This is a genomic window from Nonomuraea sp. NPDC049158 (genome assembly GCF_040648335.1).
Classification (GTDB): domain Bacteria; phylum Actinomycetota; class Actinomycetes; order Streptosporangiales; family Streptosporangiaceae; genus Nonomuraea.
In genome coordinates this window covers 33229-148571 of sequence record NZ_JBEZDM010000018.1, presented here as the reverse complement: position 1 = coordinate 148571, position 115343 = coordinate 33229, and the positions used below count along the sequence as shown (strand labels likewise).

General features: G+C 69.3%; 100 protein-coding genes and 5 pseudogenes (1 of these 105 running past the window's edge). 50 read left to right on the top strand and 55 right to left on the bottom strand.

Annotated features, from left to right (window positions below; translation table 11 throughout):
* From AB0B61_RS33345 to AB0B61_RS33315, 7 genes and pseudogenes are all read right to left on the bottom strand, one after another.
* A pseudogene (locus AB0B61_RS33345) lies at positions 1-75 on the bottom strand (Tat pathway signal sequence domain protein) (its annotated part extends 129 nt beyond the left edge of the window); the annotation flags it as partial.
* A gap of 779 nt (positions 76-854) precedes the next feature.
* Complete coding sequence (locus AB0B61_RS33340) at positions 855-1409, bottom strand: septum formation family protein (RefSeq protein WP_358440366.1); 555 nt, start codon at positions 1407-1409, stop codon at positions 855-857.
* A gap of 779 nt (positions 1410-2188) precedes the next feature.
* Positions 2189-2860 carry an alpha/beta hydrolase gene (locus AB0B61_RS33335; protein WP_358440364.1) on the bottom strand — a complete coding sequence of 224 codons (672 nt, stop codon included), beginning with the start codon at positions 2858-2860 and terminating at the stop codon, positions 2189-2191.
* A 61-nt stretch (positions 2861-2921) separates the two neighbouring features.
* Positions 2922-4400, bottom strand: coding sequence for a glycoside hydrolase family 43 protein (locus AB0B61_RS33330; protein ID WP_358440361.1), 1479 nt, complete (start codon positions 4398-4400; stop codon positions 2922-2924).
* Positions 4401-4478: 78 nt separating this feature from the next.
* Positions 4479-6038 carry a DUF3502 domain-containing protein gene (locus AB0B61_RS33325; RefSeq protein WP_358440358.1) on the bottom strand — a complete coding sequence of 520 codons (1560 nt, stop codon included), beginning with the start codon at positions 6036-6038 and terminating at the stop codon, positions 4479-4481.
* A gap of 24 nt (positions 6039-6062) precedes the next feature.
* Entirely contained in the window at positions 6063-6926 is an 864-nt protein-coding gene (locus AB0B61_RS33320; protein ID WP_358440355.1) for a carbohydrate ABC transporter permease, read from the bottom strand.
* Positions 6923-7831 (bottom strand): ABC transporter permease subunit, encoded by a 909-nt coding sequence (locus AB0B61_RS33315; protein WP_358440353.1) that lies wholly within the window; start codon positions 7829-7831, stop codon positions 6923-6925. The genes AB0B61_RS33320 and AB0B61_RS33315 overlap by 4 nt, the downstream gene beginning before the upstream one ends.
* 298 nt (positions 7832-8129) lie before the next feature.
* Between AB0B61_RS33315 and AB0B61_RS33310 the strand changes: the two genes are divergently transcribed.
* Together AB0B61_RS33310 and AB0B61_RS33305 are read left to right on the top strand one after the other, a co-directional pair.
* Positions 8130-9116, top strand: a complete 987-nt coding sequence (locus AB0B61_RS33310) for a hydroxyacid dehydrogenase (protein WP_358440350.1) — start codon at positions 8130-8132, stop codon at positions 9114-9116.
* The gene (locus tag AB0B61_RS33305; protein ID WP_358440347.1) at positions 9116-10159 is read left to right on the top strand and encodes a LacI family DNA-binding transcriptional regulator; all 1044 of its coding nucleotides are present in this window, start codon (positions 9116-9118) and stop codon (positions 10157-10159) included. Before AB0B61_RS33310 ends, AB0B61_RS33305 begins: the two co-directional genes overlap by 1 nt.
* Positions 10160-10176: 17 nt before the next feature.
* On the opposite strand, the gene AB0B61_RS33300 is transcribed toward AB0B61_RS33305, so the two are convergent.
* The gene (locus AB0B61_RS33300) at positions 10177-10746 is read right to left on the bottom strand and encodes a helix-turn-helix domain-containing protein (RefSeq protein WP_358440345.1); all 570 of its coding nucleotides are present in this window, start codon (positions 10744-10746) and stop codon (positions 10177-10179) included.
* 95 nt (positions 10747-10841) lie between these two features.
* Here AB0B61_RS33300 and AB0B61_RS33295 point away from each other — a divergent pair, with 95 nt between their 5' ends.
* A complete protein-coding gene (locus tag AB0B61_RS33295; RefSeq protein WP_358440342.1) occupies positions 10842-13157 on the top strand; it encodes a M20/M25/M40 family metallo-hydrolase in 2316 nt (771 codons plus the stop codon).
* Here the strand turns inward: AB0B61_RS33295 and AB0B61_RS33290 are convergent.
* The gene (locus AB0B61_RS33290; RefSeq protein WP_358440340.1) at positions 13145-13552 is read right to left on the bottom strand and encodes a VOC family protein; all 408 of its coding nucleotides are present in this window, start codon (positions 13550-13552) and stop codon (positions 13145-13147) included. The genes AB0B61_RS33295 and AB0B61_RS33290 overlap by 13 nt on opposite strands.
* A gap of 94 nt (positions 13553-13646) precedes the next feature.
* Between AB0B61_RS33290 and AB0B61_RS33285 the strand changes: the two genes are divergently transcribed.
* Complete coding sequence (locus AB0B61_RS33285; protein ID WP_358440337.1) at positions 13647-14627, top strand: YafY family protein; 981 nt, start codon at positions 13647-13649, stop codon at positions 14625-14627.
* 66 nt (positions 14628-14693) lie between these two features.
* Here the strand turns inward: AB0B61_RS33285 and AB0B61_RS33280 are convergent, their stop codons facing one another.
* Together AB0B61_RS33280 and AB0B61_RS33275 are read right to left on the bottom strand one after the other, a co-directional pair.
* A complete protein-coding gene (locus AB0B61_RS33280; RefSeq protein ID WP_358440335.1) occupies positions 14694-15323 on the bottom strand; it encodes a methyltransferase domain-containing protein in 630 nt (209 codons plus the stop codon).
* Positions 15320-16042 carry a TIGR04282 family arsenosugar biosynthesis glycosyltransferase gene (locus AB0B61_RS33275; RefSeq protein WP_358440332.1) on the bottom strand — a complete coding sequence of 241 codons (723 nt, stop codon included), beginning with the start codon at positions 16040-16042 and terminating at the stop codon, positions 15320-15322. Before AB0B61_RS33275 ends, AB0B61_RS33280 begins: the two co-directional genes overlap by 4 nt.
* 129 nt (positions 16043-16171) lie before the next feature.
* On the opposite strand from AB0B61_RS33275, the gene AB0B61_RS33270 reads away from it, so the two are divergent.
* A complete protein-coding gene (locus AB0B61_RS33270) occupies positions 16172-17584 on the top strand; it encodes a glycosyltransferase 87 family protein (RefSeq protein ID WP_358440330.1) in 1413 nt (470 codons plus the stop codon).
* Here AB0B61_RS33270 and AB0B61_RS33265 read toward each other — a convergent pair.
* Together AB0B61_RS33265 and AB0B61_RS33260 are read right to left on the bottom strand one after the other, a co-directional pair.
* Complete coding sequence (locus tag AB0B61_RS33265; protein ID WP_358440327.1) at positions 17488-18141, bottom strand: glycosyltransferase family 2 protein; 654 nt, start codon at positions 18139-18141, stop codon at positions 17488-17490. The two genes, AB0B61_RS33270 and AB0B61_RS33265, sit on opposite strands and share 97 nt — an antisense overlap.
* Before the next feature lie 79 nt (positions 18142-18220).
* On the bottom strand, positions 18221-19210 hold the full coding sequence (locus tag AB0B61_RS33260) for an NAD-dependent epimerase/dehydratase family protein (RefSeq protein ID WP_358440518.1): 990 nt from the start codon (positions 19208-19210) through the stop codon (positions 18221-18223).
* A gap of 389 nt (positions 19211-19599) precedes the next feature.
* Here AB0B61_RS33260 and AB0B61_RS33255 point away from each other — a divergent pair, with 389 nt between their 5' ends.
* Both AB0B61_RS33255 and AB0B61_RS33250 read left to right on the top strand, forming a co-directional pair.
* On the top strand, positions 19600-19785 hold the full coding sequence (locus AB0B61_RS33255; RefSeq protein WP_358440325.1) for a Rieske 2Fe-2S domain-containing protein: 186 nt from the start codon (positions 19600-19602) through the stop codon (positions 19783-19785).
* 79 nt (positions 19786-19864) lie between these two features.
* On the top strand, positions 19865-20824 hold the full coding sequence (locus AB0B61_RS33250) for an AraC family transcriptional regulator (protein ID WP_358440323.1): 960 nt from the start codon (positions 19865-19867) through the stop codon (positions 20822-20824).
* Here AB0B61_RS33250 and AB0B61_RS33245 read toward each other — a convergent pair.
* Positions 20764-21204 carry a hypothetical protein gene (locus AB0B61_RS33245; protein ID WP_358440321.1) on the bottom strand — a complete coding sequence of 147 codons (441 nt, stop codon included), beginning with the start codon at positions 21202-21204 and terminating at the stop codon, positions 20764-20766. The two genes, AB0B61_RS33250 and AB0B61_RS33245, sit on opposite strands and share 61 nt — an antisense overlap.
* Before the next feature lie 216 nt (positions 21205-21420).
* Between AB0B61_RS33245 and AB0B61_RS33240 the strand changes: the two genes are divergently transcribed.
* The 3 genes from AB0B61_RS33240 to AB0B61_RS33230 all read left to right on the top strand — a co-directional run bounded on the left by AB0B61_RS33240 (position 21421) and on the right by AB0B61_RS33230 (position 25939).
* Positions 21421-24651 carry a BTAD domain-containing putative transcriptional regulator gene (locus AB0B61_RS33240; RefSeq protein WP_358440319.1) on the top strand — a complete coding sequence of 1077 codons (3231 nt, stop codon included), beginning with the start codon at positions 21421-21423 and terminating at the stop codon, positions 24649-24651.
* Between the two features lie 131 nt (positions 24652-24782).
* Positions 24783-25472 (top strand): type 1 glutamine amidotransferase domain-containing protein, encoded by a 690-nt coding sequence (locus AB0B61_RS33235; RefSeq protein ID WP_358440317.1) that lies wholly within the window; start codon positions 24783-24785, stop codon positions 25470-25472.
* Positions 25473-25504: 32 nt separating this feature from the next.
* Positions 25505-25939, top strand: coding sequence for a VOC family protein (locus AB0B61_RS33230; protein ID WP_358440314.1), 435 nt, complete (start codon positions 25505-25507; stop codon positions 25937-25939).
* A 13-nt stretch (positions 25940-25952) separates the two neighbouring features.
* On the opposite strand, the gene AB0B61_RS33225 is transcribed toward AB0B61_RS33230, so the two are convergent.
* A complete protein-coding gene (locus tag AB0B61_RS33225) occupies positions 25953-26225 on the bottom strand; it encodes a substrate-binding domain-containing protein (RefSeq protein WP_358440312.1) in 273 nt (90 codons plus the stop codon).
* A gap of 92 nt (positions 26226-26317) precedes the next feature.
* Between AB0B61_RS33225 and AB0B61_RS33220 the strand changes: the two genes are divergently transcribed.
* Positions 26318-28240, top strand: coding sequence for a sialidase family protein (locus AB0B61_RS33220; protein ID WP_358440309.1), 1923 nt, complete (start codon positions 26318-26320; stop codon positions 28238-28240).
* A 143-nt stretch (positions 28241-28383) separates the two neighbouring features.
* Positions 28384-29070 (top strand): FCD domain-containing protein, encoded by a 687-nt coding sequence (locus AB0B61_RS33215; protein ID WP_358440305.1) that lies wholly within the window; start codon positions 28384-28386, stop codon positions 29068-29070.
* Here the strand turns inward: AB0B61_RS33215 and AB0B61_RS33210 are convergent.
* The 3 genes from AB0B61_RS33210 to AB0B61_RS33200 form a co-directional block, all read right to left on the bottom strand.
* A complete protein-coding gene (locus AB0B61_RS33210; protein ID WP_358440303.1) occupies positions 29018-30007 on the bottom strand; it encodes a tetratricopeptide repeat protein in 990 nt (329 codons plus the stop codon). The genes AB0B61_RS33215 and AB0B61_RS33210 overlap by 53 nt on opposite strands.
* Before the next feature lie 10 nt (positions 30008-30017).
* Positions 30018-30476: a hypothetical protein gene (locus tag AB0B61_RS33205; protein ID WP_358440300.1), complete on the bottom strand. Its 459-nt coding sequence runs from the start codon at positions 30474-30476 to the stop codon at positions 30018-30020.
* A gap of 93 nt (positions 30477-30569) precedes the next feature.
* Positions 30570-31511, bottom strand: coding sequence for a LacI family DNA-binding transcriptional regulator (locus tag AB0B61_RS33200; RefSeq protein ID WP_358440297.1), 942 nt, complete (start codon positions 31509-31511; stop codon positions 30570-30572).
* A 164-nt stretch (positions 31512-31675) separates the two neighbouring features.
* Here AB0B61_RS33200 and AB0B61_RS33195 point away from each other — a divergent pair, with 164 nt between their 5' ends.
* The 5 genes from AB0B61_RS33195 to AB0B61_RS33175 are packed head-to-tail and all read left to right on the top strand — an operon-like array spanning position 31676 to position 36396.
* Positions 31676-32467 (top strand): ABC transporter permease, encoded by a 792-nt coding sequence (locus tag AB0B61_RS33195; RefSeq protein WP_358440295.1) that lies wholly within the window; start codon positions 31676-31678, stop codon positions 32465-32467.
* Complete coding sequence (locus AB0B61_RS33190) at positions 32464-33255, top strand: ABC transporter permease (protein WP_358440292.1); 792 nt, start codon at positions 32464-32466, stop codon at positions 33253-33255. The genes AB0B61_RS33195 and AB0B61_RS33190 overlap by 4 nt, the downstream gene beginning before the upstream one ends.
* Positions 33252-34229 (top strand): ABC transporter ATP-binding protein, encoded by a 978-nt coding sequence (locus AB0B61_RS33185; protein WP_358440289.1) that lies wholly within the window; start codon positions 33252-33254, stop codon positions 34227-34229. The genes AB0B61_RS33190 and AB0B61_RS33185 overlap by 4 nt, the downstream gene beginning before the upstream one ends.
* A gap of 44 nt (positions 34230-34273) precedes the next feature.
* Complete coding sequence (locus AB0B61_RS33180; protein WP_358440287.1) at positions 34274-35326, top strand: polyamine ABC transporter substrate-binding protein; 1053 nt, start codon at positions 34274-34276, stop codon at positions 35324-35326.
* A complete protein-coding gene (locus AB0B61_RS33175; RefSeq protein WP_358440284.1) occupies positions 35323-36396 on the top strand; it encodes a hypothetical protein in 1074 nt (357 codons plus the stop codon). Before AB0B61_RS33180 ends, AB0B61_RS33175 begins: the two co-directional genes overlap by 4 nt.
* Before the next feature lie 22 nt (positions 36397-36418).
* On the opposite strand, the gene AB0B61_RS33170 is transcribed toward AB0B61_RS33175, so the two are convergent.
* Positions 36419-36553, bottom strand: a complete 135-nt coding sequence (locus AB0B61_RS33170; protein ID WP_358440282.1) for a hypothetical protein — start codon at positions 36551-36553, stop codon at positions 36419-36421.
* A gap of 714 nt (positions 36554-37267) precedes the next feature.
* On the opposite strand from AB0B61_RS33170, the gene AB0B61_RS33165 reads away from it, so the two are divergent.
* The gene (locus AB0B61_RS33165) at positions 37268-39151 is read left to right on the top strand and encodes a PIG-L family deacetylase (RefSeq protein ID WP_358440280.1); all 1884 of its coding nucleotides are present in this window, start codon (positions 37268-37270) and stop codon (positions 39149-39151) included.
* A gap of 104 nt (positions 39152-39255) precedes the next feature.
* On the opposite strand, the gene AB0B61_RS33160 is transcribed toward AB0B61_RS33165, so the two are convergent.
* Positions 39256-40806 carry a carbohydrate-binding protein gene (locus AB0B61_RS33160; protein ID WP_358440277.1) on the bottom strand — a complete coding sequence of 517 codons (1551 nt, stop codon included), beginning with the start codon at positions 40804-40806 and terminating at the stop codon, positions 39256-39258.
* Between the two features lie 404 nt (positions 40807-41210).
* Here AB0B61_RS33160 and AB0B61_RS33155 point away from each other — a divergent pair, with 404 nt between their 5' ends.
* The 3 genes from AB0B61_RS33155 (at position 41211) to AB0B61_RS33145 (ending at position 43046) form a co-directional block, all read left to right on the top strand.
* Positions 41211-41582 carry a hypothetical protein gene (locus AB0B61_RS33155; RefSeq protein ID WP_358440275.1) on the top strand — a complete coding sequence of 124 codons (372 nt, stop codon included), beginning with the start codon at positions 41211-41213 and terminating at the stop codon, positions 41580-41582.
* 135 nt (positions 41583-41717) lie between these two features.
* Entirely contained in the window at positions 41718-42554 is an 837-nt protein-coding gene (locus AB0B61_RS33150) for a hypothetical protein (RefSeq protein ID WP_358440272.1), read from the top strand.
* Between the two features lie 258 nt (positions 42555-42812).
* Positions 42813-43046 (top strand): hypothetical protein, encoded by a 234-nt coding sequence (locus tag AB0B61_RS33145; RefSeq protein WP_358440270.1) that lies wholly within the window; start codon positions 42813-42815, stop codon positions 43044-43046.
* Between the two features lie 80 nt (positions 43047-43126).
* Here AB0B61_RS33145 and AB0B61_RS33140 read toward each other — a convergent pair whose 3' ends face one another.
* Positions 43127-43813 (bottom strand): SDR family oxidoreductase, encoded by a 687-nt coding sequence (locus AB0B61_RS33140; protein WP_358440268.1) that lies wholly within the window; start codon positions 43811-43813, stop codon positions 43127-43129.
* A gap of 93 nt (positions 43814-43906) precedes the next feature.
* Between AB0B61_RS33140 and AB0B61_RS33135 the strand changes: the two genes are divergently transcribed.
* Positions 43907-44467, top strand: a complete 561-nt coding sequence (locus AB0B61_RS33135; protein WP_358440265.1) for a TetR/AcrR family transcriptional regulator — start codon at positions 43907-43909, stop codon at positions 44465-44467.
* Positions 44468-44574: 107 nt separating this feature from the next.
* Here AB0B61_RS33135 and AB0B61_RS33130 read toward each other — a convergent pair whose 3' ends face one another.
* A complete protein-coding gene (locus AB0B61_RS33130; protein ID WP_358440262.1) occupies positions 44575-44949 on the bottom strand; it encodes a hypothetical protein in 375 nt (124 codons plus the stop codon).
* Between AB0B61_RS33130 and AB0B61_RS33125 the strand changes: the two genes are divergently transcribed.
* The gene (locus AB0B61_RS33125) at positions 44933-45379 is read left to right on the top strand and encodes a GntR family transcriptional regulator (protein WP_358440259.1); all 447 of its coding nucleotides are present in this window, start codon (positions 44933-44935) and stop codon (positions 45377-45379) included. The two genes, AB0B61_RS33130 and AB0B61_RS33125, sit on opposite strands and share 17 nt — an antisense overlap.
* On the opposite strand, the gene AB0B61_RS33120 is transcribed toward AB0B61_RS33125, so the two are convergent.
* Complete coding sequence (locus AB0B61_RS33120) at positions 45336-45995, bottom strand: TetR/AcrR family transcriptional regulator (RefSeq protein WP_358440257.1); 660 nt, start codon at positions 45993-45995, stop codon at positions 45336-45338. The genes AB0B61_RS33125 and AB0B61_RS33120 overlap by 44 nt on opposite strands.
* Before the next feature lie 96 nt (positions 45996-46091).
* Between AB0B61_RS33120 and AB0B61_RS33115 the strand changes: the two genes are divergently transcribed.
* On the top strand, positions 46092-46493 hold the full coding sequence (locus AB0B61_RS33115) for a hypothetical protein (protein ID WP_358440256.1): 402 nt from the start codon (positions 46092-46094) through the stop codon (positions 46491-46493).
* Between the two features lie 299 nt (positions 46494-46792).
* Here the strand turns inward: AB0B61_RS33115 and AB0B61_RS33110 are convergent, their stop codons facing one another.
* Positions 46793-47413, bottom strand: a complete 621-nt coding sequence (locus AB0B61_RS33110) for a TetR family transcriptional regulator (RefSeq protein ID WP_358440253.1) — start codon at positions 47411-47413, stop codon at positions 46793-46795.
* A 67-nt stretch (positions 47414-47480) separates the two neighbouring features.
* Here AB0B61_RS33110 and AB0B61_RS33105 point away from each other — a divergent pair, with 67 nt between their 5' ends.
* From AB0B61_RS33105 to AB0B61_RS33090, 4 genes are all read left to right on the top strand, one after another.
* Positions 47481-48611 carry an MDR family MFS transporter gene (locus AB0B61_RS33105; protein ID WP_358440251.1) on the top strand — a complete coding sequence of 377 codons (1131 nt, stop codon included), beginning with the start codon at positions 47481-47483 and terminating at the stop codon, positions 48609-48611.
* Positions 48608-49507 carry an NADP-dependent oxidoreductase gene (locus tag AB0B61_RS33100; RefSeq protein ID WP_358440248.1) on the top strand — a complete coding sequence of 300 codons (900 nt, stop codon included), beginning with the start codon at positions 48608-48610 and terminating at the stop codon, positions 49505-49507. Before AB0B61_RS33105 ends, AB0B61_RS33100 begins: the two co-directional genes overlap by 4 nt.
* Before the next feature lie 92 nt (positions 49508-49599).
* Entirely contained in the window at positions 49600-50712 is a 1113-nt protein-coding gene (locus tag AB0B61_RS33095; protein WP_358440245.1) for an NmrA family NAD(P)-binding protein, read from the top strand.
* A 128-nt stretch (positions 50713-50840) separates the two neighbouring features.
* Positions 50841-51272 carry an MmcQ/YjbR family DNA-binding protein gene (locus tag AB0B61_RS33090; protein ID WP_358440242.1) on the top strand — a complete coding sequence of 144 codons (432 nt, stop codon included), beginning with the start codon at positions 50841-50843 and terminating at the stop codon, positions 51270-51272.
* A gap of 328 nt (positions 51273-51600) precedes the next feature.
* On the opposite strand, the gene AB0B61_RS33085 is transcribed toward AB0B61_RS33090, so the two are convergent.
* The 5 genes from AB0B61_RS33085 to AB0B61_RS33065 all read right to left on the bottom strand — a co-directional run bounded on the left by AB0B61_RS33085 (position 51601) and on the right by AB0B61_RS33065 (position 55068).
* Entirely contained in the window at positions 51601-52320 is a 720-nt protein-coding gene (locus AB0B61_RS33085; protein ID WP_358440240.1) for a DinB family protein, read from the bottom strand.
* 219 nt (positions 52321-52539) lie between these two features.
* Positions 52540-53124 (bottom strand): recombinase family protein, encoded by a 585-nt coding sequence (locus AB0B61_RS33080; RefSeq protein ID WP_358440237.1) that lies wholly within the window; start codon positions 53122-53124, stop codon positions 52540-52542.
* 163 nt (positions 53125-53287) lie between these two features.
* A complete protein-coding gene (locus AB0B61_RS33075) occupies positions 53288-53929 on the bottom strand; it encodes a hypothetical protein (RefSeq protein WP_358440234.1) in 642 nt (213 codons plus the stop codon).
* 33 nt (positions 53930-53962) lie between these two features.
* The gene (locus tag AB0B61_RS33070) at positions 53963-54895 is read right to left on the bottom strand and encodes a hypothetical protein (protein WP_358440232.1); all 933 of its coding nucleotides are present in this window, start codon (positions 54893-54895) and stop codon (positions 53963-53965) included.
* Positions 54892-55068, bottom strand: a complete 177-nt coding sequence (locus AB0B61_RS33065) for a hypothetical protein (protein WP_358440229.1) — start codon at positions 55066-55068, stop codon at positions 54892-54894. Before AB0B61_RS33065 ends, AB0B61_RS33070 begins: the two co-directional genes overlap by 4 nt.
* A gap of 773 nt (positions 55069-55841) precedes the next feature.
* On the opposite strand from AB0B61_RS33065, the gene AB0B61_RS33060 reads away from it, so the two are divergent.
* Positions 55842-55967, top strand: a complete 126-nt coding sequence (locus tag AB0B61_RS33060; protein WP_358440226.1) for a hypothetical protein — start codon at positions 55842-55844, stop codon at positions 55965-55967.
* 539 nt (positions 55968-56506) lie between these two features.
* On the opposite strand, the pseudogene AB0B61_RS33055 reads toward AB0B61_RS33060, so the two are convergent.
* A pseudogene (locus AB0B61_RS33055) lies at positions 56507-57321 on the bottom strand (RNA ligase family protein).
* A 281-nt stretch (positions 57322-57602) separates the two neighbouring features.
* Here AB0B61_RS33055 and AB0B61_RS33050 point away from each other — a divergent pair.
* The 6 genes from AB0B61_RS33050 (at position 57603) to AB0B61_RS33025 (ending at position 62637) form a co-directional block, all read left to right on the top strand.
* Positions 57603-57881 (top strand): hypothetical protein, encoded by a 279-nt coding sequence (locus AB0B61_RS33050; RefSeq protein WP_358440223.1) that lies wholly within the window; start codon positions 57603-57605, stop codon positions 57879-57881.
* Entirely contained in the window at positions 57878-58111 is a 234-nt protein-coding gene (locus tag AB0B61_RS33045) for an ABC transporter permease (RefSeq protein WP_358440220.1), read from the top strand. The genes AB0B61_RS33050 and AB0B61_RS33045 overlap by 4 nt, the downstream gene beginning before the upstream one ends.
* A gap of 125 nt (positions 58112-58236) precedes the next feature.
* The gene (locus AB0B61_RS33040) at positions 58237-60015 is read left to right on the top strand and encodes an ABC transporter ATP-binding protein (protein ID WP_358440217.1); all 1779 of its coding nucleotides are present in this window, start codon (positions 58237-58239) and stop codon (positions 60013-60015) included.
* Positions 60015-61826: an ABC transporter ATP-binding protein gene (locus AB0B61_RS33035; protein ID WP_358440214.1), complete on the top strand. Its 1812-nt coding sequence runs from the start codon at positions 60015-60017 to the stop codon at positions 61824-61826. Before AB0B61_RS33040 ends, AB0B61_RS33035 begins: the two co-directional genes overlap by 1 nt.
* A 266-nt stretch (positions 61827-62092) precedes the next feature.
* A complete protein-coding gene (locus AB0B61_RS33030; RefSeq protein ID WP_358440211.1) occupies positions 62093-62293 on the top strand; it encodes a hypothetical protein in 201 nt (66 codons plus the stop codon).
* 206 nt (positions 62294-62499) lie between these two features.
* On the top strand, positions 62500-62637 hold the full coding sequence (locus AB0B61_RS33025; protein WP_358440208.1) for a hypothetical protein: 138 nt from the start codon (positions 62500-62502) through the stop codon (positions 62635-62637).
* Between the two features lie 1102 nt (positions 62638-63739).
* Here AB0B61_RS33025 and AB0B61_RS33020 read toward each other — a convergent pair.
* Positions 63740-64354, bottom strand: a complete 615-nt coding sequence (locus AB0B61_RS33020; RefSeq protein WP_358440204.1) for a hypothetical protein — start codon at positions 64352-64354, stop codon at positions 63740-63742.
* A 475-nt stretch (positions 64355-64829) separates the two neighbouring features.
* On the opposite strand from AB0B61_RS33020, the gene AB0B61_RS33015 reads away from it, so the two are divergent.
* The 3 genes and pseudogenes from AB0B61_RS33015 to AB0B61_RS33005 all read left to right on the top strand — a co-directional run.
* The gene (locus AB0B61_RS33015) at positions 64830-65453 is read left to right on the top strand and encodes a site-specific integrase (RefSeq protein ID WP_358440201.1); all 624 of its coding nucleotides are present in this window, start codon (positions 64830-64832) and stop codon (positions 65451-65453) included.
* Positions 65422-65922: a tyrosine-type recombinase/integrase gene (locus tag AB0B61_RS33010; RefSeq protein WP_358440515.1), complete on the top strand. Its 501-nt coding sequence runs from the start codon at positions 65422-65424 to the stop codon at positions 65920-65922. Before AB0B61_RS33015 ends, AB0B61_RS33010 begins: the two co-directional genes overlap by 32 nt.
* 272 nt (positions 65923-66194) lie before the next feature.
* Positions 66195-66308: pseudogene (locus tag AB0B61_RS33005) on the top strand (Tn3 family transposase); the annotation flags it as partial.
* Positions 66309-66527: 219 nt separating this feature from the next.
* On the opposite strand, the gene AB0B61_RS33000 reads toward AB0B61_RS33005, so the two are convergent.
* From AB0B61_RS33000 to AB0B61_RS32985, 4 genes and pseudogenes are all read right to left on the bottom strand, one after another.
* The gene (locus AB0B61_RS33000; RefSeq protein WP_358440198.1) at positions 66528-68207 is read right to left on the bottom strand and encodes a hypothetical protein; all 1680 of its coding nucleotides are present in this window, start codon (positions 68205-68207) and stop codon (positions 66528-66530) included.
* A 1144-nt stretch (positions 68208-69351) separates the two neighbouring features.
* Positions 69352-69702, bottom strand: coding sequence for a hypothetical protein (locus AB0B61_RS32995; RefSeq protein ID WP_358440196.1), 351 nt, complete (start codon positions 69700-69702; stop codon positions 69352-69354).
* A 14-nt stretch (positions 69703-69716) separates the two neighbouring features.
* On the bottom strand, positions 69717-70367 hold the full coding sequence (locus AB0B61_RS32990) for a hypothetical protein (protein WP_358440193.1): 651 nt from the start codon (positions 70365-70367) through the stop codon (positions 69717-69719).
* A gap of 665 nt (positions 70368-71032) precedes the next feature.
* A pseudogene (locus AB0B61_RS32985) lies at positions 71033-71284 on the bottom strand (ATP-binding protein); the annotation flags it as partial.
* Positions 71285-71578: 294 nt separating this feature from the next.
* On the opposite strand from AB0B61_RS32985, the gene AB0B61_RS32980 reads away from it, so the two are divergent.
* From AB0B61_RS32980 to AB0B61_RS32965, 4 genes are all read left to right on the top strand, one after another.
* Positions 71579-72760, top strand: a complete 1182-nt coding sequence (locus AB0B61_RS32980; RefSeq protein WP_358440191.1) for a hypothetical protein — start codon at positions 71579-71581, stop codon at positions 72758-72760.
* Between the two features lie 475 nt (positions 72761-73235).
* Complete coding sequence (locus AB0B61_RS32975) at positions 73236-74333, top strand: site-specific integrase (RefSeq protein WP_358440188.1); 1098 nt, start codon at positions 73236-73238, stop codon at positions 74331-74333.
* The gene (locus AB0B61_RS32970; RefSeq protein ID WP_358440185.1) at positions 74330-75265 is read left to right on the top strand and encodes a tyrosine-type recombinase/integrase; all 936 of its coding nucleotides are present in this window, start codon (positions 74330-74332) and stop codon (positions 75263-75265) included. Before AB0B61_RS32975 ends, AB0B61_RS32970 begins: the two co-directional genes overlap by 4 nt.
* A complete protein-coding gene (locus tag AB0B61_RS32965) occupies positions 75262-76251 on the top strand; it encodes a tyrosine-type recombinase/integrase (RefSeq protein ID WP_358440182.1) in 990 nt (329 codons plus the stop codon). The genes AB0B61_RS32970 and AB0B61_RS32965 overlap by 4 nt, the downstream gene beginning before the upstream one ends.
* 32 nt (positions 76252-76283) lie before the next feature.
* Here the strand turns inward: AB0B61_RS32965 and AB0B61_RS32960 are convergent, their stop codons facing one another.
* The 8 genes and pseudogenes from AB0B61_RS32960 to AB0B61_RS32925 all read right to left on the bottom strand — a co-directional run bounded on the left by AB0B61_RS32960 (position 76284) and on the right by AB0B61_RS32925 (position 83588).
* Positions 76284-76868: an ATP-binding protein gene (locus AB0B61_RS32960; protein WP_358440179.1), complete on the bottom strand. Its 585-nt coding sequence runs from the start codon at positions 76866-76868 to the stop codon at positions 76284-76286.
* Positions 76865-78540, bottom strand: a pseudogene (gene istA, locus AB0B61_RS32955) (IS21 family transposase). Before istA ends, AB0B61_RS32960 begins: the two are co-directional and overlap by 4 nt.
* A 421-nt stretch (positions 78541-78961) precedes the next feature.
* The gene (locus tag AB0B61_RS32950; RefSeq protein ID WP_358440176.1) at positions 78962-79795 is read right to left on the bottom strand and encodes an alpha/beta fold hydrolase; all 834 of its coding nucleotides are present in this window, start codon (positions 79793-79795) and stop codon (positions 78962-78964) included.
* 27 nt (positions 79796-79822) lie between these two features.
* Entirely contained in the window at positions 79823-80245 is a 423-nt protein-coding gene (locus AB0B61_RS32945; protein ID WP_106247755.1) for a DoxX family protein, read from the bottom strand.
* Between the two features lie 103 nt (positions 80246-80348).
* Positions 80349-81194 (bottom strand): ABC transporter permease, encoded by an 846-nt coding sequence (locus tag AB0B61_RS32940; RefSeq protein WP_358440174.1) that lies wholly within the window; start codon positions 81192-81194, stop codon positions 80349-80351.
* The gene (locus AB0B61_RS32935; protein WP_326631457.1) at positions 81191-82144 is read right to left on the bottom strand and encodes an ATP-binding cassette domain-containing protein; all 954 of its coding nucleotides are present in this window, start codon (positions 82142-82144) and stop codon (positions 81191-81193) included. The genes AB0B61_RS32940 and AB0B61_RS32935 overlap by 4 nt, the downstream gene beginning before the upstream one ends.
* 102 nt (positions 82145-82246) lie before the next feature.
* Positions 82247-82840, bottom strand: coding sequence for a PadR family transcriptional regulator (locus tag AB0B61_RS32930; protein ID WP_358440170.1), 594 nt, complete (start codon positions 82838-82840; stop codon positions 82247-82249).
* Positions 82841-82943: 103 nt separating this feature from the next.
* Complete coding sequence (locus AB0B61_RS32925) at positions 82944-83588, bottom strand: hypothetical protein (RefSeq protein ID WP_358440168.1); 645 nt, start codon at positions 83586-83588, stop codon at positions 82944-82946.
* A 326-nt stretch (positions 83589-83914) separates the two neighbouring features.
* On the opposite strand from AB0B61_RS32925, the gene AB0B61_RS32920 reads away from it, so the two are divergent.
* The 4 genes from AB0B61_RS32920 (at position 83915) to AB0B61_RS32905 (ending at position 86713) form a co-directional block, all read left to right on the top strand.
* Positions 83915-84085, top strand: coding sequence for a hypothetical protein (locus AB0B61_RS32920; protein ID WP_358440165.1), 171 nt, complete (start codon positions 83915-83917; stop codon positions 84083-84085).
* Positions 84086-84148: 63 nt separating this feature from the next.
* Positions 84149-84754 carry a flavin reductase family protein gene (locus tag AB0B61_RS32915; RefSeq protein ID WP_358440162.1) on the top strand — a complete coding sequence of 202 codons (606 nt, stop codon included), beginning with the start codon at positions 84149-84151 and terminating at the stop codon, positions 84752-84754.
* A gap of 68 nt (positions 84755-84822) precedes the next feature.
* Positions 84823-85143, top strand: a complete 321-nt coding sequence (locus tag AB0B61_RS32910) for a plasmid stabilization protein (RefSeq protein ID WP_358440160.1) — start codon at positions 84823-84825, stop codon at positions 85141-85143.
* A gap of 94 nt (positions 85144-85237) precedes the next feature.
* Positions 85238-86713, top strand: a complete 1476-nt coding sequence (locus AB0B61_RS32905; RefSeq protein ID WP_358440158.1) for a serine/threonine-protein kinase — start codon at positions 85238-85240, stop codon at positions 86711-86713.
* Between the two features lie 12 nt (positions 86714-86725).
* On the opposite strand, the gene AB0B61_RS32900 is transcribed toward AB0B61_RS32905, so the two are convergent.
* The 4 genes from AB0B61_RS32900 to AB0B61_RS32885 form a co-directional block, all read right to left on the bottom strand.
* Positions 86726-87517 carry an SAM-dependent methyltransferase gene (locus AB0B61_RS32900; RefSeq protein WP_358440513.1) on the bottom strand — a complete coding sequence of 264 codons (792 nt, stop codon included), beginning with the start codon at positions 87515-87517 and terminating at the stop codon, positions 86726-86728.
* A 120-nt stretch (positions 87518-87637) separates the two neighbouring features.
* Positions 87638-88402: a peptidylprolyl isomerase gene (locus AB0B61_RS32895; RefSeq protein ID WP_358440156.1), complete on the bottom strand. Its 765-nt coding sequence runs from the start codon at positions 88400-88402 to the stop codon at positions 87638-87640.
* Positions 88403-88588: 186 nt separating this feature from the next.
* A complete protein-coding gene (locus AB0B61_RS32890) occupies positions 88589-89299 on the bottom strand; it encodes a hypothetical protein (RefSeq protein ID WP_358440154.1) in 711 nt (236 codons plus the stop codon).
* Between the two features lie 189 nt (positions 89300-89488).
* Positions 89489-92374, bottom strand: coding sequence for a LuxR family transcriptional regulator (locus AB0B61_RS32885; protein ID WP_358440151.1), 2886 nt, complete (start codon positions 92372-92374; stop codon positions 89489-89491).
* A 191-nt stretch (positions 92375-92565) separates the two neighbouring features.
* On the opposite strand from AB0B61_RS32885, the gene AB0B61_RS32880 reads away from it, so the two are divergent.
* Both AB0B61_RS32880 and AB0B61_RS32875 read left to right on the top strand, forming a co-directional pair.
* Positions 92566-102141, top strand: coding sequence for a LamG-like jellyroll fold domain-containing protein (locus AB0B61_RS32880; RefSeq protein ID WP_358440148.1), 9576 nt, complete (start codon positions 92566-92568; stop codon positions 102139-102141).
* 42 nt (positions 102142-102183) lie between these two features.
* Entirely contained in the window at positions 102184-102498 is a 315-nt protein-coding gene (locus tag AB0B61_RS32875) for a hypothetical protein (protein ID WP_358440146.1), read from the top strand.
* A 7-nt stretch (positions 102499-102505) separates the two neighbouring features.
* Here AB0B61_RS32875 and AB0B61_RS32870 read toward each other — a convergent pair whose 3' ends face one another.
* The gene (locus AB0B61_RS32870) at positions 102506-102859 is read right to left on the bottom strand and encodes a VOC family protein (protein WP_358440143.1); all 354 of its coding nucleotides are present in this window, start codon (positions 102857-102859) and stop codon (positions 102506-102508) included.
* An 89-nt stretch (positions 102860-102948) separates the two neighbouring features.
* On the opposite strand from AB0B61_RS32870, the gene AB0B61_RS32865 reads away from it, so the two are divergent.
* Positions 102949-103368 (top strand): helix-turn-helix domain-containing protein, encoded by a 420-nt coding sequence (locus AB0B61_RS32865; protein ID WP_358440140.1) that lies wholly within the window; start codon positions 102949-102951, stop codon positions 103366-103368.
* 51 nt (positions 103369-103419) lie between these two features.
* The gene (locus tag AB0B61_RS32860) at positions 103420-104682 is read left to right on the top strand and encodes an MAB_1171c family putative transporter (protein ID WP_358440138.1); all 1263 of its coding nucleotides are present in this window, start codon (positions 103420-103422) and stop codon (positions 104680-104682) included.
* Here the strand turns inward: AB0B61_RS32860 and AB0B61_RS32855 are convergent.
* The 7 genes from AB0B61_RS32855 to AB0B61_RS32825 form a co-directional block, all read right to left on the bottom strand.
* Entirely contained in the window at positions 104585-104986 is a 402-nt protein-coding gene (locus tag AB0B61_RS32855; RefSeq protein ID WP_358440135.1) for a hypothetical protein, read from the bottom strand. The genes AB0B61_RS32860 and AB0B61_RS32855 overlap by 98 nt on opposite strands.
* An 11-nt stretch (positions 104987-104997) precedes the next feature.
* Positions 104998-106986, bottom strand: a complete 1989-nt coding sequence (locus tag AB0B61_RS32850; RefSeq protein ID WP_358440132.1) for a TOMM precursor leader peptide-binding protein — start codon at positions 106984-106986, stop codon at positions 104998-105000.
* Positions 106979-108796 (bottom strand): YcaO-like family protein, encoded by a 1818-nt coding sequence (locus tag AB0B61_RS32845; protein ID WP_358440130.1) that lies wholly within the window; start codon positions 108794-108796, stop codon positions 106979-106981. The genes AB0B61_RS32850 and AB0B61_RS32845 overlap by 8 nt, the downstream gene beginning before the upstream one ends.
* 269 nt (positions 108797-109065) lie before the next feature.
* Complete coding sequence (locus AB0B61_RS32840; RefSeq protein WP_358440127.1) at positions 109066-110484, bottom strand: SagB family peptide dehydrogenase; 1419 nt, start codon at positions 110482-110484, stop codon at positions 109066-109068.
* Positions 110481-111509 (bottom strand): thiopeptide maturation pyridine synthase, encoded by a 1029-nt coding sequence (locus AB0B61_RS32835; protein ID WP_358440124.1) that lies wholly within the window; start codon positions 111507-111509, stop codon positions 110481-110483. Before AB0B61_RS32835 ends, AB0B61_RS32840 begins: the two co-directional genes overlap by 4 nt.
* A gap of 3 nt (positions 111510-111512) precedes the next feature.
* Positions 111513-112574, bottom strand: a complete 1062-nt coding sequence (locus tag AB0B61_RS32830; protein ID WP_358440121.1) for a lantibiotic dehydratase C-terminal domain-containing protein — start codon at positions 112572-112574, stop codon at positions 111513-111515.
* Positions 112567-115233: a lantibiotic dehydratase gene (locus AB0B61_RS32825; protein WP_358440118.1), complete on the bottom strand. Its 2667-nt coding sequence runs from the start codon at positions 115231-115233 to the stop codon at positions 112567-112569. The genes AB0B61_RS32830 and AB0B61_RS32825 overlap by 8 nt, the downstream gene beginning before the upstream one ends.
* Positions 115234-115343: the final 110 nt, after the last annotated feature.

The window sequence follows — 115343 nt, the reverse complement described above, 5'->3', positions numbered from 1 at the left end:
GAAGCGGAACGTCTGGCGCAACGGGGCGGGGTCGGAGCTGTCCTCGTCGAAGAGGTACTGCGTGTCGGGCAGCACGCCGATCGTGAACCGCGGGCTGTCCCGGTCGAACCGCCCGCCGCTCGCCGCCTGCGAGGTCGCCGCCTGAGCGGCCGCCGGGCCACCGAGCAGCGTCGCGCCTTCCTACTCGCCGACCCTGGGCGCTGTGCTTCGTGCCCGCGGCGGCCCCCTACCGAAACCCCACTCAAGGTGCTCTCGGTCGGCATGCCGACCACCCCCGTTTCAGGAGATCACCTGATCGACGGCCCGTTGACCATCGTCAGGGGCGGCCGAGGTGCTCCGCGGCGAGGAGCCGTTCCGCCCGGACCTGTGGGCCGCTTATCTTCATATCGGCCCACAGAATTCCTCCATCACCGATCTGGACGACTCCGGCGACCTTGGCGCAGCTCGGTCGCTACCTACCTGCGTGATAGAAGGTTGAGTGTCCCATGGAGCCGCAATATGCGCACGCCCGAGGGTCTCTGGGCGCTCGGTGCTTCTCGCGCTTGGGGCGACTCGGGAGAACCGCGCAAGCGAAGTTGAAGATCCACAATATTACGTAGAGCACTAACCAGCCCAGAACGCCCTCGGGTAGGCGTGGCGGGTTCGCCGATGGTCCGGCGTTTGCCAGGTACCAAGAGGTCGCGAGATCTATAGCCCAACGAATCGGGATAATCATGATAATTGACGCGATTGTGGCCAATATGACGCAGCGCCTCACGTGCCCGTCCATGTGATTACCTCCTGCGACGTGGGCCGCCGACCTGAAACGAGTTAGCCAGCTGAGTCGTACGCGCTCGCGTTGCTACGAGATCAGCCTAGGACAGCCGCCCGACGAGGGGGGCCTCATGGAACCCGCGTTCGACCATGCAGATGATCGAGCGGTCACCGGCTTCCCAGCCGGCTTCACTCGGCCTCGACGAGTTGAACATAAGGGACTCGTCGGACAGTTGCCGCTTCACGCTGTCGCTGAAGTAGGCACCACACGCACTCGCGGCCCATTGCTCAGATATTCCGCCTGCTGGAAAGTCCTCCTCGTCGAATGCGGCAATGCCCACCACCTCCCCATCATGAGACTCTGCACACGACTGCGAGAATACCGCCTGGGGGGAGACTCCGTCGGAATAGCACTCGCCGACCGAAAGTTTTCGGGAGTCCTTCTGCGGGGGCTCCGTGAAGCCTTCGTTCGGCGCAGGTGCGAGAGATGAATCCGACGCCCCCGGTGCCTGTTCAGAGGGTCTTTGCGATTGTCCGATGGACGTGGGATCCGACGGGCCGCGAGAAGTTGCCAGCACAACGAAGCCAAAAAATAAGAAGCCCGCGATGAACACGTACTTGAGACAGCCGAACGAAAAATTCGAGCCATCCTTCATAACGTCGTACCATCCGACGGGAAGGCCTCGAGAATTGATGTCCCTGGGATCTGGCGGCATAGTGGCGATCCTTTGCTGTCCGGCAATCATTCGGCCTTGATCGCGTTGAACCAGGACATATGACGGCATATGCTGATCTTTCGACCTCGGGCCGACTTGGAGCCGAGGCCTTGATGGTACGCCGCCTCCATGGCACGCATCACCTAGATGTCGAAATGTCAGACCATGCCGCTTAATGATGGGTCTATAGATCGACCTACCCCAGCGGGAGAGCACGATTCCTCTTCAGGAAGGATGACTTTCTGTTGCCAGAACCGTGAATATGATCCAAGAAGAATGTGATCTCATTCGGGATGACTGTTCATGGAACCGATCTATCGATGAGCCATAGCGGGACGATAGCCGAATAATAGACATCCTTCACATTTGGCTGTGCCCGATTCGCGCACATAGCGGCTTTCATGGCTCGGGCCGTGTCGCCGAGCAGGCCGACGGACAGTGCGTCTGCCGAAAACTGCATCCATGCAGTTCAAGCGGCGTACCGTAGGTGACGTTCGTTCGACGGCAGGCAGCGGTCAAGTAGCGCACGGCGGCGGATGAGGAGCCGCAGCAGGCGCAGGACCTCGCGGGGCAGCAACAGTGAGCTGATGGCACAGGACGAGAATTTCGACATCCTTGTCCCGATCGCCCATTTCGGCAGGGCAACGCTCGGGAGAAGACCCCCTTATCGCTGCACCACGGCCAGGTAGACGAAGCCCTGCCAGCGGATATCGATCGTGTCAGTGGCCCCACTCGGACAGTACGACGTCGACGAACCTCTCCGGCTGTTCCAGGTGCAGGAAATGCCCAGCGTCCGGCCACACCACAGTCGCGGAGCCGGAGTGTACGGGCAGGCCGGCCTCCCACCGCGCGGCCTCCGGCACGTTGTGGACGGCGAGCACCGGGCACGTCCGCCTGGCCAGGTAGCGTTCCGACTCCCGGCGTACCCCGAAGGCGCCGGGCGCCGTATACATCCCGGCGTAGCACTCGGCCAGCACATGGCCAGGCGTGGCGGCCAGTTGCTCGGCGATCGGACCGGGCAGCGGTCCGAGTTGCCGCAGCGCCGCGGCCGCGCCCTCGGCGCGCAACGCCGCCAACCGCTGTGGGATGAGCCGCTCCTCCGCCTCGTCCGCGCCGTACGCGGGAGCGATGACCACGAGCGCGCTGACCAGCTCCGGATGCTCGACCGCCAGAGCGGTGACCACCTGGGCGCCCATGGAGTGCCCGATGGCCACCACCGGCCCGTCCAGCAGCGGCACCAGGTCGCGGGCCAGGTCGACGGGCCGGTATCCGCGGGCGGGAACCGGCGACCTGCCGTGGCCACGCAGGTCGGGGGCGATCACCCGGCGCTCGCCGAAGTCCAGGGCGCGCCACGTCCGGTGGTCTCCGCCCCAGCCGTGCACCAGAAGCAACGGAGGCCCATCGTGGCCTCGGGTCTCAACGTGCGGCTTCACGCCGAAGTGGCTCCGGGTCTCAATGTGCGGTTTCATAGCGGATCTGCTCGAAGCGCGCCGTGCAGCCCTCGCCCGCCAGGTCCTGCACCCAGAACCCGGCGAACGCCCCGGTGAAGCCGAAAGCCCGCATCTGGCCGTCGATGCGCTCGTCGGCATGCTCGTCCGACAGGATCGTCGCGTCCAGCTCGGGGCCATGGTTGAAGCGCACGACCGGCCCGTCGAACTCCACGCGCAACCTGACCTCGCCTGCCGCGGGGCCGAGCAGGTGCTCGGTGCGGGCGCCCCGGTCGCTGCTGGTCAGCACCAGCCCGTCGGTGGTCACCGCGAGATAGAACCAGTTACGCGAGTTGTAGTACGCGGCGATTCCGGCGGACTGATGGACGGTGCCCGGTTCGAACCGCATGACCGCCTCCAGCGAGCACTTCTGGGCGGTGACCCGGTGGGCGACCAGGCTCGGGTCGCGCAATCCGTACGGTGACTGACCGCCGTGCACGGTGAGGCCGTCGTGGTCGGCGGTCAGCCAGTCCGGCGAAGGGGGCCGCCGGAGCGTGCTCCAGTCCTGCTCCAGCCCGTTCCAGCCGTCGGCCGCCGGCCACGGGTGGGCGGGCAGCGCGGGCGCGGCCACCTCCACGGCGGGCACGCCGCCCGCCACGCGTGGCCAGCCGTCCACCCACTCCACACGCTGCAGCGCGCTCTCGCGGCCGAGCACGCAGGTGCGGTTGTGGTACGGCCGGCCCACGAGGTGGGCGACGTACCACTCCCCCGTCTGCGTCTCGACGAGGCAGCCGTGGCCCGCCTTCTGCAGCTCCAGGCTCGGGTCGTGGCGCGAGGTGAGCATCGGCCCGGCCGGGTCCTCCTCGTACGGCCCCGTCATCGAACGGGAACGCAGCACCGTGACCCCGTGCTCATACCCTGTGCCGCCCTCGGCCACCATCAGGTAGTACCAGCCGTCGATCTTGTACAGGTGCGGCCCCTCGGTGATGTTGCGGTTGGGCAGGATCAGCTGGGGTTCGCCGCCTTCGAGGGGCTGCAACTCGATCCCGGCGAACCCGCGTCCGGGACGGGAGTCGAAGACCATGTTGAGCAGCCAGGTCCGGCCGTCCTCGTGGTAGAGGGAGGCGTCGAAGCCGCGGCCGGGCAGCCGGACCGGGTCGGACCACGGCCCCTCGATCGAGGGCGCGGTGACCAGGTAGTTGGCGATGTCCTTGTAGCCGAGGGCGTAGTTGTCCATCACGCCGTAGACCAGGTGGAACAGCCCGTCGTGGTAGGTCAGGTCGGGCGCCCAGACGCCGCCGGAGTCCGGCACGCCGGACAGGTCGAGCTGCCCGCGCTCGGTCAGGATGCCGCCGAGCGGGCGCCAGTTCACCAGGTCGCGGGAGTGGTGGACGCGTACGCCGGGATACCACTCGAACGTCGAGGTGGCCAGGTAGTAATCCGCCCCCACCCGCACGATCGACGGGTCGGGGTGGAAGCCGGGTAGGACGGGATTGCGGATCAAGCTCATTCCTCCGAGAAAAGCACGACTGTGCTCATCGGTGCTACCTCGCCGTTTACTGACGCTTAAGGACCTCGCCGTTCACTGACCCTTGAGGTACGCGTCGGCCTGCTTGGCCATCTCCGCCTGGAGCTTGGCCAGGCCCGCCCGGTCCAGCGCCTTCTTCAGCTTGTCCAGGCCCTGGTCGACGTCCACCGCGCCGATGAACAGCGGGTTGGCGAACTGCGTCATGGCGGCGGTGACCTGGGCGTTCTCCCGCTTCACCGGCTCAGGGTCGGGGACGAAGCTGGCGTACGGGTCGACGGTGAAGTTGTCGATGTCCTGCGCCCAGTCGAACCACTTGGCCTCGGACTCGGTCATCTCCTTGATCCGGCGCTCCAGCTTGGCCCGCCAGGCGAGGGCGAAGCCGGGGAAGGTGTAGGTGGACACCTTCTCGTACTTGTCGTCGCCGACGGGGTTCCAGTCCTTGCCGGGGATGCCGTAGTTGAGCAGGTCGTGGTTCTCCTTGATCGACGCCCAGTCCTGCAGCTGCATGGCCTTCCCGTTGCTCTGGCCCTTGGCGTTGAGCACGACGAAGTTGTCGCTCTGGAAGGTCTGGTACGGCTTGGCGTTCGCGCCGCCCTTGAGCGGCATCACGTTCGCGATCATCGCGCCGGGGACGTTCTTGGTCAGCTCGGGCAGGGCCGCGGAGGACAGGCCGTCGGTCATGGCCCAGGCGGTGGCGACGCGACCGGCCTTGAACTGGGAGTCCAGCGCCTTGGAGTCGAGGGTGAGCGCGTTCTTGTTGAACAGCCCGTCCTGGTAGTACTTCCGGACCAGGCGCAGCGCGTCCATCATGCCCGGCGCCTCCCAGAACGGGATCGGGTGGGACGAGCCGGTCTGCTTGCCGTCGGCGGCCAGCACGAAGTTGAGCGACTCGCCGGTGAAGGAGGCGAGGCTCATGGTGGGGTTATCCCACATGTACGGGTTGAGCCAGCCCACCGGGTTCCACGCCACCAGCAGCTTGGGCAGCCGGGAGTTCAGCCCGATCGGGGTGATGTCCTTGTTCTTCTGCTTGACGTCGTACCAGAACTTCTCCAGCCCCGCGAAATCCGTGATGTCGCTCATGCCGTACTTGTCGGCCAGGTCCTGGCGGATGCTGAAGTGGTGGAAACGAGCGACCGAGTTGATCTGGGGCACGCCGTAGAGTTTGCCGCTCCACCGGTTCAACTCGATGATCTTCGGGTCGATCGTGGCGGTCAGGTTGGGGTACTTGCCGCTGGACAGCAGGCTGCTCAGTTCGACGATCGAGCCGCTCGCCGCCAGCTGGGTCATGTTGAGCCAGCGCGCCTGCAGCGCGGTGTCGAACTTCTCCCCCGCGGTGAACTTCAGCAGCGCCTGCTGGCCGTAGCTGGTCCACGGGATGAACTGCGGTTTGATGGTGAAGCCCAGGTCGGCCTGGAGCTTCTTGTTGACCTCGGCCAGCACGGCGTCCCAGCCGGCCGGCACGTCGCCGGGCAGCAGCAGGCTCAACGCGAGCGCGCCGCCGGCCTGGTTGCCGGCGGCCTTCGGCTGGGAGGAGCAGGCGGCGAGGAGGGCGGCTACGGACAGGCCGCCGCCGGCGGCCAGCAGGCCACGCCGGGACATGGTGGGGTTGGACACGGTAACTCCAGAAGGTGGGGGGAATCAGCCTTTGGTGGCGCCGAGGGTGATGCCCTTGACGAAGTAGCGCTGGGCGAAGGGGTAGGCGAGCAGGATCGGCCCGATGGCGACGGTGGTCAGGGCCAGGCGGAGCTGGTAGACGGGGGTGGCCGTCTCGGCCAGCTGCGGCAGCATCTGCGTGAAGGAGATGTTGGAGATGAGGTTCTGCAGCACCAGCGGCAGCGGGAACTTGTGCACGTCGTCGATGAACAGCAGCGCCATGAACCAGTCGTTCCAGTAGTGCACGGCGTAGAACAGGCCCACGACGGCCAGGATCGGCTTGGACAGCGGCAACGCGATCGTGAAGAACATGCGCAGCTCGCCCGCGCCATCGATCTTGGCCGATTCGAAGATCGACTCCGGTAGCTGACGGAAGGCGCTGACCTGCACGAAGACCAGGAAGGGCATGACCAGCAGCGGCAGGATGACCGAGAAGTAGCTGTTCTGCAGGTGCAGGTACTGCGTCACCAGCAGGTAGAGGGGGACGAGACCGCCGGAGAACAGCATCGGCAGGTAGGAGAAGACGGTCAGCGGCCGGCTGATGCCGGGCACCCGGCGGGCGATCACCCAGCTCAGGCCCGAGGTCACCGCCAGGGACAGCGCCGAGCCCACCACGGTGATGAAGACACTGGCGAGGTAGGCGTCCAGCACCGCGGGACCCGTGAAGATCATTTCGTAGGCGGTGAAATCGAAATCCGGGAAAAGGCTGTATCCGGTCGTGGCCAGCTCGGACTCGCTGGTGAACGATCCCGAGATGATCATCCAGAAGGGGATGGCACAGCACAGCACGGCCAGGCCGACGCCGATGATGCTGAAGACGGTGAACGGTTCCAGCTTTCTGCCGCTCATAGGATGCTGGTCTCCTTGGAGTACTTGCGCTGGATCAGCACCGCGATCACCACGAGGATGAAGCCGACGACCGACTGGAACAGGCCGATCGCGGCGGTGGTGCCGAAGTCGCCGAGCTGTCGCAGGGCGCGGAAGACGTAGGTGTCGATGACGTCGGTGTTCTCGAACAGGGTGCCGTTGTCGCCGATGATCGCGTAGATGGTGCCGAAGTCGCCGTAGAAGATCCGGCCGACCCCCAAGACCAGCAGCACCGCGCCGGTGGGCTTGAGCAGCGGCAACGTGATGCGCCAGGCCATCTGGGCCCGCGAGGCGCCGTCGATCATCCCGGCCTCGTAGACCTCTTCCGGGATGCCAGTGATCGCGGCCAGGAAGATGACGCTGAGGTAGCCGCCGAGCTGCCAGACCTTCACCACGGTGAGGATCCACGGCCACGGTCCCGGCTCGGTGTACCAGTCCACCGTGGGCAGTCCGAAGCCGGCCATGGCGTCGTTGACCGCTCCTCCCCCGCCGGAGGCCCCGGCGAGCAGGACCTGCAGGATGATGCTGATCACGACCGGGGAGACGAAGTAGGGGAAGAAGACCACGGACTGGGAGGCCCGCTTGAAGAAGGTGCCGCGGATCTCGTTCAGCATGATCGCCAGGAGGATCCCGGCGGCGAGCGTCGCACCCAGGAACAGCACATTGAGGAAGAGCGTGTTGAACAGGATCCGCGCCGCGTCCCCGGACTCCAGGAAGTAGGCGAAGTTCGCCAGCCCGTTCCACGGGCTGCCGAAGATCCCCAGGTTGACGTCGAACTCCTTGAACGCCACCACTAGCCCGGCCATCGGCAGGTAGTTGAAGACCAGGAAGAAGCCGACCGCCGGCAGCGCGAGCAGCCCGACCGACCAACTCGTCCGGCCCGTCACCTTGCCACGTGTACGGCGTTCGCGTGCGGGCGGCCCGGAAGGCGGACTCGTCCGAGACTCATGTCTCGTCTTTAGCGTGCTCATCACCTAAGTCCCGTCTGAGGGGCAGCAGCTGACTCTCGAAGTGCGATAGAAACCGGTAGCTGCGAACGCTACGACTGAGTGACGCCTGCCTACAAGGCCGCGTTACGGATACGTTACAAACGGGCCAACATCCTGGCACAACGTCATCCGTTGACCGGAGATGGCCGTGCCTCTAGCGTAGAAACCGATATCTATCGAATGGAGGGCTCAGCCCGTGTCCCCACGCCCGAAGGCGCTGTTCGCCATGCGCGAGGAACACCTCGCACTGCTCTTCCCCGCGCCCTTGCTGCGGCGGCTGGACACACTGGCCGACATCGACGTGACACTGGTCGCCGAGCGCTTCGACGATCCGCGGCTGGACCTGGCCGACACCGAGATCCTCATCACCGGCTGGGGCTGCCCGCCGCTCGACGAGGCGGTGCTGGCCGCCGCACCACGCCTGCGGGCCGTGCTGCACGCCGCCGGTTCGGTGAAGGGCCTGGTCGCCCCCGTTTGCTGGGAACGCGGCCTGCTGGTCTCCTCTGCGGCAGCGGCCAACGCCGTCCCGGTGGCGGAGTACACTGTCGGCACGATCTTGTTGGCGGGCAAGGGGGTCTTCGCTCTGGGCGAGCGCTACCGGCGCGAACGCGGCTTCACCCTGGCCAAGATCGAGCCACTGGTCGGCAACAACGGCCGTAGGGTCGGCATCGTAGGCGCCTCGCAAATCGGGCGCCGGGTGATCGAGCTGCTGGCGCCGTACGATCTGGACCTGTGCCTCTACGACCCGTACACCCGGGTTCCCGGAGTGCGGCGAGCCTCGCTCGAGGAGCTGCTGCGCCGCAGCGACATCGTCAGCCTGCACGCGCCCGCCACCCCGGAGACCCGGCACATGCTGGATCGCACCCGGCTGGCGCTGATGCCGGACGGCGCGGTGCTGATCAACACCGCCCGTGGATCGCTGGTCGACACCGACGCGCTGGTCGCCGAGCTGAAGTCCGGGCGGCTGTCGGCGATCCTCGACGTCACCGAGCCCGAGCCGCTGCCGCCCGGCTCGCCCCTGTTCGACCTGCCCAACGCCTTTCTCACTCCCCACATCGCCGGCTCGCACGGCAACGAGGTGGCCCGGATGGGGACCTTGGTCCTGGACGAGCTGGAACGCCTGACCACCGGGCAGCCTCTGGCGCACCGGGTGACCGCTGACGACCTGGACCGGGTGGCTTGATGAATGCCGATCGTGCCACCGTCCGCGACGTGGCCGCCCGGGCCGGAGTCTCCCCCTCCACGGTGTCCCGGGTGATCAAGGGGGACTACCCGGTCGCCCAGTCCACCAAGACACGGGTGCTGCGGGCCATGCGAGAGCTGGACTACGTGCTCAACGTGCACGCCCGCGCCCTGTCCGGGGCCAGCACCAAGATGGTGGCGTTCGTACTGGACGACGTCACCGGCCCGTCCTTCGCCTACGTCGCCAAGGGCGTGGAGCAGCAGGCCACCGCCGAGGGACGCCTGTGCATGGTGTGCGCCACGAACGGCGACCCGGCCCGGGAGCTGGCCGTGGTCGAGGCCATGCGCGAGCAGCGCGCCGACGCGGTCATCCTGGTCGGCGGCGGCGCGCTGGACGACGCCTACCGCGAACGCATGTCCCACTTCGCCCACGCCCTGGACAAGGCCGGCTCCCGGCTCGTCCTGTGCGGGCGGCCGCCGCTGGGCGACGACGTGCCCACCACCGTGGTCGAGTACGACAACGAGGGCGGCGCCTTCGCCATGACCAGCCACCTGCTCTCCCAGGGACACCGGCAGATCGCCCTGATCGGCGCCGACCACCCCGGCCAGGCGAGCACGACCAAGCTCGACCGGGTGCGCGGGTTCGTCCGGGCCCACGAGTCGTTCGGGGTGGCCTACGACCCGGACCTGATCGTCCCGGCGGGCTTCGGCCGCGCCGACGGACACACCGCCGCCCGCCGGCTGATCACCCTCGGCGCCCCGTTCACCGCCGTCTTCGCCGCCACCGACATGGTCGCCATCGGCGTGCTGGCCGCACTGCGCGAGGCCGGACTACGCGTGCCCGAAGACGTGTCGCTGGCCGGCTACGACGACATCCCGTTCGCCGCCGACCTCTCCCCCGGCCTCACCACCGTACGCATCCCCACCGAGGAGCTGGGCAGGACCGCGGTCAGGCTCGCGCTCGACCGCCGGCAATCCCAGCACGTCGTCCTGGGCACCCACATCGTGGTCCGAGGCTCGGTCGGCCCCGCCACCCCGCGCTGACCGCACGAGACCCGTCGTCAGGACGGCGGGTCCTCGGAGGCGGGCATGGTGAAGAACCTCAGGAACACCGGCCGCGCCCCCGGCGGCGCGTCCTCCTGCGCGCGGCCGAATCTGGACAGCAGTTCCATGTACGCCTCGAAGAACTCGTCGAGCTCTTCCCGGGTCAGGTGAGTGAGCCCCCGGGACGCCTTCGCCCAATCCCCGTACCGCTGGTGGTCTCGGAAGAAGCGCCGGGCGAGTTCCAGCTCCTGCTCGACCTTGAACTCGGTGATCTCGTCGAGGAGCTTCTGTGACTCCTCGTCCATCTCACCCGGCGGGGGCCACCTCAGGTCGGCGCTGATCTGCCGCCACCAGCGCTCCTTTCCGTTCGACCGCTCGGGGATCTCCTCGATGAACCCGTTGCGCTCAAGCTGGCGCAGGTGATAGCTGAGCGTCCCGGTGTTCTCGCCGAGTGCCCGGCCGAGCGTGGTGGACGTGGCCGGGCCGTGGATGCCGAGATGCCGCAGGATGCGCTGTCGCAGCGGATGGCCGAGCGCCTTGTGCGCACCTGGATCACTGAGCTGCCGGATCGACGGTCTGTTCGCCACGGTGTGAGCCTACAGCCATATTGCAGAATTTTCGCTGCAGCATTTCTTCTGCAATACTCCGTCGCTATGACGCAGGCGACAAGGAGTGACCGAGGATGACATCAGTGGCCGCGGACGAGCAGGCCGGGCGGCACGCATCGAGACGGCGCTCACTCGTTGCCGGACTTCTGGCCCTGGGCGTGCTTCTGCTGATCGCCGTCGGCGCGATCAGGGACACCACCCCCACCGCCGTGAGCCCGGCCACCGCCCCGGACCGGGAGTTCAGCGCGCAGCGGGCCTTCTCCCAGGTCGAGCGCTTCGCCGTCAAACCGCACCCCGTCGGCACGGCCGAGCACACCCGGGTCCGCGACTACCTGGTCGGCGAGTTGCGGCGGCTGGGCCTGCGGCCCGAGGTGCAGGAGGCGGTCGGCGTCTCACCCATAGACGAGCAGGGCGACCCCATCACCGCCGGGCGCGTCTTCAACATCGTCACCGTGATACCCGGGACCGCTCCCACGGGCCGCGTCTTCGTCACCGCTCACTACGACTCGGTCCCCGAGGGGCCGGGCGCCAACGACGACGGGGCCGGTACGGCGAGCGCGATCGAGACGGCCAGGGCGCTGGTCGCGGACGGTACACGGTTGCGCAACGACGTCGTGTTCCTCATCACCGACGCCGAGGAGGCCGGGCTCCTGGGTTCGGAGGCGTTCGTCAAAGACCACCCGCTCGCACGGGGGCGGAGCGTGGTGCTCAACAACGAGGCGCGCGGGGCCAAGGGGCCGGTGCTGATGTTCCGGAGCACGGAGTCGAACTCCGGCCTGATCTCCATGTTCGGATCGGCGGCGCCCATGCCCGTGGCCGACTCCGTGTACGCCGAGCTCATGAAACTGCTCAACAACGACACCGACTTCACCGCCTTCAAACCCGGCGGGATGGCCGTGCTGGACTCCGCCTACGCCAACGCGGGAACCCTGTACCACAGTGTCCTCGACGACCCCGCGCACGTCGATCTCGCGGCACTGCAGCAGATGGGCGACAACACGCTGGCGCTCGTGCGGGCGTTCGGCGGCACCGACCTGGCCCGGCTGACCACCGGGAACGACCTGGTCTACTTCAACCTCCCGCCCGGCCTGCTGGTCCGCTATCCGACCTGGGTGGCCACCCTGCTGGGCGCCGTCGCCCTGCTGGCGGCGCCGGCACTGATCTTCCTGGCCCGCCGCCGGGGCGTGGTCACCTTGCGGCGCACTCTCCTCGGCACCGCGCTCGCCCTGATCCCGATCGGGCTCGGGGTGGGCGTCGGCGTCTTCTTCTGGGACCTGCTCAAGATGATCCGGCCCGAGTTCAGCGGAACCGCCACCACGACGCCGTATCGGCCGGAGCTGTTGTGGCTCGCCGTGCTGATGCTCGCGGGCACCATCCTCATCGCCTGGTACGCGTTGCTGCGCCGTCGCGTCGGCTCCGCCGAACTGGCGCTGGGCATGCTGACCTGGGCGGCCCTGATCGGTTTCGGACTCGGCATCGTGTCACCCGGAGCGTCGCACCTCGCCGCCTGGCCCGCCTTGGGGGCGGCGCTGGGCGGGCTGGCCGCACTCCGCTGCCCGCCGAGGTGGCGCGTCCTCGTGCTCGCCGCCGGTCTCCTACCGGGCGCGCTGATCCTGCTGCCCAGCGCGTGGAACACCCTGCCGACCGGCCTGCAGTACGCGGGCTACGCCCCCATGCCGCTGACGATCCTGTTCGGCGGCCTCTTGCTGCCGCTGATCGAGGTGGTCTGGCCGCGCAGGCGTGCCCCGCTGGTCCCGCTGATCGCGCTGGTCGTCTCCATCGCCCTGGTAGCGGCGGGTCTGCTGGTCGAGCCGGTCGACAAGGAGCACCCACGGCGTACCAGCCTGGCGTACGGCCTCGACGCGGACACCGGCAAGGCCGTCTGGCTGACCTCGAAGGCGCCCGACCAGTGGGCCCGTCGTTATGGCGGCGCCGACGCGACCGGCCGGCCGATGGCGGAGCTGTGGGGCGGCGGGTCCAAGCTCCTCAGCCCGGCGAAGGCCGCCGCGCTGCCGGCGCCCTCGCTGCGGGTGCTAGCGGACACGACCCAGCAGGGCGTGCGAACCCTGCGCGTCCGGATCCACTCCGAGCGCGGAGCGGACACGGTCGGCTTGCGGGTGTACGGGGACAGCGCGACGGTGCGTTCGCTGACCGTCGAGGGCCGCTCCATGACGCCCGATCCGGCGGGCTTCGTCTTCCACGCCCCGGGATCGGCGGGTGTCGAGGCGTCGTTGACCATCAAAGCTGCCAGCGACGAGATCCGGCTGCGGGTCACCGATGTGAGCCGGAATCCCAGTGAGATGTCCGCGCTGCCGGGCTTCATCACCCCACCGGACTGGCTGTTCCTCGGCGACACCAGGATCTCCGTCACCAAGGCCTACACCGTGTGACGACCCAACCTGGCGACGGCGGCGTCGGTGACCGGGGTGAAGAAGTTGACGAGGTTGCCGTCGGGGTCGCGGAACAGCAGCGACCGGTTGCCCCAGGGCATCGTGGTGGGCTCGGTGACGAAGTCGGTGACGAACCCGGTCAGGTTCTGGTGCACGCGGTCCACGTCGTCGACCAGCAACTCGATGATCACGCTGTGGTTGTCGGCCGGGCGGGCGGACCCGGGAGCGAACAGCGGCACCGTACGGGTGCCGGCGATCGCCAGCGTGGCGGTGGAGGTCTTCAGCTCGGCGAAGTCCTCCGTGGACCAGACCGCCGCCACCCCGGTGACCTTCTCGTAGAACTCGACGAGGCGGGCGACATCCCCGGTGATGATGCGGATCGAGACGAAGTCCATGGTGTTCCCCCTGAAGTCGTTGCGCCTTGGCGCTTCGTACATTAGGGGCAATACTGGACAGAATCGGTCCACTATCGGCCATAGGCTCGAAGACATGTCTCGTCCAACCGGTCGCGTACTCACCCTCCTGGAACTGCTGCAGTCGGGCGGCACCCGGACGATGGCCGAACTCGCCGACCGCCTCGACGTCGACGGCCGCACCGTGCGGCGGTACATCGACCAGCTCATCGACCTCGGCATGCCCATCGAGGCGGTGCGTGGCCGCTACGGCGGGTACCGTCTCGGCCGCGGCTACCGGCTGCCACCGCTCATGCTCAACGACGACGAGGCGCTGGCGGTGCTGCTCGGCCTGATCGCCGGTCGGCGTACGGGGTTGGCGACGTCGACCGACACCGCGAGCGAGACGGCGGCGGCCAAGATCCGGCGGGTGCTTCCCGAACGTCTCGCCCGCGGGCTCGACACGGTCCTGGAATCCCTCGCCTTCACCAAGCCGGCCGGCGAGCCGGTCACGCCGGACGCCGGGACCCTGCTCACCGTCGCCGACGCGGTGCGCCACCGCCGTCCCGTCTCGATCAGGTACACCGATCGGGACGGCCGGCGCAGCGACCGCACGCTGCATCCGTACGGGATCGTCAACCACTCGGGCCGCTGGTACGTCACCGGCGCGGACCCCTCGATCGGCGAGAACCGGACCTTCCGCCTCGACCGCGTCACGGACGCCAGAACCCTGCCCGGCTCCTTCGAGGTACCCGCCGGGCTGGACCCGGCGCAGCGTGTCCTGTCGGGGCTCGCCACGGCCTCCTACCGGTACGAGGTGACCTTGCGGATACACGGGACGGTCGAGCAGATCCGCGCCCGCCTTCCCGCGAGCGTGGCGGAGATCTCCTCCACCGCGGACGAGGATCCGGCGGCCGAGCGCTGGCTGCGCGTCGAGCTGCGGGCCGAACGGCTCGACTGGTTGCCCGCGGTGCTCGCCGCGCTCGACCGGCCGTTCGTCATCGAGCGTCCCGACGAACTACGCGACCTCGTCGTCGCGCTCGCCGACCGGCTCGCGTCCCACGCCCGCCGAACCTGACAGCCCACACCGTGGCCCGCCACGACCCCCGCGTGGATCGCCCGAACGCCGAAGGTGCCGATCGGTTCAGCTGGTCGGGCGTGCTGGGTGCAGGGCCGCGAACCAGCGGCCCTGCTCCTGCCAGCTCTCGGCGAGGTCGAAGCCGCTGGATTCGGCGAGCCGGCCGATGTCGTCGGCCGACACCACGGCCCAGGCGAACCAGTCGCCCGCGACATCGGCACGGCGCAGGCGGACCCGGTCGACCCGGCTGGTCACGCCCGGGGGTTCGACCTCGGCGACGACCTCGCCGCCTGGCCGTACCAGCTCGCGCACCCGGCGCAGCAGGACACGTGGATGTCCGCCGATGCCGATGTTGCCGTCGGCGAGCAACGCGGTCTGCCAGCTTCCCGTCCGGGGGATCACGTCGAAGACGCTCCGGAGCAGCGCGTAGCCGCCCGCTCGCCGGGTCAGGTGTACGGCGCGCGGCGCGATGTCGATGCCGAGAGCGTGCACGCCCCGATGGCTCAACGCGACGGTCAGCCTGCCGGGACCCGATCCGATGTCGAGTGTGGGGCCCGTGCACCGGCTCAGCATCGCCTCGTCCCCGTCGATCGGCTCGAACCAGCAGGCCACGTTCAGCGGCCGACGTGTGCCGTCGGCGTGCTCGATCTCGACGGTGGCGCCGGACAGTGCCTCGGCGTAGATCTCGCCTATCATCGGCGCGCGCCCGCCTCGGCCGGCAGCGCCACCCTGGCGGGCGGTGTCAGCTGAGCCGATGGTGTCACCTCAGCCGACGGCGCCACCTCGGCCAGTGTCGCCGCGAAGCGGGAGCCGGGGGCTTCGGCGGCGACGTGGAAGGCGTCGGCCGCGGTGTCGATGTCGGTCAGTTCGGGCAGGTGCCGAACGCTCAGGCCGGCTTCCGCGAGCCGGTCGAGCTGGGCGCGGCCGGTGTACGGCTGGGACATGGGCACCCCGAGGAGCAGACGGGGGCCGGGCCGCCGCAGGCCGAGCAGCCAGAAGCCGCCGTCGGCCGCCGGGCCGTAGACCGCGTCGTGCTCGACCAGGGCGCTGGTGGCCGCGTCCAGCAGAGCGGGGCTGACCTGCGGTGTGTCCATGCCGATGAGCACGACCGGCTCGGGGCGCAGCCGGTAGACATCGGTGAAGGCGGCGGCCAGGCGCTCGTCCAAGCCGTTCCCGCGCTGCGGGATGACCACGAAGCCGTCGGGCAGCCAGTTGCCGGGCAGTCCGTCCAGGGCCAGGACACGTTGGGTGGCGGGCGCCCGTGCCACGGTGGTCAGGCTGTCCGCCAGTGACGCCTCGGCGAGGCGGGCCGCCTGGCCCGGCGTGAACGGTGGCGTCAGGCGGGTCTTGACGCGGCCCGCGACTGGTTCCTTGGCGATGACCACGAGCTGCGCCGCCCCTGAAGTGATCTTCATGGTCCGACAGTAGGGCCGGTGACCTGGGGCGACTCTTACAGGGTTGTTACGGGCAGCCGTCTCTTACGGGGTTGTTACGGGTGGCCGTCGCGGCGGTCCCGAGCGGACAGAGGGTGACACGCTCGGTCCGTGAGCAGACACACGGTGTTCGCCGGCGCGACGCTTGTCGCCCTGGTGCTCGTCCTGATCAGGATGGCGTTGGGCGGGCCCGGCCTGCTCGGCTGGTACCTGCTGGCCTGGGGGTTGTTCGCGGCCGCCTTCTGGGGGGCGCGCAAGGTGCCGAAGCGGGAGCTGACCGTGCTGGTGGTGGCGGGCGGGATCGTGGTGACCGCCACCGGCCTGGTCGCGCCGCCCAGTACGAGCAGCGACTCCTACCGGTACGCGTGGGATGGCCGGGTACAGGCAGCCGGGCACTCGCCGTACGACTACGCGCCGGCCGATCCGGTGCTCGGCCCGCTGCGTGATGACTGGCTCTTCCCCGATGACTGCGCGGCACCCGGCCTCGCCCCCGTGGCGGGGGGAGCCTGCACGCGCATGAACAGGCCGCTCGTGCACACCATCTACCCGCCGCTGGCCGAGGGCTATTTCCGGCTGGTGCACTGGTTGGCGCCGGAGGGGGCACGGCACAAGCCGTACCAGGTGGGTGGCGCGCTGATGGCGATCGCGGTGCTGCTGGCGCTGCTGCGATGGACCGGCGTCAGACAGGCGGCGTGCTGGGCGTGGTGCCCGGCCGTGCCCGCGGAGGCGGTCAACGACGCGCACGTCGACATGCTGGGCGTGCTGCTGGTGGTGCTCGCCTTCTGCGTGGTCCGGGGCGGAGTAGGCGGGGGCGGAGTGGTCCGGGGCGGAGTGGTCTGGGGCAGAGGAGCGCTGCTCGGCGCCGGGATCGCGACCAAGCTGCTGCCGGCCGCCGCGCTTCCCGGCGCGCTGTCCGGGGTGTTGCGCGACGGGGTCGCCTGGCGGCGTGTCCTGGCCGTCGTGCTGCCCGCCGGGGCCGTCGTCGTGCTGACCTATCTGCCGTACGTGCTGGCCTCGCGGGCTTCCGTGCTGGGCTACCTGTTCGGCTACCTCCAGGAGGAAGGCTACGAGGCGCCGTCGGCGAGAGAACGGTACGGGGTGTTGCGGCTGGTCATGCCGGATTTTTGGGCGCCGTACGCCGCCGTCGCCGTCCTGGGGCTGGTGATCTGGCAGGTGCTACGCCATGGTGACCCGGACCGCCCGTGGGCGGGGGCGCTGCTGGTCAGCGGATCGCTCCTGCTCCTGCTCACCCCGGCCTACTCCTGGTACGCGCTCCTGGTCGTCGCGCTGGCCGCCATGGACGGACGATGGGAGTGGCTGGGCGTGGCGCTGGCCGGCGCGGTCGCCTACCTGTCCGGCCCGTCCACCCTGGCCTATGCCCTGGCCACGGTGGGGGTTGTCGCGGGCTGGGCCGTACGACGCCGCCGTCATCCCTCTCGCAGGACGGCTCGCATATCGGAGATCGCCCGAACGGTCCCGCGAACGGTCCCCGTGACCTTGGACCGCCCGCGACGGGCCAGGTAGTCGATGTCGACCTCGGCGATGCGCCACCCGGCGCCCGCCGCCCGCAACACCATCTCCAGCGGGTAGCCGAACCTGCGGTCCCGCAGTCCGAGCGCGAGGAGTTCGGCCCGGCGGCAGGCCCGCATCGGCCCCAGGTCGTGCAGGGCCGCACCGGTACGGCGGCGCAGCTTCGCGGCCAGCACCGCGTTGCCCAGCCTGGCGTGCATCGGCCACGACGCGCCAGGCCGGCGCACCCGCCGGCCGAGCACCAGATCGCTCTCCCCGCCCAGGATCGGAGCGACGACCTCGGGCAGCTGCCGCGGGTCGAGGGAGGCGTCGGCGTCCATGAAGCACACCAACTCGGACGTGGCGGCCAGCAGCCCCGCATGGCAGGCCGCCCCGAACCCGCGCCGCGGCTCACTCACCACCAGTGCGCCCAGCTCCGCGGCGATCTTCGCCGAGGAGTCGGTGGAACCGTTGTCGGCCACGATCGGGCGGTAGCCGGGAGGCATCCGCTCGAGCACCCAGGCGAGGGCGGCTTCCTCGTTCAGACAGGGCAGCACCACGTCGATGGTCACTAGGGCTCCATCCTTCTGGTGGGCATTGTCACGGCACTCGCTGTCACGGCGCTCGCCGTCATGGCGTCTTCAGAGCGGGTCATGGTGTCCCCAGGGCGGCGGTGGCGAACTCCTTCATGCCGGCCTCGAAGCCGATCTCGGCCGCGAAGCCGAGTTCGGCGCGGGCACGGCCGGGCGCGGCGACGATGTGCCGGACGTCGCCCAGCCGGTATTCGCCGGTGACGACGGGCTCGGGCCCACCGCGCTCCGCCGCCAGGGCGGCGGCCATCTGCCCGACGGAGTGCGGGACGCCGCTGGCGATGTTGTACGCGACCAGGCCGCCCGCGACCGGCTCGGCCTCGGCGGCCGCCAGGTTCGCCCGCGCCACGTCGCGCACGTGCACGAAGTCACGCATCTGACGGCCGTCCTCGAACACACGGGGCGCCCGTCCGGCTTCCAGCGCCGACCTGAAGATGGCGGCGACACCCGCGTAGGGAGTGTCGCGCGGCATCCGCGGCCCGTACACGTTGTGGTATCTCAGCGCCACCGCGCTCCCGTCGGTCTCTCTCGCCCAGTTCGCGGCCAGGTGTTCCTGGGCCAGCTTGGTCGTGGCGTAGGCGTTGCGCGGGTCCATCGGCGCGTCCTCCCCGATCACGGCCGAGCGCACCACCTCGCCGCAGACAGGGCAGGACGGGTCGAACCGCCCGCGATCCAGGTCCGCCGCCGCGCGCGGGCCGGGCCGGACCCGGCCGTGTTCGGCGCAGTCGTAGGCGCCCTCGCCGTAGACCACCATCGAGGAGGCCAGCACCAGCCGTCCGACGTGATGCCTGGCCATCGCGGCCAGCAGCACGGCGGTGCCGTACACGTTGACCGAGGCGTAGTCCGGCAGGTCGGCCACGTCCACGCCGAGCCCGACCATCGCCGCCTGATGCACGACCAGATCCACCCCGGGCAGCCGCCGATCCAGGGTGTCCCGGTCGCGAAGATCAGCGCCGTTGTCGCGCAGATCGAGTCCCGACACGTCATGCCCGGCCGCCTCGAACGACTCGACCACATGACTTCCAATGAAACCGGCCGAACCGGTGACCATCACCTTCACCTTGCCGACAGTAATCATCGGAACCGGTCGGCCGAAGGAGGCGAGGACCGACGTTCGCAACCTGTAAGGACCTCGAAGAGAAAGCCGAAAGGGAAGGTATGTGGATATTTACCTGGTCATCCCCGCCGGGACTCCGGCAAGCTCCTCGCGGGCTCCGCGCAGGCACCGCCGTCTGAGCGACGTCCTCGACCGAGGGCCCGACATGACTATCCGAGATTCCCCGGTACCCGCCGAAACCGACTGAAAGGCGAACGTATGTGTACGAAGTCTGGCCAGGGCTGCCAGGCACGGGGCGTCGTGGTGGATGACCAGCGGGAAGAGCACCCCCCAGCGGACGCCTCTCGCCGTGCCGTCATCATGGGCGCGGGAGGCGCGGGTACATGACCGTCCTCGCCACCTGCACCCACCAGGGATACACCGTGGGCAGCGTCTCCTCCGGCATGATCACCTGCCCGTGCCACGACGGCATGTTCTCCTTCGCCGGCACCGTCATGGGCGGTCCGGCCACCAAGCCGCTGCCGGAGGTACAGATCAAGGTCGACGGCGACACCATCTCGCTCGTCTGACGGCGACAGACCACCGCGTTCCATCACCGACCGGTCCCTCAGGGCACTGGACCGGTTCGTGGCCGCAGGAAGGTTCACCATGACGACCTCGGAGATCGAGCACCGCGAGAGCTCGGCGGACCTCATCTCGGTGCTGGACGCGCGCACACCCGAGATCGGCGGCAACGACGGCGGCTGGCCCGGTCTGACCCTTTACCGCTTCACCGAGCCGGTGGCTCCGGCCTGGGAGGAGATTCAGTCGCTGTCGCTCGGGATCGTTTCGCAGGGCAGCAAGGCAGTGATCGTGGATGGCAGACGCTACGTCTACGACCCGTTCCATTACCTTGTGCTCGGCGGCACCCTGCACTTCCAGGCCGAGATCCTGCAGGCCAGCCCCCGCGAACCGTTCCTGTCCTTTGTGCTGGAGATCGACCCGGCGCTGGTGCGCAAGGTCTCCACCGACATGCTCGGCCGCCGGTCGAGCGCGTTCGGCGCGGTTTCTGAGCAGGGCGAGGCCGACCCGTGCGTCGTCTCTCCGCTCGATCCGGAGCTCATGGCGGCGGTCCTGCGGTTCCTGCGCTCGCTCGACAGCGGCGCCGATCGACGGGTGCTGGCGCCGATGTGCGTGGAGGAGATGGTCTACCGCGTGTTACGCCGGGAGCAGTTCTCGCGGATGCTGCACCTGGCGGCCAGGCAAGCCTCGCGCAACCCGATCGCCGCCGCGCTCACGTTCGCCCGGGCGCACTACGCGGAGCCGTTGACGGTCAATGACCTGGCCAAACAGGTGGCCTTGAGCCCGTCCGCGTTCTCGGCCTTGTTCCGCGAGGCCACCGGCCGCACGCCGTATCAGTTCCTCAAGGACTACCGGCTCGACCGGGCGCGCGAACTGCTGGTCGACCGCCGGATGACGGTCTCCGAAGTGTCCCGCCACGTGGGCTACGCGAGCGTTTCGCACTTCATCAAGGAGTTCCGCAACCGCTTCGGCGATACACCGGCGGCCTACGTCGACGCGCACAACGTAGCGGCCGAGCTGCGCAGGATGCGCTCAGACGTTGAGTAGCTCCTGTCCGGGCGCGGCATCACGTCGCGGTCTTCGGCTCGGAGTCGCGCCGCCAGGTCCAGTTGTCGGGTTCGTACATCGGGACGAGGCCCGCTCGCGTCATGTCGCACGGCCGCCGGGACGGACCTCGACCGGTAGAACTCGCAGATCTCGCCGATCAGCTTCTCGGTGACGGGCTCGTCGAAGCCGAACCCCAGCGCCTTGCTCCAGTAGCCGGTCGGGTCATCGCGCATGGCCGGCACGACGCCGCCGGCGAGCCGGACGCACTCGACGCCCTGGGCGTCCCGCGCCGCCGCCGGCGCTGCCGATTCGAGCTGGTACATCATCTCGGCCTCGGCGAGTTCGGCCAGCGCCGGCTCGGGATGGGTTGACAGGGACATGACATTCCTTGACTCCGATGGGGAAGCGACAGGCGCGAACCCCGGCCCCCCGCCTCTTGGGGGCCTGCCGACCGCTGGAGATCACCGCCTGGAGTCCCGGATTTCCTATAAGGGTTTAGCGTCGTAAACTCATCCCGCGCAGGGTGGGTACGTGCGGCCGTGGCCCGCACAGTCGGCGATCCGTCATATCAATCCAGGGGGTTGGCAGGCGTGGCTGTGCCAGTTCGTCCGGGGGGTGGCGAGGCCGGCCCGGCCTCCGGCGTACGTCTGCAGATTCTCGGTCCGCTGCGACTCTGGCGGGACGGTGTCGAGCTGGACGCCGGCCCCCGGCAGCAGGCCTACCTGCTCGCGCTGCTCCTGGCCCGTGAGGGGCGGCTGATCAGCACGGGCAACCTGATAGAGCTGATCTGGGACGGCGGCGATCCCGCCAGCGCCGTCAACGTCATCCACAAGTATGTCGGCGCGCTGCGGCGATTACTCGAGCCCGCGCTCCCGATCCGCGGGACCGGCTCATACCTGCGGCGCCAGGGTAGCGGCTATCTGTTCGTCGCCGGGACCGGCATGCTGGACCTGGCCGTCTTCCGGCAGCGGGTCCAGGCCGCCGGAGCGGCCCTCGCGGAGCAGCGGCGCGAGGCGGCGCTCGACTCTTACGTGGCGGCCTTGGAGCTCTGGCGGGGCTCCGCGGGCGAGGGGCTGGCCTACGGACCGGCCGCGATGTCGATCTTCGCGGGGCTGGATGACGAGTTCTTCACCGCGTGCGCGGCGGCGGCCGAACTCGCGATGTCGCTGGGCCGGCCGGAGCGAGTGCTGCCGCACTTGCAGCTGGCCGCCTCGATGGCACCATTGCACGAGCCCGTGCAGGCGAGCCTCGTCTCCGCCCTGGGCGCCGCCGGGCAGCAGGCGCAGGCGCTGGCGGTGTTCCGGACGGTACGCACCCGTCTGGTCGAGGAACTCGGCATCGATCCCGGCCCGGCGCTGCGGGCCGCGCACTGGCGGGTGCTGAGCGAGACCTCGACGCCGGCGATGGTACAGATGGCCGATGGGCAGCCGCCGACAACGGGACAGGCGGCGGCATCCGGGACGCAGCCTGCCGGTGGCCTGGTCGGCCGGGCCGAGGAACTCGCGGTACTGCGGCAGGCGGCGGAGGCGGCGCTGGCCGGCGGCAGGGGGCTCGTCGTCGTGGACGGCGAGCCGGGGGTGGGCAAGACCCGCCTGCTGGAGGAGATCGCCGACGAAGCGGAGCGGCGCGGCGCGCTGGTCGTCTGGGGCCGCTGCCTGGAGGGCGACGGGACGCCGTCGATGTGGCCGTGGGTGCAGGTGGTCGGCACGGTCCTGGAGGCGTTACCCACCGCGGCGCGGGCCAAGTGGCTCGCCGGCGCGCTCGGCCGGCTCGTCGACCCGCGCGAGCACGGCATCGCCGCGCCGACGTTGTCGGAAGGCGGCGCCCAGTTCCGCCTGTTCGAACGGGTCGTGGCCGCCATCGGCGAGCTCTCGGCGCTGCGGCCGGTGCTGCTCGTCATCGACGACCTGCAGTGGGCCGACGTCGCCTCGCTGCATCTGTTCAGTCATCTGGCGGCCCGGCTGCCGGGTGGCGCCGTGATCATCGGGGCGCTCCGCGACCGCGCGCCCATGCCCGGCACGGAGCTGTCGCGGATGCTCGCCGCGGCGAGCCGGGTGTCCGGCCAGCGCCGCGTCCACCTCGGCCCGCTCAACCTGGCCGAGGTGGCCGAGATCGTCCGTGGCGAGATCGGCCAGGTTCCCGGCCCGGACGCCGCCAGTGGCATCCACGCCCGTACCGCCGGCAACCCGTTCTTCGTCCGGGAACTGTCCCGGCTGCTCGCCGACGGCGGCGTGCTGACCGCGGACGCCGTGGCCCGGGCAGGGGTCCCGTCCACCGTGCGTGACGTCGTGCGCGACCGGATGGCCGGTCTCGACGACGGCGCCCGGGGCCTGCTCCAGGTCGCCGCGCTCATCGGCCGGGACGTCGACCTCCGCCTGCTCACCCGTACCGCCGGCCTCGACGTCCCGACCTGCCTGGACCGCCTCGAACCGCTGGAGGCGCTCGGCCTGCTCGGGCCGGCCCTCGATGACCCGTACTCGTTGCGTTTCGCGCACGACCTGGTCCGCGAGTCGGTCGCCGGGACCACGCCGCGGCGGCGCACGCCCCGGCTGCACCTGAGCGTCGCGGACGCGCTGGAGGGCATCGACTCCGAGGGCGAGTCCGCCGCCGAGCGCCTCGCCTATCACCTGTGGGCGGCCGGCCCGCTGGCGGACCCGGCCCGGACCGCGGCGGCCCTGGTGCGCGCGGGCCGCCGCGCGGCGGCCAAGTCCGCGTTCGAGGCCGCCGAGCGGCAGCTGCGGATGGCCGCGCAGGTCGCGCGGACGGCGGGCCTGGCCGAACTGGAGTTGTCCGCGCTGTCGCAGCTCACCGCGGTCGTCGGGATGCGTTCGATGTACGGGGCAGCGGCGCTCGAACTGCTGGAACGCGCCGAGCACCTGGCCCGTGACCTCGGCCGGGAACTGGAGGCCACCGACTTCCTCTTCTCCCGCTGGGTCGTGCACGCTCAGGGCATCCAGCTCGACCGCAGCGGGACGCTGGCGCGCCAGTTGCTCGACCACGGCAAGGCCTCCAGCGACCCGATCGTGTACGCCTACGGCCTGGAAGCCTGGGGCCTCCACCAGTGGGACGTGGGCAACATCGGGGAGGCGTTCCACTTCCTGAACAAGTCCAACCAGATCATGCTCCAGGGCCTCGCCCGGCACGAGGAGAACCCGGTCCGGCACGACCTGCAACTGCTCATGGCCGGAATGCTCGCGGAGATAACCGCGCTCCACGGTGACGTCCGAACAGGGCGGGCACTGCTCGACACGCTGGAGACCGAGGCGGGCGACGCCCTTTACGCGGTCACGATCTGGTCCGCCATCGCCGTGCGGATGGCAGTGATCATTGGCGACCCGGCCAGGGCGTTCCGCGCGGCGGAGCGGGGGATCGCCGCGGACCCCGAGTTCTCCTTCGTCTTCCTCGGCACCTACCAGCGGCTCGCCCGGTGCTGGGCGCTGGCCATGACCGGCGAGGACCCGGCCGGCGCCGCGGCGGAGGCCGAGCGGATCATCGTCGCGCACCTCATCGACCCGCCGCTCTCGTGCGTCGCCACCTGGTACGGGCTGCTCGGCGAAATGCGGCTCGCGGCCGGGATGCCGGCGGAGGCCGCCGCGGCCCTGGACCGGGCCGACTATTACCTCGACGCCTACGGTCAGCGCTACTCGGAAGGGCTGATCCTGCTGCTGCGAGCGCGGCTGCTGCGGGCTCTCGGCGAGCCCGTCGCGGTCGTCCGGGCCGCCGCCGAGAAGGCCCGGGCGTTGTCCGCCGAACGTGCGGCCCACCTGTTCGCCCGCCGCGCCGAAGAGTTCCTGGCGGAGCTCGGCGAGGGGCCGGCCGGCCACTGATCGCGCCGTCCTGCGTCCAGTGCGTCTTCACAGCTCATCAACAAGGGTTTCCACTTGCCGTCCAGTAGCTGTCAAGCACGTACCTCGTATGTTTCGGACATAGGCGACGAACGACACGAGGAGCGGGAACCGTGAAGGTTTTGATGGTGCTGACCTCGCATGACCAGCTGGGTGACACCGGGCGCAAGACCGGGTTCTGGCTGGAGGAGCTTGCCGCGCCGTACTACCACTTCAAGGACGTCGGGTGGGAGATCACGCTGGCCTCACCCAAGGGCGGCCGGGCGCCCTTGGACCCGAAGAGCAACGAGGAACAGTTCAAGACCGACCAGACCCGCCGGTTCGAGGCCGACGCCGCCGCCGAGGCTCAGCTGGACAAGACGGTGCGGCTGGAGTCGGTGTCGGCCGACGACTTCGACACGGTCTTCTACCCGGGTGGGCATGGCCCGTTATGGGACCTGGCCGAGGACGAGGCGTCGATCAATCTGATCGAACGGATCGTCGCCACGGGCAAGCCTCTCTCGATGGTGTGCCACGCGCCGGGCGCGCTGCGTCACGCCAAGAAGCCGGACGGCACCGCGCTGGTGGCGGGCCGCAGACTCACCGGCTTCACCGACAGCGAGGAAGAGGCCATGGGCCTGACCAAAGTCGTGCCCTTCCTGGTCGAAGACGAGCTCATCGCCAAGGGCGCCGACTTCTCCAAGACCGGCGACTTCGAGCCGTACGTGGTGACCGACGGACTGCTCATCACCGGACAGAACCCCGCCTCCTCCGGACCCGCCGCACTCGAACTGATCGCACTGACCGGCAAGATCACGGCCTAGCCCCCTTTCACCTCATGGATGAGGAGCCGCACATGAGCGACGCCACCGCACCCTCCTTCGCCGGCCTGGCCCATTTCGCCTTCACCGTCAGGGATCTCGAGGCCAGCGTGGCGTGGTACCAGAAGGTCTTCCAGGCCGAACTCGTGAACGGCAAGCTGCCGCACTACGGCCGCGAGTGGACCGGATACGCGGAGCTCGTCATCGAGCCCCGGACCGGCCTGGCCATCGGCCTGCACCACAACACGGGCAACCAGGGCGAGGAGTTCGACGAGGTCCGGACCGGCCTCGACCACATCTCCCTCAAAGTGGACGGCCGCGAAGGGCTCCTCGCCTGGTCGGACTGGCTCGACCGGCTGGGCGTCGCGCACTCCGGCATCCAGAGCGTGAAGGAGCCCTTCGTCTACTCGGTGGTCGTCTTCCGGGACATCGACAACATTCAACTCGAGGTCATGGCCGTCGGCGTCTGACGCTGGGGCCCGGTCAGTCGCCTGCCGGTGGAGCGGTGCATCGCCGGATCGTGAGGGTGGTGGCCGGTTCGAGGCCGGGCCGCGGCGTCCCCTCTCCGCGTCCCAAGGCGGGGGCCATCTCGGTGGCGGCCGCGGCCATCTCGGTGAGTGGCTGGTGAACGGTGGTCAGCGGAGGGTCGACCAGGGCGGCGACGGGCAGATCGTCGAAGACCAGTTCCATGATGTCGCCGCGGTTGGACCTGCGGCGCGGCGATCCGGCCGGCCACGTGACGATCTCCTTCGCCATCTGGACAACATTCTACGTTCACCACTTTTTAACATCAGACGTTGGACGTAGGATGTCCCCTCGTAATCTTCTCCTGTCAGAAGGGCGAGGGCATGCACGATGGTCACCCCCCAGAGGGCCGTACCGGACGCCGCTCCTGGCGCCGCCGGGCGGGCGCCGTAGCGGTGTTCGCCGGCTTGCTCGTCAGCGCGTTCGGCGCGCCGGCGACCGCGGCGCCGGCGGAAACCCCCGAGGCCGGCACGACCTCCGACGCCGCACCGTTCGTGGACGAGCAGGTGCTCTACAAACAGGGCGACTTCGGATACGGCTGCTTCCGGATCCCCGCCGTGGTGCGGGCCACCAACGGCATGGTCCTGGCGTTCGCCGAAGGGCGGGTGAAGGACTGCGGCGACGACGAGGACATCGACCTCGTGGTGCGCCGTTCCGCCGACGGCGGCCGGACCTGGGGACCGTTGCAGGTGATCTCGGAGGGCAACGGCACGACCCACGGCAACCCGGTGCCGATCGTCGACGAGCGCACCGGGCGGATCGTGCTGGTGAGCACCCACAACGGCGGGGAGCCGTGCCCGAACGGCTGTGACCGCGACCCCTGGGTGCAGTTCAGCGACGACCACGGGGCGACCTGGTCAGCCGCCAGGGAGATGACCGAGGGCAAGCGTCCGGAGTGGAACTTCTGGTACGCCACCGGCCCGATGCACGGCATCCAGCTCAAGCTCGGCCCGCACGCCGGCCGGCTGATCGTCGGGGCGAGTTTCGAAAGCTGGGACCGGGTCGGCAAGCACGTCTACGGCACGCACCTGCTCTACAGCGACGACAGCGGGGTGACGTGGCACATCGGCGCCGAGACGTCCCGCGACGACGGCACGATGATCGCGCAAGAGGTCACCGTCGTCGAGCTGACCGACGGGCGGATCTACGCCTCGGCCCGCGAGCGCGGCACCGACAAGGGCAACCGGGCGTACGCGACCAGCAGCGACGGCGGCGAGACGTGGGACGCGCCGTTCCGCACCATGCCGGCGCTGGCGACGACCGACATCCAGGGGTCGCTGACGCGGTTCAGCGACAAGCGCCTCCTGTTCTCCGCACCGATGCATCCGGGCGCCCGGGAGGCGATGGGGATCCGGTCATCCTACGATGAGGGGAACCGCTTCGAGACATGGGATGAGGGCAAGGTCTTTTACTGGGGACCGTCGGCGTACTCGGACATGGTGCGTCTGGACGGCGACGAGGCGGCCCTGATGTACGAGGCGGGCAGCATCACGCCGTACGAGCAGATCCGGTACGCGCGGTTCAACGAGGCGTACCTGGAGACCCCGAACGGCACCCCGCCCGGCATCCCCGGCCCCCCGGCGCCCGGCCCGACGACGCCGGACACGTCGCCGTACCGCAACCAGGCCTATGTGCGCGGTGGCGCGCAGACCACCGACGGGCGGTTCGGCGGCGGGCTGGCCCTGGACCGGGTGGACGACCGGGTGGAGGTGCCGTTCAACGGCTCCATCGACCTCGGCGCGAAGGACTTCACGCTGACCTCCTGGATCCGGTATTCGGAGCAGACCGGCGCGCACACGATCCTCTGGTTCCACCGGGTGAACAGGGGCACCAACCCGCCGGCGCTGTGGCTGCGGGCCGAACCGGCCGGCAACCGCATCCGGGCGGTCCTGTCCGTCGACCGGTTCAACGTGACCGTGCAGTCGCCGAGCGCGTACAACGACGGGCAGTGGCACTTCGTGGCGCTCCAGCGGGTACGCGGCGAGCTCCGGCTCCTGGTGGACGGCGTCCAGGTCTCGTCGGCGGCGGCGCCGGCCGGTTCGGTGACCCTCGGCAAGGAGTTCGGTCTTGAGGGGATCCACGTCGGACAGCGGCTGGACGGGGTGGACCGCTTCCGTGGGACGTTGGACGAGGTACGCGTCTACCGGCGCGCCCTCACCGACCCCGAACTGAACCTGATCCGAGGGTGGAACCTCCCGATCGGCGGGCAGCTGGGGCTGCGGCTGCCGTTCGACCAGGTCGGCTAAGCGTCCTGGACTAGCGTGCGAACATGCCATGTCCGTCCGGTGGGTCATCTGTGACGTCGGCGTAAACTTTGCCGTTCCGGGCTAGCCGTCCCGGACGGACGTGGGATGTTTGACGCAAGGTCTTCGACGAGCCCGGGGGTGGCATGCGTACCAGTGACGGCGCGTCGCTTCAGGAGCGCATCGTCGCACTGATCCACCAGCGGGGACTGGCCCCCGGGTCACCTATGCCGACCGAACCGCAATTGATGGAGCTGCTCGGGACGAGCCGCAACAGCGTCCGCGAGGCCGTGCGGGCCCTGCAGGCGCTGGGCATCATCGAGATCCGGCACGGACATGGGACGTTCGTCGGGCACGCGTCGCTCGACGCGCTGACTCCCACGTTCGCCTTCCGGGTGCGTTCGGGGCCGGGCGGGATCCGCGCGCTGCACGATCTGGTCGAGGTCCGCGAGCTGCTCGAGACCGGGCTGATCGGCCAGGTGGCCCAGAGCACCAGCGCCCCCCGGCTCGCCGCGTTGGAGGCCCTGGCCAATGGCATGGATCGGGACCGGGAAGCCGATCGGGCCTTCCACGCGCTGCTGTACGACTCGTGCGGCAACGAGCTGGTGCTGCAGCTGATCGGCCTGTTCTGGGACGTCTACCACGAGGTCGAGCCGACGCTGGGCCCGCCGGAGGAGCGGACCGACGAGATCGCCGTCAACCATCGCCGGATCGTGGCGGCGCTTCGCGCTCGGGACGCCGAGGCCGCACGGGAGGCGATGCGGCTGCACTTCCACGACGTCAAGGCGCGCATCGCGCGGGCGGAGGCCCGGCCGGCACCCGCGCCGGCCTGACCGCAGGCCAGAGGGGGCCGGTCAGGGGCCGCAGCGCCTCCTGGAGGTAGGAGGCGGCCCGGCAGTCCTGGTCCAGCCTGATGTGGGTCCAGGCGAGCGCGTGCAGCATGCTGGCCTCGCCGGCCGGGTTCCCGGTGGCCGCGTACAGCTCGAGCGCCCGTTCGGCCTGGACGATCGACTCCTCGTACCGTCCGACGTGGTCGAGCAGCCATGCGTGGCTGCGGTGGGCGGTGGCCAGCCCGCCCAGGTCGCCCAGGTCCTCGTACAGCCGCAGCGATTGCCGGATGTCCTGCCAGGCCACGTCGTAGTCACCCAGTCGCGCGGAGGCGCGGGCCAGCGCCCGATGGAGGTGCGCCCGCGCGGTTCTGTGTCCCAGCCGCTGGGCGGCGGCGAGCCCGTGGCGCTGGACGGTGGCGCAGTCGCGCCAGTGGCCCTGCTGGTCGAGGAAGCGTTCCAGCGCCCAGGCCAGTTGCCAGCTGTGCGTGTCGTGCCCGCCCTGGGCCGCCAGCTCCACCACCGGCATCAGGACGGAGTACTCAGCCGTGAACCAGGCCAGCGCCTGCCGGTCGTCATCGAACTCCGGCACGGGCCAGGCCAGCTCCGGCCGTTTCCAGAACGGGGCGAACTTCCTGCAGGCCCCATGCGCCTGCCGTGTGTAGTGGTCGAGCAGCCGTCGTACGGCCGCGTCCCGATCGTCCTCGGAGTCCTCCAGGAGCTCGGTGGCGTACGCGCGCAACAGATCGTGCGCGACGTAGCGGCCAGGAGTGTGCTCGGTGAGGAGACTGGCTCTGGTCAGCTCGTTCAGCGGACGCCGTACGGGCTCACCCGCGAGAGCGGCGGCCGCCCCGGCGCTGATGTCGGGCCCAGGATGCAGCGCCAGCAGCCGGAACAGGCGGGCCGCCGCCGCGCTGAGCGATCGGTACGACCACGAGAACACCGCCCGCACGTCAATGGCCGGATCGCCGTCCGCGAAGGCGTCCAGCGCCCCGGGCGTCCTCGACCGGGAACAGGTCCAGTGTCATCGGAAACGCCCCCTCTGTCGCCACCAGGCCCGGCAGCCGGTCCCTGCTGGTGATGAGCACCAGGCAGCCGGGACTGCCGGGCAGCAGCGGGCGTACCTGGTCGGCGTCGCGGGCGTTGTCCAGCAGGATCAGGACCCGGCGCTCGGCCAGCAGGCTCCGGTACAACCCGACCCGCGCGTCCATCGCGACCGGGACCCGGTTCGGCGGCACGCAGCTGACCGGCGGGTCCTGCGCCCAGAGGACGTCGACCATCTCCTCCAGGCTCACGGGCCGTCCCGCGTACGCCAGCAGGAGGGCGAACAGGGCCCGTTGCTGCGGAGGACCGGCGTTCAGCTCGACGTCTCCTCGCCAGAGGCGCACCGGCCCCAGCACCGCGAACCGCATCCGCCGTATCCCCCTCTGTCGCCACTGACGCTCAGGAGTATTTTGGACCGGCCATGCAATCGGATTGCAGCGGACTGGATATCGGGCAACGCCCTAGCTGATCGGGACGGTCAGGCGGCGTCTGGTGGGTGGGGGCTCCTTGCGCTCGCCGAGGAGGGTCATGAGCTGGTCCATGGCCACCTCACCAAGCCTTTCGCCGTCCACGTCGATCGCGGGGACGTCGTCCAGGCCGAGGCTTTCGACGATCATGCGCTCCGAGCTGACCACGACATCGCGGATTCCCCGGTTGAGCAGGGCGAACATGAGGCCGAGGCCGATCGAGGTCGCGTAGGGGACCACGGCGGTGGCGCGGGCGGCCACCACGGCCTCCGCCGTCCCCACTCCGGCGGCGAACGTGGAGGGGTAGGGGCCGAGCATGGTCAGCGTCGCGCCGCTCGACTCGGTCGCGGCGCGGACGGCGGCCTGGCGCTGGCGATCCTGCCAGGAGCCCGCCGGGCCGCCGATGTAGACGATGCGCTCGTGACCCTTCTCGACGAACCAGGAGACGAGCGCGCCGAAGGCGCTGGCCGTGTCGGCGACCGCCGAGGTCATGCCCTCGATCTCGCGGTCGATGAGCACGGTCGGCTTGAACGACGCGGCGGCGCGGACGATCTCGTCCGAACCTCGGGGCGCGGTGAGCAGGAAGCCGTCGACCTGGTGCGCGAGCTGCTCGATCGCGGCGATCTGGGCTTCGTGCTCCAGAGAGTGCACGGAGATGGTCAGCTGCATGCCCGAGTCGGCCGCGCGCGCCTGGGCCCCGCCGATGATCGGAGTGAAGAAGGTATTGTCGAGCGTGGGCACCACGACGGCGACCACCCCGGTCCGCCCGCGGGCCAGCTGGGTGGCCGCCCGGTTGGGGACGAAGCCGAGCTGCTCGGCGGCAGCGCGGACGCGGGCCACCGTTTCCGGAGCGGCCTGGTCCGGCCGGCCCAGTGCCCGGGAGGCCGTGGCCTTCGAAACCCCGGCCAGCGCGGCGACGTCCGCGAGTGTCGGCACTCATCCTCCTTGATGCGTAACACGGATTTCACACGGGGGTTTGTGCGCGAGGCCGCTCATAACTTATGGTCAGGCTCTTGGAACCGGTTCCGCAACCGGTTCCAAGTAAGCGTACGCCACTGAGAAAGGACGCCGACATCTCCCGCACATCGGCCTTTCTACTGGTGCCTGGTCTCGTCCTTCTCGTCGCAGGCTTCCTCATCCCCTCCGCCGCGATGCTCTTCGCGCCGCCGGACGTGGCGACCGGCGAGATCTTCGCGCGCCTGGGCGAGATGCTCACGGATCCCTACGACCTCGAGGTGATCGGGCGTACGGTCGGGCTGGCGCTGGCTGTCACGATCATCTGCGTCGTCCTCGGCTTCCCCATCGCGTACTGGCTCGCCCGCTCGCCGTCACGCTGGAGCGGAGTCTTCCTGGCTGTGGCGATCTTCCCATTGATGCTGAGCAACGTGGTGCGGACCTTCGGCTGGCTGGTGATCCTGGGCTCCAAGGGGGCGCTCGGCCAGCTGCTCGTCCAGCTCGGCATCGTGGAAGTGGCACCGCAGCTGCTCTACACCAAGCTGGCGATCATCCTCGGCCTCACCCAGCTGTTCCTGCCGCTGGCGATCATCTCCTGCTATTCGGCCGTCGCCCAGGTCGATCCCGGCCTGGACGACGCCTCGCGCGGGCTCGGCGGCAGCAGGATCCGTACGATGTGGAGCGTCGTCATCCCGCTGACCATGCCGGGCATCGTGGTGGCCGCCACCCTGGTCTTCGCTGGGTCCGTCACCGCCTACACCACGCCCTATCTGCTCGGCGGGTCCAGCCAGCGGATGCTGTCCACGCAGCTGTTCAACTACGCGAGCACCACGGTCGACTGGGCCTCCGCCTCGGCGACGGCGCTCATCATGACGGTCCTGGTCTTCCTGGTCTCCGGCCTGTCCTCGCTGATCGGGCGGAAGGGGGCCACCTCATGAAGCGGCCCATCACCGCGGCGCTCGCGGTCATCGGCTACGTCATCATGATCGTGCCGATCATCTTCGTGGTCGCCACCGCCTTCACGGCGGGCAGCACCCTGAGGTTCCCGCCCGACGGGATCTCGCTGCGCTGGTTCGACGAGGCGCTCGGCTACGAGCCGTTCATCGGGGCCGCGATCTCCAGCCTGGAGCTCGCCGTCCTCGCCACCGCGCTCGCGCTGCTGGTCGGCGTGCCCGTCACGCTCGCCGTCCACCGGGGAAAGCTGCCTGGCAAGGGGCTGGTCGAGGGGTTGTTCCTGTCGCCGCTCATCGTCCCTGAGCTGGTCGTCGGCCTCGCGCTGTTCCAGCAGCTGATGGTCGGCCTGGATCTGGACAACTTCAGCACGCTGCTGGTCGGGCACACGGCGCTGATGCTGCCTTACGCGGTACGCGTGACCGGCGCCTCGCTCGCGCTGGCCGACCCCGCGCTGGAGGAGGCCGCCAGGGGGCTCGGCGCCTCGCCGCTGCGCGCGTTCTTCAACGTGACGCTGCCCATCCTGCGGCCGGGCATCTTCTCCGCCGGGTTGCTCAGTGCGGTCACCTCCTTCAACAACGTGCCGCTGTCGCTCCTGCTGCAGGGACGCGACTTCCGTACGATGCCGGTGACGATGCTCGACTACGTGCAGCAGTCCTACGACCCGATGGTCGCCGCCGCGTCCACCCTCGTCCTGGCCGCCACCGTGGTCATCGCGGTGATCGCCGAACGCACGGTCGGATTCGCCAAGATCTTCGGAGGGATCAACCAATGACCGCCGCCGCCGAGTTGATCGGAGTCACCCAGAGGTTCGGCTCCTTCACCGCCGTCGATGAGATCGACCTCACCGTGCCGTCAGGGCAGCTGACCACGCTGCTGGGCCCGAGCGGCTGCGGCAAGACCACCACGCTGCGGATGATCGCGGGCTACTCGGCGCCGACGTCGGGGACGATCCGCATCGACGGGGTCGACAGCACGCGCACGCCGCCGGAGAAGCGGAATCTGGGGATGGTCTTCCAGTCGTACGCGCTGTTCCCGCACATGACGGTGGCCGACAACGTCGGCTACGGGCTCAAGCTGCGCAAGGTGCCGGCCGCGGAACGACGGGCGCGGGTCATGGAGACGCTCGAGCTCGTCGGGCTCGCGCACCTGGCCGACCGCAAGCCGAAGAAGCTGTCCGGCGGTCAGCAGCAGCGGGTGGCACTGGCCAGGGCGATCGCGATCAGGCCCAAGCTCCTGCTGCTCGACGAGCCGCTGTCCAACCTCGACGCCCGCCTGCGCGTCCAGATGCGGGCCGAGATCAGGCGCATCCAGGCCGAGACCCGGCTGACCGTCATCCTCGTCACCCATGACCAGGACGAGGCGCTGGAGATGTCCGACGAGATGGTCATCATGAACGAGGGCAGGATCGTGCAGCAGGGCTCTCCTCAGCAGGTCTTCCCCCGTCCGGCTGACCGCTTCGTCGCCGAGTTCCTCGGCTACGAGAACTTCCTCACCGCGGCCGACGGCACCCCGCTGACCATCCGGCCCGAGCATCTGCGCATCGCCGAGCACGGCCAGGGCCTGGACGCGAAGGTGGTCGACGTGGCCTTCCGCGGCGTCGACCTGCTGGTCTCGCTCGACGTGGTCGACCCGTCGGGCGCGACCGTCAGGCTGCGCGCCGACGTACGCGGCGACACGCCCCTGGCACCCGGATCGAGCGTCACGGTGATCGCGCCGGACGACCATCTGGTCTCACTCCCCCGCTGAAAAGTTCATTGGGAAAAAAGTTCACTGGAAGAAGGAACGACCCCATGCACACGCGCCGTGCCGCCATACTGGCCGCTGCTCTGACAGTGCTCGCCGCAGCCGGATGTTCCGGCTCCGGCTCCGGCTCCGCTGAGAAGCAGAACACCCTCGTCGTCAGCACCTTCCCCTTCGGCGTGAAGGAGTTCGAGCAGGCGGTCGTCGCTCCGTTCACCAAGCAGACCGGGATCAAGGTCGAGCTGGACACCGGTTCCAACTCCGACAGGCTGTCGAAGCTGCGGCTCGCCAAGGGCAAGCCGGAGGCCGACGTGGTGCTGATCTCCGACTACTTCGCCGCGCTCGGGCAGAAGGACGGGCTCTTCCAGAAGGTGGACGTGCCCAACATCAAGGAGCTGGCGCCGTTCGCGACCGAGGGCGCCTTCGAGGGGCCGGCCTACACGCACCAGCTCAACGGGATCATCTACAACACCGGCAAGCTGAGCCAGAAGCAGGCCGCCGACTGGGCGCTGTTCGCGAGCCCGGCGAACAAGGGGAAGGTCGCGCTTCCCGATATTTCGGTGACCGCCGGACAACTCATGATCTCGGGGGTTGGTGAGTCGTACGGCAAGGGCCCCTACGACATCGACACCTCGCTGAAGACCCTGGCCGGCTGGGCGCCGAACGTCCTGCAGTTCTACACCTCCTCGACCGAGGTCACGAACCTGCTGACCCAGGGCGAGATCGTCGCCGCCGACGCGCTGAGCGGCTTCGCCACCAAGCTGGTCACCTCGGGCGAGCCGATCGCCTGGACGGCTCCCGCCAAGGGCCGCTACATGGCCACCAACCGGGCGATGATCCCCAAGGGCGCGCAGAACCAGCAGGGGGCGGCGAAGTTCATCGACTACATGCTGTCGGCCGAGGCGCAGAGCGCCATGGCGAAGGCCGCCGGTGACCTGCCCACGAACCCGAAGGCCGAGATCCCGGCCGACGTCGCCAAGGTGACGGGCGAGGCGGCGAAGGATCCCGTGGCCGCCGGGTTCAAGACCCTCGACCCCGCCCAGCTCGTCGACACCCGCACCGCCTGGGTCGACCGCTTCACCCGTGAGGTGGCCGGCAAGTGAACCTCGACCTGATGCCCAAGGTCGATCTGCACTGCCACCTCATCGGCACCGTGCGCGCCTCGACCTTCGCCGAGCTGGCCAGGCGTGAGGGGCTCGACCTGCCTGACACGCCCGAGCGGATCTACGCGGATGTGAACTCGCTCCCGCCGGACCCGGCGCTCTACCTGAACACCCGGATCCCGGTCCCGCAGGGCAGGAGCGCGGACGAGCCCGCGGTCTCCTACTCGCTGTTCCAGGTGTCCTCGTGGGTTCTCCAGGTCCTGCGCGACGCCGACGATCTCACCAGGATCACCTATGAGGCGTTCGAGGACGCCCACCGGACCAGCGCGACCAGGCATCTCGAGGTCTCCTTCGACACGCTGACCGAGCACCAGGAGAAGCTCGGCTACGCCACGGTGGTCGAGGCGTACGCCGAGGGCATCAGGATGGCCGAACGCGACTTCGGCATGTCGGGCAGGCTCATCGCGGCCGTCGACCGGAGCACGTCCGGCGAGGAGGCGCTCTCCTGGATCCGTACGGTGGTGGACAACCCGCACGACTACGTGGCCGGGATCGGGCTGGACAACCTGGAGACCGCCGGCCGGCCCGAGCGGTTCGAGGCCGCCTTCCGGCTCGCCGGTGAGGCCGGGCTCCGGCGTACCGCTCACTCCTCCGAGCACGCGCCCGTCGCCGTCAACACGGTCACCTGCCTCGACGTGCTCGGGTGCGACCGGATCGACCACGGCTACTTCGTCCTCGAGGACGACGAGGTCGTCGCCAGGGTCAGGGACGAGCAGATCCCGTTCACGGTCATCTCGACCACCTCGCGGCGCTCGTGGCGGCCGTGGCGGCGGGCCTCGATCGCGGCGATGCTGGAGGCCGGGCTCAACGTCATTCCGGCTTCCGACGACCCTGGGATGTTCCCGACGTCGCTGGCGGACGAGTATCGGATCCTGTCCGATCAGCTCGCCGTACCGGATGAGCGGTTGCGGGCGATGGCGCTGGCCGGGGTGGAGGCGTGCTGGCTGCCGGAGCCGGAGAAGGACGCGCTGCGCGAGCGCTTCGAGCGCGAGCTCGCGAACCTGGAGTGATCGGCGCGGCGGTCGGGATCGGTCATCGCGACTTCGCTGCCCCACCCGGCAGTTTGTACGGCTCGCCGCAGAAGTAGCGGTTGAGCGCGTCGACGGCGGCCAGCAGCATGCGCGCCACCGCCGGATCGCCGCGCTGCACGTTGACCGACAGCGTCATCCGGCGGCGAGATGTGGGGCGCGACCGGGATGGGCCGCAGCGCGCCCGGCCGGCTTGGGTCGGCGCCCGTGGGCCGGGACAGGCGACAGCAGGCCCGCGGCGATGAGCGCGACGACCGCGATGCGCTTTCCGTTCATTGGCGACATATGCCTTTCCTTTGGTGGAGGTCGTGAGAACGATCTCCACTCTGGCGGCACCGGCGGTCGCCCTCGTCCACACTCGTGATGATCTCTGCCTGCGACCGTAGTCGCACCGGGTAATACTCCAAGCTGACCGAGATCGGCCCTGAGGACCGGCGCGACCTCGCACGACGCCGTGGCACCGGCAGGGCATTTCATCGGGTTCTGACCGTCCGTCAATGTGAATGAACAGCGGAAAGGATTCGAATCCTTCGCCAAATTCCTTCCCTTCATGGATTTTATAGTTAATTTATACTCACCGCTCAGCCGATCGCAAAAGCGAACGCCAGGCTTACCCATTCGTTCACACCGAAGGCGGCCGGAGGGCGGGTTCTGCGGCATCCTCAACGCGTCTTCCCAGGCCAGCGCCGCTTTCTCGAGAAATTCGGCGCGCGTTACGCAGTTGTTATCAAGCTTCCCCTTGCTCTCGGCTCGATAACTATTCACTATTCGACCCTGGACCCTAGAACCTTTTGTCCGGTACGGCCTGCGTGGGGGGAACAACATGCGCGGAGGCAGAACTACCTCGTTCTGGGTGCGGCTGTTAGCCGTGCTCGCGACGCTCGTCGTGTTGGTGCCGATGGGCGGGGTGGCCGTCGCCACGCCCACCATCGCACCCGGCGCGTTCATGCAGATCGTGGCGCATGAGGACGACGACATCCTGTTCATGAACCCCGACATCGACGACTCGATCCAGTCGGGGGCGGCGAACGTGACGGTCTTCATCACCGCGGGGCAGGTCACCGGAGACGGTGATACCGACGAGCAGCGGGCCCGTAATCGGCAGCGCGGCATGCTGGACGCCTACGCCCGGATGGCGGGAGCGCCGGATGTGGATCCGGCCGCCCAGGAGGAGTGGACCGGGGTGGCCTGGACGATCGCGGATCGGCAGGTCGAGCGCTACACGCTCACGAGCCATCCGCAGATCCAGCTGGTGTTCATGAACATGCGGGACAACCAGATCGGCTGGTTCAACGTCGTGGACGACTTCGTCGATCACACGATCATCCCTGAGAACGGCCTGGTGAGCGAGTCGTACACCTACGAGCGCGCTGACGTGATCGCCGTACTGGCGGGATTGATGAACCACTACCAGCCCACCGTGCTCCGCGCCCAGGACCCCATCGTCGACAGCCGCTACGACCCGGGCCACGGCGACCATGTGGCCGCGGGACGGTTGGCCGGGGACGCCGCCGAGGCGTCGGGCTTACCGATTCTGCTGGTGAACTACCGCGACTACAACATCGCCGACGCGCCGATGAACCTGACGACCGCGATCAGCGCCCGCAAGAGCGCGATCATCGATCACTACATCCAGTACGACCACGCGTTCGACCCGAACGTGTGGCCGACGCGGATGTACTACCGCTGGGCCAGGGGAACCCATTGGGCAGGCCGGAACGCTGACGGCAGACCCCAGATCTTCGTGGTCCGCAACGGTGTGGTGACCACCTATGGGCAGACCCCGGCCGGAGCGTGGGACGGCCCGTACACGCTGGCCGGCGCGGGCGGCGCTTTGGCACCCGCGATCAGCGTGGGCAAACAGGCCGACGGCCGCTTGGCGATCTTCGCCAGGCGGATGACCGACCACCACATCGTCACCATGTCCCAGACCGCGGCCAATGGCGCCTGGACAGGGAGCTGGACCGACCTTGGCAATCCCCACACGGACTGGGAAGTCCAGGAACAGATCGGTCTGCCCGTTGTCGCCTCCAACGACAACGGCCGCATGCAGATGTTCGTGAAGAACGGCAATGGCGGGGTCAGCAGCCGCGTCCAGACCGCGGCCAACCGCGGCTGGGGCGCGTGGCAGAACCTGGGCGGCACCGACGTGCAGGATGGCCTCAGCGCCATCACCACGCCACTGGGCCGCATCGAGCTGTTCGCCAGTTCCAGGACTCGGCTGCTGCGCTGGTATCAGTCCCTCCCCAACGGAAGTTTCGTTCGCGACACCACCGTGCCGTCGATGACCCCGGCCAGCCCGCCCACGATCGCTCTGTCCCAGGACGGGCGCCTCCACGTGGCCTACCGCCGCGCCGGCACCGCCGCGATGGTCGTCAGCTACCAGCTCATGGCCGGCCTCGCCTGGAGCACCACGCCTGCCGTGATCGGGGGACACGCGGGGGTCGGTGAGCCCGCACTCGTCACCACGCCGGCTGGTCTGGACTCGCGGATCCTGATGTTCGAGCGCAACGCCGGGACCGGGGTCAGCATGACCAAGCAGTCGATCGCGAACGGCAGCGGTTATGGCACGTGGGCCGACCTCGGCGGGACCATCGTCGATTACCCGGCGGCCACCCTTGACGCGAACGGGGCCGCCGTGATGTTCGCCGTGGGGACCGACGGCGTCGTCCATGCCCGCAGGCAATCGGCTCCGGGGGCCGACAGTCCGTTCGGGGACTGGGAGGCTCTGCCCTGAGTGGCAGGTCCTTACCACCGCCGGGCGGCCACGATCTGATGGCCTCGCGTGGGTCGCAGCCCATGGATCATGGGCTGCGACCGGGTGGGTCATGGCGTCGCCGGCTAGCCGAAGGTGACCACGAGGCGGCCGTCCGCGGCGAAGGACCAGTGCAGGGCACCCGAGTAGGAGGAGCATCGGGACCCGTTCGAGCCGGACCAGAACTGGTTGGAGCTGTCGGCGTTACCCACGATCCTGTCGTTGGTCCCGCTGCCGCTGCGGCACGAGACGTTGTTGCGGAACACCGAGGTACCGGCGTCGAAGGAGTAGTTGCGCTCGGTGTTGTCGATGCTGACGTTGTCCGAGATCGACATCGTGCCGGGGTTGCGGTTGTAGGTGAACCCGTGCTTGCCGTTGCGGTAGGCGATGCTGCGCCGGATCACGTGATTGACCGCGATGTCCTCGCCACCGAGCTTGTAGCCGTTGCGGTCACCGTTGCCGGCCTGGCTGCCGTCGCTGAGCGTGCCGTTGTTGTAGGAGAGGGAGTCCTCGATGGTGACCGGGCCGATGGCTCCGGTGTCCGTCTTGGTGTAGAAGTCCCAGCCGTCATCGATGTTGTTGTGAGACACCGCGTAGCGGAAGACGTTGCCGGGGCCGGAGGTGAGCTTCGCGGCGAAGCCGTCGGCGTCCTCTCCGTCGGAGTCGGCGTTGTCGTGCGACTCCGAGCTCAGGACGAGGTTGTTGGCCGGCCACTGATTCTGGGGGGTGTCAGAGGCGATCCGTGAGATCTGCAGCCCCGAGTCACGGTTGAAGCGCGTCACCGTACGCTCGATGATGTTGTTGCTGCCGCCGACGAAGATCCCGTTGTCACCGGCCCGCTCGACGACGATGCCGTAGAGGTGCCAGTACGACCCGTTCAGGGCCAGCCCGCGGTTGGCCGAGTCCTCGCTCATGGCCGAGAAGTTCAGCACCGGGGTCTCCCCCGGGTAGGCGGCCAGCTTCTTACGGGCGCTGGAGGTGCCGTTGTTGCCCGGCGCGATGGTGAGCGTCTGCGAGAGGCTGTAGGTCCCGCCGCGCGCGTAGATCACGCCGCCCGCGGTGACGCGGGTGATCGCCGAGGCGAGCGTCGTCGGGGCCGACTCCGTTCCGGGCGCGCTCGCGCTGCCGTTCGGCGACGCGTACAGTGTGCCGGCCGGTGGGGGCGTGCTTCCCGTCGTGACCTCGAGGTAGTCGATGTTCGCCAGGCCGGTGCTGCCCGTGGGGTTGAGCCGGATGGTGTTGCTGCCCGAGACCAGGTTGACGGTCAACGTCTTGGTGGTCCAGGCGTCCCATGTCCCCGTGCCCTCGAACGACACCGACTGCACGGTCGTACCGTTGACGATCAGGCTGGTGGGGCGGCTGGTGGTGGTGCCGTTGGCGAACCGCACCCCGAGCGTCGCCGTACCCGCCGCCGAGGCGTTCACCGTGAACTGGGCGTAGGCGTTCGCGGCGTTGGTGCCGTTGCAGAAGCCGCTGCCGGAGTAGCCCGCCCAGTTGGAGTCGATCGTCCCGGTGCAGACCGCCGGCGAGGTTTCGGCCTCGTACCGGGTGGTCGCGGCATTCGCGATGGAGGGTGACAGTGCGACGAGCACGCCGGCCAGCAGGCCGGCGCATGCGATGACGGCTTTTAGGCGCATCCTTCGTCTCCGTGAGCTCGGTAAGCGCTTTCCAATGGGATGAGCGAAGCTAAGCACGCACCGCTGAGCCTGGAAAGGTCTCACGTACGCGGACGGCCCGGCGGCCCCAACCGGGAGAGGGCACGTCAGCCGAGGTCACGGGCGGTGGAAAAGGATGGGAAGAGCCTCATCCTCATGCTGTGCGGCGGTGAAAGTTTCAGCGACGACGACAGATCGTTGGCACGGCGGAGCGACGCGCTGGGCGTGAGAGACTACGCCGACCTTGACGTCGAGTTGTGGAGTTCTGTTTCGTGCGGTCACGAGTCATTGCCTGTGTTCCGGTGCTGTTGCTCTTCCTGAGCGCCTGCGGGGAGAAATCCGAGCCGGACGCGGCACCGTCCTCTGTCCCGGCACCGTCCTCCGCCGTGGCGACGCCCACCACATCGGCACCGGAATCCCCCAAGACGAAAGCCCCGGAGACGGCGCCGCCGACGGCTCGGCCCTCGCCCTCGCGGAAGCTCGCCGGGCCCGGGACCGTGTGCGGTGAGCTTCAGCCGCCCGTCGGCGGGCCCATGGCCGCGGTCGCCGTGTCCGCGGGGCGGGCCGATTGCCCTACGGCACTCAAGGTCTTCCGGACCTACTACCGGCCGGACACCCCCAAGCAGGGCAGTGCCGGAGTGGCGACCGTCGGAGGGTGGCGGTGCGCCAGCAACTCGGCCGCTCAGGCGAGCAGGAGCGGGCGGCTCTCCTCGTGCCAGAAGGCCGCCGCCAAGATCGTGGCGGACGTCATCCCGTAAGTCACTGGGCGCGCGCCACGGGCAGCAAGGGCACTACCGCAATCTGATCGCAATCGGTCGTTCCTAGTATTCGATCTCGTGTCGGGCACCTGGTCTCCATTAGCCAGGCGGTCCCGGGTGCGCTATCGCATTCGGGTGGCCGCCCTTCTTCTCGCGACAGCCGGAGGCGTCCTCCTCCTGTTGGTCCTCTGGCCGCGCAGCACCGGCCAGCCCATCGTGTACGGCAAGGCGTCCCACTGCGGCGCCACGAATTGTCACGGATGGAACCTGCATCTCGCCTCCGGCGAGGTCTACCCGCTTCCCTATGCCGCCACGGAGCCCCCGATCGTGATCAGCGACGACGGGCACCGGGTGGTCTACCTGGATCTGGCCGATCGCCGGGTGGTGGCCCGCGACCTGCGGGATGGCACAGTCCGCTCCCTCTCGCCCGCGCTCACCGCGGATGAGGCCGCGGACATCGGCGGCTTCGTCTTCTCCCATGGCGGCGGCCTCGTCGCCTACTCGGCTCAGCCCGACAGCCGGATCATGGACTTCGGGACCGGGAAGGTCCGGACGATTGCCGGGATCTGCCAGGTGTTCGGGCTCAGCAGGGACCTCATCTGGGGAGTCCCGCGCTGCGGGCCCGGCAGTGGGGAGAACCGCCGGATTGTCGCGATCCGCGCCGACGGCAGCGGCTTCCTCGTGCCGGGGTTGGATGACGAGGACGCCCTCCTCTCTCCCGACGGCCGACAGCTGCTCCGAGACGACGTCGACTACTACGAGGCCGTCGACGCCGTTACCGGCAAGAGGCTCGCCCGGATGAAGAGCGGCGGTTGCGAGCGGATCGAGAGATGGCTCAACAACCGCGAGGTGCTGTGCGAGCGCTCGAACGGCTACCAGGCGATCGACATCGCGCGGGCGACAAGCCGGACCGTCACGGGGGTGCCCGCCGAATGGGGCACAGGTTTCGTACTCGGGAGAGTGGAGCGGTGAGCGAATGGGAGACGCCGCTGCTGCGTACGGCGACGCTGCTGGTGGGCGACCCGTCCAAGGCGGAGAAGCTCACGGCGATCGCGCTGCTCAAGCACGGGGACACCAAGAGCGCATATTTCACGCTCTATCGTCGGCTCCCGGGAGTGCCACTGGGACGGTGCGATCATCTCCGTCGACAACCGGGGCAAGGCCAGGTCCGTTTCCGAGGACATCAACGCCGGCAGGGTGAAGAGCCTCTCCCCCGACGGGAAGCTCCTGATGGGCTGCCAAGACTTGATCACCTTCTGGGACGCCACGACCGGCGCCCCGATCAGGGATTTCCCCACCCCGTGCGGCGATGAGGTCGCCCAGTGGCTCGATGACCGGCGCGTCATCATGGACTCCAACCACGGCTTCCTCATCATCGACGTACGGACCGGAGCGCTCACCAGAGCCCCTGACCTGCCGGACCACCTCGACCACCGCATGGTCGTCGGCGTCGTGCCGGAGTGAGGGACCGAGGAAGCGAGGGCGCCGTCGTCAGTCTCCGTCCCCCGTCCTTGACGGCCGCTTCAGGCATGATTCCGGCTGTTTCAGGCTGGATTCAGCGTGGTGGACAGGCTCTGCTTGATGTTCCGGGTGACCTCGTCGGCGAGGATTTCGGGCAGGCCGTTCTCGATGCCGCGCAGGACCTGGGCGGCGACGTCGACGGGGTCGACCTTCTGCTCGGCGGGAACGCCGGCGGCCATGTCGGTGTCCATGTATCCGACGTGCAGCGCCGAGACGGCGATGCCGCGCGGCGCCAGTTCCTCGCGGACCGCGTTGGTCTGCGCCCAGGCGGCGGCCTTGGCCGCCGCGTAGGCACCGGTGACGGCCGGGTGCCACCAGGACAGCACGGACAGGACGTTGACCACGGCGCCGCCGCCGTTGCCCTCGATGACCGGGGCGAAGGTCCGCGTCACGGCGAGCGGGCCGAAGTAGTTCGTCTCCATCTCCAGCCGCACCGCTTCGAGGTCGCCGGCGATCAGCGGGGTGCCGGTGGAGATCCCGGCGTTGTTGACCAGCAGGGTCGCGTCCGATGCGAGGCGGGCCGCGGCCCGGATGGACTCCTCGTCGGTCACGTCCAGGCGCAGCGGGATGACGCCGGCCACGTCCACGCTCTCCGGGCGGCGCGCCGCCGCGTACACCTTCGCTCCGCGCTCCAGAAGCTGGACGGCCAGCTGGCGGCCCAGACCTCGGTTGGCGCCGGTGACCACGGCGACCGCGTTCTTCAGTTCCATGTCTGCTCCCAGGGTTTTTTCTTAGATTACGTTTGTAATCTAAGCTGGAGCATAGGATAGAAGTCAACCGACATCCAAATGAGGGGGTGGCCGATGGGCCGCGTATCGCAGGCGCAGGCGCAGGAGAACCGCAGGCGGATCGTGGAAACCGCCTCCCGGCTGTTCCGCGAGCAGGGCACACACGTCAGCGTCGCCGACCTCATGAAGGCGGCCGGCCTGACCCACGGCGGCTTCTACAAGCAGTTCGCCTCCAAAGAGGCGCTCATCGACGAGGCCACCAGCCACGCCTTCGCCGAACTCACCCAGCACCACGCCGCCGCGCTCGACCAGCACACCGGACAACCCGACGCCGCCCAGCAGGCGCTGATCGACGCCTACCTCTCCGTCGAGCACCGCGACAACCCCTCGGACGGCTGCCCCGTCGCCGCGCTCGCCGGCGACATGGCGCGCGAACCCGGCAACCAGAAAGCCCACCGCGTCTACGCCCAGGGAGTCAGCGACTTCGCCGACGCGCTCGCCACCCCTGACCAGGACGGCATCACCCGGCTGTGCACCATGCTCGGCGCACTCGTCCTGGCCCGCGCCACCAAGGACTCCCCCCTCTCCGAGGAGATCCTCGCCACCGCGCACGCCGCCCTGACAGCGACACCGTGATCAGGCGGGGGCGGTCATTCCAGTGTGAGTCGTACGGGGCCGCCTGCCGGGTCGGCGCCGGCCACGAGGGTGAAGGGTACGCGGAAGACCCGGCCCGGGGCGGCGGACTATGGCAGGCCGGGGCGGACGATCTGCGGCGCGACCCAGCGCAGCGGGGCCTCGGCCACCAGTGATACCCCGCCGGACGGGGCGGGGTCGCCGGACAGATGCCGCAGGACGGCGGCGGCCACGTGGCGGCAGTCGAGCGCGGCGATGTCGGCGGTGTCGACCGGGTGCAGGAGGTTCCCCGCCGCGAACACGCCGGGCAGGCTCGTGGCCAGGCAGGTGTCCACGCGCGGCCCGAGTGTGGCCGCGTCCATGTCCAGGCCACCGGTACGGGCCAGCTCGTGGTCGGGGATCCAGTCGCCGGTGGTGATCACGGTGTCGCAGGGGACGCGGTGGCGTTCACCGGTGTCGAGGTTCTCGATGTCGACCGAGGTCACCCGGCCCTTGCCGTTGACGGCGGCCAGCCGGGTGCGAGTCCGGACGAGTACGCCGAAGGCCAGCCGGCCCGCCCTGCACCGGCTGCGGTTCGCCGACGACGAGCCGATCGCGCTGGAGACCAGCTACTTCCCCAGCGCTCTCACACCCGGGCTCCTGGAGCGGCCCCTCACCGGGACGCTCTGGCACATCCTGCGCACCCACTACGGCGTGGTGCCGGCCGACGCCTCCGCCGTCATCGAGTCCATCGTCATCGACGACACCTCCTGCGCCCGGCTGAAGATCCGCAGCGCCTCCAACGGGATCCTGCTGACCCGCCGCACCTACACCGCCGAAGGGCGATGCATCGAGTTCGCCCGCCACGTGTACCGCGCGGACCGGGCGTCGTTCAAGGTCGAGGCCCGGATTCCGGTACCGGTTGAAGACGCCTGAGCACCGGCGATCCGGCATCGGTGGCGGACGCGTGCAGACATCTCTGGATCGCGTTCCTGGCCCGCCGGTAGGCGACGGGATCGTCGTGCAACAGTGAGACGGCGTTGGCGGTCTCCATGAACGCGATCAGCTCGAAGGCGAGCTGATCGGGTTCGGTGTCCTCGGTGAGCTCGCCGAGCCGGCGCGCGTCGCCGACGGCGCTCGCGACCAGGCGGTTCCACTCGAGGCCCGCAGCGGCGACGGTGTCCCGTACGCGACCCGGGCGGGCGTCGAACTCGGCGGTGACCGTGAAGAAGAAGCACCCGCCGGGGAAGACCCGCCGCTCCGAGTAGCTCAGCCAGCGGTCGCACAGCTCCCACACCCGGCCCAGGCCCGGCGGCACCGTCATGGCGGGGTGGACGACCTCGCCGAGGTAGACACCCGTCGCGGCCCGGATCGTGGCGAGCTGGAGCTCTTCCTTGGAGCCGAAGTAGCCGAAGAGCCCGCTCTTGCTCACGCCGAGGTCGGCGGCCAGCCGTCCGATCGACAGGCCCTCCAGCCCGTCCTTGGAGGCGATGTCCGCCGCTCGGCGCAGGATCGCGTTCCGCGTCCCCTCATCTCGTGGCCGGCCCGCCATCGCCGCTCCTTTCACGCACGAACGTTCGGTCAATTATGCCGCACTGTGGTACGGTCCCATCCAAGCACGAACGTTCGTGCTGAAAAAGGAGGTGTCATGAGCATGCTGAGGAGCCGTTGGACCTCGGGGCCGGCCATGGACATCGCCGGTCCCGTGCTGGTCGCGGTGACCGCGTACCAGGCCGACAAGGCGCGCGACCTGCCCGGCATCTACCGGGCCGGGATCGCGCTGCGCCGAGCCTGGCCCCACCTGGACGGCGCGGTCGGGATGTGGCTGTGGACGCGACCGCTGGAGCTCAGGTGCGGCTCGGTGTCGATCTGGCGGGACGAGCAGGCCCTGAAGGGGTTCGTGGGGTGGCCGGAGCACGTCACGATCGTGCGGCGCTACCGCGGGCGGGGGCGGCTGACGTCCACCACCTGGAACGCCGCCGCCTTCGAGCCCGCGGCGATCTGGGCCGAGGCACGTCCGCACCTGCGGCACAGAGCACCTGCCCGATAACCGTTCCTTCCGGGAGTCCCCGTGCTGAGATCTTTGTTCTCTTCCGGTCCTCCGCTGGAGGTCCTCCACGAGCAGTACGCCAAGCGTGACCGCATCGATGCCACCGCACCCGTCCGGGCAGTCACCCGGATCATCGTCGACACGGGCCCCGAGGTCGTGTGGAGCGTGCTGGCGGCGCCAAGGCCGTGCACCGGCACGTGGCCAAGCCGCTCGAGGACGGCACCACCGAACTGATGATCGCCGAGTCCATGGCCGGGCCGCAGTGAGACCCGCGGTGAGACCCACAGCGACAGGACCTGTCACGAGGGCGCGGGGCCGCCGAGCAGGTTCATGAGCTGGTCGTGCACGATGCGGCGGTAGTCCTCCGACAGTGGGTCCACGCCGAGGATCGCCGTGACGTGATCGGGCAGCGCGAGGGGCGCGAAGGTCAGCGCGTACGCGAGCAGCATCACGAACTCCGGTGACGGCGCGTCGCTGATCTCCCCGTCGCGCTGGCGCCGGCGCAGTCGCTCGATGCCGTCGCGCAACCGCTCGCGCTGGGCGCTGGACATGCCGCCGCCGTCGCCGGGATCGTCGCCGAGCGCCTGCCAGAGCACCATGCGCGCCCATTGGGGCCGGTCGAGCGTGGCGTCGAGGACGGCGGCGAAGGAGTCGGCGAAGGAGGACTCCGGCGGCGGCAGCGCGGCCTGGGCCTCGGCCCACCGCCTGCGCAACTCCGCCAGCAGGCCCTGCTTGCCGCCGAAGTGGTAGCTGATGAGCTGCTGGTTGACCCCGGCCCTGGCGGCGATGGCCGCCGTACGGGCTCCCGAGTAGCCCTTGGCCCCGAACTCCTCCAGCGCCGCCCGCAGGATCCGCTCCCGAGTCCGCTCCGCGGCGGTCCCTCGCTCGTCCTCGGTCACCGCACGTCGCCGCGTTGTCATGGCCGCCATCCTAGCGATTCAATCATTCAGTTGACAAAATTCATCTAAATGAGTGAGTCTTTGGCTCATGACACGACGCCCGATCTCGGCGGTCGTCGGCGGGCTCATGGCGGGCATGTTCCTGTCCGCGCTCGACCAGACGATCGTCTCGACGTCCATGCGGACGATCGCCGACGACCTGCACGGCCTCAGCCATCAGGCGTGGGTCACGACCGCCTACCTGATCGCCTCCACGGTCACGATGCCCCTGTACGGGAAGCTGTCCGACCTGTACGGACGCAAGCCCCTCTACCTGACCGCCGTGGCCGTCTTCGTCGCCGGTTCGCTCCTGTGCGCGACGGCCACGTCGATGGGCGCGCTCGCCGCCTTCCGCGCGGTGCAGGGGCTGGGCGCGGGCGGGCTGATGTCACTGGCCTTCGCGATCGTGGCCGACCTGCTGCCGCCCCGCGAACGGGCCCGCTACCAGGGCTGGTTCGTGGCCGTCTTCGGCCTGTCGAGCGTGCTGGGGCCGCTGGCCGGGGGCACGCTCGCCGAGGTGGGCTGGCGCTGGGTCTTCCTGGTCAACGTACCGGTCGGCGCGGCCGTCCTGGCGCTGGTCGCCCGTACGCTCGACCTGCCCGCCACCAGGCGCGAGCGCCGGCTGGACTGGGCCGGGGCGCTGCCGCTGATGGCCGGGCTGGTGCTGGCCTCGGCGCTGTCCGGCCGGGTGATCGCGCGCAGCGGTCGCTACAAGGCGTTCCTCGTGACCGGTCTGGCGCTGATCAGCGCGGCGGCCCTGGCGCTGTCTCCGCTGCTCGACACCGACGTGCCGCTGATCGCGGTGATGGGCCTGGCCGCCGTGCTCGGACTCGGGCTCGGCTCGTCCATGCAGCCACTGACGCTCTCCGTACAGGCCGCGGCTCCGGTGCGGGACATGGGCGTGGCCACCTCCGCGGCCACCTTCACCCGCCAGCTCGGCGGCACCGCCGGGATCGCGGGCTGCGTCGCGGTGCTGTTCGGCCGTACCGGCGAGATCGGCGACTCCTCCGCCATGGCCGCCTCCTTCGCCGGCTCCTTCGCGGCAGCGGTACGCCCCGTCTTCCTGCTGGTCGCGATCCTCGCGGCGGCGGGCTTCCTGATGGCGCTCCTGATCAAGGAGCTGCCCTTGCGCACCACGACGGGCCCGCGGGCCCGTGCGACCGAAGGGATCACCCGATGAGCAAGGTCATCGTCTTCAACACCTACGGCGGCACCGACGTCCTGGAACTCGTGGACACCGAACCGCCCGTCCCGGGCCCGGGCCAGGTACGGCTGCGCGTACGGGCGGCCGGCGTCCAGCCGTTCGACAACCTCTTCCGCGACGGCTCCGCGGCGCGGTACGCGCCCGCCGTCTTCCCCCAGCGCCTGGGCAACGAGGCGGCCGGGATCGTGGACGCGGTCGGACCCGGCGTCACGGACTTCGCCGTGGGCGACGAACTGCTCGGACCCGTCACGCTCGCGGCGTTCGCCGAACACGCCGTGGCCGACACCGACCAGCTGGTCCGCAGGCCCGAGTGGCTGCCGTGGGACGAGGCGGGCGCCCTGTCGGCCTCCGGGCAGACCGCCCACACCGCGCTGCGCGAGCTGAGCGTGGGCGCGGGCGACACGGTCCTCATCCACGCCGCCGCCGGGGGTGTCGGCCACCTCGCGGCGCAGATCGCCATCGCGTGGGGCGCCAGGGTCATCGGTACGGCCGGCACCGGCAACCACGACTTCCTGCGCACGCTCGGGGCCGAGCCGGTGACCTACGGGCCGGGGCTGGCCGAGCGGGTGCGCGAGCTGGGCGGCCGGGTGGACGCCGCGCTGGACTGCGTGGCCACGCCCGACTCCCTGGACGCCTCCGCCGAGCTGGTCAAGGACCCCGGCCGGGTGGGCACGATCGCCTTCTCCCCGCTCGCCAACGCGCGCGGCGTCCGCCGGCTGGGCACCTCCCGCTCGGCCGAGCGCCTGGCCGAGCTGCTGGAGCTGGGCGTCAGGGTGTCGGTGCAGGCGGCGTACCCGCTGGAGCGGACGGCTGAGGCCTGCGCCGCGGTCGAGTCCGGACACGTACGCGGCAAGGTCGTCGTCACGCCGTAGCGGCCCTCCCGAGGCGCGGCTTTCGCACAGGCTTGAGCCGCGCCTCTGGGTCCTGCGATCAACCCCTACTCAGAGCATGGGAGTCATCTGTCATGACCAAAGTCGCAGTCATCGGTGCCACCGGCAGGCAGGGTGGCGCGGTCGCCGAGCTGCTCCTGGACCACGGCCACGAGGTGGTGGCGTACGTACGCTCGGCGGAGTCGCCCGCCGCGCGGGCGCTGTCCGCCCGGGGCGCGCTGATCGCTTCCGGCGACCTCGGCGATCCCGACGCGCTCCAGCGGGCCTGCGCGGGGACCGACGCCGTCTTCGGCCTGTCGGTGCCGTTCGGCGAGGGCGGCAAGGACGAGGAAGTGGCCCAGGGCCGGCTGCTCGTCGACACCGTCACTCGTCTCGACGCCCACCTGGTGTACTCCTCGGTGCGGGGCGGCGACCGGACGGTGGCCACCAACGTCGACCACGCCGACAGCAAGCAGCTCATCGAGGCGTACCTGCGCGAGCAGCCGGTGGCCGCGACGGTGCTCGGACCGGTGTACTTCATGGAGAACGCGCTCAACCTCGGCTTCAGCCGGCTCGGCGACGGCGTGCTCGCCAACCCGCTGACGCCCGGCAAGCCGCTCGACCAGGTGACCGTCCTCGACATCGCGGGCATGGCCGTGTACGCCATCGAGAACCCCGGCGAACTCGTCGGCGAGCGCGTCGACATCGCGTCCGACCGCGTCAGCGGTGAGGAGGCGGCCCGCGTCTTGAGCGAGATCCTCGGCCGTGACGTCCCCTACCAGCAGCGGACTGCGAGCGCCAGGTCACCGCCTGGACCCGGGTCGTCGAACATAAGGCCGCCCGCGCGGCCGCGAGGAACCCGCCGCGCAAGGGCAGGCGAGTCGCACCAAGGGCGGCGTGTCGGCCGAACCGCGTACGCGGGCAGGGTAGGGGGCCTGTCGTGCTCGTGTCTTCGCCGGCGGCGACCTCTGGCGGCAGTGGCAGCCAGGCATTGGTCGGGGACACCACTGTCGGTCTGGCTGATGCCATCCGGTCCGCTGGCGATCACGGAACGGCGGATCTCCGTCTCCTGGCAGTCGCGTACTTCCCAGGCAGCATGGCCCATGGAGATCGCGCTGGGCGGAGAAGTCCATCCAGTGCCGCGCATGAACCCCCCGTGCAGCGCAAGGGCGGTGTCGCGAGGTGATGTGTACAGGGCCGCCAAGTAGAGCTGGGGCCTACCGCCATCTCAACCTGGGAGATCTCGCTTCTGGCCAGATCGGCCACTACGGTGTCCGGCATCTACAACTGGGTGTCGCAGCCTGGACGATCGCACCGACAATTTTGGGAGACGCCGATGCCGGACAGCCCCGACGTGCCGGACGACGTCCTCGACCGCCTCCGCGCGCTGTGCCTCGCACTCCCCGGCGTCTACGAGGAACAGGCCTGGGTCGGCACCCGCTGGCTGGTCCGCAAGAAGACCTTCGCCCACGTCCTCGGCATCAGCGACGAGTACCCGCCCGCCTACACCCGCGACGCGCCGTTCGTCGGGGATGCCACCGTCCTGACCTTCCGCTCCGACGGTGCCGAGCTCGCCGCGCTCGTCGGCACCGGCCACCCGTTCTACAAACCGAGGTGGCACCCGCAGGTCGTGGGCATGGTGATCGAACCGGACGCGGACTGGGACGAGATCGCCGAGCTGCTCATCGAGAGCTACTGCCTGCGGGCGCCGAAGAAGCTGGCGGCACAGGTTCCCCGGCCAGGTCCCGCAGCCGGCGGACCGGGCTGAACCACAGGAACACCGGGCACACCAGCGTCAGCAGGCACGCCACCCACAGCGCACCACGCGAACCGATGGCCGCCGCGATCCCGCCACCCAGCAGCGCGCCGAACGGGATCGCGCCCCAGGACACGAACCGCACGGTCGCGACCACCCGCGACAGCAGCTCGGGCGGGCTCTGCACGGTGGCCAGGACGACGAGGGATGCATGCTGTCGCTGTCGTATTGGTGCGCTTCGGGCTGCCACGGCCGGATCGAGTCCCTCCCGGCGGGCCGCCCGCACCTAGCTCAGGCCCGCCGGATGCTCGAGAAGTGCCGCGTGAGTTCGTAGCCGGTCCTACTCAGCGTCCTGTGCCTCGATCAGGTCGAGGTCGCGGACGCAGAAGCCGTGGTGCTCGAAGGTCTCGTTGAGCACCGTGCCGAGGCACTGCCGCACCGAGCGGCCCCGGGCGTACGGCGGCCAGACATCGTCGTCGGGCACCGGCGCTCGCCCGGCGAGCTGCTCAGCGGTGACCTTGTCGAGCCAGGCCTCGAGCTCGGCGGCCTGTGCGTCACGCACGCTCACGATCTCGTCGAGGGACGGATCGAGCGAGAGGTCAAGCCCGTGCGCTCCACGGTACGGCTCGACGGTCGTCCCGATGCCCATCGGCGTGAACAGTTCCGTCGAGCCCAGGCAGCAGCGGCGGAACCACGAGTCGTGGACGAAGACCAGGTGGCGCATCGTCTGCACGGCCGACCACTCGTCGTTCACGCTGCGGCGCTCGATGCCGGGCGTACGACGGATTCGCTCGATCGTGGCGGCCCAGCCGGCATGGAGCTGACGCGCTGCCTCGCGCAGCTCGGCAGGGTCCTCGGAGCGGATCAGCAGCCGCACCGGATTACGCCGGTTGAGCTCTGCCTCGACGTACTCGGTGACCTCGACCCCGTTCACCACGAGGTTGGTGATAAGCCCGTCGATCACGGCGTCCTGCATGACGACGCCGATCAGGCGTGCCCCGGTCAGATCGCACTCGCGGAACTCTGCACCGTGCAGGTCCTCGTCGACATATCGTTTCATGCTCCGCATGCTAGGGCCGAGTACTGACAAACTGGCCTCCCTGACCCCGCGACCTCCATCCCATGGTGCGGTCGGCTCGGGGGTCAGAGTGTGGCGGAACGAAAACGTACGCTAAGCCCGTTCGCGCAGGTCAGCCATGGTGCTCGATCGCCGGTCATTCAGGCCGCTTGGCGTACGTTCCCGTTCCATCACAGAGCGCTGATGCGGCTTCTCGGGTGTTCACACCTCGGGGGTTCGGGTGCGTTCGAGGACGCGGTAGACGGTTGGTCGGGAGACGGAGAACACCTCGGCGAGGTCGGCGATGGTGTAGCCGCCGGCGTCATACATGCGGCGCAGTTCGGTCTGCTGGCGCACTGACAGCTTGGGCTGCTTGCCACGCAGCTTGCCTTTGGCCTTGGCGATAGCCATGCCCTCGCGGGTTCTCATCCGCAGAAGATCGACCTCGAACTCGGCGAACACGGCGAGCATGTTGAAGAACATCTTGGACATGGGGTCGGACGGGTCGTAGATGTTGCCGCCGAGGGAGAGTTTCACGCCGCGGGTGACGAGGGTGTCGCCGATGTCGCGGGCGTCGGGGACGGAGCGGGCGAGGCGGTCGAGTTTGGGGACGACGAGGGTGTCGCCGGAGCGGACGGCGGCGAGGGCCTGGTCGAGTCCGGGCCGGTCCCGGCTGGTTCCGGTGAGTCCGTGGTCGAGGTAGATGCGGTGGTCGGGGACGCCGAGGCCAAGAAGGATCTCACGTTGGGCGCTGAGGTCCTGTTTGTCCAGACTGCATCGGGCGTATCCGGTGAGGGTGTCGCTCATGAACCCTGAGTGTAACGTTTAGCCCCCCGTCACCGGACATTTCACCGTACAGCCTTAATAAGACGACCTTTCGCCTGGCCGACTCTCCCGATCCGAGATTTTCGGGAGTGTCCGGTGGGGGGACCCCTAACGGACATCCAAACAACGACCGCCGAGATCTGGATCAAGAAGTTACTCGCGGGTACCGCCAACGGCTGTCCGCAGGTTCCTCAACCCCGTTCTTGGGGAGCGGCGGGTTGTAGCGGAGCTTGCCCTCCGACCGGAAGGGTTCCATCGGGTTGTGGTGTGCGTTCGGCCGTCGCCCCTGCGGACGGTTCCGTGGTACGGGGTTGACCAGCGGCCCCTCGCCGCGCTCGATCCAGAAATAGAAGGCGCGCACGACCGCGTTGCTGTGTCGGATCGTCCGCGGCTGGTAACCGTCGTCCAGGTGCCGCTTGCGCGTGACCGGGTTGATCCGGCCGGCCAGGGCCCTCGTTTTCGTACGCGGCGAACGGGGTTGTTTGGTCGCGGCCTTCGCCCAGAGCACGAAATCCCGGTTCTCCACCGACGTGGCCCTGTCCCACCTCACCCCAACGGCTTGAAGGAACCGCCACCACCGCTGCAGCGCGTAGGCATAACTCCGCACGCTGCCGCCCGCGTTCCCGGAGACGACGAAATCCCGCAGGAACTGTGCGACCGGCTCCACCGGCTGTCCGCTGGGATCGAGCAAAAGCCATGGCACTGTTCCCGGTGCAGGCACGACTTTGCCCCAGGGCTCGAGCCGGATCGTCGCGATGTCGCGTTCTGGATGATCGAAGCTTGCCAACGCAGCCTCCTACCTGGCTGGACTGCGTCAGTTCTAGCTGGCCATGGATCCCCTCAGGGATGGACACGCGGGCCTTGGCCTGCGTAGTTCGGTCAACGCCTCGAAGTCCCGGCGCCGCATCTCGGCGTGCTCGGCGGCCTGCTCAGGCCCGAGGAGCTGATCGCGGCGGACCTGTTCCATCAGGTCTTCGTCCTCGGCCAGGGCGGCGATGTCGGTACGGGCGTAGCGATCGAACCGGCCGGGCTTGAGGTGCCGCTCGGTGGCCACGCACTCCAGGTCGTACTCGCGCCAGCCCAGGACGTCGGCGGCCTCGCGCATGGTCAGGGAGCTGGCCAGCCAGCCCACCCGCTCGGCGACGACCTCGGTCAGCACGGCCAGGCGCTCAGCATCGCCGGGAATGGCGCGCAGCGCGGCGACGTCGTACAGGTCCCAGCCCTTGTAGTCGTCCACCACGCTGGTCGGCCCGCGCTTGTTCAGCTCGCCGATGTCGGCCTGGTCGACCTGCAGACCGGTTAGCTCGGCGCACCGGCGGGCGCCGAGCGGTTGCGGCGGGATCTGCTCGCGCAGCTGGCTGGCGTGCTCGGTCAGGGTGTCGGCCTGCGTCCTGGTCCAGTACGGCGGCCGCGCTGGGTCGGGGATGAGGCCGGCCTCGCGGGCGCGCCGCCAGTCGCCGAAGCTGAGGTCGAGCACGCCCATGAGCTGGCTGTCGTCGAGCAGGTCGGGGATCATGGCCGCCAGCTCGTCGCGGCGGGTCACCAGGTCGTCCACCGTGCTGCCGGACCAGCGCGGGATCTTCATGTCGCAGGGCGGGATGACGCCGGCGGCCACGGCGCGGCCGAACTGGGCCTGGTTCCAGCCGAGCGCGGTCTGCAGCTGGGCGGCGGTGTGGGCGGTCGTCCGGCGCGGCTTGGCCGCGGCCGGCGTACCGGGCTCGGTGGTCGGCGTGGTCTGTTGGGTGTCGGTCATAGGAAGCTCACCCGCCCGACCACCGCGAGCAGCTCGCCAGCGTCGCAGGCGGCCTGCAGGGCCGCGTCGCTGGAGTCGGCGGCGGGGCCGGCCAGCAGCATGTGCTGGGCTCGGTCGACCAGGTCGAACCACTCGTCGGGCAACGGCACCGCCTCCGGGGCCTGCCACAGCATGACGTCGTCGAAGCCGTCGGCGTCGATGTGCGCGATCGTGGCGACGGAGCGGGCGTCCCCGTCAGGTCCAGCCGTCGGTCGGGTCGAAGCTGTACGGTCCCGTACGGGGTCATGTTGGTGTGAAAGAGCGGGGTTAGGCCCCGCCGGTCGAGACTACGCGGGGTCGACGAAAGCGTAGGAGGGCCAGGCGAACTCGTGGCATCTCGCCCAGGACGTACGGCCTTCCCTGACGTAAGGGCCGTACGCGTAGTAGATGCTGTAGTCGTCCTCATGGCATTGGACCTGTACCCGTGCCGTGAAAGGACAGCCATAGATCCAACCGGCTCCGCCGAGTTGAGCGACATCGTGGCCGGTATGACAGACGTCCGCGTGCGCCGGGAGAGCGATGGACATGAGGGACGAAATCGCGGCCAGTGCAACTGCCGCTGCCGAGGCGCTGAGCTTCCCGATGAACTTCACAGTTTTCCCCCGTTTCGAGGTGATCGAGAGGTCCATGGCATTGAGGCACTGGTCCCAGGCGCTGCTGGGGCGGCGCAGGCCCACCTCGTCCGCCGGAAGAATTGCTTGTTCTGCTCTTGGTAATCAGATGTAGTCGTGGCCGAGTTGTCCGTCAACCCCGATCACCCGCCGCGTCCCCGCTTAACCCCGCTCCCCATCCGTCACCACGCCCCGCCTGCCCGAGAAGGGTGATGGCGTAGGGGAACGTGACACCGGCACTATGTACAGTGGGCGGTCTGTGGGGCGACCACGGCTGTGGAGAGCGCCGCGGTCGTGTGCGGCCGCGCCGGACCGCGACGCTGCTGGCGGTCATCAGTAGCCTGGATGCCGAGGCGATCGACGACGCCCTCGATCTGTTCGCTGCTGATGGCCAGCAGGTTGATCAGCCCGGCTCGCCGTAAGTCCGGCAAGGGGCGACTGCGGATGCTGCCCGGGCTGGAGCGGGCCTTCAAGCTGGTGGCCAAGGCCGGTCGGATGCTGGTCGCCCAACTCGGTGGGGCTGGTGCTCAATGCCGTGGTGTTGCGGAATTCAAAGTGTCGGCAGGGGCGAGCGGCGCGTGCGGGAGCGGCTGCTCGGCAAGGTGGTCGAGGGGGCTACGTGCCGGTGGCACTGCCCACCGCGACATACTGCTGCGTGCCTTACGTGCCTGACAAGATCATATCGCTCTGACCTGCGAGAAGGGGCCAATAACCCAAGATAACTCTGACAGTCAGGCCGTTCCGGCGTCCAGGCTGGTGCCTCGCGGTACGGCGTCCGGGGACAGGTCGAGCCGCAGGCGACCATTTCCGCATGGGGTGGCGCCACCGGCCGCGTTCGTGGGCGACGTCGACCAGGACCTCGACCACCAGCTCGGGCACGACCTGCCGGTAGGTGATCGGGTCGCCTTGGCCGGGCAGGCCGCTCGCCCACCCGGCGGGCAGCTGCTCGGGCCACGGGTGGTCAGCCGCGGCGGTCGGGCGGAGATAGGGGGCCAGCTCGGCGGCCAGGTCGCGGGTGAGGCGAGTGGTCCGGCCGGCGACGCGCAGCCGCCCGCCCTTGTGCGGGTAGCGGCCGAGCAGGAAGCCCTGATGGCCGGGCGAGGCTGCCCGTCACGCCTGCCAAGATTGCTTCGGTGGATGTCCGGGACTTGTATTTCCACCAGCTTCGCGCGCCGGGCTGGTAGGGCTCGGCGGCGGCTTTGATCACCAGTCCCTCGATGCCGTGCGCGGCCAGCGAGGTGAACCACAGGCGCGCCTCGACCGGGTCGTCGGTCTGCATGGACAGCGCGAGCGGGCAGGCGGCCGGGATGCCGGCGAACAGGCCCTCCAGGTGCTTGCGCCGCTCGGCCAGAGGTTGGGTGCGGATATCAACACCGTTGATTTCCAGAAGATCGAAGAGCACGAGGTGGGTGGGTTCCACTATCGACAGGTGGCGGGCGTGGCTGCCGCCCACGCGGCGCTGCAACGCGGCGAAGTCGAGCCTGCCGGCGGGGCTCCAGCGGACGATCTCGCCATCGACGATCGTCCTTTTGGGAGGTGTTCCCATACCGCGAACACGACTTCGGGGAACATCTCGTTGAGCCGGGTGCCGTGCCGTGAACAGAGCTGTACTCCGCCGTCCTTGTCGGTCCGGGCCAGAGCCCTGTAGCCGTCATACTTCGGCTCGTAAAAGGCACCCCCCGCGCCGAGCCGACGGCTCGGGCAGGTAGTCGACGGCCAGTGCCAGCATGGGGCCGGCAGTGCGAAGCGTAGCCATGATGCTCCCCTCGAGTTCAACCGACACAGGGGGTGCGATGAGGGAGTTTACCCAGGTCAGAAGCGGTGCACAGTCAAGCCAAAGCAAAGCCGCTGGTTGGCCTGCGGCGGGTCGTGTCGGGGCATTGGGGGTCGGCCTGCCAGCCTAGGCAGGCGCCAGTACCACCGCGGTGTTCTTCGACGAGCGCGCTACCCGATCTGATGGGTTTTGACTTGCGGTGACCGGATGGTCCGGATGCGATAGGAGCTGTCCAGCCGAGCTCGTCCATTCGCGTAACCCTGTCAAGATCAGCTATCACGTCGTGCCGGAGGGGGATGACGTGGTGGTGGTCCGGGTCGACCTCGATGATGGTGGCTTGGGTGATGCCGTCCACGTGGCCCGCGAGCGAGTGCACACCCTGGTGGGCCTGGCACGCTTTCGCACCGGCAGCGACACCTGGCAGCCGCTGAACGGATGCCTGCAGGGGTTCTTCGGGGCGTGCGGGCTGATCCTGCTGTTCTCGATGTCGATGGGGTGGCTGGTGGCTCTGGTGGGTCTGCTGGCGCGCAGCCCGGAGAGCGTCGTCGGCTGGGCTTCGTGATGATCATCCCGCTGACGTTCGGGAGCGACGTGTTCGTGCCGACGGCCAAGCCGCCCGAATGGCTACAGGTATGGGCGAAGGTCAGCCCGATCACCCGGCTCTCTGACGCCGCTTGGGCGCTCATGCTCGGCCAGCCCGTCGGGGACAGCGTGTTCGTGTCCTTGCTGTGGATTATCGCCATCGCGGTGGTCTTCGCCCCGCTGGGCGTGTGGGCCTACCGCCGCCGCTGACGCGCCGAAGCGTGGGCGGGCGGGACCGCAGCCGCGAATAAACGGCTGGGGGAATGTCGGTGCCATTTGATACAACCGACTTTGCGGCGTCCTGGGCGGGGGCGGCATGGCTCGGGGAGGCGCGGGTGAGTGTCACAGGAGCGGTTCAGCAGGCTGAGTTCTCGGTCGTGGGGGTGACCCACGACCGGCGTGGACCGGCTCGCTGGATCTGGTCCCATCTGCGCCGCCAGCCGCTCTATCTGGCCGTGTTCTTAGTCGGAGCCATCGCGATGGTGGTTCTGAACGCGGCGATACCCGGTCTGGTGGGTGCCGCGTTCGACGCGGTGGCCGGCCACGGTGAGCTGCTCCCCATCGTGGGCGCTCTGCTGGGGATCGTGCTGGCCCGCGGGTTGCTCGACATCGGCGCGCGCCTCAGCAGCGAACTGCTGGCCAGCCGGCTCAACCGGGATACCCGCGATGAGCTCTACGTGAGTCTGCTCGGCAAGAGCCAGACCTTCCACAACCGGCAGCGGGTCGGCGACCTGATGGCCCGGGCGGCCAACGACATCAAACAGCTGCGCATGCTGGTCTCACCCGGTCTCGACATGATCGTCGACTCCGGTTCGCAGGCCTTCATCCCCCTGGTCTTCATCGCGCTGATCGACCTGCGGCTGCTGCTGGTGCCGGCGAGCTTCCTGGTGGTGTTCGGGCTGGCGCTGTGGCACTACATGCGGCAGCTCAACCCGGTCGCGACCGGGATGCGCGAGCAGTTCGGTTCGCTCAACGCCCACCTGAGCGAGGCCGTCCGGGGCATCGAGGTCATCAAGGTGACCGCGCAGGAACGCCAGGAGCGACTCCGGTTCCACCGCAACGCGCGGCTCTACCGCGACCTGTCCGTACGCGAGGGCCTGGTCCGGGCCCGCTATCTGCCGACTTTGCTACTCGCCTTGGCGATGGCCGCCGCCCTTTGGCACGGGATCGCCCTGCACACCGCCGGGGACCTCACACTCGGCCAGCTGATCGCCTTCATGGGTCTGATGACCCTGCTGCACTTCCCGACGAACGTGTCGACCTTCACCTTCTCCCTGGTCCAGCTCGGACTGGTCTCTGCCCGCCGGATTCTCGAGATCACGAACGCGGACACCGAGCTCGACCAGCGGGCCGACGGCCACACCGCGGCCATGCGCGGTGAGCTCGTCTTCGACGGCGCGTCGTTCTCCTACGCGGGCTCGCCGGTGCTCAGCGGTGTCTCCTTCACCGTGCGGCAGGGCGAGACGGTGGCCATCGTCGGCGAGACCGGTTCCGGCAAGAGCACCCTGACCAAACTGGTCCCGCGGATCTTCGACGTCGACTCCGGCCGGATCCTGGTCGACGGCGTGGACGTACGCGACTGGAACCTCGACTCGCTTCGTTCGCAGATCTCCACCATCGAGCAGGACATCGTGCTGTTCTCCCGGTCGATCGCCGAGAACATCGCCTTCGGGCTGGGTCAGCGGGCCGACCGGGAAGCCGTCGTCCGCGCCGCCGAAGACGCGCAGGCGGCCGAGTTCATCGACGAGCTCGACAACGGCTACGACACCGTGATCGGCGAACGTGGCGTCACCCTCTCCGGCGGCCAGCGGCAGCGCCTGGCCATCGCCCGGGCGCTGCTCACCGACCCGGCCATCCTGATCCTCGACGACTCGACCAGCGCCATCGACTCCGCCACCGAGGACCGCATCCAGCAGGCGATCGAACGCGTCCAGTCCGGCCGGACCACACTGCTGATCACCCACCGGCTGTCCCAGATCCGCTGGGCCGACAAGGTGCTCCTGATCCGGCGGGGCGAGCTGGTCGACTTCGGCACCCACGACGAGTTGCTCGGCCGCAGCCCTCTGTATCGGCGGATCTTCTCGCACTACGACGAAGTGGAGGTGCCGGTCTGATGGGGTTCTTGATGGACGGCCTGGAGGCCGAGGACTACGACCGCACCTACACCGATCGCGAGCTGCTCCGCCGCGTCGTCGGCTACTTCTGGCCGAAACGCTGGACGATGCTCGGCGTCGCGTCGATGATCGTGCTCGGCTCGCTGACCCAGGCGGCGGTCCCGGTGATGATCAGCTGGGGCATCGACCGGATCGTGCACGGCGGCGGCATCTGGACACTGGCCGGGGGCATACTGCTCGCCGGTGGGCTCGGCTGGGTGTTCAACTTCGTCCGGCAGTGGCTCAACGCGAAAGCCACCGGCGACGTGGTCCTCACCCTGCGCGAGGATGCCTTCGACGCCGTTCTCGAACGGGACCTGACGTTCTACGACGAGAACCCGTCCGGGCGGATCGTCAGCCGGGTCACCTCCGACACCGATGACTTCGCGAGCGTCGTCGGCCTCAGCATGGATCTGCTCAGCCAGGTGCTGGTCGTCGGGTTCGTCACCGCGCTGCTGTTCACCCGGAACGTCCCGCTGGCCCTGCTGACCCTGCTCATCGTGCCCATCGTGGTCGGCTGCGCGCTGCGGTTCCGGAAGATCGCCCGCTCCACCACCCGGCGGGCGCAGCGCTCGATGAGCCGGGTCAACGCCAATCTCACCGAAACCATGGGCGGGATCGCGGTCGCCAAGAACTTCCGCCAGGAGCAGCGGGTCTACGACGAGTTCCGCCCGATCAACGAGCAGAGCTACGCCGTACAACTGCGGCAGGGGTTCACCTTCGCGTCGATCTTCCCGCTGCTGTTCCTCGTCGCCGGGCTGGCCGAGGTCATGCTGGTCCTGGCGGGCGGCAACGCGGTCCGCGGCGGTGGCCTGTCGGCCGGTGACTGGTACCTGTTCTTGCAGGCGGTCGCGTTCTTCTGGTTCCCGTTGACGTCGATCGCCGCGTTCTGGTCGCAGTTCCAGCAGGGGCTGTCGGCGGCCGAGCGGGTCTTCGCGCTGATCGACGCCACCCCCAGGGTGGTGCAGACCGATGCCTTGCCGGTCGGGCGGCTGGCTGGGCGGATCGAGTTCCGGGACGTCAACTTCGGCTACTCTACTGAGACCCCGGTCCTCGAGAACTTCAATCTCTCGATCGAGGCCGGGGAGACCGTGGCGCTGGTCGGCCACACCGGGGCGGGGAAGTCGACGCTGAGCAAGCTCATCACCCGGTTCTACGAATTCTCCGGCGGCATCCTCCTGATCGACGACCGTGACATCCGGTCTCTGGATCTGGCCGCGTACCGCCGCCAGATCGGGGCGGTGCCGCAAGCGCCGTTCCTGTTCAGCGGCACGGTCGCGGACAACATCCGCTACCCGCGCCCCGAGGCGAGCGACGAGGAGGTGCTGGAAGCGGCCATCGGTGTCGGCGGCGGCGACTGGATCGAGGCGCTACCGGACGGCCTGGCCACCGATGTGGGCGAGCACGGCCGGTCCCTGTCCATGGGACAACGGCAACTCGTCGCCCTGGCCCGGCTGCTCGTCCAGGATCCGGCGGTCGTCGTCCTGGACGAGGCCACCGCCAGCGTCGACCCGCTGACCGAGGCCCAGATCCAGGAGGGGCTGGACGCGGTGCTGACCGGCCGCACGTCCATCGTGATCGCGCACCGGTTGTCCACGATCGAGCACGTGGACCGGATCGTCGTGCTGGACCACGGCCGGATCGTCGAACAGGGCGACCACACCACCCTGCTGGCCCGGGGCGGCCGCTACTGCGAGGTGTACAACACCTACTTCCGCCACCAGTCACCCGACTATCGCCCCGGCACCGGCTTCGTGGCGGTCACCACCTGAACCCGCTCGCTCGATCGAAGACCGTCAGCCAGCCGTGGTCGTCGACGAACTGGCGCTGATATGGACGCCGATGACGATCGCCGCACTCAGCGCGAGACAGTGACCACGTGATGGACAGCGTGACGGGCGATGTCTACGCGAGAGGCCTGTTCAGGCAGGGAGCTCCGGTGGGCCAGGGTCCACGTCCGGGTTGGACGAAGGTTCGCGTCGTAGGAGGCGGCCCCCTTCCCATCAGGCTCCGTCAGCCAGCCCAGCGGACACTGCAGATGTTCACCCATCGCCTTGGGTTCAACTGCGGCCTCGTCGAGGTTGACATGCTGTTCCTCCTTCATTTCGGCACGGCGCTGCAGGCAATGGCGGGCGACGGTCAGGCCCTCACCCGCGCGCTCCTCGGCTCCCAGGAGACGTCAGCGGAGCCGAAGGATGAGCGGGCGCCCGCCCGGTTGGGGCCGCCCGACTGCTCGTGAGCCGAAGCGGGCCCGCCGCTGGCGTGGTCGCCATCGCGATCGTCGCACAACTGCTCCCGCTCGGGCCGCGGCCGGGAAGCAGGGCGGACACGCCGGGCCTGATCACGCGGTTTCCTCGCCGGCGCGTGTTGCCCTGCAATCGGCGCGAACACGATCGTGTTGTGGCAGCGTGAAGATCTCATACCTCAAACCGGAGCAGGAACACGATGAAGAATCTCCCGATCGAGCCGGACACCGAGGCGGAGGAACGGGCTCACCTTGGCGCCGAGGTCGGTGAAGGTGGCGTCGTGCGGCCGCCGATCGACCCGGATGAAGAGCCCGGCGATTGGATCGCCATCCCTTGACCCGCCTGCCCAAAAACCACCAGTCGTCCTGAGAGGTTGCACGAGCGCATGGCGGGCGCGCTGAGGCAAGCGGCTTTCCCGGGCGGCACCCACCCTCCGGACTCTGACACCGATACCGAGGCGGACGCCCAGATGTGTGCGTTGAGGGAGATGCCATGGACGCAATCGCGCTGCTCGACCACCTCACCTCAGGCAGTGCGGACGTCAACGTGATGGCAGTGGAGAGGCTGCTTGACCGGCTGCAGGTTCACCACGCTGGTCGATCAGCCGGACACCGACGACGCCTGGGGCCCGTCCGGCTGAATTGCTCCCCCGGAGTGTCCTTCCCATCCTGCGGGTCGGACGCGCAGGGAGGCACCTGGATCCTGCACCAGCTGCGCCACTCGGTCCTCCAGCATCTCGCACAAGCCGGACGGACCGCACCCGAAACTGCAGGTCAAGAACCGCCACCAGCACCTGGCGAGCCTCGGCCACTACGGGTGGCTCGGCGAAGAGTCCTCCGCCCGCCTGCCCGCCTTCAGCGTGGTTTCGATGGCTGTACCGGGTGCCCTGTGCGGCTTCCGGCTCGCGCCGTCGCCGTCCGGTACGCGGGCTCCCCCGGAGGGCGGCCCGGCGTGTCGAGGGTCACGGGAGCCCTTCTGTGATCGCGGTGCGCAGCGGGTCGCCTTCTATCGCTCCCTGGCGATCCGCCGCCAGAGGTTCATGCCCTCCTCGATGTAGCAGACGATCGGGTCGGCCGCCGTTGATGATCAGATACGTGTGCCAGGCGCTCGGCCGGATCGTGCTGAAAGGGCCAGGGGATCCCCACGACCACTGCCGCGCCCCGTTGAAGGAGTTCCCGGCGTTGCTCGACCTCACAGAGCAGGTGACCGATCGGCATGTCGGCACCGAGATCGCCGGCTCCTGCCTTCGGACCGCTTCTACGCTGGCCAGCGGTCCTGGCGGCGTCCAACGGGGCCGGCCGACACACCTGGGGAACCCTTCGACGGAAGTACTGGGTGTGCGGCACATGAGCGGTTGATGAGCGAAAGTCAGGCAAGGGCTGTGAAGGCCCGGACATGCTGGAGTTCGAGCCTTCGTTTCGGGGCATGCCGTGAGGTGCTTACTCGTCCTGTACTGCGTCTCCGGACAGGCGCCGTAGCGCCCGGGCTTCCTTCTCCTCTTCGTCTCGCCAGGCGAGGTAGCGGGCGAGGGCGTGTTGCTCCATTTCGTCTTCGATGGATCGCACTATGGCCAAGGCCCGCTCTTCGAGCTCGCGGCTGTCGATGAGACCGAAAGACAGTTCTCCGCCCAGCGTGATCGGGATTCGGCTGCCGGGCAGGCCCCGCAGAGAGCGGTTGCTCTTCTCCCCGGCCAGAGCATGGAACTCGTCGAAGTCGGCGTCCTCCAGATGCTCCAACGCGTTGCGCACGCCAGCCAAAGTCGCATCACGTTCAGGAGAGGGCTGACGGCGTTCCCGGGCCAGTCGCTGTGCCCATTTCTCCAACTGGTGGGCCGCCCACACCAGCGTATGCTCCTCGGCCCAGAGCGCTCGGAAGTTCCGCTCGAGGTCTGTTTCGGTCGGGCTCCAGTCCTCAAGGCGTTCGTAGTTGCGGTGGTCGCGGTGGAACGTTGCCCGCATGAGGCGAACGCGCTTGACCTGTCGCAGCACCGTCTCGGCCCAGATCCGCACGAACGATACACAGTGCTCCACGACGACAGGGTCCGGCGTGCTCATATCCGGTGACCTTACGTTTGGTGGCCACGGTAGACAAGGCAGCATACGCCGAGGTTCCCCGCCTGCTGCGACGTCCCGCGAGCTCTCCGTGCTCTGAACGCCGGACCGGCGTGCACCCCCTAGGCCAAGCGCGCGGGCGTGCCCGGTGTCGGGGGCCCGACTCGCGCGCGTGCACACCCTCGTAGACGATGTTGCCGCCCATACTGTGGGCCACCACGATCAGCTTCTCCCCCTGCACGCCGCGAGCCGCCTCCAGTTCACCTGCGACAACGTCTACGATCGGCCCCGGATTCTCCAGAAAAGCAAATACGTCGCCCAACAGCAGTGACACCGGTACGCCCAACAGGCGGCGCACGCCGAACGCAGCGCCGGTCCCGGGCCATCCCACCAGGGCTGCCTGAACGCCCACAGCGGCTTGAGTGAGGATCGCGCGGGCTCTTCCCAGAGCGGCATTGCCACCCAGGACCTCGACGGAATGATCCCGATCACGAGCCTGCCCGTCCAGCTGCCGCCCAAGGGGACCTCCCCGCCCGCCCGCGACGCGGCGAGTCTGGCGGAGCTGCTGCGCACCGCCCAGGCCGGACAGCAGGTGCTGGCCGCCACCGCGGGCTGGCTGCTGTCGGAGCGCCGCTCCTCCCCCCGCACCCAGCAGGCCTACATCAAGGAGGCCTCCTGGTGGCTGTGGTGGATGCAGGCCCGCGGCCTGGACCTGACGGCCGTGCCCTATCTGGAGGCCGACCTGTTCGCCGCCGCCATGCGGCACGCCGGCTTCGAGCCCGGCACCAGGCGCCGCCGCCTGTCGGCGCTGTCGAGCTGGTACCGCTACCTCATCCGTGCCGAGGCCGCCACGGTCAACCCGTTCGCCGGGATGGAGCTGCCCAAACGACGCAGCAAGACCACCCGGCACCTCACCGAAGCCCAGCTCGACGACCTCGTCACCTACGCCGTCGAGCACGAGAGCGCGCGCACCGCCGCCATCATCGCCCTGCTCAAGGGCACCGCCTGCCGGATCTCGGAGCTGACCGGCGTCCAGCTGGACGCCGGTCGGCCATGCCGGCGCCCAGCGCATCCTCACACTGCCCGCCAAAGGCGACCGTGACCACCGCGTCGTCATCGCCACCACCACCGGCCAACTGCTGGACGCCTACCTGGCCGAGCGCGGCACCGCGCCCGGGCCGCTGTTCGTCACCCGCAGCGGGCTAACGCTGCAGCGTTCCTACGTGCTGCAGCTCGTCCACCGCCTGGCCGAGAAGGTCGACATCCCCGACCCGCGCAACCTCAGCCTGCACTCCATCCGGCACAGCGCGGCGACCGCGCTGCTGCAGGCCGACGAGCCCCTCGACGTCGTCCAGGCCCTGCTCGGCCACGCCGACCCCCGCACCACGCAGGCCTACCTGCACGTCGACCAGTTGGAGCGCAGTCCCGCCCACCGCGCCGACGCCCGCCTGGCCGCCCGCCTGGCCCGCCACTCACGGCACGACGCCGCGGCGAGCGCGGCTGCGTCCCAGCCAACCAAAAGCTCCGCTCCGCCCTCCCCGACGACGGCCAAGCACAAGACCGGCGCCTGAGCACCAGCCCCGTCACGCCGCTCGCCGTCGAGCCCGCTGCGCCGTCTTCGCCGGATGCGCCGGCGGCCCTATCGGCTGCCGTTATCGATGCCGGGGCCAGCGACGCCGCCCTGACGCCGACGGTGAGCGATGTCCAGGCCGACGCCCCGACGCCCGCGGCCGCCGCCGCTTTCGCTGCAGATCCGTGGCAGGACGACGATGTCTGCTTGGCTCGCTTCGGCCGGCGCTGAGTCCTGTAGGGGTGAGAAAACTGGCGACGCCAGAAAGGGGCCGCGGTCCGCACGATCACGTTGCTTCGGTTTTTGTCGGAACCGGGGCTGCGGGAGCAGATCACCACGATCACCAACAAGGCCGAGGCGTTCCACGGCTACGCGGAATGGCTCATGATCGGAGGCAAGCTCATCGGGCATACAACCCCGACCACCAGGAACGAGTGGTCAAGTTCAACGAGCTGCTGGCGAACACGCGATCTACTCCACCGCGCTGGACATCACCGACGTGGCCAATCAGCTCGCCGCCGAAGGCTACCCGGTCGAGCGCAACGACTTGGCCACCATCACGCCCCTTCGGCGAAAGACCCCCGGAAGGGTGCCGGGGGCCTTTCGTCATTCCGTGAAGGCGCCCAGGACGTCGCCGTACTCGAGGTCGCCCGCGTCCAGGTCACGGGTCTTCCCGGTGCGCACGTCCACGGCGGCCAGGTAGACCTCGTCGTCCTCGTCCGAGAGGCGCACCATCACCTCGTTGGCGTTGAGCCAGCGCTCCACGGTGTCGATCTCTTGGGCACCGTCCTCGTCCACCAGGCGCCGTAGTTTGGTGACGTGTCCGGTGCGCGTATCCAGCGTGATCACGCGCTCGTCGTCGTCGGCCACGGCGAGCGTCCGGCCGTCGGGTGAGAGCGCCGCGCCGCTGATGCCCACCTCGGCGTCGACGCGGAAGCGGCGTCCGGCCAGCTTGATCTTCGTGTCCGACGAGGCCTCGCTCGCCATGGACTCGTCGATCACGCGCTTGCCGTCGTCCGTGATGGCCATGGTCCAGGCGCCGTAAGTCGTCCTGCCCTTGGTGAAGTCAAGCATCGGGCTGTCGGCGCCGCTCTGGAGGAAGTTGACCGCGAAGTAGCGGCCGTTGCGCGAGGAGACGAACTCGGGATCGGAGCCGTGCAGCTGGATCGCGAACGTCTTGTACTTGCCGGTGGCCAGGTCGCGGACCACATAGTCGTTCTGGGTGTCCAGGTAGGCGACGCGCCGGCCGTCCTGGCTGACGGCCACGTCCGGCACCGTCGTGGTCTGCTTGGCGACCTGGGAGGCGTCCAGCCGCCACTCAGTGCCCGACTTGCCCACCAGCCGCCACTGAGCGCACTCCGGGGGCTTGCGCGTGTCGTAGGGGGCGTCGCTGTTGCAGAAGCCTTGATAGGCACGGCTGATCGGCTCGTCCAGGCGCTCCGGCAACGGGTCGGGCTGCGGCTCCTCGGCGGTGGGCGTGGGGGCGAGCTCTGTGGGTGTGAGGTCGGGCTCGGAGATCGGGGCGTCGGCCCGCTGGGCGGCCCTTTCCGCGCTGTTCGCCAGGGCGCTCAGCGCGACTATGGCGAGCGCCACGAACGCGCCGGCGCCCGCGAAGCCCAGGGTGGTGAATACGCTCCGCATCACGAGGCGCCGCCTGAGGACCAGGCGGGGCGCGGTCTGGGCAACGTCCATGGGCACCGCGACGGGCAACTCGGCCGCCAGCCGTACCAGGGCGGGCGACGGAGCGAGCGGAGCCGGTGAGAGCGGGGCCGTCCAGGGGCTCGGGGGCGCCACGAGGTCGTCGGCCTGCCAGGGTGCCGCCCATGGGCTGTCCCCGGGCGCTTCGATGGCCTCATGAGGCCGGGGCTCCGTGGCGGCTTCCTCGCCGAGGTCGAGGAGGTGCGGGTGGGTGGCTCGGACGCGTTCCGTCTCCTCCTGGAGCGCGCCGGGCATCCAGGTGCCGACCAACTGGGCGGCGCGGTGCGGGTCCAGGCCGTCATGGAACTGGGCGACCACAGCCACCCGCCCGAGCGGGGACATCCCGGCCAGCGGGAAGCCTGCGGGCGGCTCCGCGGGGCCGACGAGGTATGCCCGGTAGAGCGTGCTGAGCACTGCCTCGACCGGTCTGTTCCACCGGTGCACGGACCAGCGGCGGCCCGTCGTCACCAGGGCCTGGATGGCCAGGTTCCTGGCGCGTTCCGGGTCTCCTGTCAGGAGGTAGGCCGATCGGGCGAACCACTCCGCATGGTCGGCGGCGAACTGCGATAAGCCATCGTGCTGGGTCAATTGTTCGACTCCTCGTGGAGTTGATCACAGTACGGGGGAGTTGGTCGCCAGGTAAACCCGCGGCGCCATGCCGATACCGCGTACGTCGCATGCATTACGGTGCGAGCAGGGAATCCCTCGGATATGCGGCCCTCACGCAGTGGCTCGTCCGCGCTCGTCGCGCTGCGTCTCCTGGACGGGGCGTGCAGCGCGGCTCCGCCGTCCGGCACGTCGGTCACCGTCTCCGTCGAGCAGCAGCGCCAGGCCCTGACGGTGCTGCTCGATTCCGTCACGCTCATGCCGGGCGAGGACCTCGAACATCTGGTCGCACGGGCGGTAGGAGTCACAACGTGGTCGGTGGGCAGCAGCCGGCGCCGACGGCCCCCGCGTTCGCGGCAGGTCCGTGGCCGGACAACGATGACGCGCCGCATGTTGCCGCAGCCGCCCAGTTCGCGCGCGCCTGGTAGCGCCCGAGGTCGGCCCGCGGCCCATGCCTGCCTAGAAAGGTCACACCGGGCTTCATCGGCCCATGTGGTGTGTCGTAGCAGCATCGGCCGCGTTTCCACACGGGATGGCCAGGCTGCCGTCGCATCCCTGGCGGGAAGAAAATGATAATTGTTTCATCTTGGTTCTTGGGAGAGGGTACGGGCGAAGCCCGTTCCACTATTTTCGACAGCTTCAGTCAAAGGCGGAGAGCACGCCCTCACCCATGGGCTGGCTCTGGCCGCCGCGATCCTGGCCGCCTCCTCCGCACACCCCTGAGCGCTCCTGCAGGGAACCGCCGGTCCCCCTCCCCCGGCCGCCGCGTACTTCCCGTCAACGGGAAGGAACCTCCCAGATGAGCACCGACAAAAGGCCGGACACACACCCGAGGGCGACGGCTCGCCGGAAAGGCCAAGCCAGCCGGACTGGGCACGACGCCTGGCCGACACTGCGCTCGTAGCGCAGGACCGGATCCCACCAGCTCGGCGGTTCCCGTACATCACAGACGCAGCGCGTTGATTTCAGGCAGCGTCGTCCTGGCCATCCTCCTGGTCCTCGTTCTTATCGGCCTGTGATTGCGCCTCACGGTCCAGGCCGTCGCCCGCGCTGGGGCTATCCGGGTTCTTGGCGACCGAGGATTGCACCCGAGCGGCGGCTTTTCCCACGGCGTGTGTTTTGCTACTCATGTCGCCACGTCTACCGGCCGGCGGCTCATCGCTGGGGCAGGCCGGGGCAACCTCCGCGTCAAAGATGACTCGAAGTTCGGCGCGATCCGCTTCATGGGCTTGCCCATCACCATGCTGACGATGTCGGCGTTGTCGCTGGACATCGCGGCCCGGATCGACATGCCGCCCAGGGAGTCGGCGACGCGCTCCAGGTCCTCGACGGCGTACTCGTCGGTGCGCCAGCCCATCGCGCGCATGTGCTCGGCGAGCAGCCGCAGCTTGCCCGCCGTCTCGAAGGCGTGCTGAGCCAGCTCACCGTGAGCCTTCTTCTTCTCGGCGGCCTCGCCGGGAGCGGGTTCGGGGATCATCGCCTCTCGCTTTCTCAGTTGGCGGCATCACGTGGGGCGAGCTTCATGAACTGGACGTAGTGGCCCAGCCAGTCGGCGCCGGGCCCGGTCAGCAGGTCGTGCTCCAGCCCGGTTCCGACCAGCAGAAACAGGATGTGGGGCAGGGTCTTGAACAGGTAGGGCAGTTCCCCGCCGCGCAGGTTCTTGATGCCCTTGCCGCGCAGCGCGCCCTCCAGGTTGGCCAGCACCACCAGGCGCAGCCGCTGCTCGGCGATGACGTGCGTGGTCCAGGCGCTGACGTTCTCTCCGCACGGGCGCGGCCGGCCCAGGTGCTCGGCGATGCCCGGGACCACCTCGGCGGCCGTAGTGCCGACGGGGATGTCCCACCACAGACTGAGCGCGGCGGGGACCTCCTGCTGGCGCAGAAGGGTGCGGGCGGCGTGCGCGGCCACTGTGCGGGCCTGCTCGCGCTCGCCACTGACTGCCACGCCGCGGTCGGTCAGCCGCAGCCACACCCCGAGAGAGCGGCTGAGCCGCGCGGCCGACTCGGCGTCGGACCGCAGGATCGGCGCGGGCTGCTCGTCCTCGACGAAGCACCGCCAGGCGTACGGCGACCAGGCCGCCGGAACGGCCTGCGGAGGGCTGAGGTGCTGGCCGGTGGGGGAAAGGGCCGAAAGGTCCGCCATGGCGCCCAGCTTTCCGGCCTCGATGCCCTGACGCTCTGTGAATGGGAAGATCCACAGCACTCGCGACGTCCCCGGTTCCTGGGGTTCGAGGTCTGAGCCGGGGTAGATCAGCACGCGGAACGGACCTGGAGGCGCCCCTGCCCCAGGCCTGCGCTCCAGCACGCCCAGCGGATATGGCCGCGAGGGGTGCCGCGATTCCCATCGGCGCCGTTGGGCTCTAGCTCGAGGTTCTGACGACGTCGAGTCGGCTGCCCCTCACCACGTGCAGGCCTTGGCATCCGAAGCAGAACCTCCACGAAAGCGCGGCTGACCAAGGCCAGCGTCGGTAACCATCGTGGCGTCTGCCCGATCATCATCAAGATCCGGTTGAGGGCACCTGCGAAGACGTGCGACAGGCTCGCAGCCGCCCTGGCCCCTCTCAGGATGCGGCCATCTTGTTGGCGGTCTTCAGTCCGAAGGAGAGACTTTGTTCGTTCGGCGCTCCATCGGTTCGCACCCGCGAAAGCTTTCGCAAATCGCCAAATACCGCTCCCATATGGTAAAGGCAGGGCTGGCTGCGGAGGTTTCGTCCGACACCGCTTGTTGGCGAGTTCTGACACCGCCGGGCACGTGTCGGTGCCGCGGATGTTGGTTTGCGTCGACACCGCTTCCGCGCCCGACGGGTGTCAGGTTGTCCGCTGCTTTGTGGCTTGGGCCAGACGGTAGGAGTCGGTGCCGGTCTCGAGGATGGTGCCGCCGAAGGTGAGTCGGTCGACGATGGCTGCGCATAGCCGGGGGTCGGTGAAGGTCTTGGTCCAGCCGCCGAAGGACTCATTGGACGCGATCGCAACCGAGGCCTTCTCCTCACGCTCGGTGAGGACCTGGAAGAGGAGTTCCGCGCCGCGGCGGTCGAGTTGCATGTAGCCGAGTTCGTCAATCTATGCGGATATCCGCATAGGTCGACCTATGCCGACATCGCGACTATGCCGAGAAGTATGGTCGCGGGTTCTCATCTGTATGACGGAGCTGGGGTCTTCTTGAAGTTGGCGCCGCAGGGCTCGGCATAGTCGTCGGCTGAGCGCGGTCTCGATGTAAGAGCGCGTGCTCTCAAGCGCGAACAGCGCCACATCTGCTCGATATGGGGCTCCGTCCGGGCTGCCCTGATGGCGCGAGCGGAACTGTCGTTCGTGATCACTAAGGTTTCCACCTGCGACTGGATGGAGGAGACCGTAGTGGCTGAGTTGATCCGCAGCGTCTACGACGAGGCACCGATCTCGTACGGGCGATTTGGCCTGTACGACGTACCCGGCTATGGCCGGGATGTCGTGCAAGAGACCGAACACGGTGCACTGCTGGCCGAGCCCGAGGGCATTTCACTGGGTGGTCTCGAGTTGGTGAGCCAGGCCAGAGCGCGGCTGGCCGGTGTCCAATTGGAGGCATGGGATGCCGAGCCCGAGGATGAACCCGACGAGCCATGGGCAGAGGCGGGGCGGGTTCTGTATTGGAGCCCGGGCGGCATCGTGGCGGTCAGTGGCATGGGATACAGCCCCACGGGACAGAAGCTCCTTCTAGGACCGCCTTGTTTCGCCTACTGGCTGAGCGCCTACACCGGTTCGACACGAAGCGCGCCGACCTCCTGGGATCCCAGCGAAGTCGAAGTCGTCGAGGAGTGCTGGCTGCTGCGGTTCTGGCCGGTGGCGGACGTCGCCGGGCCTGCCCTTCGAGGGGAAGACGGCAGCGGTTACGTGGCCAGGATGCGCGAGATCCTTTCGCTCGGTCCCGGCTCGGTAGCGCCGCGGACGCAGGCGTGGCCCGCGCTGCGCCCGCGGCCGCACCCGGACACTGCCACCGCGGTAATGCGTTTCAACGCGCCGGACCCCGGCCGTGCGATGGTGCGTCACGATCCGAAGGCTGACAGCGCTCCGGAGGCCGAAAAAGGACGCATGGGCGTCTCGTCCGCCGAGGTGGACAATGACCCGCAACTGGTGCACGAGACGCTGGGCGACCTGCTGTACGACGTGCTCGGCAACCTGCCGCAGAACGTGTGGTCCTGGCCGCGGTCGATGCTGGAGGACTACGCGACGCAGTTGCGCGTGGACCGGCGCATCGGCCGGGAGTTGAACCCGGATGGCGCTCCTACGCTGGTGCTGGAAGCATCCAGGGTGCGAACACCGTTCTTCGGGATCGAGCCGGGTTTCAGCGGGCGTGCCTGGGTGTGGGGAGCGGATGAGAACGCTTATGCCGACGTGCTGTCGGTCGACAGGGAAGTGATCGCCCGCGACCGCATCCGTCAGAACACGCTGTTCACGGGGATTGTCACCATCTTGCGCAAGGAGAACGACTTCGTCGAGGTCCGTGCGGCGACGCAGGCGGAGGCCGCACGGGTGATTGACGTGGAGCGGTTGCGCGGCTGACGTCCCAGGCGTCGCCGTGGGTTGGCCTTGATTACCTACCGGGACACGGCCGCCAACGCGCTGCCCAATGTCGGCGTGTGCGTCCCCGGTCAAACCCGCTCCCCGCTCGTCACCGAACTGCGGGTGCCGTGCGAGGCATTCTGCCGCCCATGGAGGGACGGCCCAACCAACGCGCTGAACGTACTGGCCGCCGAAAATGCACCACGCCGTGTCGGCTGAACATGGACCTAGGCCGGGGCCGCGACTGTGCCGAGCACCGAGCTAGGGGAGCTTGCAGAGCAGGGATTCAGTCACCCCCGGCTCGGCATACTCACCTAATGAGCGGAGTCTCGTTCGTGGGAGCAGTAGGGCTCTGGCGAAGGAGGCGAGTGCGATGGCGGGCACGAGGAGGAAGCCTGGCCTGATGGGGGTGCAGGTCGAGGGCTACCGAGCATGGTTGGTGCGGCGGGGTTACGCGTCGGGGACTGTTCGGAACATGCTCACCGACCTGGGGCGGGTCGGGCGCTGGCTGGAGGATACGCAGCTCCGGGTCGACCAATTCGATGAGGAGCGCATGGAGGCGTTCCTCATCGCGCGGCACGAGGCCGGTCAGCGATGGATCCCGGGATCGCGAGCGATGGTGCCGCTGCTGACCTATCTGCGCGAGACCGGGATCATCGTGGCGGAGCCGGCATCGGCCTCACCGCTGGAGACGCTGCTGGAGCAGTACCGCTCGTGGATGGTGCGAGAGCGGGGGTTGGCCCTGGCCACGGTGCTGCGCTACGAGAAGACCGCCCGCCGCTTCCTTCGTGAGCAGGCGACGATCGAGGATGTCTTCGCGCCTGCGGCCCTGACGGGAGCCGACATCAACGCCTTCCTGTTACGCGAGTGCGATCGTGTCTCGGCGGGGTCGGCCAAGGGGCGTGTGGCAGAGCTGCGCTCTTTGCTGCGCTTCCTCTATCTGCAGGGCATCATCGCCTCAGCGCTGGGGACGGCGGTTCCTCCGGTCAGTGGGTGGCGCTTGGCCGGTGTGCCGCCCACCATGACGGCAGCCGACATCCAGGCCGTGCTGGACGGCTGCGACAGGAGCACCGCAGTCGGCGTCCGCGACTACGCGATCATGATTCTGATCGCCCGTCTGGGCTTGCGCTCCATAGAGGTGGCCCGCCTGGAGCTGCCCGATGTGGACTGGCGTGCCGGAGAACTCATCATTCGCGGCAAGGCGGGGCGCCAAGATCGCCTCCCGTTACCCGCCGAGGTCGGGGAGGCGCTGGTCGCCTACCTGTCGACCGGACGCACCTCCGATGGCGCCCGGCGGCTGTTCCTGAGCTGCCGTGCGCCCCGCCGACCGATCCGCGCGGATCTGGTGGGGGATGTGGTGGAGCGGGCCTGTCGCAGGGCGGGCCTGCCCGCAGTGGGACCGCACCGGCTCCGGCACGCCTTGGCCGGTGAACTGCTGCGCAAGGGCGCCGGTTTGGTCGCGATCAGCCAGGTTCTGCGCCATCAAGACCTGGCCACCACCGCCCTTTACGCCAAGGTCGACCTCACCTCGCTGCGCCGGGTCGCCCAGGCATGGCCCGGAGGCATCCGATGAGCGCGCTGCAGCAGGCCCTCGCGGACTACCTGCGACTCCGTCGTTCGCTCGGGCACGAGATGGCCGAGGCGGCCTACTTCCTGCCCGGGTTCGTCGCTTACCTCGACAGCCAGAACACGCAGACCGTCACGATCCGGGCAGCGTTGGCCTGGGCGCAGCAGGCGGACGACGACGGCCGGATGACCACGATCGGGTCACGACGGATGACCGCCGCCCGGGGGTTTGCCCGCTACCTGGCTGGCATCGACCCCGCCACGGAGGTGCCACCGCTGGGCCTCATGCCGCGATGGCAGCGCTGGCGCCCCCCGTTCATCTACTCGCCCTGCGACATCGAGAATGTGATGAGCCGCGCCCGCGACTCGCTACGGCCGGCGCTGCGGGCGGCGACCTACGAAACCTTGATCGGGCTGCTGGCCGTGAGTGGGCTGCGGATCGGCGAGGCCCTCAAGCTCGACCGCGGTGACATCGACTGGGCAGAGGGGATCTTACTGATCCGCGAGTCCAAGTTCGGCAAGTCTCGGCTGGTTCCCCTGCACCCCAGCACGATGCAGGCCCTGCGCTGTTACGACGAGGTACGCGATGACCTTCAGCCCCAACCCATCGATCCGAGCTTCTTCGTCTCCGGCAGCCGCAAGCGCTTAATCTACGCCGTGGTCTCCGAGACCTTCCGGAACCTCATCGCCGAGGCCGGGATAGGCGCCGGCGCCCCCTGGCCGCCGCGGCTGCACGACCTGCGCCACACCTTCGCGGTCCGCACCCTGCTCGGCTGGTATCGCACAGAAGAGGATGTCCAAGCCAAGATCCCGACCCTGTCGACCTACCTGGGGCACCGCGAACCGAGCTCGACCTACTGGTATCTATCGGCCGCGCCTGAACTGCTCGCCCTCGCGGCCACTCGTCAAGAAACAGCTCACCGGGAGGCCCGGTCATGACACTGATCGCCGCGACCCTGCAGGCATTCTTTACCGACCGGCTCGCCAAGCAGCGTCAAGCCAGCCCCCGCACCGTCGCTGCCTACCGCGACGCCCTACGCCTGCTCATGGTTTACGCCCAGCAGCAGACCGGCAAGACCCCCTCCCAGCTCGACTGGGATGACCTGGACACCACCATGATCACGGCGTTCCTGAACTACCTCGAAACGCAGCGGAACAACAGCGTTCGGACCCGGAACGTCCGGCTGACCGCGATCCGCTCGCTCTTCTCCTTCGCCGCCCTGCACCACCCCGAGCATGCCTTGCTCATCCAGCGTGTCTTGGCCATCCCACCCAAACGGTTCGACAAGCGGCTCGTGACGTTCCTGACCGCACTGGAGATCGACGCGCTGCTGGCGGCGCCGGACTCGTCTCGCTGGGAAGGGCGACGCGATCGTGTCCTTATGCTCCTGGCCATCCAGACTGGCTTGCGCGTGTCCGAACTCACCGGCCTCAACTGCGGCGACGTCACCCTCGGCGTCGGCGCGAACGTCCGCTGCGAAGGCAAAGGGCGCAAACATCGTGCCGTCCCACTTACCGGACCCGTTCGGGATCTGCTGCGGGATTGGCTCTGCGAACGCAACAGCGGCCCTGGCGATCCGCTGTTTCCCACCCGCACGGGACGGCGACTCAGTCGGGACGCTATCGCGCTGCGCATCGACACCCACGCCGCAACCGCTGCATCGAGTTGCCCGTCGCTGCGGGGCAAGCGGCTGCATCCGCATGTCCTGCGCCATACCTGCGCCATGTCCCTGCTCCAGGCCGGCGTCGACACCTCCGTGATCGCCCTCTGGCTCGGCCACGCCGGCGTCCGCTCCACCGACGCCTACCTTCACGCTGACATGAGCATCAAGGAGAAGGCCCTCGCCCTCACCACTCCCCAGGAAGCTCCTCCAGGCCGCTACCATCCCAGCGACCAGGTTCTCGCGTTCCTCGAAAGCCTGTGACTATGCCGAGCCGCGGGCGGCGGCGTCCCTGCTCAGCCAGCTCCCACGGCTCGGTACTCGGCATAGTCGCGATGTCGGCATAGGTCGATGCACAGCAGGTCGACGCGGCCGTAGCGGGCGATGGTCTTCGCCAACGTCATCTCGTCGGCGGCCTCGACGAGCTCGTTGGCAAGCTGGGTCGCCAGGGTGTACTTGACCCGGTTGCCGGCCATGGCGGCCTCGGTGCCGAGTGCGATCAGCAGATGGGACTTGCCGGTGCCGGAGTCCCCGATCAGACACAGCGGCTGTCCCTTCTGGACCCATTCGCACTTGGCGAGGGTGTGGATCACGGCGGGATCGATGTTGGGGTTGGCGTCGAAGTCGAAGGCCCGCAGGGACTTCTCGCGGGGGAACTTGGCGGCCTTGATCCGGCGTTCGGACCGGCGTCGGGCGCGATCGTCGCACTCGGCAAGCAATAGTTCGGCGAGGAACCCGCGGTAAGACATCTGCTCACGCCCTGCCCGGTCGGCGTAGTCGGTGAAGGAGTTGCGGATGGTGGGCATTCGCAGCATCCGGCACGCTTGGTCGATCGCGGCGTCGGCTGCTTCTTCGATCATTCCACGGCGCTTGGTGGTCACGGTGCGGCTCCTTCGCTCGGGGTGTCACGTCGGCTGGCCAACAGCTGGTCGTACTTCTCCAGGCTCGGCAGCGGCCGAGTGTCGGCCGGGATGTGGGCGCGGAGCCGGCGCTCGGTCAGCGATCGCACGGCAGGGATCTCGCCTTCTCCGCGTGCCCTGTCGCCGCTCATCAGGGACTGGTGGTCCGCTGTCGTGTCGTCGGCTCCGCCATCTTCTGTGTCGTTGTACTTGCGCGCTTCCAACGCGACAGCGTCCGCGGTGAGCGCGCCTGCACGCAGCGCCGTCGCGAGTCCGGCGACGACGTGGTCGTGTGGAAGGTGCCGGTGCAGCATGAGGACCTCAATGAGGGCACGGGTGCCGTCGGCGTCACCGTGGGCCTTGCAGGCCGCGGCCCACCAGGCGTCGTGAACGGGCGTGAACCGCCCGGATGCCCTGGCCTGCTCCAGCGCTTTCGCACCGGGTAGCGCGCCCGGTTTGCGGAGGAGGACCTCGAGATAGTGGTCCAGGTCGACCCGGGTCGAGCCCTTGGTCATGAGCCGTTCGTGGCGGGCGATCTCGGTCCTGCCGTCGAACACGACCAGGTCGCTGGCGTTCAGGAGCACCCGGGCTTGACGGCCGACCATGCGCGCGGGCACGGAGTACTTGTTCATCCGGACCGTGACCTGGGCGTACCGGTCCACGCGCGGGGTGAACCAGCGGCCGGTCTCGAACGGCTCGGTCGGAAGGGGCGCGAGGAGTGGCTGTTCGGTGGCGAAGTGTTCCCCGACCGTGCGGGCGCGGGACCCGATCCGCCGGGCATCGTCGGCTTCGTCCCAGGCGTCGACCATAGCGTTGAGCTCGTCTAGGGAGTCGACCTCGGGGATAGGGACGAGATGGTTGCGTCGGAACCAGCCGATCTGCCCCTCGACGCCACCCTTCTCGTGCGCACCTTGGATTCCGGGCTGGCAATAGAAGGCTTCGATGCCGTAGTGGGAACGGACGGCGGTCCACCTGTCGGCCTCGACCCGCTGGCGGGAGAACCCGATCACGCTCGTGACGGCGGCCTTGAGGTTGTCGTAGCGGATCTTCCCGGTCGGCACCCCGCCGAGCACGTTGAAGGCGTGGACGTGACCCTCGAAGAAGGCTTCCTGCCCAGCCGAGGCACTGACCCTGTGCACGGCCTTGCCCGAGCAGGAGAGCCGAAGGCTGAACAGCGCGCAGGTTACGAGCTCGCCGCACAGGCGGATGGCGACGTCGCCGAAGTCAACCTCGGCCTCACGGCCCGGGAGGTGCTCTTGTGGGATGAACGCGTTGGCAGGTTCCCGTCCGACCTCGACGCGAATCTCACGGCGTCGGGTGGCGACGTACTCGCGGACCATCCAGTACGACACCACCCCGGCCCCGTCATGTTCGTCAAGCAGTCGATCGAAGATCCGCTTCGCCCTGTGTCGCTGCTTCCGCGGCGCGTCGAGGTCCGAGCGCAGCCAGTCGTCGATCACCACTCGGTACGCGTCAAGCCGTGAGCCGCGTTGGGCGGTTGCTTTCTCTCCTTCGGCCATGCAGATTCCAGCGCCGCTGTCACGGTTCGGAAGCCGACGCCGTGCTTGCGCTGCAGCGCGCGGTTGGACATCCCAGATCGGGCATCCCGTCGGATCGCCGCGTACAGGTCGACCCGGGAACGCGGCTGCGTCATCGGTGGCACTCCTGACGTGAGCACGCCGTGGGCACGACTTTCGGCACCGGGCCACCGCCCGGGAACGGTGACCGCATGCGACCACAGCCCGGAATCACTGGCCCTGCCGAGGTGCCTGGTCATGTGCTGCGCAGGGGTTCGGTGGGCGGTTCTGAGGCGGCCCGGAGTGCGGGGTACGACCGACGACGGAGCCGATGAGCCGCGAGTAGGCCAGGTCGAGTCCCACTGAAGCCCAGGTCAGTACGACGGCCCGGCCTTGCGTGGCGACGAAGACGTTGGTGACGAGCACGCCCAGGATCAGGCCTGTGATGCCGCCGACGACATCAACCTCGGCACCACCTGTCCGCCCCGTGTCCCTGGCGCGACGAAGATCTGCTTGCGCGGTGCCTAATCGGTCTTCCCGCACCACCTCGCGGGCCTCTCAGTGTTCGCTGCTGAAGAACCGTAGCAACAGTGGGCCGATGGTCTGTGGGTCGACGACGTGATCCGGCCCGTCGAGGGTCTCCCGTTGAGCGTGGGGTAGTAGGTCTGCAAGCTCGTCGGCTGCGCGGTCGAAGAAGTCCGAGGGCAGGCCTGCCATGTAGGGGACCGTGATCGGTCCTCCGGTGGTGACCAGGACCGGTTGGGTGACCGTTGCCAGTCGATCGGTCGGCAATTGGTAGCGGTTGTGGAAGACGCTGTCGTGGACCAGCGTGGGCGCGAGGGCGACCGAATCCGCCCAATGCGACGTCTGCTTGCCTGCCGCTTTCCTGGCCGCGATGTTGTCGTCGGAAGCGCCGGACAGGCGCATGAACAGTTCGAGAACCTCCTCGTCTCGCCCGGCGTCGAAGGCGCGTCGGGTGTCCGCGATGTACTCCTCGAATCGCGGGCGTATGTCGTCCCCGACCGCGTAGGGCACCTCCCACACGGCGATCGTGTCGATGGCTGGCCCGGCCGCGGCGGCTTCCAGCGCCAGCGCGCCACCAGAGGACGCCCCGAACAGGTGTGCCGAGCCACCCGCCTCCGCGATCAACGCATCCAGGTCCTCGATCTCTCTTTCCACGGCGTAGGGCTCGGTGAAGCCGCTCGCGCCGCGTCCCCGACGGGCATAGTTGTAGACCGTGAAGTGCTCGGCGAGAGCAGGTACCAAGGGAGCGTTCTCGGCTCCGTCGTCCAGCGCGCCGCCTACCAGGACGACAGCCGGGCCGCTTCCCTTCCGGTCGTAGGCGATGGTGGTGCCATCGTTTGATGTCACGCGAAAGTCCATCTCGTTCATCTCACATCTCCGTTCGAGAGGTTTGTCTCAGCGCCTGAGCAGCGTGCCGACGACGGCCTCGGTGCGCGACCACCGCGCCCTTGCGATCACGGCCGCCACGACGAGACAGGCGAGCGGCAGCCAAGGGCTCTGCTCGAGCACGAACTGATCGGTGATGACAGCACCGGTCAGCAATGCCGCCAACCCGAGACTGGCCAGGCCCGCCAGAGCCGGGATCAGGAGTCCAACCCCTCCCGCGACCTCCAGCGCTCCGACCAGGTACCGGAGCCACTGGCCAGCCCCGATGTCGGCGAACATGTCCACCATGACCGGGTCGCCGGCGAGCTTCGAGATTCCGCCGCCGGCGATTATCGCCGCCAGCACGACTTGCAGAATCCAGACCCCGATGCTGCTCGCCCGCCCGGGCGTGTGCGCAACGGTTTCCGAGTTGTTCTTGGGGATGGTGCTCATTCGGCTCTCCTTGTCGTGTCCGGGCCTGGTACCGGTGATGGCGTTGGCCGAGTGGGCCGGGTTGTCGGAGCTGATTTCGACCAAGTGCTCGCGGTAGCGGCATCTACTTCTTGTTGCGGTAGAGGACCATGGTGATGGGACCGAAGACCGCGACGAGAAGTACGGACGAGACGAGCACCGAGCCGATTTCCCCGGCGGGCACCGAGCCGTCCATCAGGCCGCGTACCACGGTCGCCAGGTGGGTGATCGGGTTGACCTCGACGACCGCCTGCATCCACCCGGGCATCGTCTTCGGGTCCACGAAGATGTTGCTCACGAACGTCAGTGGGAACATCACCATCATGCTGACTCCCGCCACCGAGTTCGGCGTGCGCAGGATCAGGCTGAGCATCGTCCACAGCCACGACAGGCAGAACGAGAACACCAGCAGCAGCGCGACCGACAGCACCACGCCGACGGCGCCACCCTCCGGCCGGAACCCTAGGACCAGTCCGAGCGTGATCACGATCGCCGACCCGATCGAGTAGCGCATCACATCGCCGAGCAGGGCGCCGACCAGCGGCGACGGTCGCCACACCGGAAGTGACCTGAACCTGTCGAACACCCCCTTCTGGATGTCGGTGTTCAGCGTTATGCCGGTGTTCATGGTGATCATGACGTTCGCCTGCACCAGGATGCCCGGCAGCAGGAACTGCAGGTACTCCTGAGTCGACCCGGCGAGCGCGCCACCGAACAGGTAGGTGAACATCAGCGTGAACATGATCGGGAACATGGTCACGTCGACGAGCTGCTCGGGCACGTGTTTGATCTTCAGCAAAGCGCGCCAGCCGAACGTCAGCGAGGTGAGCACCGGGCCGGGGCGCGACGGCCGCTCGCCGGCCAACAGCACACTGCGCAGCGCGTCCTCGGTGACCGGCGCCGACGCCTGTTCCGCGGTCGTGGCATTCATGCGGCATCCTCCTCGGCGGCGTGTCCGGTCAGGGTGAGGAACACCTCGTCCAGGCTCGGCTGACCGAGCGCGAACTCGGTGACGTCGATGCCGCTGCGGGACAGCTCGGCCAGGGCGCGGGCGACCCGCTCGGGGTCGGAGATCCGCGCGGACAGCGCGGCCGGGTCGGCGGACGGCTCGGCCGGCACCTCGAGGACGCCGGCGAGGACCCGTTCGGCCTCGGCCCGCTGCTCGGGCGCACGTAGCCGTACGTGCAGCGAGCCGGCACCGACCGATGCCTTGAGCTCGCCACTCGAGCCCTCGGCGATCACCTTCCCGTGGTCGATCACCGCGATCCGGTCGGCCAGCTGGTCGGCCTCGTCGAGGTACTGCGTGGTCAGCAACACGGTGGCGCCCTCGGCGACCATGCCCCTGACGATCTCCCAGACCTGGTTCCTGCTGCGCGGGTCGAGCCCGGTCGTGGGCTCGTCGAGGAAGATCAGTTCGGGGGTGACGACCAGGCTCGCCGCGATGTCGATGCGCCTGCGCATCCCGCCGGAGTACTTCTTCACCTGCCGGTCGGCCGCCTCGGCAAGACCGAACGCGTCGAGCAGGTCGGCCGCCCGCTCCCTGCCTCGGCGGCGTGAGTAGCCGAGCAACCTGGCGAGCAGCAACAGGTTCTCCACCCCGGTGAGGTCCTCGTCGACCGACGCGAACTGCCCGGTGAGGCCCACCCTGCTCTGCACCGCCCGGGCGTCACGCACGACGTCGTAGCCGAGCACTTGCGCCTCTCCGGCATCGGGGCGCAGGAGCGTGGCCAGCATGCGGATCGTGGTGGTCTTGCCCGCCCCGTTCGGACCGAGCACGCCGTACACGCCTCCGGCGCTCACGGCCAGGTCCACACCGGCGACCGCGTGGGTCTTGCCGAAGCTTTTCTTCAACCCTCTCGTCTCGATCGCGAGCTTTCCCATGGGTTCGAGTCCTTCTCTCGGTGTTGCGAACGGATTGGGCTCGCTAGTCAAGTTTGATTACTTGGCCAAAGTACACAAGGAGGAAGGTCTAGTCAAGGTTGATTAGAAGCGCATATTGAGGGGATCGGGGACCGTTCGCCACGAACCCGGATCATCGGCCATGGTGTAGGCGCCCTCAGACAGTCGTTTGCTCAAGCTCTTCGCCCACTCCAGTTCGGTGCGTGCGTGTCCCGCCCACAGTTCGGCCTGATCGCGGACGTGTTCGGGAATGTCGGGGTTCGGGTTCTCCCGCCACTTGGCCTGCTCTACGAGCTCCGCTTCCAGGCGCGCGACCCGCTCGTTAACGTGCGCGATGGCATCTGTCCTGGTCAGCATGGGCAACATGGCGATGGACGCGTCGAGCATGGTGGGGTCATGGGTGCGCCGCAGACCGTCGCGGACCAGTTCGACTATCTCGTCACGTCCCCGAGCTGTCACGCGGTACAGAACGCGCTCCGGCCCGGAGTTGCCCGGCTCGGCCTGTTCGGTGAGGAGGCCATCAGCCGCCGCCTTCTTCAGCGCGTGATAAATCGAGCCGGGCTTGATCTTGGCCCAAATCTCCGCACGCCAGCTCTGCAGTTCGGACCGCACCTGGTATCCATGCGCGCCGCCGGAGAGGTGCACGATACCGAGCACCAGGAGCTTCGTCGCCGACATGCGCCCCCTCCGCTCAATCTGCTCGGACTCGCTCCGCTTGCGCGCCCGCCAGGGTGGTGTCAACTCCCACCAATACTAGGGTGCCCTCCTGGTCCGGGTGGTGTCAGCACTGACCTACAAACGGTGCTGGTGGAGACCTCCAAAGCCACGCGGCCACGTGGTAGACCGCCAGAGCCATCGCCACGCTCGAAGTGGCTTCCTCCCCCAGTTCTCCGCCTGGTTCATCGCCTGGTTCATCGCTGGGTTCGGGTGCGGTGCCTGTGCGCATCTCTCCCAGGGCGTCCATGAGGACCGGCACGAAATCGAGCACGTCCTCCAGCACATCTGCCAGGACCGCACGATCCAGGTCTTCCACATGAGCCACCAGTACGCGCACACCGTCATCCCTGTGATCGGCGGCCAGCTGGTAGACGGCCGCGGTCGCATCACTGGAGAACTGTCCGGGAGGTCCGGGCAGCAGCGACAGCACCAACCCGACCAATCTCGCGGCGGCCACCCGGTCGCCGTCCAGTACCCGGTCAGCCAGGGCCTCCTGACAAGCGCGGCACCCGTCCATCACCGCGCCGACCAGCTGCCCGACGGCGTCCATGCGCACCAACCCCGGCCGTCCGAACGCGCTGGCGTCGATCGGCGGCACAACGGGGCCGCGATGCTGGTGCAGCGTCCCGGCGGCGGCGCTGGCATGGCCACCCCCGGTGCGTTCCCGAGCCTTGCTGGCGCGCTGCTTGCGGCCGTGATTCCTGACCATCGCTCTGCTCCTTCGACACGCACGACCCCATGACCCGCGCGCAGGACTCAGAGCCTGACGACGGAAACGTACGCCCTGGGCACACTCCCGGAGGGCGTCGCGTTGATGAGCACAGTCCACCCCAGTTCAGCGCCGGGGTGCGGTCACCTCTGCCATATCCCTGCCGGTCATGGGCCGCGCAGGAGGCTTGGGCCGAAGCGACGACGGCCCGTCCTCACTGTAGCCACCACAGCTGCGGGGCGAAAGCCCGCGCCGCGTGGCTCACCCGCCAGAGCCAGCGGGCGTTGGGCAGAGGAACAGCCCCCACCCCTTTACTGCCTCTGGACATGGTGCGGCAGTGGGCCGGGGACGAAGTGGCCACCATGTTCGAGAGCTTCGAGAACAACACCGACTTCATCGACATCGAGCCGCTACGCGCCAGGTTCCCGGCCGTGCGCTGGCACAGCTACGCCGACTGGGCCAAGACGGTGGACTGGGAGCGAGTCCTGGCGAGCTAACTTCAAGTCCGCTGCCCGCGTGGCGAATGGCGAACAGGGCGGGCACGGCGAATATTGATCGTCATGCGCGTCGACTTTGATCCTGCGGAAATGGGCGGGCCGGCTTTCTACAGGTTCCTGACCTCGGTCGTCGTCCCGCGCCCGATCGCGTGGATCTCCACCGTCACGCCGGACGGAACCGTCGAGAATCTCGCCCCGCACTCGTTCTTCAGCATCGCCAGCACCGATCCGCCGATCGTGCAGTTCACCTCGATCGGCCGCAAGGATTCCCTGCGCAACGTGGAGGACACCGGAGAGTTCGTCGTCAACTTCTCCGCCGAACCGCTCCTCCAACTGATCAACGCCACCGCGACGGATTTCCCGCGGGCCGTCAGCGAATTCGACTTCGCGGGAATCGAACGCGAAACCAGCCGTCATGTCCGGCCGCCCAGGGTGGCGGCCTCGCCCGTGGTCATGGAGTGCCGTTCGCACACGACCCTGCACATGGGCAACTCCACCCTGGTCTTCGGCCGGGTGTTCCTCGCGTCAGTGCACGAGGACTACATCGTCGACGGCCGGCCTGACGCCCAGCGGCTGCGCCCGCTGACCAAGCTCGGCGGCGACGAGTGGGGGACGCTGGGCACGATCCTGCATTTGAGCCGCATACCTTACGAAGAACCGGCGATGTGACGCGGCTGTTTCATGGTTCTCGTCTGGGTAGGGGCCGTAAGGTCTGACGGTTCTCATGAGGAGGAGACATGCCTCGCGGATCGAGCCCGAAGCGGGAACGGCAATACGAGCACATCAAGGACAGCGCCAAGAAGCGGGGAGAAAGCACCAAGCGCGCGACCGAAATCGCCGCCCGTACCGTGAACAAGGAGCGGGCCAGGGCCGGTGAGTCCCGGACCGCGAGCCGTACATCCACCAAGGACATCTCGTCGAGCCGCCGGGGCGGACTGCGCTCCCATTCCGGCGCGGGTGGCCGTACCAGGGATCAGCTGTACGCCGAAGCCAAGAGCCGCAACATCAAGGGCCGCTCGAAGATGAGCAAGGCGCAGCTGGAAAAGGCCCTCGGCTGACCGGGTCGTACGGACGGCCGGGACCCGCGCGACCGGGGGGTCGCCTGTGGCATAAGAGGCGAAATTATAGAATATACGTCCGTATAATCGCGTGATGACCATCGTCGCAAGCCGCTACCGGCTCCTGGCACCGCTCGGTCAGGGTGGCATGGGCACGGTCTGGCGGGCCGTGGACGAGCTGCTCCGGCAGGAGGTCGCCGTCAAGGAGGTGCGCCTGCCGCCGGAGCTCGACCACGCGGCCCGAGCCGAGCTCACCGAGCGCACGCTGCGCGAGGCCCGGGCGGCGGCGCGGCTGCGCTCGCACCCCTCGATCGTCACCGTGCACGACGTGGTCATGGACGGAGGGCGGCCATGGATCGTGATGGAGCTGATCCACGGCCGCTCCCTCGATCAGATCGTGCGTACGGACGGCCCGCTGTCGCCGCGCCAGACCGCCTGGGTGGGCCGCCACGTGCTCGACGCGCTCGGTGCCGCGCACGCGATGGGCGTGCTGCACCGTGACGTCAAGCCCGGCAACGTGCTGCTGACCGACGACGGCCGCGTACTGCTGACCGACTTCGGCATCGCCACGGTCGCCGGGGACGCCGCGCTCACCCAGACCGGCCTGCTCACCGGCTCGCCCGGCTACATCGCCCCAGAACGATTACGCGGCGAGGACGACGGCCCCGCCGCCGACTTGTGGTCACTCGGCGCCACGCTCTACACGGCGGTGGAGGGCAGCCCTGGGTTCTCCGGCCCCAACGCGGCCGCGGTCATGGCCGCCGTGCTGCTGCGCGATCCCGCCCCCGCCAGGTTGGCGGGTCCGCTCGCGCCCCTGCTCGCGGCCTTGCTGGAGAAGGATCCCCAGCGCCGGTGTACGGCCGAGCAGGCGGCCCACCGGCTGCACGACATCGCCCAAGGCGACACCCCCACCACGATCCCCGCACACCGCGAACCCCCCGTCAAGCGCCGCCGTACCCTCGTCGTGGCGGGCGCGCTGGCGCTGGCGGTGTGCGGCACGGCCGCCACGGCGATCTGGCTCAACCTGCCGCCCGCGACTCCGAACGCGAACGCCGATCCGTCACCGAAATCCCCGAAGTCCGCGAAGTCCGCGAAGCCGTCCCCGACGAAGAGCGTCGTGAAGCTGTTCGGCCGGGTGCCCGACGCCTGCAAGCTCCTGACCAACGTGCGGGCGCGCACGCTGCTCGGGGGCACGGCGCGACGCCAGGTCCTGTCCACCTCGCAGTGCCAGTGGCAGGGCGCCGGCAACGCCAGCGTGATGGTGACGACGTACCGTACCCCGACCGTCAAGAGTTGCGGGCTCAACCTCGATGGCATGGTCACCCGCGGGAAGGACGAGCGCGCGCGCCACCCCGACACCAAGCTGCGCTCGGCGCGGGTCGTCGGCGACAGGACGGCCGCGTACACCCGCCGCGACCCGGATGTGGCCGCGGGCTTCCACAACACGCAGGTGTCGTTCTGCCTGGCCAACCTGCTGGCGTACGTCAACTACGTGGGCCCTCGGCCCGGCTATGGGACCGCCGACCAGGCGGCCAAGCACGTCGCCGCGGCGCTGAAGGCCCGCCGCTAGGTACCGGTCGCGTTAAGGGACCCGGCCGACGCCGCCCAGGATGCCGCCCTTCTCCAAACCGGGGACGATGAACGGGTCGTCGTTGCGCCAGTCCTGCACCGGCACGACGCCGGGTTCGAGCAGCTCCAGCCCGTCGAAATAGGTGCGCACCATGTCGCGGTCGCGCCAGTGCAGCGCGCCGGAGGTCGTCCGCCGGTAGACGTCCTCGGTTTCGATCCGCCGGTCGAGGGTGCTCTGGCCCCGCTCCACGTACGCGTGGGAGATGATCAGGTGGCTCCCCGACACCAGCGGCTCGCGCAGCGCCTGGACGATGCCGGCCACCTCGTCGTCGCCACTGAAGAAGTGGAACAGCGCGACGGCCAGGACCGCCACCGGCCGGCTGAAGTCGAGATGCTGGGCGGCGGCGGCCAGGATCCCCTTGGGGTCGTGCGCGTCGCCGTCGATGATCACCGTGTCGGGGTTGTCGGCCAGCAGCGCGCGGGCGTGGACCAGCACGATCGGGTCGTTGTCCGAGTAGACGACCTTGGCGTCGGGGATGATCCGGTGCGCGACCTGATGCACGTTGTCCTGAGTGGGCAGGCCGGTGCCGATGTCGAGGAACTGCCGGACACCGGCCCTGGCCACCGTCTCCACGGCGCGGATCAGGAAACCACGGTTCGCCCTGGCCATCTCCCGTACGTCCGCGCCGCCCTGGCGGCTCAGTTCGAGGACCCGCTCGGCCGCCTCACGGTCAGCCGGGAAGTTGTCCTTCCCGCCGAGGTAATAGTCATACATTCGGGCGACGGTCGGGACGGTCGGATCCATCTTCCCCGTAGGCCGCTCAGGCTCGGTCACGCTACACCCTTCGTCATCTATGACGGCATCTTAGGGGGAATCTGCGGATATGTGATCAGGACGAGCCAGGTGCCCGGTATTGACGACGGCCTACCGGCGGCACACCCGGGCGTCTCGAATGTCGGCCGGGAGTACGGGCTTGCCGTCCACCGGAGGCGTGGGACCGTCCGGCTCCGGCTGGATGCCACCGGCGGCGATGCGGTCGAGGACGGCGAGCCCGGCGGCGTCCACCGTACCGAAGATCGTGTAGTTGGGCGCCAGCCCGGAATCACCGTAGACCAGGAAGAACTGGCTGCCGTTCGTGTTCGGGCCGGCGTTGGCCATGGCCAGCACCCCGCGCGCGTACGTCTTGCGCACCCCGGTCGAATCGCCCGGCCACGGCGGCAGATCCGTGGGCAGCTCGTCCTTGTACTTGTAGCCCGGCCCGCCCTCACCGGTGAAACTGGGGTCGCCGCACTGCAACACCTTCAGCCGGTCGTACGCGGTGAGCCGGTGGCACGACGTGGCGTCGTAGAACCGGTGCTGGATCAGGTGCACGAAGCTCTGCACCGTGCACGGCGCCTTGGCCGGGTCGAGGGCGAGCCCGATGTCGCCGTGGTTGGTCCGGAGCACCGCGGAGACCGGACGCGTGGGCGTGCGGCGCGGGTCCGGCGGCAGCGGTACGTCCCGCACGGCCGGGTCATCGGGAGTCTCGGTGTACTGGCACGGCCCCTTGGTCGTTCGCGGCGGCCTGTCCAAGGTCGCCGCCGAGGCCGGCAGCGCGGCGATCGCGATCAGCGAGCCGGTCGTGACCGCGGATAACGCGGCGCGGGCCGCGACTCGTACCAATGCTCTGCCGGGCATCCTGTCCTCCACTGCGTGATGATCGCTGGGTTTCCTGAGGTCTAATCGATCTGACCAGCGCAGTCAAGGGATTCTCACCTTGGAGGGCATGATGGTCGCACCGGGCCTGGCCTCGCCGCGCCGGAGAAGGCATCTCGGGCGGGACACGACGCGGAGCGGATGCCCGGCCGGGCGGGCATCCGCGGCGGAAGAAGAAGGTCAGCGGGTCTTGGTGGTCACCGTGCTGGGATCCGGCGCCTTGATCGACACCTTGCTGCCCCACCCGGTGTAGCGGCTGTCGACGGTGACCATGTTGCTGTCCCCGTCCTCAGTCACCGTGTACGAGCTCCGCGCCCCGCTCACCAGGCCTGTCGAGGCCAGGGTGAGCGTGTAGGAGATCTTGATGCCTTCGTGCTGCTTGTCGATCCCCGCGGCGGCGATCCAGGCCGAGACCGCCTTGAGCTCCTTCACCGTGATCGAGCCGGTGATGGAGTTGCCCTTCGACTTCCCATTCTTGATCAACGCGGCCAGGGTCTTGGGCTCGGCCGGGTTGAGGAACTGCGCCCAGGAATCGGGAATGGCGCCGCCCGGGCCCTTGTACCAGGTCTTACCGTCAGGGAGCACCCTGGCGACGTCCCCGCCCGAGTAGTAACCGGTCTTGCCGATGGAGATGACCCGCTCCTTCTCGTCGCCGGAGGTCATCGAGATGTCGAAGGCGGCGATGCCCTTCTTGCCGAACTGGAAGACGCCCTTGCTGTCCCGGGCCCCCTCCTCGTCGGTGCCGTCCGACCAGGTGACGGTGTCGGTGAACCGTACGCCGTGCCCGGCCACCAGCGTTGCCTTCAGCGCGCTGACGGGGTCCTTGGGGGCCGCCTGCGCGGGCACGGCGGCCACCATCAGCGCGCCACAGGCCGCCACTAATGTGATCATCTTTTTCATGAGATGTGATCATGCCGGAGGCGGATCACAACCCGGGATCACGATCGGTTTGGCCGACAATCGTTATCCGGACGATGCGGGCCCTGTGGACGCGGCTGATGATCACACGGGCATCGCGGGACCTGCGGACGCGACCGGTGATCACATCGGCGTCGCAGGACCTGCGGACGCGACCGGTGATCACATCGGCGTCGCGGTCATTTCCGGACGTGGGCGGCCGGTCATCGGCGCGACCGTTCCGGCGGCCGGCGTGATCGTCTCGTGGCCGGCCTGCCGCAGCAGTTCCGCCAGCTCGGTCCGGGAGGTGATGCCCAGCTTGGGAAAGGCGCGGTAGAGGTGGAACCCGACGGTCCGCGGGCTGAGGAAGAGCTGGGTGGCGATCTCCCGGTTGGACGACCCCCGCGCGGCCAGGAACACCACGTGCCGTTCCTGCGGCGTCAGCCCGCGCAGTGCTTCCGGCAGCGGCTCCGCGGGGCTGGCCTCCCCCGACGCGCTCAGCTCGGCCGCGGCGCGCTCCGCCCAGGGGGCCGCGCCCAGCTGCTCGAACGCGGCACGCGCGGCCCGCAGGTGAGAGCGGGCTTCGGACCTGCGCCGGATACGGCGCAGCCACTGCCCGTAGGCGAGCTCGGTCCTGGCCCGCTGGAAGGTGGTCAGGGACGGGCCGTGCAGGTCGAGCGCGCCGAGGAAGAGCGGCTCCGCCTCGCCGTCCGGCGCGGCCAGCGCCCGGCACCGCAGCGCCACCGCGCCCACCCAGCGCTGGCGCGTGTCCCCCGCCCACCGCTCCAGCAGGGCGAGCGGCTCGACGGTGGCGCCGGGCAGGTCGGCCTGAACGGCCGCGTCCACCAGGTCGGCCGCGCAGTAGACCGCGATCACCGGGTGGTGCGCGGGGCCCGAGACCACGCGCTCGAGGTACGCCGCGGCGACGCCCGCCCGGCCCAGCCCGAGCTCCAGCAGGCCGAGCGCCCAGGTGGCCAGCGCCGCGCTGGCCGGCGCGTCGTGGTCGGCGCAGTAGTCCAGGCTCGATTCGGCGTAGGCCCGGCAGCGCTTCTCATCGCCGTTCAACGCGGCGATCAGCGCGACCAGGCCGCTCAGGTGCCCGACTCGGTGGGTCTGGCCGAGGTCGCCGGCGAGCTTCAGCCCCTCGGTGGCCAGCCGGAGCGCTTCGGCGCCGCGGCCGCTCAGCAGGAGGGCTTGGGCGTGGAGTTGCAGGGCGTACGGCAGGAGTCCCATCAGGTCCTGATGGCGACAGTCGGTCACCAAGGTGGAGGTCAGGCGCAGCGCCGAGCCGGCGTCGGCGGCCATCAGGCTCAAAGAGGTGGCGGTGATGGCTTGCTGGGTCGCCAGGGCGGGCGTGTGCTCGACCAGCTCGCCGATGGCGGCGAAGCCGCTGAACGGGTCACCGGCCATGATCTTCGCCAGCGTGGGCAGCGACCGGGCCAGCGGAGCGGACCAGGTGGGCTGGGCTCCTGACCGCACGACCTGCGAAGAGGCCGGTGAAGAGGCCGGTGAAGAGGCTTGCGAGGACGCTGGTGACGAAGCTTGCGGAGGAGCTGGTGACGAAGCCTGCGAGGACGCTGGTGAAGAGACTCGCGAAGGATCTGGTGAAGAAGCTCGCGAAGCCGACGGCGCCGACCAGACGGCGGCGGCGATCTCGGCCGCGAGCCCCTCGTCGCCGCTGTAGCCGAACAGGCGGATCGCGTCGGCGATCATGACGATGGCCATGGCGTGGTCGTCGTCGCCGATCCTGGCCGCCGAATCCAGCAGCATCCGCGCGGCCTTGGTCGGCGAGCCGATCTCGGACTCCACGGTGGCCAGCACGCGGGCGGCCGAGGCCAGCGTCGAGGGTTCGGCGCTCAGCGTGGTCGCGCACGTCGCCAGGTCCGCCGCGCGGCGCAGCTGACCGGCGTCGCACGCGGCGAGCGCGGCGGCGGCGTAGCGCCGGGCGCGCGGCTCGGGATCGCTGGTCAGCTCGGCCGCCCGCTCCAGCGCCGACGACGTCCCGACGGCCGCCAGCTCACGCGCGATCTCCTCATCCGGCCCCAGCGCCGCGGCGGCGAGATGCCAGATTCGCCGCTCGGGCGATGCTTCGGCCAGAGCCCGGTGCGCGGCGATGCGGGCCGCGACGGGCGCGGGCTGATATGCGGCGACCAGGATCAGCAGGTGGCGCGGGGTGAGCTTGTCCGGCCGCACCTCCACCAGCCCGGCGGTCTCGGCGGGCTCCAGATCAGCCGGGGTCGCTCCGGTGGCGGCGAGTAGTTCGGGCAGCGAGGCCGCGGGGTCGGTGGCGGCCAGCAGGAGGAGGAAGCGAGTGCGCTCAGGCAGGGCCCGTAAGCTCGCGCCGTACAGCTGATCGGCCCGCCGTGACCGCCCGGGCCAGCCGGTGTGCAGTCCCAGCGGCGACAGCCTGCCCTCGACCTGCGCGGGGCTGATCCCCGCGGCCAGCTCGCGCAGGGCCAGCGGATTGCCGCGAGCGTCCTCGACGATCCGCTCGCGTACCTGCGGGACGATGCCCGGCCGGCATTCGGCGACGATGTCCATCGCCGCCTGCCGGTCGACACCGGGCAGGTCCAGCTCGTCGATTCCCTGGAGAGCGGGCACCTCGCCCTCGGCGGCCACCAGGATCACCACGCGCGCGGCGGCGAGGCGGCGGACGCAGAAGGACAGCACCGCCAGGCTCTCCCGGTCCAGCCAGTGCGCGTCGTCGATCAGGCAGAGCACCGGCTGCTTGCCCGCGAGGTGGCGCAGGAGGTCCCAGACAGGCAGGTAGGGCGAGCCGCCCGACAGCGGCTCGCCCAGGCGGTCGAGGACGTCGCGCTGCTGGGCGGGCAGGTGTTTCCAGCGCGGGCGGGTGGTCGCCAGCAGCATGTGCAGGCCGCCGTACGGGAGGTGCGACTCCTCCGGTGTGCCGGAGGCGCGCAGCACGATTTGATCACTCGCGAGCTCGGCCGCGAAGGCGAGCAACGCGCTCTTGCCCGCCCCGGCTTCCCCGCGCACCATCAGGGCGCCGCTCTCACCAGCGAGAAGTCGCGTGATTCCGCTCTGCTCCGCGATGCGCCCGTGCAGCACCAGGCGAGAGTACCGGACTCGGAGTTGATCTCATACCTAACCGGGAACATTCCGACACCCTCGAACCAGGTCATCCGTACAGATGTGGGACGGATAGCCGGCGGCTACGGTCGCCGCCGGAGGTCGGCATGAGGAATCGTTGGGCCACTCGTCTTTGCTCGGCACTGACAGTGACCACCCTTGTCATCAGCATGGCAGGTCAGGGAGCCCACGCGGCTTCCAAGGAGCCGACGCTCCCCGAGCAGCGTCTGGGCTCGGCGGCGAACCGCGCGCACCAGGTGGCGGCGGAGGCGACCCGGGCGCGGACCGAGCTGCCGGAGAAGAAGGCCGCCAAGCTGCCCAAGGGGGTCGTGCCCCGGGAGGCCCAGCAGCCGCCCAAGCTGGTCTCCCAGCTGTCGAACACAACGCAGCGGGTGGGCAAGGCGACCGGCAAGCCGGGCAATGGGGAAGTGCACGGGTTCGACGCCAAGCAGAGCCGGGTGGCGCCCAAGCTGGGCGACGCGACGTCGAAGGTCTTCCAGAACCCCGATCAGACCTACACCGTGCGTACGTACTCCAGGCCCGTGAGGTATCGGACGGCCACCGGGGAGTGGGCCGACATCGACCTCAACCTGACCGGCGCCGACGGACGCTGGCGGCCAAGGGCCAACGACGTCGGAGCCGAGGTGGCCGACGACGCCGCCGACCCCAGGCTCCAGTCGCTCACCTTGGACAACGAGCACAGCCTGTCCTTCGCCCTCCAAGGGGCAAAGAGCACCAAAGCCAATATTTCGGGAAATATCGCGAAGTACGGTGAGGTGCTGCCGGGGACGGACCTCCAGGTCGAGGCCGCCTGGAACGGGATCAAGGAGTCGCTCGTCCTGACCTCGCGCCAGGCCGCGACGGGCCCCTGGGACTTCCCCTTCCAGGCCAAGGGCCTGACGCCGCGAAGCGCGCCGCAGGGCGTGGAGTTCGTCGACGAGCAGGGCGCCGTCCGCGTCACCGTCCCCGCCGGATTCATGAGCGACGCCAAGGGCGCCCGCTCCGACGCGGTCCACTACACCCTCGTCGGCGACGTCCTGCGGGTCAGCGCCGACCAGAAGTGGCTGCACGCCAAGGACCGCGCGTTCCCGGTGGTCATCGACCCCTCCTCCTACGTACGCACCACCAGCGGCGCCTCCTCCGACACCTACGTCGACAACCACTCCGGCGCCAATCACTCCGGCAGCGACCAGCTCCTGGTCGGCTCCCAGGACGGCACCAAGCGCAACAACGCCTACATCAACTTCAACCTCGCCTCGCAGATCCCCCACGCCTATGTGACCGGCGCCGCGCTCTTCCTCTACAACACCCTGTCGAACTCCTGCGCGGCCAACCCCGTCACGGTGAAGCAGATCACCAGCAGCTGGAACGTCGGCACGATCTCCTCCTATCCCGGCGTGAGTCTCGGCGGCACCTGGGGGTCGGCCAGCTTCAGCGGCGGCGTCACCTGCGGCGGCGCCGGCTGGGCGTGGATCGGGATCAACAGCGCGGGCCTGTCCGCCCTGTCGGACTGGTCCAACGGCGCGGGCAACAACGGCCTGGCGCTGACCGCCGACAGCTTCAAGGAGTTCGCCAGCGCCAACTCGGCCAACCCGCCGTACTTGCAGGTGGACTACAGCCCGTGGCGAGCGCTGTACGCGATCGACTCCGGTGCCACGATCGACCCGCCGGTGACGGCCAGCAGCTTCGGCAGGCTGCCCGTCACGGTGATCAACAACGGGATGAACTCCTGGTCCCCCGGCTCGGTGAAGCTGGGCTACAAGGTGTACACCCTCGGCGGCAGCTTCGTGGGCAGCTCCACCGCCGCCGCCACTCTGCCCGCCACGATCGGCAACAACGGCTCGGCGAAGGTGAGCGCCACGATCGACCCGCTCAACCCGGGCTCGTACCAGGTCTGCTGGGACATGGTGGCCAACGGGCAGTTCTTCTCCGACTGGGGCGTACCCGTCTGGTGCGTGAGCCTGTCCGTGGTCAACGTGCCGCCCCAGATCGACTCGATGTGGCCGGGCACTGGCTACGTGGAGTCCACGCTGATGCCGGAGTTCACGGTCACCGGCCATGACCAGGACGAGTGGCCAGGCGGAGAGCTGAACTTCATCTTCAACATCTGCCTGGTCTCCGCCCCCAGCACGTGCCCGGCGACCGGCCTGGTCACGGGCGACTCCAACACCGGTGAACAGAGCGCGAACTGGACGGTGCCGCAGGGCAAGCTCAAATGGGGCGAGCAGTACATGTGGCAGGCCCTGGTCACCGACGGCAAGACCTCCAGCCCGGCCTCCGGATGGAGCACCTTCCGCACGGTCGTACCGCAGCCCCTGGTCTCCTCACACGTCTCCGACAGCGCGGGCACGGCCGCCGTCAAGGGCATCGACCCGCTGACCGGTCAGTACGCGGCCACCACCACGGACGCGAGCCTCACCACCGCCGGTCCCGCACTGGCGATCACCCGCTCGTACAGCAGCCTGAACTCCCGCTCGGGGCTGTTCGGCGTGGGCTGGACCACCGCCTACGACATGAAGATCGTCACCGACAGCGACCTGACGGGCAACGTCGTGGTCACCTACCCGGACGGGCGACAGGCGCGCTTCGGCCGCAACTCCGACGGCACGTTCGCGCCGCCCGAGGGCCGGTCGGTGAGCTTGGTGAAGGCCGACACGGCGTGGTTCCTGCGTGACAAGTCCGGCGGCGCGTACGTGTTCGACGCGAAAGGCCGGTTGACCGGGATCTACGACGACGACCAGCACGGCGAGTTCCTCACCTACAACGGCGACGGCACCCTCGCCAAGGTCGTGAACAAGGTCAGCGGCCGCGGCCTCTACTTCACCTGGAACAGCGGGGTGGTGACCTCGGTCGCCACCGACCCCGCCCAGGGAGCGCCCGCGTGGACGTACGGCTACGGTTACGGCCTGCTCGCCCAGGTCTGCCCGCCGGGCACGACGACGGCCTGCACGAAGTACACCTACAAAATGGTGTCCCACCACCGCACGGCCGTCGTGGACGCCGCCCCCGCGATGTACTACCGGCTCCACCAGAGCACGACCAACGAGACCCAGATGTTCGTCGGCCAGGACGACGCGCAGGCGGTCAACCTGACCTACGGCGCGGCGGGCGCCCCGGCCGGGACCACGGACGGCTCGGCGACGTTCAACGGCACGAGCTCCTACGTGCGCATGCCGTACAGCGTCACCGACGACACCACCTACGCGGCGGTCGGGATGTGGTTCAAGACCACCAAGGCCGGCGTGCTGTACGGCGCGCAGATGAACACGCTGGAGGACTCCCGGGGCCCGCTCCCGTGGGGCTTCCTGCCGATGCTCTACGTCGGGACCGACGGGAAGCTGCACGGCCAGATGGCCGACGACGGCAGCTGCGGTTCGATGACGTCGACGGCGGCGGTGAGCGACGGGGCCTGGCACCATGTGGTGCTGACCGCGAGCGGCACCTGGCAGGGCATGTACCTGGACGGGGCGATCGTGGGCAGCCGCTTCAACCAGGTCAAGGCGACCCATCTGCCGAACGCCAGCATCGGGGCGGGCTACGTGAACACCTCGGGCTGGTGCCCGGCCGCGCCCACGGACACGCGCGGCCACTTCACCGGCCAGATCGACGACCCCGCCTTCTACACCCACCCGCTCGGCCCCACGTCGGTCGCCGCCCAGTACGCGGCCGGGCAGTACACGGGCGCGCTGGAGACGGTCAAGCTGCCGTCGGGCAAGCTGCAGGCCACCCTCGCCTACGACACCCAGAACGACCGCGTCGCCTCGATGACCGACGCCAACGGCGGGCAGTGGCGGGTCTACCCCGCCCAGACGCAGGCCAGCACGGAGTACTACCCGAACGCGGTCCTGAGCGGCCGGCCGCGCGAGTACTACCGCCTCGCCGAGTTCTCCGGCACCCAGGCGGCCAGCGCGGCCTACGGCGACGGGCGCGACACCGGCGCGACCTACCACAACGTCACCCTGAACCAGAGCGCACCCATCGTCCTGGCCACCGGCGGCGACACGGCCGCCGGGTTCAACGGCTCCAGCTCCTACCTGGAGCTGCCCGAGGGCGAGATCAAGGGCGGCGGCGACCTGTCGGCGGAGCTGTGGTTCAAGACCGCCAAGCCCGGCGTCCTGCTCGCCTACCAGGCCCAGGCCATCACCGACCCGGCCGGGCCACAGGCGAACTACACGCCCGCGCTGTACGTCGGGACGGACGGCAAGCTGCGCGGCCAGTTCTGGGACGGCGCCGCGGTCGCGCCCATCACCACGAGCGCGAGCGTGACCGACTCGAGCTGGCACCACGCCGTCCTGACGGCCTCCGACAGCACCCAGTGGCTCTGGCTGGACGGTGCCGTGGTCGGGACCAGGTCCAAGGGCCCGGTGTCCACGATCGCGCAGAACCATGTCTACGTCGGCGCCGGTTTCATCGCGGGCAACTGGCCCGCCAAGCCCTCGGACACCCTGGGCCACTTCAACGGCACCATCGACGAGGTGGCGATCTACTGGAACAGCCTGCACACCGACGCGATCCAGGCGCACTACAAGGACGTCGCGACGTTCGGCATCCCGGCCACCACCGTGCTCGCCGCCGACCCGCGCGGCAAGGCGATGGTCTACAGCTATGACCCTCAGAACGGCGGCCGGCCGACCTCGCTGTACGACGCCTCGGGCGGCACCACGCGCTACGGCTACGACCTCAACGGCAACCTGGCCACGGTGAGCGACCCGGACGGGCACACCACGCAGCTGTACAACGACGACCGCGGCAACCCGGTCATGAAGGTGACCTGCCGCGGCCCGCGCTCCTGCCAGACCTCCTACTTCACCTATTACCTGGACGCCGGCGACCCGCTGAACCCCCGCAACGACAAGCTCACCGGCGCGTACGACGCCCGGGCCAGCGCCGGGAACGACGCGGCGCACCGCACCAGCTACACCTACGACATCTCGGGCGACCTGCTCAGCGTCACCACGCCTCCCGCGGCCGGATCCACCAACGGCGGCACCACCACGTACGCCTACACCGATGGCGACGAGGCCGCCACCGACGGCGGCACCGTCCCGGACGGCCTGCTCGCCTCCACGACCACCCCCGGCGGCAAGACCACCCGCTACGGCTACCGTCAGAACGGCGATCTCGCCCAGGTGGTGGACGCCGCGGGGCTCACCACGAAGTACGACTACGACAGCGTCGGCCGCCCCATCTCCGAGACGAAGGTCTCCGACACCTTCCCGAACGGCGTCAGCACCTCCATGGGCTACGACGCGCTCAACCACCTCACCGCCACCGTCGGCCCCGCGACCACGGACGTGATCAACGGCGTCAAGCATCTCCCGTGGGTCATCTACACCTACGACGTCGACGGCAACGTCACCAAGGCCGAGCGGACGGACCCCACCGGCAAGGACGTCACCCGCACCACGGACTACACCTACGACGCGGCCGCCCGCGTCTCGTCCGTCAAGGACTCCGCGGGCAACACCACGACCTACGGCTATGACGTCTACGGCAACCTCACCAGCACCGTGGACGCGACCGGCGCCGACTTCCGGCACACCTACGGGCCGACCGGTCTGCCGCTGACCACGAGCCTGGCCAACTGGGTGGGCAACCCGCTGGACAACGACGCCCCCAAGGAACTGGTCCTCGAATCCCGCGCCTACGACCCGGCCGGACGCCTGGCCACGGTCACCGACGCCATGGGCCGGACCACCCGCTACCGCTACTACGACGACAACCTGCTCGAATCGGTCTGGGCCGAGGGCTTCCACAACGCCGACGGAACCACCCGGGACATCCCGCTCCAGCAGAACACCTACGACAGCGCGGGCAACCTCATCAAGCGGGTCACCGGCAACGGCAAGAGCACCACCGCCTACACCGTGGACGCCGCCAACCGGGTCACCGAGGCGCTGCTGGACCCCTCCGGCATCAAGCGCAGGACCACGTACGGCTACGACGCCGACGGCGGCGTGGTCTCCCTGGTCCAGGCGCAGGACAGCGGCTACACGTGGACCGCGTTCGACCTCGACGCGCTGGGCCGGCCCCTGTCCCAGAAGGTCTGGGACGGCGACGAATGGCTCACCACGTCCTGGACCAGGGACCAGCGGGGCCTTCCGAAGACGATGACCGACCCCCGTGGCGCGGTGACCGACTACACCTACGACGAGGCGGGCCGGCTCACCACGACCAAGGCGCCGACGGTGGCCATCGAGCACGGGGGCGGCACGCCGTACAACGTCAGGCCGATGACGCGGGCCGGCTACAACAGCTTCGGCGACGTCGTGACGAGCGAGGACGCCGAGGGCTACCGGACCACGGTCACCTACGACGGCATGAGCCGGCCGCGTGTCCTCACCCTGCCCTCCTACCGGCAGCTCGGCGCCGGTGCCACGGTGACGGCGAGCTCCACCACGACGTACGACGCGCTGGGCCGCGTGACGCGCGTCGAGGACGCGCTCGGTCACGGCGACACCCACACCTACGACCAGCTGGGCAATCTGGTCGCCACCACCGACGCGGCGGGCAACCAGTCGCGCTCGGGCTTCGACGTGGCCGGGGAATGGCTCTGGACACGGGACCAGGCGGGCCGGGTGACCGGGGCGACGTACGACGACCTCGGCCGCCGGGTCTCCAGCACCGTCGTCGACCGCACACCGGCCTCGGCCGGGTACACCACCGCCTACGAGTACGACGACGCGGGGAACCTGACCTACGTCACCACGCCGTCGGGCGCGCGCAGCCAGTACGGCTACAACGCGGCGGGCGAGGTCGTGGTCGACGTCAACCCGCTGACCCAGGGCCACTGGTACACCCGCGACCACGCCGGCCGGGCCACCAAGGTCGCCAACCCGGACGGCACCAGCAGCACGCTCACGTTCGACGGCGCCGGCCGGGCGACCGGGACGGCGGATTTCGACGCGGCGGGCAAGCAGCTGCGGTCGATGACGGTCGGCTACGACGACGGGAGCAACCCGGTCACCGTCAACAGGCCTGGCGGCGGGGTCACCACCTACGACTACGACGCGCTGAACCGGCTGACCGGCCAGCACGAGAAGTCCACGCCGACGCACACCATCTCCACGACCTTCGGCTACGACGCGGTCGGCAACCGCACCCGCTTCACCGACGGCAACGGCAACGCGACCTCGTACGCCTTCAACCCGTGGAACCTCCAGGTGGCGATGTTCGTCCCGCCGACCACGGCCTACACCACGCCCGCCGAACGCCAGACGATCACCGACTACGACGCGGCCGCTCGTCCCTTCCAGATCACCAAGCCGGGCGGGGTCACCATCGCCCGCACCTTCGACACGCAGAACCGGCTCACCGCGGAGACCGGCGCGGGCGCCGAGACCGCCACGACCGCCCACAGCTTCGGCTACGACACCGTGGGCCGGCTGACCTCGGCCGGGGGCAACACCTTCGGCTACGACGATCGCGATCATCTCGTCAGCACGGCGGGGCCGTCCGGCACGGCGTCCTTCACCTACGACGCCGACGGCCGCATGAAGACCCGCACCGACAAGGCGGGCACGGCCGCCTACGACTACGACGCGGGCAGCCGCCTCACCACGGTCCGCGACCCGCTGACCGGCGGCACCTCGATCTACTCCTACGACACGATGGACCAGCTCAAGGGCGTGGACTACGGCGGCGCCAAGCGCTCCTTCGACTACGACGCGCTGCACCGGCCCACCTCCGACACGCTCAAGACCACCGCGGGCGCGGCGCTGGCCGGCATCGCCTACGGCTACGACGACGCCGACCGGCTCACCACCAAGACCACGACCGGTACGGCGGGCGCCGCCGCCAACACCTACGGCTACGACCTGGCGGGCCGGCTGACCTCGTGGAACTCGGTCGCCTACGAGTACGACGACGCGGGCAACCGCACCAAGGCGGGCACGGCCGCCTCCGTCTACGACGCGCGCAACCAGCTGGTCTCCGACGGATCGGCCGGCTACGCCTACTCGGCGCGCGGCACCCTGAAGTCCAGGACGCCGAACGGCGGGAGCGCGAGCGCGACGAGCTACGACGCGTTCGACCGGATGATCACCGACGGTGCCACGAGCTACGCCTATGACGGGCTGGACCGGCTCGCGTCCACCGCGGGCCGCACGTTCAGCTACTCCGGCCTGGGCAACACCCCGGCCGCGGCGGGTGCCGAGCTCTACGGCAGGGATCCGTCGGGCGACCTCGTCTCCGTCGCGGGGCTGTACGCCTACACCGACCGGCACGGCGACCTGACCGCCACCTTCACCGGCGCGGGTGTGCTGACCGATTCGGCGGCCTACGACCCGTACGGAAAGGTCGTCGCGAACTCGGGCACCAAGCGGGACGTGGGCTACCAGGGCGGCTGGACCGACCCGGCCACCGGCAAGGTCAACATGGCCGCCCGCTGGTACGACCCCGGAACCGGCGCGTTCCCCAGCCGGGACACGCTCGACGTGAATCCCATGCCGTCGGCGAAGGGCAACCGCTTCACCTACGCGGACGGCGACCCCGTCAACCAGGTGGACCCGACCGGTCACTTCGGCTGCCCCGCCTTCGTGTGCGGCACCGCCAAGCAGGCGATCAAGGTCGTCTATCGGGACATCGCCAGGCCGGCCTGGAACGCGGCCGACTACGTCCTCACCGGTGGCGGCGAGTTCGGCGCGGCCGCGCGCGGCTCACGCTTCTGCGGTCCGGCCTGGCTCTATTGCCTCGCGGCGGCCGGCGTCACCGCCGGCGCGGCCTACTACGCGGCGAAGTGGTGGAATAACAACTGGTGGAAGGGCTGGCCGGACGGCAGCGGGCCGTACATCCAGTACCCGGACGGCGGCGGCTCCCCCGGCAAGGGCAAGACCCGCGGCACGCCCGACGGCACGCCCGGCGACGGCGATCCCGGCGCCTCGCCCGGCAAGGGCCCGAACGGCCCGCCCAAGGCGGATCCGCCGCCGCCTCCGCCGCCCACGCCCCAGGAGCTGGCCGACATCGCGGCGAAGACGCGCGCGGCCAGGCCCGGCCCGATCGACCACGACCGGCTGCCCGGTCCGGCGGGCACCTCGCTCGCCGACGCGCTCGACAAGGGACTCAACCACCGGGTCGACAACGCCATCGACAAGATCCTGGACAAGGTCGGCGTGGCCTTCACGCCGATCGAGGCCAGGGCCGGCGACGGGCAGCCCAACGGCGGCCTCGACTCAGCTCCGCACGTCGTCGGCCAGTGCTCGGGTGTGTTCGGCGCGGACGCGATGCAGGACTGCCGCGTCGATCCTGGCCCGGGCGTCCCGCCGGACCCGACGGTGCAGCTGGCCCCCTGCCGTGGCGTGACGGGCGCCGGCGCCGCCTGCTCCTCCTCCTCCGAGGCGGCGGCCCTGGCGAGCGAAGGCGCCGGCTTCGGCAACGACTTCCTGACGCTGAACCGCCGCCCCAGCGAGAGGCCGAAGTGGAGCGAGAGGCTCCCGATGAACATGGACACGGTCCAGCGGGTGGCCCAGGACTGGGACATCCGGATCGACGACCTGACCATCAAGATCGACAAGGTGAAGGACGGGCTGGCCGGCGTGACCTTCCCCAACCAGATGGTCCTGCTGCGGCGAGCCGCTTTCCGCAGCGAGGAACTGCTGGCCCGCACCCTCGCCCACGAGCGCTTCCACGTGGAGGACATACGCGGGGGCGGCGTCTTCCCGAAGACGCTGGAAGAGGCGAGACCATGGGAAGACCGGGCCTACGCCTTCGAGGACGACTGGTGGGACAACCATCCACGTAACCAGTAGAGGGACCATAGGTAAAACGGCTCGAGCACCGAGGTGGCCCCAGTGTCGAACACTCATGACGAGGCACTCCGCTGGGAGAGCTGGCTGCACGCTTATGAGCAGGCACGGGACGAGCTGCCCGGACCGATCACCAGGCGTTGCCCGAACTGTGGCCGGGCCTGCCTCCGCCTGGTGTATCGGCTCCGGATCCCCCACCTGCTCATCGGTGACGCCCACTTCTGGTGCGACCATTGCCTGCGGGGGCCTTACCTGAGCCGCGTCGAGATCCCCGAAGCCGCCGTGGCGGCTTCGGGGGAGGAGGAGTATCAGCGGCTGAGACCCACCATCCCGAACTACGCACTCATCCTCCCTGCGTGAGACGCTGTCAGCTGGGCTGCCACAGCTCGATCCGATTGCCCTCAGGATCGGTCACCCAGCCGAACCGGCCGACACCCTCCATGTCCTGCGTCTCCTTGGCCACGTCCGCGCCCTTGGCGCGCAACTGCGCGAGCATCGCGTCCAGGTCGCGGACCCGGAAGTTGAGCATCGCCTGCTGGGCGCGGGAGCCGAAGTATTCGGTCTCGGACTCGAAAGTCGCGAACACCGTCTCCCCGGTCTGCTGACGCCACAGGCCGTTCTCGTCGGCGTCCAGGCCCAGGCAATCGCGGTACCACGCGCCCAGGGCCACCGGGTCGGTGGCTCGCAGGAAATATCCGCCGATTCCAAGCACACGTTCCATGCCGCTATCTTGCCAGGACCCGCCCGTCAACCTCTGTGTAGGATGACGGCAAAGTCGCTAAACTCTGGCTGTTAAGGATCGGCACTCCGATGAGCGTTGATGAGACTCCCCGGACGCTGGCCGACAAGCTGAACCGGCTGTTCCAGACGGTCCGTCGCCAAGGTGACGCCGAATACAGCAACGTCGCGGTCGCGGAGGCCATCAGCAAGGGCGAGGACGTACAGATCTCGCATACCTATATCTGGCAGTTGCGCACGGGCCGGCGGGTCAATCCGACGATCATGCACCTGACGGCGCTGGCCGCGTTCTTCGGGGTGCCGGTCGCCTACTTCCTGGACGACGCGGAGACCGCCAAGATCGACAAGGATCTGGAGCTGCTGGCCGGCATGCGGAAGGCGGGTGTCACGCACATCGCCCTGCGCAGCGCCGAGCTGACCCAAGGCAGCCGCGCCGCCATCACCGAAATGGTCAATCAGCTCTGGAAGCTGGAGAATCCCTCCGATGAATGATCTCTTGGCGGCCGATCTTCGATGTCCGCCGCCGGCCATGGCGCGCCTATCTTGATCGGCCTGGCCGTCGCCGGCTGGATCGCGGTGGGCATCAAGCTGTTCCACCTCCGCGCCCAACCCGGCTGCCGGTCGACGCGTTGGCTGTGCGCCGCGTTGCTGACACTCTCGGTGTCGATCTGCTTGCAGGACCAGACCGTCCACGAGGTGATCGACGGCCACACGGCACTCAACACCGCGGGCACCCTCTCCAACTGCTTGACCTTGATGGCCGCGACATCCGGGCAATGCGCGTTTCTCTACATGGTCTATCCGGCTGAGCAGGCCATGCGGAGCGCCCGGCTACGTCTGCGGCTGCTGACCGGCGTCCTGGCACTGATCGGCGTGCTGCACGCGACGACCCCGTCCAACTACGCGGAGGCCCTGGCCAGCCAGCGGATGGCCGTACAGATCCCGGTGATCTCGGCCGCCGCCTACGTCTATGTCGCGTACCTGGCGCTGACCGTCACCGAGGTCGCGCGCGCCACGCACTACCGCGCGAGTGCCGCGAGCGGCTTCTCCCTCCGCAACGGCCTGCGGCTGCTGTTGCTCGGTCTGGCCTGCACCATCGCCTATGCCGTGCTGCGGTTCGCCGCCATGTCCGCTCACCTTCTCGGATGGGACGTGCCGTGGCTGTACGGCAACCTGATCGGGGATGTGTTCCGCCTGGCGATCCTGTTCGTCGTAACCGGCATCCTGCTGCCCGTCACGGGCCCGCGACTGGGCCTGGACCATCTCGCGCGGTGGTGGTCGCTCGATCGCTCCTATCGCAAGCTCTTCCCGCTCTGGAAACCGCTGTACGACGCGTTCCCGGCCATCGCCCTCGATCCGCCGAGGACCCGGCACGTCGATTTCCGGGAACCGGAACAGGCCCTGTACCGGCGGATCGTGGAAATCTGGGACGGCCGCCTGCTGCTCCTCCCCTATTTCGACCCGCGCATCGCCGAAACGCGACGGGCGCAGGCCACGGGCCTGTCCGATGACGCGCGCACCATCGCCGTCGAGGCCGCTCTGATCGCCTCCGCCCTGCGCCGCAGCAGGCTCGGCGAGCGGCCGGATCCGCCCGGACCGGCGATCCCCGACAACAGCCCGGCCGACCCCGACGCCGAACTCGACTGGTTGATCCGGTTGGCGGCGGCCGTCAGAGCCGAACCAGAGACCTCACAGCAGGCGAACCCGCTCAGCCCGCGGTCGAGTGGTCTCCTTCCATCGCGCCTTCCATCGCGCCTTCCATCGTGGCTTCCCTCACGGTCTCCATCGCGGCGCCGAGCCCTGTGAGGCTCGGATACACACTGATGCCTTCCGCGATGGCTTCCAGCTGGAAGACGCTCACCGACGTGGGCGGGTAACCGATGAGCTCGATGACGCGGCTCACCCGGGCGGGCCCGTCCATGGCGTCGGCGGAGTCCCAGAGGTAGACCGCCCCCCAGGTCTGGCGGGCGGGATTGGAGAACCACACCTTCAGCCGCATCCCCTCAAGCGTGGCGTAGGCGTCGACGGCGTAGTCCCGCAGGTAGTCGCGCAGGCTCTCCACGGTCTCCGTGGACCTGCTGAGATCCCAGGCGACGATCGATACGAACATGGCCGGCCCTTCTAGGGGAAAGCATGCGGGTACGGGTTGACGTCCTGCGGCTCCAGAGGCCGATCCCGGTATCCGAGCCGGTACGGCACGTCGTACAACCTCGGCAGACCGTCGACCCGCCGGTATTCGTGGCCGAAGGTGACCGGCAGGGTGCCGGGGATGACGACCTTCACACAGGCAAGGTCGGACACCTCGTGCTCGGGGGTCGTCTGATCCACCACGATGACGTCGGCACCGGTGACGAGATAGCGGTTGACCAGCTCGATCAGGTCGTCCCGGAGATCGGCGTTGCGGAGTCGCGCCGGCGCCGGAAGGTCGTCGATGTGCCGCCGCCGTGGCGTCTCGGTGAGGAAGCGCAGCCGGTCGTACGTCCGGTGGTCGCCGTACAACAGACGATGGTCCTCCATCTCCTTCACCAGCGACGAGTCGTCCACCATCCGGCCGGCCTCGTCCATGTGGTCGGGGTAGCGCTTGATGAGGTCGGCGAGGAGCGGGCCGAGCTCGTTGAGCGCGTTCTCGATCGCGCGCTCCGGGACGGGGTGAGCGCCCGCCGAGCAGGCGGCCTTCGGGCGCTTCTCGTCGTCGCCTGGATCGACGGCCATCGCCCAGACGCAGGGAATGCCCTGTTCGAGGGTGGTGTCGAAGAGCATCACCTGGTAGCCGCTCTCGGCCTCGATGGCCTCGGTGATCAGCGGGATCATCGAGTCGCGGGCGGAGGTCACGTCGATCCGCGGGACCGGCATGCGCGCGTACCACGTCATCATGAAGGCGTCGCGCTCGGCCACTTCGAGGATCCCATGGAAGACGGCCTCCTCCAGGCTGCCGCCCAGGGCGCAGCCGTTGGAGACCTCCTGGACGAACGGCGGGCGCGCGGCGTCATGGTGGCGGGCCCGGTAGTAGGCGTAGGTCTCGGGGACCAGCACGGGAGCGCTGCGGGCGAAGGAGTACCCCCAGACCCAGCGGCACACCTGCTCCTCATCGAACGGGCGGTACGGGAAGCCCGGGATCCGATGCCGCTCCGCCGGATAGAGGCCGAGCGTCCGGGGGTCGATCGCGTCGCGGCGGACCTCGGCGTAACTGGCCGACACCGTGGTGCGCTTTCCCCCGGGCTCCATGCCGCCGTGCCGTTCCAGCGTCTCCAGCATGGCGGTGACCTGGCTGCCCTGGTAGTTACGGGTACGGCCGAAGCCGTACTCGGTCGAGCCCTGGCGCAGGCCCATGGGCGCCGCGGCGACCACGATGCCGCCCTCGGTGCTCTTCAGGACGGATCGGATGAGACCGCTCTCGCCATCGACGTACCTGGCCTTGAGCGTGTCCACCTCGCCGGTCATCGAGCGGAGCCGGTAGACGTCCGGGGCCGGTTTGGGGCGGGATTGAAGGGAGATGTCCGCCCGCGAACGGTCGTCGGGCGGCAGCGCCCCGCAGGTGTCACAGAGCGGGTCGGGCAGGAACGGGTGCGCCTCGACGGCCAGCGTCTCCAGATCCACGTAGACGAAGGCGGACCTCGTACGCGCGGTCTGCCGGTCGACGACCCGAACGATCTCCTCAGCGGCAGCGGTCTCCCGGTCGACGACCCGGGCGATCTCCTCGGCGACCAAGGCGGCGGCGAGGTCGGCCGACAGTCCGGTGAGCCAGGCCGACGGCAGCGCGGACAGGGCGGCCCCCTGCTCTCGCCACACCGTCTCGTGCCCGTCGGGCTGGAGATGGGCCAGTCTCCGCCGGAACTCGCCGCAGTCCACGCAACCGGGCAGCCCGGACTCCTCCAGGGGACCGAGGACGACCCGCCCCAGCTCGGCCCGTACCGGCAACCAGGGCACGCCCGCTTCTGCGGCGGCGGCTCTGACCTCCGCGTAGCCGGACAGGTCCCAGCGGTCATGGGCCACGACGACCGCGACGGCACCGGACGTCAGGAGCGGCGAGACGGAGGATCCGCCGCCGGACAGCGCCGCGACGATGCTCTCCTTGAGCAGCCCTTCACCGAGGACGGCGATCTCATGCATGGGTCAGCACCACGCGGACGGTGTACGGCATGATCGAATGAACCTCACGATCGTGGTCGAGGGGCACCGCCACCGGCGAGAGGCCGCGTCTGACCAGCGCGGACACCAGACTCGCCGAGTCGGTACGGAAGTCGTCGGGCAGGCGGCGGATCGCCGAGCCGCGTAGCCCGGGCGGTATGCCCGGCGGCACGGGTGGCGCATAAGCGGGCTGGTTGTTCTGCCGCGCCTGGTAGTGGAGGAGGGCCTGTTCGAGCGCACCGGTCACGGCCTCAGCCGCCGACGACCCGCCCGCGTATCCGACGGGCGTGTCACCCAGGTAACTCATGGCGGCCGGAATCCCCGACGGCCCGGTGAGGTCGTAGCAGGTGACCGCCTCGCCCGTGGCCTGGAGCATGGACCTGTACCGTTCGCCACGCGGTGGCAGCGACCCGCTGTCCAGGTCGAACCGGGGCAACGGCGTCGTCCGGTGCGCCAGGTCGGCGAGTGCCAGCCGCCCCGCCTGCTCGGCCAGCGCGACGTCGACAGCCTCCTGCCAGCTGTATCCGGCGGCGATGCCCGCAGTGGCTCCCGCAGTGACTTCCGCGGCCATCTCCGGAGCGAGTCCCGCAGTGATCCCCGGGGTCCGGGTCGGCGTCCGGCCACCGGCCCGGGCCGTGCCGGCCAGCGCGGGGAAGGCGACGTCCGCGGCTACGGCTCGCGTGCCGCCGTCGGCGAGCCGGTGGCCGAGGACGAACCCGCTGATCCTGCCGGTCCGCAGGTCCGCGAGCAGGGCGTCGGGGTCCGACCCCGGCGCGGCCAGCGGAGTGCGGCCGTCGGCCGCGAGCAGCCGGCGCGGATCCACCATCAGCGAGGCGTAGACGGCGAACGCCTTCAGGGCTGCCCGGTGGCGCGCGGACTCGAAGTCGAGCCCCGTCCCAACGACCCTTGAGACGGCGCCCCCGAGCAGTCCGACCGGGTCCGGCACCTCCACCTCACTGACGTGCAGCGGAATCTGCGCGTAATCGCGCTCGGTCGGCTCCCCGAACACACCCAGGAGATCGTCGGCGCACACCACCGCCCGCCGCGAGAACGCCTCCCGACCGAGAACGGCGCCGTCGCGGGCCGGGTCGGCGGCTCCGGACCCCACGGGTTCGGCCGACCGGGCGTAGGGGTGCGGGACGAAGACGTGCGACGTACGGCGCAGCGTGGAAAGGTCGATCCTGGTCAGCCGGGCACGGTGGTCGTCCAGCAACCCGGTGACGGTTCGAAAGGCCAGCTGAACCAGGACCCCAGCGATGGCAGCAGCCCTCGTCCGATCGACGGCCCCGGCGGCGACCCGCGTCTCGTCGACGGCCCCGGCAGCGGTGTGCGTCTCCTCGGCAGTTCCGGCGGCGGCCCACGGCTCGTCAGCGGTGGTGGGCGGGAGCGGCGCGGGCCGGGCGGACACCCGGCGGCGGCCTGCCGTCCAGTTCGCCGCCGATCGCGTGCCGAGGTCCTCGGGGCCGAGCCAGACCTCGTCGTCCAGCACGACCGCCTGAGCCAGGGGGATTCTCCGCTCCGCGCAGAGCCGGTCGAGCAGCGGTTCATGCGCCGCGCCGCCGGAGACGTGCAGAACGAGGTCCGCGCTGTCGAGCAGGGGCAGCAGCCCTTCCTCACTGAAGTCGGCGAACCGGTGCCACTCGACCTTCTGGTCAGGGGTACGCCGCCCGCGCTCGACCCATTCGACGTCCTGAGGCTCCAAGGTCGCCATCTTCACCAGGCGCGATCCCGTGAGCACGGCGGCACGCGCCACCCACGGCACCATGTCCCCCGGCCCCAGAACGAGCACCACTTTATCCCGATATGCCCGAAATATGGTGATAGGCGAGTCTCGGAAATGCCCGATGAACGCCACCTCATGGCGATATTCCGGATATTCCAGAGTGCTCTCGTGGCCCACATATTCCAGGCCGCTCTCCTGGCCGGAGGCTTCAACAGGTCGATCAACGGACCGACGGATCGGCCTTTCAAATGGCTGGATCCCCGATACGTGAGCAAGTACATCCCCGCAGAATCCGGGGCATAAAACGCATCCGGGCGTAGCAGTAGGCCCACGTTCGTCTACTCCTGTTCCTCGTCGGCGGGCGCGCTCGGCCGGCTCCCGAGCATGAACTCGCCCACGCTGGCCTCGATCGCCGGATCGGCTCCCGTGGCCTCGTTGAAGGCCGGCGCGTCACCTCCGCCGAGACCGGAGGCGGCCAGTCCCATCGCGGTCGCGACCAGGTACATGGTCTGGAAGAGCACCCCGACATGCTTGAGAATCAGCGCGTACGGCATCTCCTCGTACGTCCACATCACCCGCCCGAACCTGGCCGACACCACGATCAGGACCTGGGGCAACGTGGTGGTGGCCGCCGCCCGGCCCGCGGTCGCGAGCAGCCGCCCGACCGCCGGCCCGGGGTCGCGGACCAGGCGCAACCTGTGCTCGTGCGCGTCGTAGTGGTACATGCCCGGCGCCAGGCCAGCGACATTCCGGACGACCGGGTACAGCTCCAGCTCGTCCACCCCGCCACCGGCGGGACGGGGCGTGTCGACGTACTCCACGCCCTCCCACACGTTGACCCGGCGTACCCGGGCACATCGGTAGAGCAGCTCCGCGAGCTGATCGACCGTGATCGGGCGGTCGTCGTCGTGCTCGCGGATCGAGCGGCGCTCCTCGATGGCGTCGGTCAACCCGAGGTCGCGCACGCGGATCTCGTCCAGGTCCGGCACCCGCAGGTCGATCGCGGGTCCCGGATAGGGTTCCCGGCGCGCGGGGAGCGGCGGGAACTGCCCTTGTCCCCATTTCGTCCGGCCGAATCCGGCGTCGAGGTAGCCCCCGTTCCCGTTGCGGCTGCGCGAGTGGAACCACAGGTCGTGCGGTCGCCACTGACGCAGGCGCCACTCCGACTCCGCCTCGCTCCCGGCGGGGATCGCGATGCCGGTCCAGCTCAGATCCCGCAGCAGCCTGGCGATCAGCTCTTCGGGCAGCGGGCCCTTCAACGTGCTGACCGAGAGCGGCCGCGCCATCTCCGTGAGCATGGCCGCGACTTCCGGATCATGGATCAGCACCTGCGCCCACGAGGTCGGCGCCTCGGCGAGGATGTCCTCCCCTTCACGCCGGAACACCGCGAAACCGGACAGCTTCACCTCATGGTCAATGTCCTGCTCCACGTCGGGGTCGGGCGCTCGGACGGGCTGCACCGTGTACAACGGCCGACCGAGATGGCTCAGCGTGGTCGTCACCCATCCCCCGCTCCGCAGCGCCCCGAGGAACTCTGGGTCGGACGCACCGAGCGCCGTCAGCTCCGACGGCGGGCACGGCCCCTCGGCCAGGCGACGCAGTACGGCCCGACCTCCCGCGCCCACCGGCCCGAACGAGGCCACCCTCCGCCACAGATCATGACGGAACAGATGAAGCTCGCCGTTCGCGCCCGTCGCGCTGTAGACCCCCGGCCGCAGCCGCAGATGTTCCTCGTACGCCGGAGCCTCGCCGGTCATGATCCACTTCCTTCCAGGTACGCCTCCACGGTGTTGGCGAGCAGATGACACAGGAGAAAACGCTCGACCGGGACGATGCCGAGCCGGGTCATGTGCAGATAAGTCAGGTTGAGCATCAGCCGGTACAACAGGAACTCGGGCGCGTCCCGGATCTCCGCCCACACGGGATCGGCGTAACCCGCGCGATGAAAGGGACTCGACTCGGCCAGCTTCGACTCCTGCTCGGCGCTGACGGTCGGCACGACGAACGCGCCCTGTTCGAGCAGCCGCGCCCCACGCCGTAGGTACGGGATGAGCGCGGCCTCCCAGTCCGCCAGCAGCGCGGCGTCCACGTCGTCGCCGCCGAGCACCGCCCGCAGCTGGGCGAGGAGGATCGGGCGGTGTTCGCGGAAGTAGCCGTCCCACATCGGCCGCATCCCGCGCGCTTCCGGAAAGGTCGCCAGGAACGCCTCGGCGTGCGACCTGAAGGTGAAGTATCCCTGGGAGATGTCGGTGCCCGACAGGCGATGCGCCGTCGCCACCATCAGCTTGAACGCCAGCTGCCGCCGTCGCGCGCCGCCACCGGCCTCGGTCATCGCGAAGGCGAGGTCGGTGGTGTCGGCGTAGAAATCCGCCACGAGGTCGGCCATGTGCGGCCCGCCCAGTACCTCTGTCCGGTCGTCGTACTCGGCGACGCGCAGGGTGTTGTCGGGAAACCACGGCGTCAGAGGGCCGGATTCCCGTTCCAGCTCGGCCAGCCGCTGATGCGAGGGGTGCTCCCGCTGGGGGTCGAGCGGCAGCGATGAAGGGTGCTCGGCCAGGCAGCCGCCGATGATCTTTTCGGCGGCCGGCCGCACCACGTGCGTGAAGGTGTCGGGGTCGGTGCGGAAGTTGAGCCGCAGATGCGGGCCCTGCCGCCAGTGCCGGGTGTAGAAGAGCCCGTCCACCTGCCCGGCCACCTCATGGAAGAGCGGGCGTACTCCGTGCAGGATCAACGGGTCCTTGTCATGGTCGTAGTAGCGGACGTGAATGCTGTTCCAGCGCACGGACTATCTCCCCTCCTCCGCGAGTACGGCCACCGCGTCCGCGCACAGCCGCCGCACGGCCCCCTCTTCCTGCACGGTCACGCCCAGCCGGTTGCAGACCAGGTGGGCGCAGATGTCGAGAACGGTGAGAACCTGCCGCGTCTTGACCGCGCCCTCCCCCTCCCAGCCTCGGGGCGGCGGCTCGAACCGGCCGGCGGCGGCCTCGACGGCCAGCGCGTCACGGAGCGTGGACACCGATCGCGCCCAGTCCACCAGGGAGCCCGGCCCGGAGACGTGCTCCAGGTGCGTGGCGAGCTCTCTCATCCCGCGAGCGAGGCCGACGACGCGATCACGCTGGCGCGCTGTCGGTTGCGCGGTCGGTTGGGTGAAGCCGGCCCCGGTCGCGTCGCCGGGCCGGTCAGCCTCCGTCGCGTCACCGAGCCGGTCGGCCTCGGTCGTGTCGCCGAGCCGGTCGGCCTCCGCCATGTCGCCGGGCCGGTCCTGGTCGATGCTGACCCACGGCGCCAGCCGGGCCGCGTCCCGCTCGCCGCAGAACCAGGTGAGCAGGATCATCGCGGCTCCCGCGGTGGTGCGGTCCGCCGGCCGCAGGCCGTCGCGCAGCAGCCCGAGGGCGATGCGGCTGGACTCCGCGAAGTGCCGCTCAACCGCCTCCATCGAGGCCCCGGTGCCGTAGCGGTCGTGTTCACGCCGGTACGGGATGAACGCCACCGAATTGTTCGGGAAGAGCCGCGCCGTATGTCCGGAAAGCCCCTCCCACCGGGACAGGGCCTCGCCTATGCCGGCATAGTCCCGCTGACTCATGGAACGACCCGCCGGATTCTCGGCGAGATACTTCTCGAACCGCTCCGCGATGACCCGTTCCACCTCGGCCCGGTACGCGGGGTCGGCGGGCAGCGCGCGGAAGCGCAGATGCGGCCCCCCGTCCCAGTACCTCAGGAAGAACGCCGCCTCCGCGAGCTCGCGCCCGGCCAGCTCGGCGATCAGCGGACCGGCCGCGTTCGTCAGCAGCACGTCCAGGTTCTCGTGATAGAAGACGTGGGCGCTGACCCAGTCCGATTCATGCATGCCGGCCGTCCTGGTCAGAGATCTCGATGAGAAATTCGGTGACACTGGGGTCATCGGGGTCCGGCCCCAGCGCGTCCGCGAAGTCGGGCAGCACCTCGTCGAAGATCACCATCGGCCCCGAACTCGCCAGCATCTTCTCGAAGGCCGTGACCAGGAACCAGTTGGCGAAGTCGACGTAGACAGGCTTGCGGGACTTGTCGAAAATCCACTGCGTCCAGTCCCCCGCCCCCTCCCCCTCTTCCGAATGCGCGAACCGGACGAAGGATCGCACCGGGATGTCGTGCTCGTGCAGCCACGACACCAGGCGCAGCAGGTAGGCGGCGTCGCCCTCGCCCTTGGCCCGTTCCGGAAGCAGCTCCTTCGGCAAGATCCAGCGGGCGCGCTGGATCACCACGCCGCCGATCTCCACCCGGGGATAGGCCACCAGCGACGAGGGAAGGTCCAGATCGGCCTGATCCGCCAGCAACGGAATGCTGGGATGTACGTAGTGCGTCTCTCCCGAGACCTGGATCAGCAGCCGAGCCGCCGGTGGGAGCAGCAGGTCCGACATCATGCCCAGATGCAGTGCGGAAAGATCGGCGCCCAGTCGCTCCGAGACCACCTTGAGCAGGCCGCTGCGCGGATCGAGGGCCATCCCGAGGTCTCCCAGGGGGATGCGCTCTTCGGCGGGACGGCTGCTGACCGCGAAGGGATAGTCGATCTCGTACGCCACATGCGGCACCCGTCGGTTCAACGCCGAGGCGGCCACTCCGCCCAGCTCGGCGAGCACCCGGGCACTCGGCCGATGCCCCGTGGCCTGGCTCTCGCCCGTGGCCTCCGCCATCAGGGCCAGCACCCTGCTCCGTCCACGGCCGTAACCGGTGTGCGCCGCGTTGAGCACCAGGCCGAGCTCACCGGGGCCGGGGACGACCTGCACATAGCAGGCGAGGGAGCGCGGCGGGACGACCCATGACGGCCAGTCCTCCGTCAGCTTCCTGATCAGCTCCGCCGGGACGCTCACCACCCCGTCCTTCTCCGGCTGGGCGAGCACCGCCTGACGTGCCTCCCGCTGGATCGCGGCCAGCTCCCGCAGCCGCGGCAGCGGGCTCTCGGACAGAGCGCCGCCCGCCCCCAGCGACGGGCCCATCAGCCGGGCGACCTCGCGCGCCGCGTCGCTCAGCTCGGCGGATTCGCCGTCCTGGGCGAGCACCTCCTGGAGCGCTCGGTGCAGGACGAGCAGGGGTACGCTGGCATCCGGGCCGAACCGCTCGGCGAAGTAGGCGCCGAGGGCGATACGGAACGGCAGCGTCAGGTCGAAGGCGCCCAGCCAGCGCCGTACCACGTCCAGATCCTCCAAAGCCGGACGCCATGCCGCCGACCCGGCCTCCGCCACCGGACCCGTGAAGACGGCGTTCTCACGGAAGGTGTGCCGGCCCTGCCCGTCGAGCGCGGCCGGCTCGAAGCCGAGCGGTTCCGCGAGGTCGGTGAGCGCGGTTTCCAGTTCGTGCTGCCGCTTCCAATGCCCCTCGACGTCGTCCACGACCACGGGCAGCCGCGCCTGCCGGCGTACCCGCCGCAACGCCTGGACGACGTCCGCGAACTCGGCTCCCCCGTGGTCCTCGACCCACGCGGCCAGGTCGCCCAGCGGATCGGCCGACTGGTCGGCGACGGGGTGCTGCTCCTCCAGGAGCCCGGCCCGCACCAACGCCTGGAGAAACGCCTCGACCGGGGACTCGTCGGCGGCGCCGCCCGCCAGGCGGGAACGGAGCCCGGCCAGCGTGGACCCCGGGCGGCGCGCCGCCAGGTTCAGGCATGCCTCGACCGCGGCGGTGGCCGGCAGGGTGACGATGGGTTCCTCGGCGGAGCGCCCGATGAAGCTGACGGTCCCGTCCCGCGAGGTCGCGCTCGGGTTGACCCGCACGGCCAGGTGCCGGGCCAGGCGCGGATCGCGGGTGAGCGTCTCGCCGATTCGCTGGAGGAGGAAGGTGTGGATCTCGAGCACTCCCTGGACCTCGGCGGGAGTGAACCGTACGGGCTCACCTGATTCGCCGTCCGCCCACGTTCCCGTGCCGCTCGCCATGAAGGTGCCGTAGGGACTCGTCTTGGCGGCCGCTCTCGCCAGGTACTTCGCCAGCCGGGCCATGGACTGCCTGCGCGGCCGCCGCCGCGCGTCCGCCAGCCACTTGGCCAGCTCGCCGAACAGGGCCGGGCTGGCCTGGGACAGTGCCCGGCGGAAGCCCGGATGGCCGACCACCTCACGCAGGACCAGCTCCTTCTCCCGCACTTCGGCGGCGAACACGTCGTCGAGCGCGCGTCGCCCCTCGTCGAGCCGGTGCCTGGAGACGATCCAGGATTCGATCGCGTCGCCGATCTCGGCGGGGACGAGCGCGGCGACCCGCGCATTCCATTCGGTGTCGCGGGGCAGTCGTCGCTGGTGCAGCGCCCGGCGCAGGCCGACCAGCGCCGGCTTGGCCGTGCCGGGGTCCAGCGCTCCGATCAGGGGATACAGCGCCTCCGCCAACGCCTCGCCGTCGCGCCGTAACGTGGCCGCCCGCCGGGCCAGCTCTTCCGCCCGGCCGTACGCGCTGTCCAGGCGCAGCCGCGACAACGCCGCCACCGGCACACCCGCGATCCGCACCACGACAGACGACTCCACGTGGGCGCCGCTCGTTAAGATCACCGTTTCCTCCCGGAAGCGCCAGAGCCGGGGCGCCGGCCCCCCCCCCCCCCCCCCCCCCGGCCAGAAACCCAAGAACAAACACAACGAAACATCCAGGTGAAGGAAAAGAC

Bases quoted from the DNA above. Each gene is read 5' to 3' on its own strand.
- AB0B61_RS32925 (WP_358440168.1), bottom strand. From the start codon at position 83,588: ATGGTCAGGAATCACGGCCGCAAGCAGCGCGCCAGCAAGGCTCGGGAA.
- AB0B61_RS32940 (WP_358440174.1), bottom strand. From the start codon at position 81,194: ATGAATGCCACGACCGCGGAACAGGCGTCGGCGCCGGTCACCGAGGAC.
- AB0B61_RS33110 (WP_358440253.1), bottom strand. From the start codon at position 47,413: ATGACAACGCGGCGACGTGCGGTGACCGAGGACGAGCGAGGGACCGCC.
- AB0B61_RS32905 (WP_358440158.1), top strand. From the start codon at position 85,238: ATGACCATCGTCGCAAGCCGCTACCGGCTCCTGGCACCGCTCGGTCAG.
- AB0B61_RS33245 (WP_358440321.1), bottom strand. From the start codon at position 21,204: ATGTCCCTGTCAACCCATCCCGAGCCGGCGCTGGCCGAACTCGCCGAG.
- AB0B61_RS32880 (WP_358440148.1), top strand. From the start codon at position 92,566: ATGGCAGGTCAGGGAGCCCACGCGGCTTCCAAGGAGCCGACGCTCCCC.
- AB0B61_RS32865 (WP_358440140.1), top strand. From the start codon at position 102,949: ATGAGCGTTGATGAGACTCCCCGGACGCTGGCCGACAAGCTGAACCGG.
- AB0B61_RS33285 (WP_358440337.1), top strand. From the start codon at position 13,647: ATGTCTCGTCCAACCGGTCGCGTACTCACCCTCCTGGAACTGCTGCAG.
- AB0B61_RS33120 (WP_358440257.1), bottom strand. From the start codon at position 45,995: ATGGCGGGCCGGCCACGAGATGAGGGGACGCGGAACGCGATCCTGCGC.
- AB0B61_RS33115 (WP_358440256.1), top strand. From the start codon at position 46,092: ATGAGCATGCTGAGGAGCCGTTGGACCTCGGGGCCGGCCATGGACATC.
- AB0B61_RS33205 (WP_358440300.1), bottom strand. From the start codon at position 30,476: ATGCGGTTCGCGGTGCTGGGGCCGGTGCGCCTCTGGCGAGGAGACGTC.
- AB0B61_RS32870 (WP_358440143.1), bottom strand. From the start codon at position 102,859: ATGGAACGTGTGCTTGGAATCGGCGGATATTTCCTGCGAGCCACCGAC.
- AB0B61_RS33145 (WP_358440270.1), top strand. From the start codon at position 42,813: ATGGGCTGCCAAGACTTGATCACCTTCTGGGACGCCACGACCGGCGCC.
- AB0B61_RS33015 (WP_358440201.1), top strand. From the start codon at position 64,830: ATGATCCCGATCACGAGCCTGCCCGTCCAGCTGCCGCCCAAGGGGACC.
- AB0B61_RS33025 (WP_358440208.1), top strand. From the start codon at position 62,500: ATGAAGAATCTCCCGATCGAGCCGGACACCGAGGCGGAGGAACGGGCT.
- AB0B61_RS33320 (WP_358440355.1), bottom strand. From the start codon at position 6,926: ATGAGCGGCAGAAAGCTGGAACCGTTCACCGTCTTCAGCATCATCGGC.
- AB0B61_RS33125 (WP_358440259.1), top strand. From the start codon at position 44,933: ATGTCGACCGAGGTCACCCGGCCCTTGCCGTTGACGGCGGCCAGCCGG.
- AB0B61_RS33035 (WP_358440214.1), top strand. From the start codon at position 60,015: ATGGGGTTCTTGATGGACGGCCTGGAGGCCGAGGACTACGACCGCACC.
- AB0B61_RS33100 (WP_358440248.1), top strand. From the start codon at position 48,608: ATGAGCAAGGTCATCGTCTTCAACACCTACGGCGGCACCGACGTCCTG.
- AB0B61_RS32950 (WP_358440176.1), bottom strand. From the start codon at position 79,795: ATGAACGAGATGGACTTTCGCGTGACATCAAACGATGGCACCACCATC.
- AB0B61_RS33180 (WP_358440287.1), top strand. From the start codon at position 34,274: ATGCACACGCGCCGTGCCGCCATACTGGCCGCTGCTCTGACAGTGCTC.
- AB0B61_RS33340 (WP_358440366.1), bottom strand. From the start codon at position 1,409: ATGAAGGATGGCTCGAATTTTTCGTTCGGCTGTCTCAAGTACGTGTTC.
- AB0B61_RS33255 (WP_358440325.1), top strand. From the start codon at position 19,600: ATGACCGTCCTCGCCACCTGCACCCACCAGGGATACACCGTGGGCAGC.
- AB0B61_RS33080 (WP_358440237.1), bottom strand. From the start codon at position 53,124: ATGAGCGACACCCTCACCGGATACGCCCGATGCAGTCTGGACAAACAG.
- AB0B61_RS33215 (WP_358440305.1), top strand. From the start codon at position 28,384: ATGCGTACCAGTGACGGCGCGTCGCTTCAGGAGCGCATCGTCGCACTG.
- AB0B61_RS32855 (WP_358440135.1), bottom strand. From the start codon at position 104,986: ATGTTCGTATCGATCGTCGCCTGGGATCTCAGCAGGTCCACGGAGACC.
- AB0B61_RS32850 (WP_358440132.1), bottom strand. From the start codon at position 106,986: ATGCATGAGATCGCCGTCCTCGGTGAAGGGCTGCTCAAGGAGAGCATC.
- AB0B61_RS33225 (WP_358440312.1), bottom strand. From the start codon at position 26,225: ATGGCGAAGGAGATCGTCACGTGGCCGGCCGGATCGCCGCGCCGCAGG.
- AB0B61_RS32970 (WP_358440185.1), top strand. From the start codon at position 74,330: ATGAGCGCGCTGCAGCAGGCCCTCGCGGACTACCTGCGACTCCGTCGT.
- AB0B61_RS32840 (WP_358440127.1), bottom strand. From the start codon at position 110,484: ATGACCGGCGAGGCTCCGGCGTACGAGGAACATCTGCGGCTGCGGCCG.
- AB0B61_RS32900 (WP_358440513.1), bottom strand. From the start codon at position 87,517: ATGGATCCGACCGTCCCGACCGTCGCCCGAATGTATGACTATTACCTC.
- AB0B61_RS32945 (WP_106247755.1), bottom strand. From the start codon at position 80,245: ATGAGCACCATCCCCAAGAACAACTCGGAAACCGTTGCGCACACGCCC.
- AB0B61_RS33135 (WP_358440265.1), top strand. From the start codon at position 43,907: ATGGGCCGCGTATCGCAGGCGCAGGCGCAGGAGAACCGCAGGCGGATC.
- AB0B61_RS33280 (WP_358440335.1), bottom strand. From the start codon at position 15,323: ATGATAGGCGAGATCTACGCCGAGGCACTGTCCGGCGCCACCGTCGAG.
- AB0B61_RS32990 (WP_358440193.1), bottom strand. From the start codon at position 70,367: ATGGCGGACCTTTCGGCCCTTTCCCCCACCGGCCAGCACCTCAGCCCT.
- AB0B61_RS33030 (WP_358440211.1), top strand. From the start codon at position 62,093: ATGTTCACCCATCGCCTTGGGTTCAACTGCGGCCTCGTCGAGGTTGAC.
- AB0B61_RS32915 (WP_358440162.1), top strand. From the start codon at position 84,149: ATGCGCGTCGACTTTGATCCTGCGGAAATGGGCGGGCCGGCTTTCTAC.
- AB0B61_RS33295 (WP_358440342.1), top strand. From the start codon at position 10,842: ATGACATCAGTGGCCGCGGACGAGCAGGCCGGGCGGCACGCATCGAGA.
- AB0B61_RS33220 (WP_358440309.1), top strand. From the start codon at position 26,318: ATGCACGATGGTCACCCCCCAGAGGGCCGTACCGGACGCCGCTCCTGG.
- AB0B61_RS33140 (WP_358440268.1), bottom strand. From the start codon at position 43,813: ATGGAACTGAAGAACGCGGTCGCCGTGGTCACCGGCGCCAACCGAGGT.
- AB0B61_RS33260 (WP_358440518.1), bottom strand. From the start codon at position 19,210: ATGGTCACCGGTTCGGCCGGTTTCATTGGAAGTCATGTGGTCGAGTCG.
- AB0B61_RS33275 (WP_358440332.1), bottom strand. From the start codon at position 16,042: ATGAAGATCACTTCAGGGGCGGCGCAGCTCGTGGTCATCGCCAAGGAA.
- AB0B61_RS33230 (WP_358440314.1), top strand. From the start codon at position 25,505: ATGAGCGACGCCACCGCACCCTCCTTCGCCGGCCTGGCCCATTTCGCC.
- AB0B61_RS33085 (WP_358440240.1), bottom strand. From the start codon at position 52,320: ATGAAACGATATGTCGACGAGGACCTGCACGGTGCAGAGTTCCGCGAG.
- AB0B61_RS33105 (WP_358440251.1), top strand. From the start codon at position 47,481: ATGACACGACGCCCGATCTCGGCGGTCGTCGGCGGGCTCATGGCGGGC.
- AB0B61_RS33305 (WP_358440347.1), top strand. From the start codon at position 9,116: ATGAATGCCGATCGTGCCACCGTCCGCGACGTGGCCGCCCGGGCCGGA.
- AB0B61_RS33190 (WP_358440292.1), top strand. From the start codon at position 32,464: ATGAAGCGGCCCATCACCGCGGCGCTCGCGGTCATCGGCTACGTCATC.
- AB0B61_RS33020 (WP_358440204.1), bottom strand. From the start codon at position 64,354: ATGAGCACGCCGGACCCTGTCGTCGTGGAGCACTGTGTATCGTTCGTG.
- AB0B61_RS33095 (WP_358440245.1), top strand. From the start codon at position 49,600: ATGACCAAAGTCGCAGTCATCGGTGCCACCGGCAGGCAGGGTGGCGCG.
- AB0B61_RS32930 (WP_358440170.1), bottom strand. From the start codon at position 82,840: ATGTCGGCGACGAAGCTCCTGGTGCTCGGTATCGTGCACCTCTCCGGC.
- AB0B61_RS32890 (WP_358440154.1), bottom strand. From the start codon at position 89,299: ATGATCACATTAGTGGCGGCCTGTGGCGCGCTGATGGTGGCCGCCGTG.
- AB0B61_RS32995 (WP_358440196.1), bottom strand. From the start codon at position 69,702: ATGATCCCCGAACCCGCTCCCGGCGAGGCCGCCGAGAAGAAGAAGGCT.
- AB0B61_RS33185 (WP_358440289.1), top strand. From the start codon at position 33,252: ATGACCGCCGCCGCCGAGTTGATCGGAGTCACCCAGAGGTTCGGCTCC.
- AB0B61_RS33250 (WP_358440323.1), top strand. From the start codon at position 19,865: ATGACGACCTCGGAGATCGAGCACCGCGAGAGCTCGGCGGACCTCATC.
- AB0B61_RS33070 (WP_358440232.1), bottom strand. From the start codon at position 54,895: ATGACCGACACCCAACAGACCACGCCGACCACCGAGCCCGGTACGCCG.
- AB0B61_RS33160 (WP_358440277.1), bottom strand. From the start codon at position 40,806: ATGCGCCTAAAAGCCGTCATCGCATGCGCCGGCCTGCTGGCCGGCGTG.
- AB0B61_RS32965 (WP_358440182.1), top strand. From the start codon at position 75,262: ATGACACTGATCGCCGCGACCCTGCAGGCATTCTTTACCGACCGGCTC.
- AB0B61_RS33290 (WP_358440340.1), bottom strand. From the start codon at position 13,552: ATGGACTTCGTCTCGATCCGCATCATCACCGGGGATGTCGCCCGCCTC.
- AB0B61_RS33090 (WP_358440242.1), top strand. From the start codon at position 50,841: ATGCCGGACAGCCCCGACGTGCCGGACGACGTCCTCGACCGCCTCCGC.
- AB0B61_RS33065 (WP_358440229.1), bottom strand. From the start codon at position 55,068: ATGCTGTGGCAGGCCCCGGAGGCGGTGCCGTTGCCCGACGAGTGGTTC.
- AB0B61_RS32975 (WP_358440188.1), top strand. From the start codon at position 73,236: ATGCTCACCGACCTGGGGCGGGTCGGGCGCTGGCTGGAGGATACGCAG.
- AB0B61_RS32935 (WP_326631457.1), bottom strand. From the start codon at position 82,144: ATGGGAAAGCTCGCGATCGAGACGAGAGGGTTGAAGAAAAGCTTCGGC.
- AB0B61_RS32830 (WP_358440121.1), bottom strand. From the start codon at position 112,574: ATGCATGAATCGGACTGGGTCAGCGCCCACGTCTTCTATCACGAGAAC.
- AB0B61_RS32920 (WP_358440165.1), top strand. From the start codon at position 83,915: ATGGTGCGGCAGTGGGCCGGGGACGAAGTGGCCACCATGTTCGAGAGC.
- AB0B61_RS33170 (WP_358440282.1), bottom strand. From the start codon at position 36,553: ATGACGCTGTCGGTCAACGTGCAGCGCGGCGATCCGGCGGTGGCGCGC.
- AB0B61_RS32910 (WP_358440160.1), top strand. From the start codon at position 84,823: ATGCCTCGCGGATCGAGCCCGAAGCGGGAACGGCAATACGAGCACATC.